A 95,762-nucleotide genomic window follows, 5' to 3' on the forward strand; every position below is an offset into this window, starting at 1 on the left:
AGAAACTTCTTGGCTGCCGTCCACATCGCAGCCATCGTCGCCTATTGGATCAATTGAGTCTGGACCCTAGTCCGCGGACTAGCTAGGGCGTGTACTCATCACTCAAGCGCTTAATTTCGGCGGCCCAGATGTCCGCTCATCCCTCAACAGCGGCACAGGAGCGGACATCGCCGGAGGTCGCCGGTGGGCCAGTGCACTCTACCTATTCCATCGCCTCGCCGGCGCAATGCGCTCCGCTGACTGACTCATGCCGAGACTGAACTCGCCCATAGGCCAGCTTCTTGGTGCTATACTGCTTGCGCCTTACATAGGAGGTCCCCTATGACAAACCGCACAGTCGTTGCTGCGCTAGTTGGGTTGGGTTTTGCCTTGCCCGTCGTTGCACTGGCGCAAGACCAGCCCCTCGAGGAACAGCTCGTCAATGCAATGAACAAGGTATTCGGGGTACATCCCGGATTTCGTGCCAATCATGCTAAAGGCATCGTGGTCGAGGGTAGTTTCAAAGCATCTCCGGAAGCCGCAGAGCTAAGCCGAGCGGCCCTTTTCAACGGCGGCACGATCCCCGTGACGGTGCGCTTCTCGGATTCCACGGGGTACCGAACCTGCCGGATGGGTCCAAAGACGCCAACCCGCACGGGATGGCTGTGAAGTTCCATCTGCCGGACGGCAGCGACACCGACATTGTGATCAATTCCCTCAAGTTCTTCCCTGTGTCTACGGGCGAAGAGTTTCGCGACCTGCTATTGGCGCTGTCGGAGAGCCCGCCGAGTGCTACCAAGCCGACGAAATCCGAACAGTTCGCGGCGAGCCACCCCTCGGTTCCTGCCGCCTTCAGCACCGTGGCCACGCCAGACAGCTTCGCCGACGAAGAATACTTCGGCATTGATGCGTTCGTTTTCGTCAACAAAGCGGGTGAGAGGCAGGCGGTCCGTTATCAGATGCTGCCCGAGAACGTCGTTCATCTGGATAAGTCTGACGCTGCGAAACGAGCACCGGACTTCTTGATGGAAGAGTTGCCAGAACGCCTGAAGCGGGGACCGGTGATTTTTCACTACAAGGCACAACTCGCTGCGGCGGACGATTCCACGAAGGATCCGGCGAAGCCCTGGCCCGACAATCGTAAGGTGGTAGAGCTTGGAGTGCTGACGATCGACAGGGCAGCAGCGAACAGTGTCGAGGCCCAGAAAAGATTACTGTTTCTACCGGGACAGCTCACCGATGGAATCGAGCAGTCCGATGATCCGCTGATTGACATCCGCGGTGCCGCATATGCTGTTTCGTTCTCGCGGCGCAATCCCTGACCATCAGGGTATGCCGTGGTCAGAACCATGGAAGTAACGTCGTCACGTTCGCGTTCGGGGTACCCGTTCTGTGCCTGTCCTCTCCAATGATGCAGGATCTTCATCAAGAACTAATGTTCGCCTGAGCAAACCAATCGACTGCTCTGGATCACTAGCAGCAATGCTCCAACCGATCAGAAGATTTCCGCTCGGCCCCCAGGAGCCGACATTGTCTTATGAGTACACGCCCTAAACTAGCTAGGGGCGTGTACTCATAACTCAAGCGCTTAATTTGGGCGGCCCAGATGTCCGCTCATCCTCAACAGCGGTACAAAAGCAGACATTGCCGGGGGTCGCCGATGGGCCAGAAGCGGTGACGCGCCGGTCATACCGTCTTCCAAATTGCAACGTAATCCATAGAAATGCGACCACTGCGTCCTGATTACGGCTTCGACGCGACACTAGTGTCGGTTGGCAAATCAGGAACGACTTGCTTTATCCAATCCGTAAATGCCGAGACGCGAGTATAGACGCCATACTTATTTGGCTTTGCGCAATCTTCACCCCAACTCGTAATTCCAATCTGATACTTGCGGCCCGCTTTATCAACGGCGGCGAGCGGTCCTCCGCTTGACCCCTGGCAAGAGTCAACTCCGCCAGCTGCAAAGCCAGCACATACGTTGCTAGTCGGATCAATATCCTTACTCATACTCGCCAAGCACACCTTGTCTTCAACAATGGGAATTTGGGCTTCTAAGAAAGCAAAGTCCTTTGAGGCTATTGCTGCAACCATCACTACAGTCCCAGGGGCTGGGTCAGTTGCTTTCGCTCGCGATAGCGTCACGTATGGGGGCGGCAATGACTCTTTTAGGTCGAGGATAGCGATGTTGTTCCGCGGTACTGGATCCGTCGAGAACGACGGATGCACAAAAACCTTCGCAACCTGTACCTCTTTTTTGGTTCCCTCTGCGTTTGCAAGCACTATCGAAACCGCAGGGGTTGACCCGTTAAAGCCAGAAACGCAGTGGGCAACCGTTAGTACCGTGTGCGGACCAATTACCGTGCCCTGACAAAAGAGCGTGGCAACGGGAGCTCCGGTCAATTTTAACCCAACTAACCAAGGCCAAGCCACGCCAGAGTTTAGGGTTCCGCCGATCACCGGAGGACGCGGCTCAGATGTAGTTCCTACCTGGGGGGCGGCATCGGGATTATTCTTGAGGTACGCACTGATTTTCGCTGCATAGTCCGGCAACAAGCCAGCGTCGACCAGGAATTTAAGATTGTCTCGTACCGTTTGGGTTTTCGGACTTTCAACAAACTTTTTTATGAGATCAGCCTGAAGCGCCTGCTTTGCGGCTTGCGCTGCCGCCTCTGCTTTGGCGGTCTCGGCCCTTGCGGCGAGCTGTGCCTTGGTACCTTCAAGCTCAACGTTTGCAGATGCGGTGAGATGATTTGAGATAATTGTACTCATGACGGTGATGAAACCACCCACGATCGCGAGGGTGAATGGGTTGGCAAGCAACTCTTTCCATTCTTTGTCTCGAGCGCCCGCCAGTTCTTCACGTTTCAGCCGAAACTCTATCGCGGCTTTCTTCCGGTCGAACCGAAGGCGCTCCCAATCCAGCGCGAGCCTCTCCGTCTTAGTCTCCCTGTCGCCGCTCGTGTTGCTGGCTTCTTGCTCCATCGCAGGTCATCCCAAGGTGCGGATAACAAATCTTGGTCGAAGATAGGACCCAGTTCAACTACCGCTTTGAGCGCACCTCAAGCTCAATTCGATGTCGGCAGAAAATCCGCTGCGGGTCACTAGCAGCAATGCTCCAACCGATCAGAGGATTTCCGCTCGACCCTCAGGAGCCGACATTGTCTTATCAGTACACGCCCTAATTCAACCCCGCCACGATCACCACCACCACCACCGGTAACGTCGCCGCCGCCAGCAGCGTGCCCAGCGCAACCGCTCCCGACACCGGGTTCACCAGCCGCTGATACTGAACCGCAAAGATATACGCGTTCGCACCGGTCGGCATCGCCGCGAACAGCACGACCACGCCGGCCGCTAGCGGCGGCAGGTCCAAGAGCTTTGCCAGCAGGAAGGCGGCCGCCGGCATCGCCAGCTGTTTTAGCGCGCACATGACGACGATGCCGAGCTTCTCGCCCTTGACCTCGAAGCGGAACAGATTGATGCCGAGCGCGATCAGCGCTGCGGGCGATCCCGCCTGCGCGAGTAGCTCGATCGTCCTGTCGACGACGGGATTGAGGCCAAAGCCGGTGAAGCGCCAGACGAGGCCGAAGCCGATCGCCAGCATGATCGGGTTGCGCGAAAGATCCAGCAGCACCGGCAGAATGATCGACAGGGCCGAGCCCGTCTGCTTGCGACCGGTCCATTCCATTTGCAGCGTGCCGCAGAGCCAGAGCAGCGGCGTGTTCACCGACAGGATCAGCGCCATCGGCCCCGCCGCCTCGTTTCCCAGCGCCGAGAGCGTGAGCGGAATGCCGAGCATCACGATGTTGCCGTAGACCGACCCGATCGCGAAGACCACGCCGTCCTCACGGTCCTCGCGCAGCAGGGCCGACAGCGCCAGCGCCGCGATCCAGGTGATCGCCAGCGCCCCGTAATAGGCGCCCCACATCCGGAAGGCGCTCAGGTGCGGGAATTCCGAGACGACGATGGTGCGGAACAGCAGGGCCGGGATGGCAATGCTGAAGGCGAATTCGGAAATGCCCTTGTGCGCGGTCTCGGAGACGAAGCGAAACAGCACCGCCGCATAGCCGGCCGCGATCAGGGCAAAGACCGGCGCGACGATCAACACGGTGGCCATGCGGTCCTCACATCATGGGGATATCCGCTGACCACCCCCACGCGCCCTCGATCATGGCATCATGCCGCTGTTTTGCCCGACATGTCAAAGGGGCTTCGTAAAATCCGCAAAAAGCCGCTTCGGTCCCATTGGCTACTTTGCATGGGGTTGTTTTCGCATTTTTTGTCGGACGGTCACCGAAGCTCTAGGCCCCACCCGATCTCGCCAGTTCTTCCAAAGGGTTAGCCGCGCACCGCGGAGTCTTGCCCGGGATGGATCGATCGGCTACCGGGCATCGCTTCACTTTGTCCCCGCACACAGCTGTCATCCCCCGCGAAGGCGGGGGATCCAGTACGCCGCGGCTCCTCGGGGAACTTCAGGCGTCTCTGGAATACTGGGTCACCCGCCCCAGTGCGCATCCGCGCCAGGCGGGTGACGACAGCGGAGAATGCGGTGTGACCCACCAGCCTCGGCGCGTTGGTGCCGCCGGTCTGGCCGGTGCTGGGCTGACTGCCTGTTGCCCGGAGCGCACAGGTCGCGGTTTTCGCATCAGGGCTCGGTTGCCAACGAACGGGCGTTCACCCACTATTCCCTCCGACAAGACAATTTGGGGGGATCAATGCCGGCGTTCCGCTTTGAGAAGTCCCTGGCTGCTGCAATCTCCGGGATTGCCCTGGCCATCCTGATCCAGCCCGGCGCTGGCTTCGCCTACACTCCCGAACAGCAGCAGGCCTGCTCGCCGGATGCGATGCGGCTGTGCGGCGAGTTCGTTCCAAACGTCGATGCCATCACCGCCTGCATGGTCCAGAAGAAGGCGCAGCTCTCGCCGCCATGCCGGGTGTTCTTCCGGCAGGGGCCGGAGCCGGGCGAGGTCCGCGCCGGCCGGCCGGCCGACATCAAGCCGCATACCGCGAGGAAGAGCACCAAGCCGGCGTCGAAGGCGAGCAAGAAGAAAAAGGCCGACGAGACCTGAGCGCCCTGCTGCACCGCTCATCCGCAGACACATGCCCGGGCCTGTCCCGGGCATTCGCGTTTTGGTGTCGCTTGCGCGGAGCCTGGTCCTGACGGCGAGGAGATGCCTGCACCCCGAGATTCAACGTGGGACCTTTCATCCGATTGTGGAGAGGCGGAGGACCCTCAGTCAAAATGACTCAGGGCATCAGCTTCGCGACAGCCTAAGGACTCCTTTTGTTCACGCCCCACGCGGGTGGCTGCAGCAATTACCCATTGCGATCGGCGGAAAAGAGCCGCATCAGGATTTGCGCGGCGAGGTTGCATTCCACTCTTTCCCGCATTGCTGCTCAAAAAGCGCACGAAATGCTGGTGTGACAGGCGATTCATTGCTGTTCGTATCCGCGTCGCGCGAAGCAGTGTGACTCAAAAGCCAACACGCCTTGTTATTTCGTGGCGGCGACGCAACTCCCGGTAAATTTTTCTTTCACGAATCAGCGCGGTGATTCATTTTCGTGGTCTGGGGTCAATCTGGAGGCCAGAGGTATGAACGTTATTGTTTTTGCATCGCGTAAAGGCGGCTCGGGCAAGAGTACCCTGGCTGCTCATCTTGCCGCGCAGATCAAGGCGACCAAGCCCATTCTGCTCGTCGATGCCGATCCGCAGGGGTCGCTCACGCTGTGGCACAAGCTGCGTGGCACCAACGAGCCGCCGATCAAGGCAGCAGTGAACTCCGTCAGCGGCATCGTCTCCGCTGCCAAGCGCGACGGATATGAATGGGTGTTGATCGACACGCCGCCGAATCTGTCGGCCGTCGTCGACGACGCGATCAGGAACGCGACCATGGTCATCATTCCGGCGCGTCCCGGCGTGTTCGACGTCAACGCGGTGCAGGAAACGATTCAGATGTGCCGCGCGGCGCGCAAGCCCTACGCGGTCGTGCTGAACGGTGCGCCGGCCCGTCGTGATGACGCCGAGAGTCCGATCGTCACCATCGCCCGCGAGGCGCTGGCGAAGTTCCGCGCACCGGTGTGGGGCGGCCAGATCACCAACCGTTCCGACCTCCTGATGGCGCTGAGCCATGGCGAGGGCGCGCGGGAGTATCAGGCCGAGAGCCGTGCGGCTCAGGAAATTGCGAGGCTGTGGGCGGCGATCGAGCGTTCAGTGAAGGCTATTCGCGGCACGGCGTCGGCATCCGGCGCAATGCACAAGCAGGCGGCTTAGTTTCATTATTGCGTTTCCCGGACGAAAAACGCGCGGACAAGCCGCGCGTTTTGCGTGTCCGAAGTCCGGTGGAGGCGGGTTACGCCACCATCAGCATGTAGAACACGATCACCGGCGACAGGGTCAGGATCACCGACCAGATGCCGACGGACCAGAGAATGTCCTCGGTGGTAAAGCCTTGCTGTCCGGCGTCGTAATGCGACGCCATATCGTTCTGACTATTCACAAACGCCCCCGCGATTTCTTCGCTTATGGGCCCAGGTGATACGCGAGAGGTTTTAAGATTCCGGATCGCAACTGCGTTGGCATTTGAACACAGATGCTACCCGCGGATTAACCATCCGCGCTGGGCCTTTGTCAGCCCACGAGCCAAACGCGAAACAGCAGGACCGACAGCAGGCCGAGCATCACGGCCCAGAAGCCGAACGACGACACCACCAGAATTCCCTGCAAGAGATCGGCGGGCGCGAATTGGCGCGCGGCCGTAGGCCGGGTTCGATGCCCCATGGTTTTTCCCCCTTCGGAAGGTCTTCGGTGAAGACGATAGGCGCGGTTGCGCAAACGGGACGTGGACGCGCCATGCCGCGGCTGCGAAGGCGGTTGGGGTGGGGTTAACCAAGAGCGCTTCTTCCCCTCTCCCCTTGTGGGAGAGGGTGGCTCGCCGCGGAGCGTCGAGACGGGTGAGGGGTCTCTCTCCGCGAACTGATCTGCTGCAGTGAGTGTGCGGAGCTAAACCCCTCATCCGGCGCGCACGATGTGCGCGCCACCTTCTCCCACAAGGGGAGAAGGGACGGCAGCGTGCGCGGTGGAGAGGCGAGGGAAGAGCTACGCCGCGACTTTCACCCGTCGTTCGATCTCGTGATCGAGTGTGGCGGCGAGCTCGCTGCTCACCTCCACCATCGGCAGGCGCACTTCGGGGCTGTCGATCAGACCCGTTCGCCATAGCCAGTACTTCGCCGGCGCCGGACTCGGTTCAGCGAACAACAGGCGCGTCAGCTCCGCGACGTCTTGCCAGCGCGCCAGCGCCGCGCTGGCGTTGCCGCGCTTCAGCTCAGTGTAGATGGCGGCGAAGGCTGCGGTCTCGAGATGGGCGGAGAGCAGGATGCCGCCGTCGGCGCCGTCGGTGAGCGCCTCGTGATAATTGGCGTCCTCGCCGGTGAGCACGCGGAAGCCCTTCGGCCGGTCGCGGAGCAGCGCGATCGATTGCTCGCGGCTCGCGCCGCAATCCTTCAGGCCGACGATGTTCGGATGCTCGGCAAGCCGCAGCAGCGTCTGGTTGGTGACGTTGACCGAGGTGCGATAGGGGATGTTGTAGAGCGCAAGCGGCCAGGCGGCGTGATCGGCGAGCGCTTCGAAATGCGCAAGCAATCCGCGCTGCGACGGCCGCACGTAGTAGGGGCTCGCGATCAGATAGCCGTCGATCGGCCAGTCCGCGGTCTCGTCGAGCCGATCCTTGAGCCGCGAGGTGTCCGCGCCGGAGAGGCCAAGGCAGATCGGCACCGTGCGGCGGCCGGCCGCCATCTCGTCGCGCACGGTAGCGACGAGGCGTTCGAGCTCGGCGTCCCGCAGCGTCATGCCTTCGCCGGAGGTCGCGCCGAGGATGTAGCCGTCGACCGCTTGCGCCGTGTAGTGCCGCGTCAGCCGCCGCAGCGACGTCTCGTCGAGACGGCCGTCGCGAAACGGCGTCACCAGCGGCAGCCAGAGCCCTTGCAGATGTTCTCGTAGACCGGTCATGTTCCATCTCCTTGTCAGATTGACCTGAGACGGAGGGCACATGAAAAAACCCCGTCCAGGTGGCGGGGTTTTCGGGATTGCGACGATGACGAAGCTTGGCTAGCGCGCGCAAAATTCCGAGGTCCCCGGATGGGGGCCTTTTTTCGAGACAACTGCGCACGACTTCGTGATCATTGGCAAATGATGCGGGGTATGCCTGGAACTGTCAATACACGCGGAGGGCGAATACCCAATTTGACGAAAAAAAGCCGGGCCCAATGAGCCCGGCTTAGGTATTGGCCACGTGAGGCCGACACAATCACCTTCCAAGAGGGATTACTGAACTCCCGCGCCACTGGAGGAGGGGGACAAATGCGCAACGCGAAGGCTCAGCGTGCAAACATTATGGGCTTGCCCTGAGCCTTGCAGCAACCGCCGAGGTCGCATGTCAGACATGCGGAAATCAGGACGGCCAGCGCTGCGCCTTGCTCACCACGAAGTCGCGGAACACCTGCACGCGCGCGACCGTCTTCAGCTCTTCGGGATAAACGAAATACGTATCAAGCTGGATCGAATCCGACTCGCCGAACAGTTGCACCAGGCGGCTGTTTTCCTCGACGAGGTAATCCGGCAGCGCGGCGATGCCGAGGCCCTGCTGACAGGCGCGCACGAGGCCCAGGATGTTGTTGACCTTGAAGTACGCTTCGCGCGGACCGCTGCCGTTGCGCCCGGCTTCGATCAGCCAGTTGCGGTTCTGAAGATGCGGCGCGAAGTTGCCGTCGCTGAGCGTGATGATGCGGTGGGAGTCGAGCTCCTCCAGCGTGCGCGGCGTGCCGAAGCGCTTGATGTATTCCGGCGAGCAATAGGCGTGGAAGCCCATCGCGAACAGCTTGCGCTGGATGAGATCGGGCTGCGTCGGCTTGCGGGTGCGGATCGCGACGTCAGCCTCGCGCATCGACAGATCCAGCTCCTCGTCGGTGACGATCAGCGAGATCCGGATCTCCGGATAGAGCGCGGTGAATTCGCCGAGTCGCGGGATCAGCCAGTTGATGCCGACGCCGGGCGTGGTGGTGATCTTGAGATCGCCGCTCGGCCGCTCGCGGCTGTCGGTCAATTTCGCACGCGCGGCCTGGAGCTGCATGAACACGTCATGCGCGGTGCGGAACAGCAGGTCGCCCTGCTCGGTGAGGATCAGGCCGCGGGCGTGGCGGTGGAACAGCGAAACCGAGAGCTCCTGTTCCAGCGCGCTGACCTGCCGCGAGACCGCCGATTGCGACAGGCCGAGCTGTTCTCCCGCATGCGTGAAGCTGCCCGCTTCCGCCGCCGCGTGAAACACCTTCAGCTTGTCCCAGTCCATGTCCGTAAATCCGTCGCGTGTTCTAGCCATGGTCATCATTCCGCTGCCGCGCGCTCACTGGCGCGCAGGGCCAAGAAACGTTCGGCTTCGAGCGCTGCCATGCAGCCGAGGCCGGCGGCCGTGACGGCCTGGCGATAGGTCTCGTCGGCGACGTCGCCGGCGGCGAACAGGCCGGGCACCGAGGTGGCGGTCGAGTTCGGGGCGACCTCGACATAGCCCGACGGTTTGAGCTTGACCTGATCCTTCACGAGCTCGGTTGCCGGCGCATGTCCGATGGCGATGAACACGCCGTCGGCTTTCACCTCGGTGAGCGCGCCGGTCTTGACGTTCTTGAGGCGGACATGGGTGACCTTGCCCGGATTGGCCTCGCCGCAGATCTCGTCGATGACGCTCTCCCAGACCACCTTGATCTTGGGATGCTTGAACAGGCGGTCCTGAAGGATCCGCTCGGCGCGGAAGTGGTCACGGCGGTGCACGAGCGTGACCCGGGAGGCGAAATTGGTCAGGAACAGCGCCTCTTCGACCGCGGTGTTGCCGCCGCCCACCACCATCACTTCCTTGCCGCGATAAAAGAAGCCGTCGCAGGTGGCGCAGGCCGACACACCAAAACCCTTGAAGGTCTCCTCGGACGGGATGCCGAGCCAGCGCGCCTGGGCGCCGGTGGCGAGGATGACGGTATCGGCGAGATAGACGTCGCCGGAGTCGCAGGTGAGCCGGAACGGACGGTGGGAGGTCTCCAGCTTGGTCACCAGATCGGTCTTGATCTGGGTGCCCATGTGCAGCGCCTGTTTCTCCATCTGCTCCATCAGCCAGGGGCCCTGGATCACGTCGGCGAAGCCGGGGTAGTTCTCGACGTCGGTGGTGATGGTGAGCTGGCCGCCCGGCTGGATGCCCTGGATCAGGATCGGCTCGAGCATCGCACGCGCGGCGTAGATCGCCGCCGCGTAGCCGGCGGGGCCGGAGCCGATGATGACGACCTTTGCATGGACAGGGGCGGGCATTTTCACGGACGCCTTTCTTGGGGGATTCGCAGCGCGGGCGCGGAAAGTGCCAAGAGGGCGTCGCGGAGGCGCTGAAATATCAGAGCTAATCTAAGCCTTCTGGTGAGCTATGCAAGAATTGCATTCCCAATCGGCGGATTTTTCCAACAGGGAACAAAACTCGATTGCGTTGCACGCGCAATAAAATTGCGCACCCGATGCGGACTCGGCTATGAGGATTGCGACAGACCCACCCGATACCGCCGCTAGGCCAGGAGTTCCAATCACGTGTCGCGGAACCTAGACGAGATCGATCTCAAAATTCTCGCCGAGATTCAGGCCGACGGTCGAATCACCAATGTCGAACTGGCCAAACGGGTCGGAATTTCGCCGCCGCCCTGCCTGCGCCGCGTCCGGGCGCTGGAGGAGGAAGGCTATATCCACGGCTATCGCGGCCTCCTGGACGCCCGAAAGCTCGGCTTCGACGTCACGGTGTTCGCCGCCGTGCACCTCTCCAGCCAGGCCGAGGCCGACCTGCGCGCCTTCGAGGAGTTCGTCCGCGCCGAGCCATTGGTGCGCGAGTGCTGGATGCTGTCGGGCGAAGTCGACTTCATCCTCAAATGCGTCGCGCCCGACATGGCGACCTTCCAGGATTTCGTGACGCACCTGACTGCGGCACCCCATGTGCGCAACGTGCGGACCTCGCTCGTGCTGCACAATTCGAAATACGAGGCCGCCGTACCGCTGGATGTGAAGGGGCGGAGATAGGACCTGCTGTCTTCTCCGTCTCCCCGTTATTCGCCGTTCCTCTCCCTCTCCCCGTTCTGACGGGGCCGCGACGAGCTTCGCTCGCGCTGAGAGGGGGAGGGGCTCTCCCGAACGAGTTGGCCTAGCCGTCTTCTCCATCATTGCGAGCGTAGCGAAGCAATCCAGACTGTCTCCGCGGAAAGATTCTGGATTGCTTCGCTGCGCTCGCAATGACGCGTGGTGAGGGCGCAAGCTCGCCTCACGACGCGAAACACGCCGCAACAAAAAGGCCGCGCGATGCGCGGCCTTTTCAAATCATCGTCAAACGTGACGGCAAATAATTACCGCCACTCCACCTTGGTGATCTCATAGGCCTTGGCGCCGCCAGGCGTGTTGACCTCGACGGTGGCGCCCTTCTTCTTGCCGATCAGCGCGCGCGCGAGCGGCGAGGTGATGGAAATGCGGCCCTTCTTGGCGTCGGCCTCGACCTCGCCGACGATCTGCCACACCGCCTTCTTCTCGGTGTCCTCATCGACCAGCGTCACGGTGGCGCCGAATTTGATGGTGTCGCCGGACAGCTTCGAGATGTCGATGATGTCGGCGCGCGCGAGCTTGTCCTCGAGCTCGGCGATGCGGCCCTCATTGTGGGACTGCTCTTCCTTCGCGGCGTGGTATTCCGCGTTTTCCGACAGGTCTCCGTGTGAGCGCGCCTCCGCGATATGTTCGATGATCCGCGGACGGTCCACGGACTGGCGCTGCTTCAATTCTTCCCCGAGCGCGGTAAAACCGGCCAGAGTCATCGGAACCTTTTCCATCGCTTCTCTCGTTCTACGGCTGCGCGCCCTCGAAAAGAAAGGGCGTCGCAGCCATGATTCGACACTATTTCCGGGACTGAACACGCAGCCACCGGAACGTTATGTGGGTCTGGCGCCGGAACAGAACAACCACATGGCGGGACAGTTCCTCCGGCCATTGTGGCTGCATTGCCAATCGCTTAGCGGAAGCTTCGCCCCACCAACGATCAGGTTTCCGAAAAATAGCTCTGCAGGGTACGAACCTCAAGGTCCCCGCCCAGATAGGCGCGGATGCCCTGCGCGGCCGCCACGGCCCCGGAAAGAGTGGTGTAATACGGCACTTTATGCAAGAGGGCCGCGCGACGCAGCGAACGGCTGTCGGCGAGCGCCTGCGGGCCTTCGGTGGTGTTGAAGACGAGCTGGATGTCGCCGTTGGTGATGGCGTCGACGATGTGCGGCCGGCCCTCCAGCACCTTGTTCACCTTCTCGGTCGGAATGCCCTGGTCGGTGAGGAAGCGCTGCGTGCCCGACGTCGCCAACACCTTGAAGCCGAGCGAATGCAACAGGCGCACCGCCTCGGTGATGCGAAGCTTGTCGCTCTCGCGCACCGAGACGAATACCGTGCCCTTGCCTGGTACCGGCGTGCCACCGCCGAGCTGGCTCTTGGCGAATGCGACCTCGAAGGAGCTGTCGATGCCCATCACCTCGCCGGTCGAGCGCATCTCGGGGCCGAGCACCGTGTCGACGCCGGGGAAGCGCGCGAACGGGAACACGGATTCCTTCACGCCGACATGCTTGAGCTCGCGCTTCCTGAGCTTGAAGTCGGCGAGCTTCTCGCCGGCCATGATGCGCGCGGCGATCTTCGCGACCGGCGTGCCGATCACCTTGGCGACGAACGGCACGGTGCGCGAGGCGCGCGGGTTGACCTCGAGCACATAGATATCGCCGTCCTTGATGGCGTATTGCACGTTCATCAGGCCAACGACGTCGAGGCCAAGCGCCAGCTCACGGGTCTGCCGCTCCAGCTCCTCGATCATCTTGTCATCGAGCGAATAGGGCGGCAGCGAGCAGGCGGAGTCGCCGGAATGGATGCCGGCTTCCTCGATGTGCTCCATGATGCCGACGATGAAGACGTCCTTGCCGTCGCAGAGACAATCGACATCGACCTCGGTGGCGTCGGAAAGATAACGATCGAACAGCAGCGGGTTCTTGCCCAGCACGGTGTTGATCTGCCCGGTCTTGTCGTTCGGATAGCGCGCCTTGACGTCGGCCGGCACGAGCTCCGGCAGCGTGCCGAGCAGGTAGTCGTTGAGCTGGTTCTCCTCACGGATGATCTGCATAGCGCGGCCGCCGAGCACGTAGGACGGACGCACCACCAGCGGCAGGCCGAGATCCGCGGAGACGAGGCGGGCCTGCTCGACCGAATAGGCGATGCCGTTCTTCGGCTGCTTCAGCCGCAGCTTGTCGAGCACGCGCTTGAAGCGGTCGCGGTCCTCGGCGAGATCGATCGCGTCGGGCGAGGTGCCGAGGATCGGCACTTCGGCCGCCTCCAGCGCACGCGCGAGCTTCAGCGGCGTCTGGCCGCCGAACTGCACGATCACGCCATGCAGCGTGCCCTTGCTGCGCTCGGTCGCGATGATCTCCAGCACGTCCTCGGCGGTGAGCGGCTCGAAATAGAGCCGGTCGGCGGTGTCGTAGTCGGTCGACACCGTTTCCGGGTTGCAGTTGATCATGATGGATTCGTAGCCAGCGTCATGCAGCGCGAAGCAGGCGTGGCAGCAGCAATAGTCGAACTCGATGCCCTGGCCGATGCGGTTCGGGCCGCCGCCGAGGATGATGACCTTTTTCTTGTCCGACGGCGCGCTCTCGTCCGCAACTGCGCCCGCGAATGGCGCCTCATAGGTCGAGTACATATAGGCGGTGGGCGAAGCGAACTCGGCCGCGCAGGTGTCGATGCGCTTGAACACGGGACGAACGCCGAGCGCGTGGCGCTTCGCCGTGACCTCGGCCTCCGTGGTTTCCGAGAGCACGGCGAGCCGCGCGTCCGAGAAGCCCATCGCCTTCAGGCTGCGCATGCCGAAGGCGTTGGACGGAAGGCCGTTCTTCTTGATCTTGGCTTCCATGTCGACGATGACGCGCATCTCGGCAAGGAACCACGGGTCGATCTTGCAGGAGTTGAAGATATCCTCGTTGGACCAGCCGAGCCGCATCGCCTGCGCGACCTGCAACAGCCGGTTCGGCGTCGGGGTGCCGAGCGCCGCGCGGATCGCATTCTTGTCGTCGCCGTGGCCGAGGCCCTCGATCTCGATCTCGTCGAGGCCGGTGAGACCGGTCTCGAGCCCGCGCAGGGCCTTCTGGAGGCTCTCCTGGAACGTGCGGCCGATCGCCATGACTTCGCCGACCGATTTCATCGAGGTGGTCAGCGTGGAGGAGGCGCCCGGGAATTTCTCGAAGGCGAAACGCGGGATCTTCGTCACCACGTAATCGATCGTCGGCTCGAACGAAGCCGGTGTCGCGCCGCCGGTAATGTCGTTGGCGATCTCGTCCAGCGTGTAGCCGATCGCGAGCTTGGCCGCGACCTTGGCGATCGGGAAGCCCGTTGCCTTCGAGGCCAGCGCCGAGGAGCGCGACACGCGCGGATTCATCTCGATCACGACCATGCGGCCGTCGGCCGGGTTGATGCCGAACTGCACGTTGGAGCCGCCGGTCTCCACCCCGATCTCGCGCAGCACCGCCAGTGAGGCGTCGCGCATGATCTGGTATTCCTTGTCCGTCAGCGTCAGCGCCGGCGCGACGGTAATGGAGTCGCCGGTGTGCACGCCCATCGGATCGAAGTTCTCGATCGAGCAGACGATGATGCAATTGTCCTTCTTGTCGCGCACCACCTCCATCTCGAACTCTTTCCAGCCGAGAACGGATTCCTCGATCAGGACTTCGTTGGTGGGGGACGCATCGAGGCCGCGCTCGATGATGTCGAGGAATTCTTCCTTGTTGTAGGCGATGCCGCCGCCGGTGCCGCCAAGCGTGAAGGAAGGCCGGATGATCGCGGGCAGTCCGATCTCGGACAGTGCCATCAGCGCTTCGCCGAGCGCATGCTGCTGATAGTGCTTGCGGCGTTCGTTCTCGCCGAGCGACCACTGTCGGTCGAGCTCCTCAAGCGCGTGGCCCGACAGCTTCTCGCGTTCGGCGACGTATTTGTCGCGATAGGACTTCTTCAGCGCCGAGGCGTTGGCGAGCCGCGACTTCGGCGTCTGGAGCCCGATCTTCTCCATGGCGTTGCGGAAGAGCTGACGGTCCTCGGCCTTGTCGATCGCGTCCGCGGTCGCGCCGATCATCTCGACGTCGAACTTGTCCAGCGTGCCCTGCTTGCGCAGCGAGAGCGCGCAGTTCAGCGCGGTCTGGCCGCCCATGGTCGGCAGCAGCGCGAAGCCGCCGGGGACGACGTGGCGTTCCTTCTCGATGATCTTGGCGACGATCTCCGGCGTGATCGGCTCGATATAGGTCGCATCGGCCAATTCCGGGTCGGTCATGATCGTGGCCGGGTTGGAATTGACGAGGACGATGCGGTAGCCCTCTTCCCTCAGCGTCTTGCAGGCCTGGGTGCCGGAATAGTCGAATTCGCAGGCCTGGCCGATCACGATGGGACCGGCGCCGATGATCAGGATGGTCGAGATGTCGGTTCGTTTGGGCATCACCGCTCGCGGGCTGGAATTTAGGCACAAAAAAAGGGCGCGCTCGCCGCGCGTCCCCTTGAGCCGAGAGCGCGGGGGTTCCCTCGCGCGCGGGTGGGTCATAGACCAGTTTTTGGGGCGGCGAAACCCCGAAAAATGCCCATCAACCGGCAATTTTCACGGGTTTTGGCCGGGCCTGCCAGCTCCGGGCGAGATGCACCAGAAGCGACGCCGCAACGCTCGATCCGCCGACCCAGCCGAGATCGGTTGGCGAGAGCGCCGCAAGCACCACGCCGCCGAGCGCTCCGCCGATGGCGAAGCCGAGATACATCGCCGAGGCATTCAGCGAGAGTGCGATCATCGAGGCCTGCGGTTCGATCCGGATGATGCTGGCGAGCTGAGCCGGATAGAACGCCCAGCCCGAGATGCCCCACAGGAAGATCGCGCCCAGCACCGCGTAATACGCCTGGTCAGGCATCAATTTCAGGACCACCGAATGCAGGATCAGGGCTGTCGCCATGCCCGCGAGCCCGAGCCCTGCGGTGGCCAGCGTGCCGAGCCGGTCGGCCAGGACGCCGCCGAGCATGTTCCCGATCGCGGCCGCCCCGCCGAACACCAGCAGCGCAAGACTGATCCTGGAGGCGTCGAAACCGAGGCTTTTCAGCGGGACAGCGAAATAGGTGAAGACGGTGAAGCCGCCGAGCGCCCACAGGATGGTGATGACGAGCGCAATCAGGACGTTGCCGTGACGAGCCACGGCCAGCCGCTCAGTGAGCGAGGCCGTATTGCGCGGCAGCCCGCGGGGCAGGCCGAGTAGCAGGCCTGCGAGCGCGACGGCGCCGAGCAGGGCGACCATGGCAAAGGTCGCCCGCCAGCCGAACAGGCTGCCGACGAGGTTGCCGAGGGGAACGCCGACGACAGTCGCGACCGAGATGCCGGAGGTGACCAACGCCACCGCCCGGCCGCGCCGCTCGGGCGAGGCAACCGCAACGGACACGGCGAGCGCCGTCGGCATGCAAAGCCCGGCACCCAGTGCCATTAGCATTCGCGATGCCAGCAGCAGGGCGTAGCCCGAGGCCACGACTGCGGCGAGGTTGCCGGCGATGAAGGTCGACAGCGCGAGTGCCAGCACCGTGCGGCGGTCGATGTTGTTCAGCGTTACGGCGAGGATCGGCGAACCGACCGCATAAGTGAGGGCGTAAGTGGTGACCAACTGCCCGGCGGCGGAGACCGAAATCCCCAGATCAGTGGCGATCGCCGGCAAAAGCCCCGCAATAACAAAGCCTTCCGTGCCGATCGCGAATGCGGCCAAGGCCAGCCAGAGCACGCTCATGGGATATATTCCTATGTTCAAAGTTTATTGAACTATTGTTCGAGCAGGTTTCAGTGTCAATTGGTTCAAGAACTATTGAACATCGTCGCCGTCGCATTATGATCCCGGATATGAGCCGCACGCCCCTCCACCCCACCCGTGAGCAGATCGAGCTGCCGATGGTTCTGGATTGCCTGAGCGATCCGATCCGGCTCGCGATCGTCTACCAGCTCGCCCAGCAAGAACGTGTCAGCAGCGAACTGCGCTGCGGCGACTTCAGCGGGCTCGGGGCCAAGTCGAACCTCGCCTATCACTTCGCCAAGCTGCGCGAATGCGGACTGACGCAGACCCGTATCGTCGGCACCAGCCGCATGACGAGGCTCCGCCGCGAGGATCTGGACGCGCGCTTCCCGGGCTTGCTCGATGCCGTGATCAACTCCGCAGCCAGGGATGCCGATCGGCTTCAGCTTGTTCCCGAGTGCGATGTGGCCGGCGTGGATTGAAGCTTGATGAGATGAGATTCGCCTGATCGTCGGCGAACTTGCGCGTCGGCCGCTGATTTGCCCGTCGTTTCAATGCCTTCGCAACATGCAGCGAGACATCACCCGGCCGTAGCAGGCTACTTTGCATGGGGTTGTTTTCGAGATTTTGGTTGGACGGCCGCGAAAGCCCTCGAGCTACGGCGAGATCCAGTCCGTCTACGCTTTCGCTTCGCTCAAGCTACGCCGGACACGCTTTGCCGCGTCGGTCTAGCGTGGCTGCGCCACGCGTAGCCCCGTCGGGGCGAAGCGTGGAGACCCGGCCTGGATTTGAACCAGGATAAAGAGCGATGCACCGCCCTCGCGTAGACGCTTCCGCCACCGGGCCGTCTCGATCATCGCCGATCGCGGGGCGGCAAGCCACCGCAGCCACTCGTTAACCCTAACCGCGCACCAATGGCGGCCGTGCGACGAAGGTCATGCGCCAGCGGTTGTGGCCGATATTGGTGTGGGCCCGCTGGACAGCGAACCCCGCCGCACTCAGCTTGGCTGTGATTTCATCCTCGCTGTAGCGCTGTAGCCCGATGCGCGATCGCAGATGACGGTAGTCCGACAGTGCGGTGCTGATCAGCCCGATCAGCGCGTCTTTCAAGAAGCCGTGACGTAGCCCGAAGCTGAGCAGTGCCATCACGTCCCGTCCCATGCCGACATTCGGCTGAAGGATGTCGCCGAGCACCAGCCTGCCGGATGGCTTCAAGAGCCGCCGGATGTTGAGAAGCGCGGAATCGAGCTCCTCGGGCGACATGTATTGCGCGACCGAATTCATGACGGCGAGGTCGACGGATTGCTCCTGCATCTTTTTCACGTCCTCGAGCGAGCGGACGCGGATCTTCGTGTTCGGGGCAAATCGCGCGATCAGCCGGCCGCGGACGCCGGGCGCGGGCTCGGCCAGGATCAGCTTGCCGCAGGCGGATGCCACCTGAGCGGCCGACAGCGCCTCGCCGCAGGCATAGTCCAGCACGGTCGCCTCGGGCGAGGAGATGTAGCTGAGGATGTCGCGCGCAATGATCTGGAAGTGCAAATCGCGATGCAGCTTGCTGACATAGATCGTATGCGTGGAGTCGTAATAATCGATCCAATCGTCCATGGTATCTGAAGGTCCCGGCCAAACGGTTCCTGCGCAGGAACCGGCGCTGCCCGCCTTGCGTTAGGGGTGCGACGGCGCGCCGTCAATGTCCGCGTCCTAACAGGAAGGTTTCCCGTGAGCAAAGCCAACAACAAGGTCTCGCCCGACCTCGACACTCCCACCGATCTGTCGCCCCAGGCGGTCAACAAGGTTTCGCAGGCGCTCAACGTGCTTCTGGCCGACGCGTTCGCGCTCTATCTCAAGACCAAGAATTTCCACTGGCACATCAGCGGGCGGCATTTCCGCGACTACCACCTGCTGCTTGACGAGCAGTCGGACCAGATCTTCGCCACCACCGACCAGCTTGCCGAGCGCGTCCGCAAGATCGGCGGCACCACGCTGAAGTCGATTGGCCAGGTCGCAAAGCTCCAGACCATCAAGGACAACAACGAGGACTACGTCCCGCCGCGTGAGATGCTGCGCGAATTGATGCAGGACAATAAGCACGTCGCCGCCGCCATGCGCAAGGCGCATGAGGTGTGCGACGAGGCCGGCGATGTCGCGAGCGCGAGCATCCTCGAAAACTTCATCGACGAGACCGAGCGCCGCACCTGGTTCCTGTTCGAAGCCACCCGCCAGGAAGGCAGCAACGCGGCGTAGTTTCTCGTCGCTTCAACAATGTCGTCCCGGATCAGCGCTCGCTACGCTTGCTTGTCCGGGACGACACCGTGTATGAGGCGCGAGTTGCGGTTACCGCCACAGCCGCATCAGCGCTCCATCCTTGCCGGTGACGGGATCGGCAGGCGGTAGCTTCACGGCGGGAATCGTCTTCAGCGCCTTGGCGTGGTTCTCCGGCGTTGCCCGCGTGATCTCCATGTTCGCGCCCGGCGGATAGGCACCGATCACGCAGAAATCGTCGCTGGCCCCGATGCATTGATGCCCGGTGCCGGCGGGAAGGATCGCGACATCGCCGGCCCTGATCTCCAGCTCCTGGCCGTGATCGCCGCCGAAGCGGACGCGGGCGTGGCCGCGCGCAACGCCGAGCACCTCATGCACGGTCGAATGATAGTGCAGATAGTCGTAGACGCCGTTGCGCCACGTGCCGCCCCAGCCGTTTGCACCGAACAGATTCTCGATGGTTTCCTCGGGATGCTTCGGGTCGAGCGTGACTGCGCCCTGATAGACCAGGAAGGGGAGGATGTTGTTCGGCACGAGCCCGTCGTCCTCGAAGACGATGGCGAGTGGTTCGGCATTGTCGCGGACGACAGGCATCGCGGGGCTCCTGCGTGAGAGTAGCAGAGATCAACCGATCGCGAGAGATGACGTTCCTTCCGTTGCCACTCCATCACTCCGGGGCGCCTTCGCTCTTCGAGCTTCGGCGGACAAGTCGCGCGTCCCGGAATGACGGCCCGCAACCAAAAACGAAAATGCCCGGGACGAGCCCGGGCATGACGTTGTGGAATCGACTTATCGAGAGAGCGCCTTACGCGCTCTTCTTCTGCCGCATCAGGTCCGCGAAGCGCTGGAACAGATAGTGCGAGTCGCGCGGGCCCGGCGACGCTTCGGGGTGATACTGCACCGAGAACACCGGCCTGCCGTCGAGCTGGATGCCGCAATTGGAGCCGTCGAACAGCGAGATGTGTGTTTGCGTCGCGCCCTCCGGCAGCGTCGCCTGGTCCACCGCGAAGCCGTGGTTCATCGAGGTGATCTCGACCTTGCCGGTGGTCTCATCCTTCACGGGGTGGTTGGCGCCGTGGTGGCCCTGATGCATCTTCTTGGTCTTGGCGCCGACGGCGAGGCCGAGCATCTGGTGACCGAGGCAGATGCCGAAGGTCGGCGTGCCCGACTTGATCACGTCCTGGATCACCGGCACAGCATATTTGCCGGTCGCAGCCGGATCGCCCGGTCCGTTGGACAGGAACACGCCGTCGGGCTTCATCGCCAGGATGTCTTCGGCCGAGGTCGTCGCCGGCACCACCGTCACCTTGCAGCCGACGCCGGCGAGCAGGCGCAGGATGTTGCGCTTGATGCCGTAGTCGATGGCGACGACGTTGAACTCCGGATTCTCCTGCCGGCCAAAACCCTTGTCCCACAGCCAGGGCGTCTCGTCCCAGGTGAAGCGCTGGCCGGAGGTGACCATCGGCACGAGGTCCATGCCCTCGAGCCCAGGCCATTCGCGCGCCTCTTCCTTGAGGCCGTGCAGGTCGAACGTGCCGCTCTTCGAATGCGCGATCACGGCGTTCGGCATGCCCTTGCTGCGGATCAGCGCGGTCAGCGCGCGGGTGTCGATGCCGGAGAGGCCGATGATGCCGCGGGCCTTGAGCCAGGCGTCGAGGTGCCTGGTCGCACGATAGTTCGAGGGATCGGTGATCGCGGTGCGCAGGATCACGCCGCGCGCGCCGGGCGTCGCGGCCATGTTCACCGTCTCGATGTCTTCGTCGTTGGTGCCGACGTTACCGATATGCGGGAAGGTGAAGGTGATGATCTGGCCGGCATAGGAGGGATCGGTCAGGATCTCCTCATAGCCGGTCATCGCGGTGTTGAAGCAGACTTCACCGACGGCGTGGCCTTCGGCGCCGAGACCAAAGCCTTCGAGCACCGTGCCATCGGCAAGCACCAAGAGCGCGGTCGGCTTGTGGTCCGGCCAAGCGGGATCGTTGTCAGGTTGTGTCATGAGCCCGCTTCATAGTCTGGCAAGTGGCGCCCGTCAAAGCGGGAAAGGGCGGATTCACATGCGTTTTTGCATATTTGACAGGCCCTCTCAGGCACTTAAGCTCGGCAGAATAATTTCCGGCAAATTACTGGGCTTGCGAGGCAATAATGGACCAGACGACCCCGATTGTGCTGGTTCCGGGACTGGCCTCCTCGGCCCGGATCTACGCGCCGGTGATCCCGGCACTCTGGCCGTTCGGCCCGGTGACGGTCGCCAACCACATCCGTGACGACAGCATGACGGCGATCGGCGAGCGCATTCTCAGCGAAGCGCCACCGCGTTTTGCGCTCGCTGGCCACTCCATGGGCGGCTACATCGCCTTCGAGATCATGCGGCAGGCGCCCGAACGGGTGGTGAAGCTCGCTTTGATCAGCACCCAGGCGCGGCCCGACACGCCGGAGGCGACTGCACGCCGGCGCGGCCTGATGGAACGGGCGCGGCGCGGCGAACTGCGCGCAGCGCGCGAGGAGATGTTTCCTGAACTGGTGCATCCTTCGCGTCGCGACGACGCCAAGCTGCGCCAGCTCGTGCATGCGCAGGGCGAGGACGTCGGCGTCGACGGGTACATCAGGCAGCAGACCGCGATCATCGCGCGGGTGGACTCGCGGCCGACGCTTGCAACAATCCGATGCCCGACGCTGGTGCTGACCGGCGATCAGGACAACACCATCCCGAACGCGCTCTCGAAGGAGATGGCGGAGGGCATTGCCGGTGCCAAGCTCGTCGTGCTCAGCAATTGCGGACACCTGCCGCAGCCGGAACAGCCCGAGGCGACGGCGCAGGCGCTGGTCGAATGGCTGAGGGGCCCGGTTGTCTCGGGGGCGCGAACGGCCTAGATCAGGCGACAGATATTTGAAGGGATCACGGCCATGATGCGCGACGACATCAACAATGCGGTCAAGGAGGCCATGAAGGCCAAGGACGAGCGCAAGCTCTCGACGCTGCGCATGGTCAACTCGACCATCAAGAACGCCGACATCGAGGCGCGCGGCAATGGCAAGCCGCCGCTATCGGACGCCGACCTGCTCGGCGTGCTGCAGAAGATGATCAAGCAGCGCCAGGAGGCGGTCGAGCTCTACGACAAGGGCGGCCGCGCCGAGCTCGCCGCCCAGGAGCGCGAGGAGATCGCGGTGATCTCGGCATACCTGCCGAAGCAGATGTCGGATGACGACGTGAAGAAGGCGATTTCGGACGTGATCGCCGAGACCGGCGCGGTCGGCATGAAGGACATGGGCAAGGTGATTGCGGCGCTGAAGGCGAAGTACACCGGCCAGATGGATTTTGGCAAAGCCAGCGGCCTGGTGAAGGCGGCGCTCACCGGATAGCTCGTCATTCCGGGGCGACGCGAAGCGTCGAACCCGGAATCCATCGCGCCGCCGAATCCGTTGATCAATGGATTCCGGGCTCGCGCTTCGCGCGCCCCGGAATGACGAAGACACTGGGAGGCAACCGATGATCATCACGCCGGTCCGGCGCTGGATGGAGCCGAACTTTCCCAACATCACGTATTGGCGCGAGATGGAGAAGGGCGGGCATTTCGCCGCATTCGAGCAGCCCGAGCTGTTTGTCGGCGAGGTCAGGACGTTCTTCCGGACGGTGCGATAACTCTCGCGGTCATTCCGGGGCCCCAAAGGGCGAACCCGGAATCTCGAGATTCCGGGTTCGATGCTTCGCATCGCCCCGGGATGACGCCTTAGAGGCGAGATGCTTCCCCATCGTCATGCCCGGGCTTGTCCCGGGCATCCACGTGCTTAAACTGGCGGTCAAGCAAGAAGCGCGTGGATGGAGGAAGCTCCGGCCGTCCGCGCAAGAGGGAAACGCCCGCAGCCATGCTGACCGAAGCCGCAACCTACGACGAGCTCTACCGCAACTTTCGCTGGGACGTCCCGTCGCGTTTCAACATGGCGGAGGCCTGCTGCGACCGCCATGCCGACGGCACGGGCCGCCTTGCGCTGATCTATGTCGACGAGAACGGCACGACGTCCCGCACCTCCTTCGACGAGGTCGCGGAGATGTCGCGCCGTTTCGCCAACGTGCTGAAGGCCGACGGGCTCATCCGCGGCGACCGCGTCGCGGTGTTCCTGTCGCAGTCGCTGGAGCTGCCGATCGCGCACATGGCTGCGTTCCGCTCCGGGCTGATCTCGATCCCGCTGTTTGCTCTGTTTGGCGAGGACGCGCTGGAATTCCGCCTGTCGAATTCGCAAGCAAGAGCCATCATCACCGATGAGGCGGGCTGGGAGAAGCTCACGAAGATCCGCGATCGGCTGCCCTATTTGCAGGACATCTACGTCACGAGCGGCGCCGTCCACGCCGGCGCCAAACCATTCTGGTCGGCGATCGAAACCGCGTCCGAGGACTTCGCGACCGTCGACACGTCGGCCGACGATCCCGCGCTGATCATCTACACCTCGGGCACGACCGGCAATCCCAAGGGCGCGCTGCACGCCCATCGTGTCGTGCTCGGCCATCTGCCGAATGTGGAGATGTGTCACAACTTCCTGCCGCGCCCCGGTGATCTGATGTGGACGCCGGCGGACTGGGCCTGGATCGGCGGGCTCGTCAACGGCCTGTTCGCGTTCTGGTATCACGGCATTCCGCTGGTCGGTCACCGCGCGCGAAAATTCGAGCCGCAGGCGGCGATGCAGATGATGGCCGATCTCGGCGTGCGCAACGTCTTCCTGCCGCCGACGGCGCTGAAGCTGATGCGGCAGGCCGGCGTGAAGCATCCGGGCGTGAAGCTGCGCAGCATCTTCACCGGCGGCGAATCCCTCGGCGGCGAACTGCTCGGCTGGGTGCGCGAAACCTTCGGCATCGATGCGCACGAGGTGTTCGGCCAGACCGAATGCAATCTCGTGATCGGCAGCAACTCGAACCTGTTTCCGATCCGACCGGGTTCCATGGGCAAGGCGACGCCGGGCTTCGATGTCCGCATCGTCACCGACAAGGGCGAGGAAGTGCCGCGCGGTCAGCGCGGCATCATCGGCGTGCGCCAGCCGTGCCCGTGCACGATGCTCGAATACTGGCGCAATCCCGAGGCGACGGCGAAGAAATATGCCGGCGAATTCCTGCTCACCGGCGATCTCGGCGTGCAGGATGAGGACGGCTATTTCTGGTACGTCAGCCGCGAGGACGATGTCATCACCACCGCCGGCTATCGCGTCGGCCCGTCCGAGATCGAGCATACGCTGATGAAGCATCCATCGGTGGCGATGGCGGCGGTGGTCGGCATTCCCGATCCGATCCGCACCGAATCGATCAAGGCCTGGATCGTGCTGCGCCCTGGCTTTGCGGCAAGCGACGCACTCGCGCGCGAGATCCAGGAGTTCGTCAAGGTGCAACTTGCCGCTCACGAATATCCGCGCTTCGTCGAATTCGCGGAGACGCTGCCGATGACCGCCACCGGCAAGGTGCTGCGGCGCGAGTTGCGTGCGAGGGGATAGGTTCTTTCAATTCGACGCAGTCAGATCATGCCAAAGACGTCTCAAGCCGCGGGGCTTCACCGCGCCTCACTCAAGAAGCTGCACGATCTCGATGCGGCGCTGGAGCTCATGTATTACGGCTGGCGCGGGATGACGCTGGAGGCCGACGCGTATCTTGCGAAGCTCGGCCTGTCGCGCCCGCACCATCGTATCCTCTACGTGGTGGCGCGCCGGCCCGATATCGCGATCGGCTCGTTGATCGAGATCCTCGGCATTTCCAAGCAGGCCTTGAACCGGCCGCTCAATCTGTTGCTGGAGCGCAAGCTCCTGACCTCGAAGCGGTCGCCCGAGCAGCATCGCTCGAAACTGTTGCGCCTGACGGAGGCGGGGCAACGCGTCGAACAAAGGGCATCGGACCACGAGCGCAAGGCCCTGCGCGAGGCGTTCGATCGCGTCGGGACGTCGGGTGCGGCCGCATGGATGGCCGTCATGGAGACCATCGCCGACAACAACTGACGACTTCTCAGGTCAATATAGTTGACATGAAAGGCGAGCTTTGCCACTCTCCCTGCAACAAAGTAAGGGGAGGGTCCACGTCATGAGCGGACAGGTCATGAATCGCGCAGCCGCCGAACGCTTTGTCGCGGCGTGGTGCGCGAACTGGTGCAGGGTCGATATCGACGCGGTCGTCGCGCACCTTGCCGACAATGCGGAGGTGCGCAGTCCTCTGGCGCTGAAGCTGACCGATTCCCCCATCGTCACAGGCGCCGAGAACATCCGCGTCTACTGGCGGAAAGCCTATGGCGGTGTCGAAAGCGCCGACCTGAAGATCCTCAATTGGAGCTGGGACGACACGATCGCGCGACTGACGGTGTGGTGGCAACTGGACGACACCCGCGCCAGCGAGTTCATGGACTTCGACGATGCCGGCCGTGTGGTGCGCAGCGAAGCCTTCTACGGAAAATAGCCATGCACCTTTCGGACTTCGTTCTGCTCCTCAACGCGCTCTGGTTCGGCGGCGCCTTCATCCAGTTCAGCGTTGCCCAGCGCAATACGTTGAAGATACTGCTGCCGGGCGAAGAGCGCAGCAATCCGATCGCGCCGACCTTGGCGGCCAGCGTGGCGTTCCTGGGTGGGATCAATCTGCCGATCGGGCTCTTGTCGCTCTATCTTCTGGCCGCTCGTCCGCCCTTCTTCCAACCGGTCGAGGCGCAGCTTGTACTGTTCCTGTTTTTTGCCGCCTGCCACTTCAGCCAGTTCGCCTATAACCTTCCGGTCCTGATGCGCGGCGGACGTGTCGGGGTGGCGTATTGGCCGGTGTTGAAGGGCCCGATGCTCAGGATCTTCGTCATCGACGCGGCTCTGTTCGTGGCCAATCTTGGCGTGGCGCTTCTGCTCGCGTGGCGCTCCTGACAAGCGCCGGCGCTGCCCGTGCTCGGGCATGCGACCTGGCATCTCTATCGCCGCTTGGTGGTGCCAGTGCCGTAACAATCTCCAGCGTCGTCCCGGCGAAGGCCATAACCCCAGGGAGTAGTTGTGGCGCGAGATCTGGGTTGCGAGTCTTCGCCGAACCACTCCCTGTGGTTATGGTTCCCGGATCGGCGCTCACTTCGTTCGCTTGTCCGGGACGACGACTCAGCTTGGAGCCGCTACGGCGTCTTGATCCCCATCGCCTTGAGCGCATCCAGCATCCGCTGCGGCGGGCCGAGCTTGACGACCAGCGGCTTGCCGGTCTCGAGCACGCTTTTGAGGTTGGAGAGGATCGCAGGCCAACCCGAGCGGCCGCCGGCCAGGATGTCGTCGCTGAGCGGCCGGTCGTGGCCCTCGCTCATGGTGAGCCGGACCGCGTCGCCGACCTGCTCGATCTCGTAGGTCACGAGCGTCGGTCCAAGCTTCTCGATCAGGTCGGGCCAGTTGACGTTGAAGGTGACGGAGAGTTTTCGCGGCGGATCGTATGCGAGGACTTCGCCGCTGATGTGCAATGCTCCGTCCGGCGTGCGCACAATGAAGGCGCCGCCGAGCCGCGGCTCGACCTCGACCGCATTGCCGAAGAAATACTTCCGGCTGAACTCCGCCGTGGTCAGCGCCTCCCAGACCTTCTCGGGTGTGGAGGCGATGTAGATGGTGTAGACCGTCAGCGGCTTGAAGTGGTTGATGTCCATGGTCGTACAGACTTCTGAGTTGTTTCGGTTCGGCGGCGAGGTGATTTCACCTCGCCCCGCTTGCGGGGAGAGGTCGGATTTTACGCCAGAGGCGTAAAATCCGGGTGAGGGGGACTCTCCGCGAGTTCAACTGTCATCGTGTTTGCGGAAGCAGCCCCTCACCCCAATCCTCTCCCCGTAAGAACGGCGAGAGGGGGCGGCGGGCAGCTTACTCAAATCCCTTGATGCCAAGCGCAGCCGGTGGGATCGCGAAAGCCTTGCCGGTCTCCAAAAGGCTCTTGAGCCCGGACAGAATCGCGGGCCAGCCCTTGGAGATGCCGTCAAGCAGCTTGCTACCTTCGACGAAGCCTTCATGGGTCACGGTCAGCTTCACGAGTTTGCCCCAAGGCTCGAGCGTGAAAACGACCTTGGTCGGCCGTTCGTTCCGCATCTCTTCATTCACTTCGTGCTTGAAGCTGTAGGACAGCCGCCGCGGCCTGTCGGCCTCGAGGATCTCGCCGGTGTCGGTGGTCTTGCCGCTCATCACCAGCGCGAAGGACGAGCCGACCTTCCAGTCGGACCTGACCTCGGTGTCGAACCAGTACTGCCGTGTGAATTCGCTGTTGGTCAGCGCCTCCCACAGCTTGTCCGGCGTGGTTTCGATATAGGTGACGTAGATGAATTCGGGCCGGGCCATCACGCAGCATCCTTCGTTGAGTAGCTCGGCGGGACGATTCCAATGGTGTGGCCGGTCTCGAGCATGCTCTTCAGGTTCGACAGCACCATCGGCCAGCCGCCGGAGATGTCGCGCAGGGTCTTGCCGTCCTCGCCGAGCTCGTCGTGCGTGACTGTCAGCTTGACGACCTTGCCGCGCGCCTCGAGATCGAAGGTCACGCGCGAGATTCCTTCGCCCGCAGCTTCAGGCTTGCGATTGTGCCAGCTATAGGCAAGCCGCCGCGTCGGATCGAAAGTGATGACCTCGCCCTCCACCGTGGGGTTGCCGTTGTTGGTGAAGCGGTAGGGCGCGCCTTCCGTCCAGTCCGAGGTGATGCGGTGGCCGAACCAGTAGCGCTCGGTGAAATCGCCGTCGGTCAAGGCCTGCCACAGTGCCTCGGGCGAGGTCTCAATGTAGGTCACGTAGACATAGTTCGGTTTACTCATCGCGTTTCTCCAACTGACGTTTCAACTCGCTGAGCGCGGCAAGCTTGCCGCGCTCAAATTTCTTGATCCAGCGTTCGCCGATCTGATGGATCGGCACCGGGTTGAGGTAGTGCAGCTTCTCGCGGCCATGCTTGAAGGTCGTGACCAAATTGGCCTCTTCGAGAATGGCAAGGTGCTTCGTGACGGCCTGGCGCGTCATGTCCAGGCCCTCGCAGAGTTCGTTCAGCGTCTGCCCGTTCCTGGCGTGAAGCCTGTCCAGAAGCGACCGTCTCGATGCGTCGGCCAGCGCTTTGAAGACTTCATCCATACCGGCAATAATATGCAACCAAATGGTTGCATGTCAAGCGCCGTCGTCATTCCGGGGCGACGCGTTAGCGTCGAACCCCATTGCGCAATTGCGCAATGTGAAATTCGAGATCCCGGGTAACCGCTGCGCGGTTTCCGGAATGACTCCCGCGAAATCGTGTTTTTGGCGCACGCGAAAGCCTGTGCTAGCCTGCCACCTCAGCCAACGCAGATTGGTTCCGGGAGGATCAATGATCAGCCGAGTTCAACTTGCTGCTTGCCTTGTCCTTTTCGTCAGCAGCACCAGCGTCCACGCCCAGAAGCAGCAGGTGATCGGCGCCCCGCCGGAAGCCTCCAACATGAAGCTGGTCGGCAATAGCGACCTCCAGGCGCGCAGCGCCTATCAGCCGACCATCCATCACCAGGGCGATCGCTGGATCGCCTATATCGGTCATCACGGCGGCACCGACGACGTGCCCGCACCCCTCAATCCGATGACGGGACAGGCCGAGCCGAACGGCACCTCGATCGTCGACGTCACTGACCCGGCGCATCCAAAATATCTGCGGCACCTGCCGGGACAGGAAGGCAAGTATGAATCTGGCGGCGCGCAGATGGTGCGGGTCTGCGACGGTAAGTCGTTGCCGAAGGGCGATCCCAATGCGGTCTACATGCTCCGCACCTTCGGCAGCGAGGCGCACGAGATCTGGAACGTCGCCGATCCCGCCAATCCCGTGCTCGTCACCCGCATCGCCGGCCTGAAGGACACGCACAAGAACTGGTGGGAATGCGATACCGGCACTGCCTATCTCGTCTCGGGCGCGCCGGACTGGCGCACGCGGCGCATGACGCAGGTCTACGATCTCTCGGACCCTGCGCATCCTCAGAAGATCCGCGACTTCGGCCTGCCCGGCCAGGAGCCGGGCGCGACCGGCGCGGTGCCGACCGAATTGCACGGGCCGATCTCGACCGGCCCCGCCGGCAACCGCGTGTTTTTCGGCTACGGCACCAACAAGGGTGGCATCCTGCAGATCGTCGATCGCGAGAAACTCCTGAACGGGCCGAAGGAGCCGACGCCGGACAATCTGCGCTATCCTGAGATTTCGCGGCTGCCGATGTCCGCCTTCAACGGCGCGCACACCACATTCCCGATGCTGGACATGCCCGTCGCCGAGTTCGCCGAGGACAGGGACGGCAAGACCCGCGACATCGTCATGATCGTTGATGAAGCGATCCTGAACGAATGCGGCGAGGCGCGTCAGATGGTGTGGTTCGCGGACGTGACCACCGAGGCACGGCCGATGATGATCTCGAGCTACACCGTGCCGGAGGCGAGCGGGCAATTCTGCCAGCGTGGCGGCCGCTTCGGCTCGCATTCCTCGAATGAAAGCATGGCGCCGGTCTATTACAAGAAGATGGCCTTCATCGCCTTCTTCAATGCCGGCGTGCGCGCGCTCGACATCCGCGATCCCTACCATCCCAAGGAGGTCGGCTACTTCATTCCGTCGATCACGAGCGCGACCGACAAGCGTTGCATTCCGATCGAAGGCGGCGAGCGCTGCAAGGTCGCGATCCAGACCAACAATGTCGAGACCGACGATCGCGGTTACATCTACATCGTCGATCGCGCCAACACGGGGATGCATGTCCTCGAGCTGACCGGGCCCGCGCGCGCCGTCGCCGGCCTGCCGAAGAACTGACGATGCGCCGCGTGGCGACGATAGCGCTCGCGCTGATCGCGCTCGGTGCATCGGGCGTCGGAGCCTATCAGCTCGCGCCGTCGCCGACGGACAGGCCCGCGCATTGGCGGGAGATCGCCTGGCCTTTCCCGCGCGATGGCTGGCCCGCAGGCCGCGCGTTTCGTTGCGTCGGGGCCTGCGAGGGCGCCGAGCTCTACGTCCGCGCAAAGCTCGGCTTCTGCAATTGCGACCGCGGCGTTGCCGATGACGATGAGGTCGACCGCGTCACCGACCTCGATCTGATCAGCCCGCGCTTTGCGGCGACAGCGCCGGGCGAGAAGGTGGGCGTCGGCGAGATGCATGGCCGTGCCCGGCAGTACGATCTCGACATGGCCGATGGCACGCGCCGCGTAGCCATCGGCATCGCCCTCTCGCGCCGCTGCGATCTCCTGGTCGCGGTCGCGCAAGGTGCGCGCGAGGCGATGGCCGTCCGAAGCGTGGCACTGGAGTTCCTTGAGACGCAGGAGATGAAGTCATGGATGACGGCGGCGCTGGATGGCAGGTGAGGGAGGCGCGACGGCGCCGCCTCCAACGCTGTCATCACCCGCGAAAGCGGGTGATCCAGTATTCCAGAAACGGTTGTGGGATATGGAGGGGCCGCGGCGTACTGGATACCTCGCTTTCGCGGGGTATGACAGCAGTGTTTGAGGTGGCATCTTCCTCATAGTCTCAGCTTCCGTTCCCGCCTCCGCCATGCATTAATGAGCCAAAACGCCATCAGCGAGTCCTCCCCATGATGTCCCTGCAAGCCTATCTCGCCTTCGTCGCTGCCAGCATTGCGCTGGCGCTGCTGCCTGGTCCGATCGTCACCCTCGTCATTGCCAATGGCCTGCGCCACGGCACGCGTGCGGCGCTGACCAATGTCGCCGGCGCGCAGGCCGGCCTTGCGATCGTGATCGGCGTCGTCGCGATCGGGCTGACCTCGCTGATGGCCACCATGGGCTACTGGTTCGACTGGGTGCGCTTTGCCGGCGCGGCCTATCTGATCTGGCTCGGCATCAAGCTGATCTGGGCGCCGGTCGAAGGCGTCAATGTCGACGAGCCGCCGGCGCCGCCGCGCGGCGGTTTCTTCCTGCAAGGTTTTCTGGTGCTGCTCTCGAACCCGAAGGTGCTGGTGTTCTTCGGCGCCTTCATCCCGCAATTCTTGGACATGAACCGCGACCACTTCCCGCAGGTCGCGCTGCTGGGCGCGACCTTCATGGTCACAGCAGCGATGACCGACGCGCTCTACGCCACGGCCGCCGGCCGCGCGCGAAAATTCTTCTCCGCGCGCCGGACGCGGATGATGTCGCGCGTCTCCGGCGGCTTCATGATCGGCGGCGGTATCTGGCTGGCGTTGACCCGGGCGAAGTGAGCGCTGGTCGAAAAGCTGTTCGAGATAGGTTGCCGTCCTCTCCATTGGCTCCGCTCTGCTCCCTCCCCCCTTGCGGGGGAGGGCAGGGGAGGGGGGTAGCCCAGGAAACGGTGTAGCCGTCGTCGAGAAAGAGTCTTGCTCCATTGGGAGAGTGTGCCGCGTGGCACCCCCTCCCTAGCCCTCCCCCGCAAGGGGGGAGGGAACGCGGCGTGCGTTGTCGCTGCACCGTCTGATGCGTCGAGAAGATTTGCGTCGACGACGGTCGGGACGCAAGGCGCTACACCAATCCCTCCGCCCGCAGCTCCACCTCGATCGCGGCAAAAATCCGCGCCAGCCGGTCGGCCCATTGCTGCTGGCCGGATTGATCGGTGATCAGGTCCTGGCGGATTTCGATGCCGGTGTTGATCAGGCCGCGGGCTTCGCCGTGCACGGGGATGGTGTAGTCGGTGAGATCGCTCACCGGATAGGGCTCGTTGTTGCCGACGACGAGATCGCTCTCGGAGCGCAGATGCCTCAGCAGCAGGTGCGGCAGCACCGTATCGCGGTGATAGAGCGTGCCGATGTGCCAGGGACGCGCGACGCCGGCATAGACTGGCGTGAAACTGTGCAGCGACACCAGCACGGTCGGCCGCTTGGCGTGCACGCGGGCATCGATCACGGCGTGAATGCGGCCGTGATAGGGATCGAAGATCTCGCGCCGCCGCGTCTCGCGCTCCTGCGCCGATATCCCCTCATTGCGCGGGATCGCGGTTGCCTCTGAAATGGCCGGGATCGAGCTTGCGACGCCGGGTGGACGGTTGCAGTCGATCACGAGCCGCGAATAGTGTTGCGCGATCAGATGCGCATCGAGCATTTTGGCCAGCCGCTCGGCGACGCCGGCAATGCCGATGTCCCAGGCGATGTGCCGCGTGAGCTCGCGATCGGCGACGCCGAGATCGCCGAGCGCGCGCGGCAGCACCCGTCCATGGTGATCGGAGGTGAGCAGGAAGGGCGATGCCCCCTCTGCATTCGCCTCATGCACGGGAGGAATGTCGCCTTTGCCGAGAAGTTGAAACGTTGCGTCCGTCGTGTCTAAAGCCATTCCGATGCCTATGGAAAAAGCGCGCCGCCCCTCAAAATCGGGCAGCGAACGCTATAGAATAACCGGTCTAAAATCACCATGATCGCCTGACGATGCCGCTGCTCACGATTCATCACAAGACCGAGTATCGCTACAACCGTCCCGTGGCATTCGGCGAACATCGCATCATGCTGCGTCCGCGCGACGGGCATGATCTGCGCGTGCTCGACAGCCGGCTCGACATCGTGCCCGAGCCGATGTCGCTGCGCTGGATCCACGACGTGTTCGGCAATTCGGTCGCGATCGCTAATTTCGACGAGCGCGCGGACAGGCTGACCTTTGACTGGCACGTCACGGTCGAGCACAATCCGGTGGAGGAGTTCGCGCTGACGCCGGACGATCCCGCTTTCTTCTATCCCTTCGTCTATGACGACGAGGAATTCCCCGATCTCGTCCAGTACATCACGCCGCAATATGCCGATCCCGGCGGCGAGCTCTCGGAATGGGCGCGCGGCTTCCTCGACGAGGACGCGCCGACGCCGACGTTCAAGATCCTGAGCGGCATGACGCATGGCATCCGCGAGGCGTTCGAGTATCGCAAGCGCCACGAGCAGGGCACGCGGCATCCGCGCTCGACACGCTGCGGTCGGGCAGCGGCAGCTGCCGCGATTACGCGCTGTTCATGATCGAGGCGCTGCGCCAGCTCGGCATCGCCGCGCGCTTTGTCTCCGGCTACATCTTCGTGCCCGAGGATATCGAGCAGCGCCATGTCGGCGGCGGCTCGACGCATGCCTGGGTGCAGGTCTACCTGCCGAGCGCGGTGGTTCACCTTCGACGCGCGCCATAATGTCCCCCGCATCGGCCGCATCCTGATGGCGACCGGGCGCGACGCCGCCGACGTCGCGCTCTCGACGAGTTTTGGGCGGATGGAATTGAAGAGGTTCGAGGTGGTCAGCGAGGAAGTGGTGAAGGCGGGGTGAGCTGTTGCTCTACGCAATGCCGGCGTTGAGCGAATGTGCGATGCCAACCCAATGTCGTCCCGGCGAAGGCCGGGACCCATACCGCGTGATCTAACGAGGGCGCGCGATGCGTATCGCGGGCGGACAACGCAACTGGGCGTCTTCGTCAAACTACTCCCTGGGGTTATGGGTCCCGGCCTTCGCCGGGACGACGGCGGGTGTGTGGCGCTGTCGCTCTGTCAAATTGACCGCTATAGAGAGCCCATGACCTCCGATCTTCTTTTCGTCTACGGCACCCTGATGCGCGGCTTCGATCATCCGATGGCGCGGCTGCTTGCCATGCATGCGGATTTCCTGGGGGAGGCGACCTGCCGCGGGCGGCTGTTCCTCGTGAAGCACTATCCCGGGTTGCTGCTGTCGGATGCGCCGTCCGACCTCGTCCATGGCGAGCTGTTTCGCCTGCGCGCGGGCGACGAACTCCTGCGCGAGCTCGACATGTATGAGGCCTGCGGCGAGGGCTTTCCGGAGCCGACCGAATATCTGCGCGAGCGGATCGATGTAACGCTCGCAGATGGCGCGATCACGAAAGCGTGGACCTACGCCTACAATTGGCCCGTGACACACCTGCCGCGCATCGAGTCGGGCAAATTCCTTCAGCACTAGCCCGCGAGTACCTCCCGCACCAGGCGCATGTCGATCTCGCGCTCGACGTAAGTCCACTCCTCGGTCTGCCGCAGCATCGCGACCAGCTCCTCGAAAGCCGAGGCATCTGCCGGTGCGAATTCGAACCAGGTGAGGAAATCGAAGGGCTCGCCGAGGTCGCGGCAATGGTAGAGCTGCCGCGCGATTGCCGGCAGGAAGCGCAGGCTGCTTGCAATGTGGTGCGACTTGTCCTCGAAGATCTTGCGTCGCTCTTCCGGCGTCAGCTCCCACCAGGCTTGCGACTTGCGGATCGGGATCAACGCCGCGCTGGTCGCCTCGGGTCGGTCGAGCCCGGCCTGCACGGCCGTGAGCTGCTCCGTCTCCGCGCGCTCGGTGTAGCGCAGGTAGCTGGCGACGCCGACCAGCCGCCACGAATTGCGCGAGGGCACCAGCGGCAATGAGACGGCGTCGCTGTCCGTCACCGACAGCGCCGGCACGAAGGGCAGGGGTTCGCCCGTCACGGGCGACATCGAGGTGATGCGCCAACCCCCGCTATGGCCGCCTCGAAACGTCCTGAACATGACCATATGGAAGCGTGGAAGCGGCCCAGGTTCAAGGGGCCATTGCCGTTATTCCGGGGCGCCCGAAGGGCTAATCCGGAATCCACCGCGCCACCGGGCGGGGCTGTGAATAGGTCGAATAACCCGGATAAGGCGGACAATTCTGACTTTTCGGCAGGCCGCACCTATATCCCTAACCTTTCGCCCGACTCACGCGGTTTCGCGCTAAACACAGGCCATGCGCTTCACGCCTCAGTTCCTCGACGAATTGCGTGCCCGGCTTCCGGTTTCGGAAGTCGTGGGCCGGCGCGTGAAGCTGAAGAAGGCGGGCAAGGAGTGGAAGGGGCTGTCGCCGTTCCAGCAGGAGAAGACTCCGTCCTTCTACGTCAACGACCAGAAGGGTTTTTACCACGACTTCTCCTCCGGCAAGCACGGCGACATCATCACCTTCGTGATGGAGACCGACGGCGTGCCGTTCGGCGAAGCGGTGGAGCGGCTTGCCAACATGGCGGGCCTGCCTTTGCCGGCGGTGACGCCCGATGCGGCGCGGCACGAGCAGCGCCGCAAGTCGCTGCATGACGTCATGGACCTCGCCGCAAAATTCTTTGCGGAGACGCTGGCCTCGCGCGTCGGCGCGAAGGCGCGCGGCTATCTCGCCGATCGCGCGATCTCGCCCGCGACGCAATTGCAGTTCCGCCTCGGCTACGCATCGCCCGAGCGCTTTGCGCTGAAGGAGCATCTCGGCAAGCAGGGCGTCTCCGTCGACGACATGGTCGAGACCGGCCTCCTGATCGCCGGTAACGATATTCCCGTGCCCTACGACCGCTTCCGCGATCGCGTGATGTTTCCGATCACGGACTTGCGCGGCCGCGTCATCGCCTTCGGCGGACGCGCGCTGGAGAAGGACGTTCCGGCAAAATACCTGAATTCGCCGGAGACGCCGCTCTTCCACAAGGGCGACAATCTCTACAACCACCAAGCTGCGCGTGCAGCCTCCCATAACGGCGCGCCGCTGATCGTGGTCGAAGGCTATGTCGACGTCATCGCGATGGTGACCGCCGGCTTTGCCGGCACCGTCGCGCCGCTCGGCACCGCGCTCACCGAAAGCCAGCTTGCGCTGCTCTGGAAGATGGCGGACGAGCCGATCCTCTGCTTCGACGGCGACCGGGCCGGCCAGAAGGCGGCGTATCGCGCTGCCGACCTTGCCTTGCCGTTCCTCGCGCCAGGAAAGAGCCTGCGCTTCGCATTGCTGCCGGAGGGGCAGGACCCCGATGATCTCGCCCGCTCCGGTGGTCGCGGCGCGATCGAGGAGGTGATCGCGGCGGCCCGCCCGCTCGCCGACATGATCTGGTCGCGTGAGCTCGAAGGCGGCAGCTTCGTCACGCCCGAACGCCGCGCCGCGCTGGAGGCGCGCATCAAGGAGCTCTCCAACGGCATCCGCGACGAGGTGGTGCGGCGCTATTACCGCGACGACTTTGTCCAGCGGCTCCAGCGCGCCTTTGCGCCCGAGGGCGGAGGCGGCGGCTTTGCCGGCCGGGGTAATTTCCGGGGTGGTGCCGGCCGTCCGTTCCAGCCGCGCGGGGCGGGTGGCGCGAATCGATTCGCCGGGCCCGGCCGCCGTGGCGGGCCGGTCCCGACCTTGCTCCCCTCCGGCCCCTACCAGGCGGCGAGCCCGCAACTGGCGGCAAGCCCGATCATGCGGGGCCAGCGCAGCGCCATGTCCCGCCGCGAGGCCCTGATCCTGCAATGCCTGATCAATCACCCCTGGCTGCTACACGAGCATCTGGAGGAGGTGGCGGCCCTCGAGCTGGCTCATCCCGAGGCCCACAAGCTCCGGGCCGGCATCATCGCCGCCTTCGCCAACGATCATCACCACAGCCCTGACCCTGGCGAGCAGGCCGAGAAGATGCACGCCGACCTGGAGAAGGGCGGATTTATCCCGTTACTTCAAAGGGTTGAGCGCGCCATCACAACCCAGGCCGTGTGGGGCGCCCGCGAGGGCGCTGCGCGCGACGATGTTCTCGCCACCTGGCACCAGCTCGTTGCCTTGCATCGGCAATGGCATTCACTACTTAGAGAGCTGAAAGACGCTGAGCTGGCCTTGGGGGAAGACCCCAGCGAGGCCAATTTGGCGTGGCTGCGTGACGTCAAGGCCCGGATGGGCGAGGTCGACGGCACCGAGGCCCTGATCGAGGGTTTTGGCGAGCTGTCGGGCCGGTTCCAGAAGAGCGTTTGATGAAGAATCATGCGGACGGCCGGGGCCGCAACCGCTAAAAGACTCGCCAAATCCAAGGTTTGGCGGCAAAAACAGGGTTAATCGAGGCTTAACGGTCTTGTAGCACTTTGGCCCACAGGCGGCCGCAGGCAGAACAGACGCGTCAGGAATGAATCCGCGCAACACTGTTGGCACTTTACCTGCATCCGCCGCGACAAAGAGGCTCACGAAGCGTTAGGCAAATCCGGCGAGAGAAGTTTCGGGGTGGCGATAAAGGTTTGCGCCGCCCTTTCCGTGTCGAGAGCTGCCGAAGCGAGAGCGTCGAGCAACAGGTTCAAGTGAATTCAGGCAGACGCGGCGAACGTCTGTATGAAGCGCGTTTAGGAGCAATGGATGGCCACCAAGGCAAAGACGCTGCAGGCGAAGGACAAGGAAAAAGACGACAAGGCAGCGGACGCTCCGGAGAAGGATTCCCAGGACGCGCCCTCGCCGTTGCTCGATCTTTCCGACGCGGCAGTGAAGAAGATGATCAAGCAGGCCAAGAAGCGCGGCTTCGTGACCTTCGATCAGCTCAACGAAGTTTTGCCGTCCGACCAGACCTCGCCCGAGCAGATCGAGGACATCATGTCGATGCTCTCGGACATGGGCATCAACGTCACCGAAGCCGACGACAGCGAAGGCGAGGACGAGAAGGACGAGGGCGGCGACGACGACACCGATAACGAGCTCGTCGAGGTCACCCAGAAGGCCGTCACCGAGGTCAAGAAGAGCGAGCCGGGCGAGCGCACGGACGATCCCGTGCGCATGTATCTGCGCGAGATGGGCACGGTCGAGCTGCTCTCCCGCGAAGGCGAAATCGCGATTGCCAAGCGCATCGAAGCCGGCCGCGAGGCGATGATCGCGGGCCTCTGCGAAAGCCCGCTGACCTTCCAGGCCATCATCATCTGGCGCGATGAGCTGAACGAAGGAAAGATCTTCCTTCGCGACATCATCGATCTCGAAGCGACCTATGCCGGCCCTGACGCCAAGGGCGGCATGAACACCGCGATGATCGGCGGTCCCGCTGGGGAGAACGGCGAAGCGCCGGCTGAAGGCGGCGAGGCCGCTCCGGCAACGGCCGCTGCGCCCGCGCATGTCGCGCCGCCAGCCGCGCCGCCGTCGCCGACCCCGTTCCGCCCCGCGCCCGCCGCCGGTGACGGCGAAGGCGGCGAGGAGAAGGATCCGGGCGAGGCCGCAGCCGAAGCCGACATGGACGACGACGAGTTCGAGAACCAGATGTCGCTCGCGGCGATCGAGGCCGAGCTCAAGCCGAAGGTCGTCGAGATCTTCGACAAGATCGCCGACAACTACAAGAAGCTGCGCAAGCTTCAGGAGCAGGACATCGCCAACCAGCTCCAGAACGAGTCGCTCTCGCCGCACCAGGAGCGCAAGTACAAGAAGCTAAAGGACGAGATCATCGTCGAGGTGAAGTCGCTGCGCCTCAACCAGGCCCGTATCGATTCACTCGTCGAACAGCTCTACGACATCAACAAGCGCCTCGTCTCGCATGAGGGCCGCCTGATGCGCCTTGCCGACAGCCATGGCGTCGCGCGTGACGACTTCCTGCGCAACTACACCGGCTCGGAGCTCGATCCGCGCTGGCTCAACCGGGTGTCGAAGCTGTCGGCCAAGGGCTGGAAGAACTTCGTCCACCACGAGAAGGACCGCATCAAGGACCTCCGCCACGAGGTGCATCAGTTAGCTGCCCTCACCGGTCTCGAGATCGGCGAGTTCCGCAAGATCGTGCACTCCGTGCAGAAGGGCGAGCGCGAAGCACGCCAGGCCAAGAAGGAGATGGTGGAAGCCAACCTCCGCCTCGTGATTTCGATCGCCAAGAAGTACACCAACCGCGGCCTTCAGTTCCTTGACCTGATCCAGGAAGGCAACATCGGCCTGATGAAGGCGGTCGACAAGTTCGAGTACCGCCGCGGCTACAAGTTCTCGACCTACGCCACCTGGTGGATCCGGCAGGCGATCACCCGCTCGATCGCCGACCAGGCGCGCACCATCCGCATCCCCGTGCACATGATCGAGACGATCAACAAGATCGTGCGCACCTCGCGCCAGATGCTCAACGAGATCGGCCGCGAACCGACCCCGGAGGAACTCGCCGAGAAGCTCGGCATGCCCCTGGAGAAGGTGCGCAAGGTTCTGAAGATCGCCAAGGAACCGCTCTCGCTCGAGACGCCCGTTGGCGATGAAGAGGATTCACATCTCGGCGATTTCATCGAGGACAAGAACGCGATCCTGCCGATCGACGCGGCGATCCAGTCGAACCTGCGCGAGACCACCACGCGCGTGCTCGCCTCGCTCACCCCGCGCGAAGAGCGCGTGCTGCGCATGCGCTTCGGCATCGGCATGAACACCGACCACACGCTGGAAGAAGTCGGCCAGCAGTTCTCGGTCACCCGCGAACGTATTCGTCAGATCGAGGCGAAAGCGCTGCGCAAGCTGAAGCATCCGTCGAGGTCGCGGAAGCTGCGATCGTTCCTGGATAACTGATCGGGGATTGATCGGCCGGCGAGGTCCGGCCTCAGCCTCAATAAACGGCGGGCCGAAAAGCCCGCCGTTTATTGTTGGTCTTCAGCGTCGCCCGGGGCTGGCGGGGCAACAACCTAGAATAGAAGGCTATCGCCTGCGTCACGCGATGGCAAGGTAAATCGTCGCGGCGTCGATGTCGCAGCGAGCGGAACAGATATGCGTTGATTGTGAGCGTAGGTTCCAGTGTGTTCCTGAATCAACTGTTTGGATGATCGAAGTACTTTGTTCATGCTGTCCGCATCTCGCGATGTAGCGCGAGCCGCGCGTCCTGTTCGGAGGTGCGTCGAGCTGCATGTGTTTCCGCGCGCGTGCAGAACTCTCTTGCGACGAGTTCATCTCGCGGTGCACACGTCAGCGCCGGACGAACTTCAATCTTACGGCGGCCATCTCCGCTCGTCATTCCGGGGCGCGCGTAAGCGCGAATCCGGAATCCATCTGACCGCATCGTCGGTGGCGCAATGGATTCCGGGCTCGCGACTTCGTCGCGCTCCGGAATGACGACGAAAAGTGCACGCCGCTTGTCTTCACACGGCTCGCAGCGCGAAGTTGATGCGGATCAAGCTTGCGGCGCTATCGTTGCCGCGGTTCTGCGAGGTCTTGCTGCTTTGACGGGAATCCTGCTCCCGGGCATGATCCCGCGCTGCTTCGCGTCCGCTCGTCATTCCGGGGCGCGTGTAAGCGCGAACCCGGAATCCATCTGACCGCATCGTCGGTGGCGCAATGGATTCCGGGCTCGCGACTTCGTCGCGCCCCGGAATGACGACGAAGAGTGCATGCCGCTTGTCTTCACACGGCTCGCAGCGCGAAGTTGATGCGGATCAAGCTTGCGGCGCTATCGTTGCCGCGGTTCTGCGAGGTCTTGCTGCTTTGACGGGAATCCTGTTCCCGGGCATGATCCCGCGCTGCTTCGCGCAAGGATTCTTTGGGGGCGTTCCATATGCTGAGATTTGCACTGGCCACCGCGTTCGTCGTTTGTCTGGGCGGCGGCTCGGCTGAGGCCGCGCGCTGCGGCGGCGACTTCAACAGTTTTGTCGCCAACATGGCCTCGGAGGCGCAGGCCGCCGGCGTCTCGGCGAGCGTGACGAGTTCGGCGTTCGGTGGCATGACGCAGGATGGTGCCGTGCTCGCCTTCGATCGCCGCCAGCGCTACACCTTCAACAAGAGCTTTGAGCAGTACGTCTCGACGCGCGTCGGCCCGGGCCGCATCAACGGCGGCCGCGCGCTGCTCCAGCGCCACGCCGCGCTGCTCTCGCGCATCGAGCAGCAGTTCGGCGTGCCCCGGCAGATCCTGGTCGCGATCTGGGGACTGGAAAGCGATTTCGGCAAGGGCGACATGGGCAAGCTGCCGGTGATCCGCACGCTGGCCACGCTCGCGCATGACTGCCGCCGTACCGAGCTGTTCCAGGGTGAGCTGCTGGCGGCGCTCAAGATCGTGCAGCGCGGCGACCTGCCGCTGCGCGACCTCATCGGCGCCTATGCCGGCGAGATCGGCCAGACCCAGTTCCTGCCGTCGTCCTACATCAAATACGGCGTCGATTTCGACGGCGACGGCCGCGTCGACCTTCGCCACAGCGCCGCCGACGTGCTCGCCTCCACCGCGAACCTGCTGCACACCAACGGCTTCAAGATGGGCCAGCCCTACGGCGAAGGCACCGCTAATTTCGAGGCCATGCGCGAGTGGAACAGAGCGCTGATCTACCGCAAGACCATCGGGTATTTTGCCGATCGGCTGATGGGGCAGTGAACCAGCGCTGCCAAGAGACGGAGCGCTCGCGCCACATATGCTGCGTCATCACCCGCGTAAGCGGGTGATCCAGTATTCCAGAGGCGGTGACGCGATACCGAGAGGCCGTGGCGTACTGGATGCCCCGGTCAAGTCGGGGCACGACAGCGAAGTTGCGGTCCTCACGTCCCCTTCGCCATCTTCTCCAGCTTTTGCTGCAACGGCGCCCAATATGTCCCCGGGCGGAAGCGCTGTAGAATGCCCATGAAGCGGGCGGGATGTGCGGTTTGTTTCGCTCGATGCCCTTGATGATGCGCCGCGCCGCTTGTTGTCGCGTCGTCAGGAAAAGGGAACTTCCATGTACATTTTTTCAGTTTGGAACCGAACCATATCGCGGTCGCGCCCTTAACATACGTTAGTTCAACGAGGACGATCATTTTTGGAGCGGCCACATGGGACGCGCAAAGCCATATCGAGCGACCGCGTTGATTGTCGAAGACGATGCCATGCAGCGCGAGATGCTGAGCCTCCTCCTGGAGGAAAGCGGCTTCGAGGTTATCCAATGCGAGAGCGCCGAGGCGGCCGAACGCGTGTTGGAGAGGAACGCGGGGACGCTGTGCCTGATGCTGACCGACGTTCAGCTCGCCGGCCGCATGAACGGCGTGGATCTCGCCTATGTCGCCAAGGACCGCAATCCGAAGCTCGACGTCGTCGTCACTTCGGGCCGTCCGCTGGTGCAGCCGCTGCCTGACGGCGCGAAATTCTGGCCAAAACCCTGGGCGCCGCTCGACGTGCTGCGCGAGGCCGAGATCGCACAATTGTCGTGATGGCGCATCCCGGGAGCTCGCTTTCTCGGCGTGAAAGGCGGTGATAGGGTCCATCCATGACCTTGTCCTTCCTGCTCACCTCGCTCATCGTCGTCGCGTCCCCCGGCACCGGCGTGCTCTACACGCTGGCCGCGGCACTGACGCGCGGCTCGCGCGCCAGCATCGCAGCGGCCTTCGGCTGCACGCTCGGGATCGTGCCGCACATGACGGCGGCGATGCTCGGGCTTGCCGCCGTGCTGCATACCAGCGCACTAGCCTTCGCCGCGCTGAAATGGTGCGGCGTGGCCTATCTGCTCTACATGTCCTGGCAGGCGCTGCGCGAGACCGGAGCGCTCGCGGTCGAGGGCGAGATCAAGGAGCGTTCGGGCGGCCGCGTGATCGTGACCGGCTTCCTGATCAACATCCTGAACCCCAAACTCTCGATATTCTTTCTCGCTTTCCTGCCGCAGTTCATCGCGGTGGACGAGCCCCATGTGCTGGCGCGGATGCTGGAATTGAGCGGCGTCTTCATGGCGATGACGTTTGCGGTGTTCGTCGTCTATGGCCTGTGCGCGGCCTCGGTGCGCGAGCGCGTCATCTCCCGCCCCCGCGTCATGGCGTGGCTGCGCCGCAGCTTTGCCGCCGGCTTTGCGCTGCTCGGTGCGAAGCTGGCGTTCGCGGAGCGGTAGAGGTCGCAGCGATCTCCTCTTCGCCTCTCCCCGCCTGCGGGGAGAGGCCGCATCCCATCGCAGATGGGATGCGGGTGAGGGGGACTCTCCGCGAGTCCGATTATCACCGTCTTTGTGGAAGCGGCCCCTCACCCCAACCCTCTCGCCGTAAGAACGGGGAGAGGGAGTGGCTGCAGCATTCTCTCGGCAACAAAAAAGCGGGCCTCGCGCCCGCCACCTTCAAACTTTCAACCTTACCCGACGCCCGGGCGGAGCGAGGCTCCACCCGGGCAAAGAAAAAGAAGCTGCGTTACTTCTTCTTCGCCTTCTTGGCCTTTTTCGCCTTCGCCTTCTTCGCCTTCTTCGCTTTCTTAGCCATAGTATCCTCTCAAGGGTTAATGGTGAAACGCGACACGAGGGATGCTCGGCGGAGGGCCAGCCTCGCAACATCCTCGATGACAAACTCAGCAGATTCGCGGGCACCTGCCCCGTGCTGTCATATCTCCGTCATTGCGTTATCCACAGCTCAGACGCATTTTCGGGTGATTTTTGCCCGCGAATCCGCATTGGCGCGCTGCGCCACGGCCATCCCCCGCGCATCAAGCCTTGCTTAACGATGCCGGATTCCGATCGTGCAATTCATCAATCCAAAACCAAAAGCCCGGTTTGCGCGATCGCGGTGAGACTCCATTAAGCGCGCCGCGCGCATTGTCGTCCGCAAGAACGCGGGGGCGATTATGGACGGACGGGTGCCAAACGAAGGGGGCGGGACGCTGCATGTCCCGCTGTCGCCATGCTGAGCGTGCCGACACTCTGGACGGTCATCGTCATCAACTTCCTGGCGCTGGGCCTGATCTGGGCCTATGTGATGCGCTCCTATCCGAACTTCGAGGCGGCGCGGTACTGGACGGCAGCCGCAGTGCTCCAGGCGTCCGGCGCGGGCATCTCCATGCTGCGCGATTACATGGATCCGGCCTTTCCGCTGGTCGGCGGCGGCGGGCTGATGATTTTTGCGTCCTGTCTCGCCTGCATGGGCGTGACACGCTTCTACCACAAGCCGGTCTCCTGGCCGGTCGCGATCGCCATCTCGATCGTCAGCTCTGCCGGCCTTGCCTGGTTCCTCGTCGTTGTCGACTACATGCCGGCGCGGGTGTTGATTTATTCGATCGCGCAGTCGACGCCGGTCCTGATGGCGTTGCCGCTTCTGCTCGGCAAGCAGGACGGTCGCGAAAATCCCGGCGCGCGCCTTGCCGCGATCGTGGCCTTCATGATCCTCGGCGTTCACGTGGTCCGCTCCGGCGCCGCGCTCACCGGGCTCGGTGGCGGCATCACCGCGGTCAATTTCAACGGGCTGCAGGCGCTGCTGACCCTGATCCTGGTCTTCCTGGCGATGGCCTGGAATTTCGGCTGCCTGCTGATGGCGATCGAACGGCTGCGCAACGAGGTCGCCGACCTCGCGCTGCTCGATGACCTCACTGGTGTGGCCAACCGGCGACATCTGTTGCAGCGCCTCACCGAGGAATGCGCTCGCTCCGAGCGCAGCGGCAAGCCCTTCTCGCTGCTGCTGATCGACATCGACGGCTTCAAGACCATCAACGACACCCACGGACACGCGGCCGGCGATGCCTGCCTCCAGCACTTCACCCTGATGGCGCAGACGCGGCTTCGGCCCGGCGACATGCTCGCGCGCACCGGCGGTGACGAGTTCTGCGTCGTGCTGCCGTCGTCGTCCCTGCACGAGGGCGCGCTGATCGCCCGCCGCGTGCTGGAGGTTTGCCGCCAGGACGCGGCCGCCTGCATCGGCAACGATATCCCGATCGCGATCTCGATCGGCGTCGCGCAATGGGATCGCTGCATCGGCCAATTCCCGGACCGCCTGATGGCCAAAGCCGACGAGGCGCTCTATGCGGCCAAGAAGAACGGCAAGAACGATTTCGCGGTCTATGAACCGGCGCCGCCGCTCACGCCCGAACTGCCCGGTCCGGCTGCGGCCGCGCGCAAATTCGCTTGAAGCCGTGCTAGGCTCGGGTCCGCATTGGACCCGCACGATGATCTCTCGCCTGTTCGCGGTGGTTCTCGCCGCCCTCGCTCTTATAGCTCCCGCTGCTGCAATGGACGCCGACCTCGCCAAGGTCGCGCGCGTCTCCGGCACGCCCGACATTCCAGGCCTGAAGATCGTCTGGCTCGCGCCGTGGGGCGACGTCGCGGAGGCCCATGCTTGGCGCAACATCATCGTGCACCAGACCGAGGGACCGGCGGGCTCGGCGCGGGGTGGCGCGCTGGAGCAGTCGAAGAACCCGACGCGGCGCGGCGTCACGGTCTGGGTCGAGACCGACGGCACGGTCTATTGGGCGGTCGCTGAAACTCTCGTGCCGACCCATGGCGACGGCGCCAATCGCAACGACAACAAGTACATCGACAACAGGGCGACCTATCGACAGGTCGTGCGCGACAATTCGATCGGCGTCGAGTTCGCCGGCAACTATCCGGACGTTGCAGCGGGCCCGACCGAGGCGCAGGTCGCGTCCTGGCGGATTCTCGTCCGCGTGCTGCGCACGCGCTACGACATCCCGCTCGATCACGTCTACGCTCACAACTGGATCGACTACAAGGACGCACGCTATTGCGAAGGCTGCTGGCTCGCGACGCTGGCCCGGACGTGGGCGGAGTGACGCCTTGGCGCATCGTCATTCCGGGCGCGCGACCTCGTCGCGCCCCGGGAGTGACGAGCTAAATCGGCTGCGCCATCCACCCGAACAGACGCCGGATCAATCCCGGCCGCCGCGGCACCTCCGGCGGCGCCGACTACAAGACACAGGCGGGCGCGCTGCTCGACGAGACACCGGCGCAGCTGGAATCGCTGGTCGAGCCGGAGACGCTCGCGGATTATTTCCGGGCGCTTTATTGAGCCGCACTCTCTCCGCGAACTCCGCTGAACCCTTTCCCCTTGTGGGAGAGGGTAGCTTCGCGGAACGCGGAGCCGGGTGAGGGGTCTCTCTCCGCGCGTGAACCGCTTGCAGTAGATTTGCGGCATCGTCGATCCGAGCGAGCGACGCCCGCGTACCCGCCCCCGCTCAGGGGAACCACCACAATCTCATTACGCGCTTCCAGAGCCGCAGGGATACTGGATCTTCCTCCCGGCCAGGAACGATCGGGGGCGCGCCGCCGTCCAATTCGGTAAGCCTCTCTGCCAATCCTTGCAGCCGCGAAGGTACCGGGGAGGCATCGTGCGCGAGGGTATCGCGAAGTCGATCACCAATCTCCTTGCGGATCGCCCGGCCATGCTCCGGCTCTAAGTCGGACGATTGACCATGGTCGTGGGTCGGAAGGGATTTCACCATGGCTGCCACCGTTGGGCTTTGTGCGCAGCCTCCTTGCGTGTGCGCGACTTGCTTGCCGCCGCTATGAGAACGCGCGTCAGACTTCACCGATCCGGCGGAACCGAAATCTCTTTATCATAGGTGAATTTATCGTGGATGCTCGCAGCCCTTGAGGCGAGTTGCCCGAACTTGCTTAGCAACCTTTGCCCTGTGGAGGCGTTGCCCCAGCATCATCGGCCAAGACAGATTTTCTGTAGGCGCCGGTGCCAGAGAGAGCGATCGCGCTCCCGGTTGCATTCCAGGGAGCAAACGTGATGCTGAGAAGACTTCGTTTCAAGAACACCACTTTGGAAGAACTGCTCGTGGAGGAGGCGCAGCGTCTGCGGGAAGAGACCCAAGGCATTCCGCCCGGCAGAGAGCGGCTTATTCGCCAAGCCCGACGAGCTAAGACCGCTTCTCACCTGAGAGAATGGCTGGCCTCACCGGGCCTAAAGTCGCCGAAGTAAGAATCAGGCCGCCCCAGTTGGCGGTCTTCTCATTTCCTGTGGTCGAAGCTGAGCGAGCATCTGCCCATCCGGGGCAGGACCAAAGCGCCCCCCCCCCCGGGCTTGGCACTCACGCGGCTCTCTGGGGGTCCGTAGTTATCCGATCGCCAACTTGGTTCCCGTGGTATCCAACTGGGTTCCCGTGGTATCATGTCCTTGGTACCTGCGTGGGCTTGGGAGGCTAAGAACATGTCCACCTACCTAGGTTCGCATACCCACGATTTGGACGCGGAAATGGTCAACCGCATCACGGCGGCCTACGACCAAGCGCTCCATACCCTTTGCGTGGAGGATCGCGACGACCCCCTTACGGAAATGGTCGCGAAGAAGATCATCAAGATCGCCCAAAGCGGTCTCCATCACCCGGCGGAAATCGCCGCTTTGGCGATCAAGGAGCTCGAAATGCGGTAATGGCGGGCAACGCCCGCACCGCAACCCGCAAGCATATCGCCATCGCGGTTGTTTATGCCCCAAAGTACACGGCTCGACGAAGCTGCCCGCTTACATGCCGCGTTCGCTGCGTCGGGCTTCCTCCTGAGCCGCCACATAGCGACCGCCGCTGTCGCGCGGCCAATCCAGCGCCAGTCCATGGCGCACGAGCCATTGGGCAAGATCCTCACAGCCGACCGAACACGATGCGACCGCGCGTAACGATCGACCGCAACCGGCTTGCAGGGTCACCGTCTGAGCTCCAATGAACTCCATAGAGCGAGTTGGTGGCCTTGGCGCCGCACCGATATTGGAGGCTGTCCTCGGCCCGGCATAGCTGGTTGCTTTCGGATGCGTCGATGCCCCAGAGCCGGATGCGCATGCGACGTCGCGAGTTCGACCAAACTCGAGAGCGCCGGTTCTGGCACTACGAGCGCACTTCCGAAGCATTTGCAGCCGAATGGTGACACCTAGACTATGGTCTCAGGCTCTCGGCTTAAATTTAATTGGCGCAGGGCAATCCGAGTTCGATAGTAGGAACCAAGAGCGACACGACCGGCAATAGCGCCGGACGAGAAGGCGCTGCACTACCAAGAAGATCAACAAGCAAGCACAGCCACTTTTCGTCCGCGCGGAGAGATAGTTGCCCGGCATTATCCATGTCGTGGACGACGATGCGTCGTTCCGAACAGCCACCCAGCGTTTGCTAGAAGCAGCCGGTTATCGCGTGATCACGTACTCGTCCGCTCAACAGCTGCTGGACGAGCAACCAGACGACAAAATCGCGGGCTGCATTCTTCTCGATGTCCAAATGCCTGGCTTGAGCGGCCCCGAGTTACAGAGCCGTTTGGCCGAAATGGGCTCGACATTCCCTGTTATTTTTCTCAGCGGCCACGCCGACGTGAGCGTCACCGTGAAGGCGATCAAGGCGGGGGCGGACGACTTCCTGATCAAACCCGTAACGTCGGATCAGCTACTCAGCACAATTGAGAAAGCGATAGCTCGGCACCGGATAGCACAGAGACTGGCGAAGGACATCGAAGCTCTCCGAGACCTTCTTTCGAGCTTAACCCCGCGCCAGCGGCAGGTACTCGATCTGATTGTCAGGGGAAAGCCAAACAAACAGATCGCGCATGCATTGGGGTCGACAGAGCGCACGGTCAAGGCGCATCGACAGGTGATTATGGAGAAAATGAAAGCTCAATCGTTGGCGCAACTCGTCGTAATCGCCGAGCGGCTCAGCCTTCTGATCAAGTAGGTCGCCTCATGGAGCGAAGACGTGCGTCAATTTACCAAACCCAACGCAAGCTACTGGTTATTCGCGAGTGGCGGCGTTGGCATACAGTTTTTCTGGCTGAGTTCCGTCTCGAACCAACTGCGACCCGAGTTCGTTACCCCGCATCACCGGTTGAGACGCCGTAGGCGCCGGTGGCTGAGAGACCGGTCGCGCTCTCGCCTGCACAATGAGAAGCGCGCCAATGCAGGACGATCAGCTTCTCCAAAGGGCCGACAAGGCCATCGCAGAAAGTGAACGGCTTGTAGTCGAACTGCTCAGCACGATACATAGAGCACAGCAACTGGACGACCAGCTAAACTTTCTCCATCGGCTGCGCATGCAGGACAAGCGCGCCAAGCAGTAAGGCCGCCTCCGTCTCTGGCAGATCCGACGCCACCGATCACGGTATGAGAACCGCAGCGAACGCCATGGCGATGGGAAGCAACCCGAGACCGATCACGCCGGCCCTGTAAGCAATCCCGTTGTCGAGTAGCGGTTTGGATCGGTGACGCATGACCAAGCCCTCCTCACGGCCCGACTGGCAGCCTCCGCAATGGGGCAACCTCGGCAACGGCAGCATGCACCCGCTCTAGGAAATGTGCTAGGGCTTCTGCAATCGTTTGGCAGTGCACACGCTGCCTCGTCGGTGCGTTCCGGTGGCGCCGCGACCAGACATCCCACTCGAAGCCTCGCGAGCACCAGCGACCAAACGGCGCGTTTCGCGGTGTTTCAAAAGAACAGCCCGATTCCGGGTCGAGGGGCAGGCGACGAGACGAAGCTCGGTTTCAACAGGCTGGCCGATGTTGCGCCGCATCTCGTCCGCCACGCCGTCCAGGACGTGCGCGCTTCTCCTTCATGCAATTGGAGTCGGATTGCTGATCGGCGGACAACGTCGCCGCCGTTGTACACATCCTGCCGGAATGGTAGCAATTCATCCATGGCCGAAGGCGACCCCATCCGCATCATCCCTCACCGCGGCGCAGACGATGACTGCGGAAGTTTCGAGGTATGGTTCGCCGACGGACGGAAATCGGTCAGGTTCTATTGGGATAACCTTGTCTCGCGCCGGTTGAACCCCAACACCCTCACGCGTGAACAGGCCATCGAGAAAGCCACGGCCCTGGCGAGGGCTGAGATGGACAAGCTCGACAACCCCGAGTGAAGGTTCGCGATCTACCCCCGCTGAGCGCCAGCGGCAGATCAGAGAGCGTCATCCTGATTTTTGGGTTCTCTCGACGCTTTTGGCGTTGAAAGATGTCCCACAAGGGAGAAGGGGGGCAGCGAACGCTTGGCGGACACCTCCGCAACAAACAAAAAAGCCGGCGTTGCCGCCGGCCTTTCTGTCTTTTCGATCCGCCAATTTCTGGCGCCGAAACGCTGCGCTTAGTGCGCGGCTTCCAGCGCAGCCTGTTCCTGCTTCGCGATCGCGCCCTTGACCGCAGTCTGCACCTTCTCGAAGGCGCGGACCTCGATCTGGCGGACGCGCTCGCGCGACACGCCGAACTCGGCGGCAAGGTCTTCCAGCGTCATCGGCTCATCGGCGAGGCGGCGGGCCTCGAAGATGCGGCGTTCGCGCGGGTTGAGCACGCCCATGGCGCCGTTGAGGGCGTCACGGCGGTGATCGTACTCCTCGTGCTCGGCCATCATGGCTTCCTGGTTGGGCGTATTGTCGACCAGCCAGTCCTGCCATTCGCCGGCCTCGCCGTCGTCGCGGATCGGCGCGTTGAGCGACGCGTCGCCACCGAGGCGGCGGTTCATGTCGATCACGTCCTGATCGGTGACGCCGAGGCGCTTGGCAATCGTCCGCACCTGGTCGGGGCGCAGATCACCCTCGTCCAGCGCGTTGATCTTGCTCTTCGCCTTGCGCAGGTTGAAGAACAGCTTCTTCTGGTTCGCGGTGGTGCCCATCTTCACGAGCGACCAGGAACGCAGGATGTACTCTTGAATCGACGCCTTGATCCACCACATGGCGTAGGTGGCGAGACGGAAGCCCTTCTCGGGCTCGAAACGCTTCACCGCCTGCATCAGGCCGACGTTGCCTTCCGAGACAACTTCGGAGATGGGTAGGCCGTAGCCGCGATAGCCCATGGCGATCTTGGCCACGAGCCGCAGGTGACTGGTGACGAGTTGATGTGCTGCCTCGCGATCGTCGTGCTCGCGCCAGCGCTTGGCGAGCATGTATTCCTGCTGGGGTTCCAGCATCGGAAACTTGCGGATCTCGGCGAGGTAGCGGGAAAGGCCGGATTCTCCATTGAGGACCGGCAAAGCAACGGTACGGGCCATAGTGCGCCCTCCAAAGGTTCAGGCCCCCGATAGCGGCGGGCCAGGCAGACGACCGCTTGGTTAAAGCCGGCCGGACTGCGATGTTCCGCGTTGGTCTTTCAACGCAGCCGCAATATACCCCATCGGGGGTCATTTAGGGAAGGATTACTGACGTCACGTCCCCGTGTGCCAGCTATAACTTTTTGTAAGGTAAGGGTTTTCTGAAGCCGCCTGCGTCATAGCGCCGCTTTCAGAGCGCTTTCAAGGAGAAGCAAATCCTCCGGCAAAGGCGCTTCCCAGTGAAGAAGTTCTCCCGTCCTCGGGTGCTCCAGTACCAGCAAATAGGCATGCAGGGCCTGCCGTCCAAGGGCCGCCAAAGCCGCCTGCGCTTCAGGGCCGAGCTGGTTTGCCTTGGTCTTGAAATGCGGGCCATAGAGGGCATCGCCCATCAGCGGATGTCCGATATGGGCGAGGTGAACGCGAATCTGGTGGGTGCGTCCGGTCTCGAGCTCGCAGGCGAGCAGCGCCGCCACGCCCTTGCCGTCGCGCCCGGCAAAGCTCTCCAGAATCTCCCAATGCGTCACCGCCTCGCGGCCGCTCTGGCGCACCGCCATCTTCTCCCGCGCATACGGGTGGCGGTCGATCGGCGCATCGACCGTGCCGCGCTGCCGGTTCGGCAGCCCCCAGGCGAAGGCCATGTAACCGCGCCGCATTGCACCTGTCCGCCCGTGATCGGCGAATTGCGCGGTCATTGACTGATGGGCGAGGTCGTTCTTGGCGACGACCATCAGCCCGGTCGTGTCCTTGTCGAGCCGGTGCACGATGCCGGGCCGGCGCACCCCGCCGATGCCCGACAGCGAGGTGCCGCAATGGGCGATCAGCGCATTCACCAGCGTCCCGGTCTCGTGGCCGGCCGCGGGGTGCACCACGAGGCCCTTCGGCTTGTTGATGACGATGATGTCGTCGTCCTCGAACACGATGTCGAGTGCGATGTCTTCCCCTTGGGGCTCCGCGGGCGCCGCCTCCGGCACGTCGATTATGATCGTATCGCCCGTTCCGACGTGATAAGCGGGGTCGCGGACCGCGGCGCCCCTGTGGCTCACCGCGCCCGCCAGAATCAGGGTTTTCAGCCTTGATCGCGACAGGTCCGGCAAGCGCGCGGCCAGCACCCGGTCGAGCCGGGCCGAACCCTCGTCGCCGGCAACGACAACCTCCAACCTTTGCGCTGACCCAGAGCCCTGCATGACGACCGAAACCGCTGTTCCCGAACCGACCCCCGAGCAGGCCGCGCTGTTCGCGCGGGTGCGGCGGATGATGCTGATCGCGGGGTTGACCACGGCGCTGGCGATCTGCGCCGTCCTGATCGCGGTGGGCTACCGCCTTTTCAAGTCGGAGGGAAGGGTGGCCGAGGCCATGAGCGACGTCACCGCCACCCTGCCGAAGGGCGCCAGGATCGTCTCGACCGCGGTGGCTGGCGATCGCCTGGTGGTCACGCTCGATGTGGGCGGGGCGACCGAGATCCGCACCTTCGATGTCCACACCTTGAGGCCGGCCGGCAAGCTGAAATTTGCCAATGAGCCATAAAAGGCCCGTTCGGTCCTTGCGGCGGACAAATTTCGAGGCTATTCGGTACCCCTCACGCTCCCTTCGTCTAGCGGTTAGGACGCGGCCCTCTCAAGGCTGAAACAGGGGTTCGATTCCCCTAGGGAGCGCCATGTCATGCTAAAGTACGATTTTGTGCGATAGCGTCCGCTGCGAAATCGCTTACCCGCACGGCTTCGTCAGCGACGCTCATTTCAGCCATGTCTTTCGCCAGAAATTCGCGTTTAGCCCGCGCGATGTGCGCATCGGCTTGCCCGCGGCGATCGAAACTCCGGCAGACGACAACGAAACATCCATGTTCAGGCGCAGCGGCTGAGCCGACCAGCTCCTCGCCTCGTCCGATTCCACTTTGTTATCGGTCGCTTTCACCAATTGTACCGCAGGACGCCGGTGCCGGCATAAGTTTGCGCGCCAGCGGCGAACTCGCCGTCGAACTTGGCAGCAAGCGACCAGTTGGCAGTGACGTGCAGTTCGGCGCTGACTGAAGCGAGTGCGGAATCCCGCGGCGCCGCTGCGCCCTGGACCGTGAAGCTTGCGCCCGGCAGTGTCTCGAACATCGCCTCGAGCGAGGGATTGCTGACCCAATCATGGGCCCATGCGGCGCGGGCCCGCAGCACCAATGGCATGGCCGCCAGAGTGGTGAGTTGGTCGAAGCGGCCCCGCGCGGGTCGCGGCGTAGAGACCTGCCTGGAATGCATCGCTTCGGCCGCCGCCAAGCCCCTGGTCGAGTGCCCGGCTGGTGCCGCCGCCAGCAAGCGCAAACCCGTAAACCGTGTTCGACGAAACGTGATAATCCATGCCGGCGGCGTAACCATAGTCGCGCGCCGTGACATCGGTCGAGCCGTTGGCCGGATCGCCGGGGCTGGGAGCCGGGTTACCGCAGGTCGGGCTCGGCGTCGATTGAAAGGATGCTGAAGGTTACCATGAGCCGGAAGAATCGAGTTCCACTTGGCGATCGCGTCGCGAAGGCAGCTGAAGAGGCACCTGCCTCCCGGCACTTTGTGAGCGCCACCGACGTCCTCATCGGAATCGGCTGGCTTGATCCCGGAGCGGTCGGGCCCTGGCAGCGCGGGCAGGTCGATTGCATGGAGGAAGTTGTCCGGGTCGATCTGCCGCGCATCCTGGAAGCCATGCAGCTTTTCCAGTCCTGGGCGATCAAGAGAGGGCTGATCGCGAGCCCGACAGCCTATGTTGATCGTACTCCGCAACGCCGGACACTGCATTTCAGTCGAAGCGGAGATCCTAAGATCGAGGCGTCATTTCGGACGCATTGGATGCCGCCGGAACTCTCCGAGGCGAAGCGCGAGCGCCTGGCGGAAAAGGCAAGCCGCGGCCCGGAACTGGTAGTGGTCCAGCCATTGAACAGGGAGTGGACATGCCATCGCTGCGGCGGCACCGGTGATCTCCTGATGATGGAGCCTCCCGGCCCGGCGTGTCTGCGCTGCATTGGCCTCGATGATCTCGAGTTTCTGCCGGCGGGCGATGCCCTGCTCACGCGGCGCGTCAAGGCGAACAGTACCCGATATGCCGTTGTCGTACGCTTCAGCAGAACTCGCCGCCGTTACGAACGGCAGGGCCTGCTGGTCGAGCCGCGGGCCCTTGCGGATGCGCGGTGACCGAGCATCGATCATTGCGCTTTGTCGAACACCATTGGAATTTCAATCACATACGAGTTCGCAGTTTTATTCTGCGGTGGCGCGCCAAGCTGCGATATTCCGCGGTGTTCTGCGACATTTTACGATGCCGCCCCCGTCGGGTAGCGCTATGTGATTGCTCACCGCCGACTGCATCAGCGAAGTTTTCTGACTTGGCGGCTCAATTCGCATAATGAGCGATTACAGAATGTCCGCTCCTGCGGGCAAGGCAGACCTGGCTTAAACCTTCCAGCATAGCCGTGACCCCGTTCCGGGCCATTTGGTTTAGCTCGCGCTCTTGAGGGAAGATCGGCTTTGGAGCGCGAGACAGAGAAGGCGGAGTTCGGTTCGTCGCGGCCAGCAAAGCGGTTCTGAATCACGGCTGCCGCCGACCAGACGAACAAGGGCTCCTGTGCGCGCGGCCTACCTTCTTGCCGAATCTCGTCGCTAGTCCCGCACCCAGGAAGGCGGAAAACGAGCGCAGTCATGGCACGATTTCCATCACCAGGATCATCGCCGCCGCGTGCTCTGTTCTTGGATGAGTGTTGAACTTCCGCGCGGCAGACGCTTGTCCCGTCTCACCTTGCCGACAATGGGACGAGGCGGGACTGGCTGAAGCACTCTGGACGGAAGCCTTGCGTTGCCTTGTGCCAATAGTTTGCGTTCCCAAGCGAGCGCATGGCGGACAATAAGGGAAAGATCATCCCATTGGGGTTGCCAGCCCAGCAGATTGCGTATCCGTTCCGCTGACGCCACGATCTTCGCCGGATCGCCAGGCCGGCGCGCGGCAAGTTCGACGGGAAAGTCGTTTCCGGATTCGTGCCGCATGGCGTCGATCACCTGCATGACCGAAAAGCCGCGGCCGTAGCCGCAATTTAGCGTCAGGGGCTCTCCACCACCGCGCAGGTATGAAAGCGCGTGACAATGAGCGTTTACGAGGTCGCTCACGTGGATATAGTCGCGAATGCAGGTCCCGTCAGGCGTGGGATAATCGGTGCCGAAAACCTGCATCTTCTCTCGTAGACCCACGGCGGTTTCCGCTGCAACCTTGATAAGATGCGTTGCCCCTCGCGTTGCCTGCCCAGTGCGGAGGGCAGGATCGGCCCCTGCTACGTTGAAATATCTCAAGATGACGTAGCGTAGGCCATGAGCGCGTGCAGCATCACGCAGCATTGTTTCGGCCATCAATTTGGATGAGCCGTAAGGTGATACAGGCGCAACGGGGGTGTCTTCCGTGACGGGATTTGCCTGCGGATTCCCGTAGACCGCAGCCGTCGACGAGAGGATGAAACACTGCACTCCGCTCCTGATTGCGACCTCGAACAGGCTTCGGGAATTTTCGGTGTTGTTGCGATAATATCGAAGCGGTGCGGCAACCGACTCCGGGACAACGACAGAAGCCGCGAAGTGAATGATCTCCGAAATCCCATACTTGGCGATCAGCGACGCAACTCGCCTCTGATCCCCGATGCCCTCAACGAAAAGCGGGGCCCCGGATGGTATTGCCCATTCGAACCCCGACGAAAGATCATCGATCACGACGAGCTGTTCGCCACGATCAACGAGTTCGTACACCATGTGGCTCCCAATGTATCCGGCACCTCCGGTGACAAGGATCGCCATTGTTAATCTGCCTTGGGATGCCTGAATTGAAACTTCGGAACAAAGTTCCCTTCAGGCGTGTTATCGGAGCCCAGCCAAGGACAACACTTGAGATGCGCTGGGGGTTCGCTCGCGATTGAGCGGGGTGTCGCCTGATGTGATGCAGGCGGCAGGGCAGAGCCGCTTGCGTCATGATCCGCCGCTTGAACTCCTCGGGCAGCCGCTCGATCGCAGGACAATGTATGGCGCTTGAACGGGTGGATGGCGAAGGTTCTGGGTTTGCGAGGCCGAAACTCGGCCTCGCATTTGCTGCTCGCCATGCCGAGACGTTGCTGGTGCTCCTTGTGCTGGGCGTGGCCTTGGTCATCGGGCTTGCGACCGCCGCGGATTACGGGCCATCCACCGACGAATTCAACACCGACGAGTACGGCCCCAAGGCGCTTGCCTGGTACACGAGCGCCTTTGCGGATCGGTCTCAGTTCGAGACGGTCGAAGAGTATCTGTGGATGTATGGACCGTGGTTTCAGATGCTCGTCGCGGCCGTACAGTCGCTTGAGCTCGCGAACCCGATCACGGTCCGGCACGCGATGACCTTCCTGTTCGGCCTCGCTGGGCTCGCCGCCTTCGTGCCGATGGCACGGCTCACGGTCGGATACTGGGCTGGGTTGACGGCGCTCACCCTGTGCCTGCTGACCGGCTACCTGTACGGCAACCTGTTCTTCGCCCCTATCGACGTGCCGTTCATGTTCGCTATGAGCTGGTCGACGCTCTCGATCGTCATGATGGTGCGGCAGGTGGTGCCGAGCTGGCGTCTGACCCTTGTGACAGGCCTCGCCACCGGCCTCGCCATCGCGACGCGCACCGGCGGGGTGATCACGCACGCTTACCTCGTCGGCGGCATGAGCCTGTGCCTGCTCGAGGTGCTGCTGCGCCATGGCCGCGCGGGCTATGCCCAATTGCGCCAGATCGCCCTGCATACGTTGCTGGTCATCCTCATCGCCTGGCTGACGGCGATTGCGCTGTGGCCGTGGTTGCAGATTGGAAATCCGCTCATACAATTCCTCGAGGCCTACAGGCACTTTGATACGCTCGACACCTCGTTCGAATTCCAGAACTGGGGCCGGCTCACATTCACCGATAACGTGCCCGCCTGGTACATCCCCGGACAGCTCCTGGCGCGTCTGCCCGAAGGCTTTTTGGCTTTGCTGTTGCTCGGCATGGCGGTCTGGTTCGGTGCTGCAGCGTCGTGGACCCGCGCCACCCTCGGCGCCGTGCGCCGGTCCGGCATCATGGGACTGCGACCACTCGCGGCCGAGCTTGCGGGATCGCGCGCGGTGCTGGTCGTCAGTGTGGCGGCGTTCGGGCCTGTCGCGGTGCTCATCCTGCAGGGCTCGACGCTCTATGACGGTGTCCGCCACGTATTGTTCGTGATCCCAATGCTCGCCATCGTGGCCGCGCGCGGGCTCACGAGCCTCTTGCCCGTCTTGCGACGCCTCCCGATTGTGCCCGCGGCCCTCGCGGTCGCGCACGCGGCCGCCATCGTGCTGATGCTCGTCATCCTGCATCCGCTCGAATATATCGCGATGAACAGTCTGGCAGGCGGCGTCGCTGGCGCCTACGGCCGTTTCGACCTCGATTATTGGAGTATGGCGGCTCCCGAGGCGCTGCGCCGCCTCGAGGATCGAATTGACGCCGAGGGCCGGTTCGCGGGCGATCCACCGCGCGTGCTGGTCTGCCTGGCCTGGCGCGAGCAACTGGCAGGCGTGATGTTCCGTCGCAACTGGATTGCCGAAACACATCCGGAAGAGGCCGACTACCTGATCGCCACCGAGCGCTGGCCTTGTGCCCACGGCACGACGGCCGTACTGGTTGATGAGATCAAGCGATTTGGCCGCCCGTTCGCCCGGATCTACGCCAATCGTCGCGGGCTCGGTGAGTGACGCGCCAAGTCCAGGCGCGACTTGGCAATGGCATCTACTTCTTCGCCTGCGAATCGATCGGGGGCGCCTCGGCCTTTCGGCCCAACACGACCGGGCGACGTTTTCGCCGAGGGACTGCCTCACGCTGGCTCTCCTTGGCGCGATCGATCGCCACGGCGCGCGCCAGCCGCGTGATCATGTCGAGCTGGAGCCGCAGCTTGAGATGCAAGTTGAGCATGATAAGCAGGCTGATCACGACCCAGATATAGACGATGAGGTCGGAGCCGCGGCCGATACCCACGAGGGCCGCAAGCGCTGTGGCGTGCTCCTGCACCCAGACGAAGTAGAGGCCGGCGAGCGCAGCGCCGCTCGCGAGCAGGCCGATGATCGGCACCGTCCGATGCGCCGACCAGGCGTAGACCAGAACAAACGTCAGAAGGGCTGTCAGCAACAGCTGCGCGATCATCGGTAGAGCCTCCGCGCAAACAGATCGATCAGGATGGTCAGCGCATCGGTGATGCGTTGACCCTTGCCCAGCGAATAGGCGCTGTACTCGATATTCACCGGCACTTCGACAAAGCGCAGGCGGCTCTGCGCGATCTGGTGCAGGATCTCGGACGCGTGCGCCATTCGGTTCTGTCGCAACGAGATCGCGCGGGCGCCGCGCGCGGTCATCGCCCGTAGGCCATTGTGGGTATCGGTGACCGGCAGTCCGGTGTTCGCGCGCGTGAACCAGAGCGCCGCGCTGAGCAGGAGGCGGCGCGACATCGGCAGATTTGCGGTCGCGCCGGTGAGAAAGCGGCTGCCGAGCGCGAAATCGATGCCGGGCTGCTCGATCGCCGCGAGCAGCGCCGGGATGGCCGCGGGGGAATGCTGGCCGTCGGCGTCGAACGTGACGAGCGCATCCGCACGCTGCTCGAGGGCGTAGTCGATGCCGGTCTGCAGCGCAGCGCCCTGTCCGAGGTTGATCGGATGCCGGACGACGACCGCGCCTGCGAGCGACGCGACGTCACCGGTTCGGTCGCCGGAGCCGTCATCGACCACGACCACCGCGTATCCGGCGCGGCGAATGCCGGACACGACGCTGCCGACCACCGGCGCTTCATTGTACGCCGCGACAACGACCCAAGGATTGCGAATCCGGCCGGTCATGTCTCGTCCATCCGCAACGAGGATAACCCATGGGAGGCTCGTATCATGGGGGCGCCTTGCTCAAGACCACGCGCATCGCGTCGAACAGGTTCACCGGAATGGCGAACCGGTTGCCGGTCGGGCTGGCCGCGATCTTGCGGCCGAGCATGCGACCGACCTGGAAGGCGATCAGGGAGAACGGCACGAATTTCCAGGGGCGATCGGAACTCTCGACGCGAAGGCCGACCGAATGGGCCAGAGACGCGATGCTGTCGCAGTTGAAGAACCACAGGTGCTGTGGAGGCGTCATCAGGCGCCAGTGCGCGCCGGTTGACCGCGCCGCCAAGGAACCGAAGTCTCCGGTCGTCAGCACGATGATTCCGTCCGGCCGGAGATGGTCCGTGCACAGCGCGAGCGCTTCCTGCGGGTCGGGCAGATGCTCGATGACGTCGAGGAGGACGATGACATCCAGGGTGCCAAGCGAGTTGAGAGTCGCTTCGCTCAGCAGGCCGCAGACGACGTTCAGGCCGAGATCGCCAGTATGGGCAACAGCCGCCTCCGCCGGCTCGATGCCGCTCACCTCAAATCCGGCGCGGCGGGCTTCATCGAGAAAAAAGCCGTAGGCGCAACCGATCTCGAGCAGGCGGCCCTGTGGCTTGCGGTGCTGGATGAACTCGACCGTGCGGGCGAACTCGCGCCGCAGCACGGGTTCGGCGCCGCGATAGTCGGCGTAGCCGTCGGACTGACGGCCGGAAAAATAGCCATCGTCATAATAGGCGAGGGGATCGAAGCTCGATGCCTCGGTGCGTCCCAGTCCGCAGTCACGACATTGGAAGATGTCGCAACCGTTCTTAGCGTAAAGAAACCGATGCGGCGTCGCCCGACTGCACGCGGGACACTCAAGTGTAAGCGCAGTTCGGTCGTTTCGCATCAGCACATGCGTCGCGCCCCTAGCCTCTCTTCAATGCAAAAAATGCGTCGGATGCCGAATTGTTCCTCTCGGCGAACGTCCACGCGGCCGCAGGCGCCTGGCCGGCAGCTGCGAAATAGATCGAGGATGGTTCAGACTCTCGCCGGTGCGGCACTGTGAGACGGCGGTCATCCGAGGGTACTAGGCGCCAGCCTCGCCACGCTGGCGCCACGTCAGCTGAGGCTGATCCTGAGAGCAGCTTGGCCGCGTCGTCGCCCAGGATGCTGGCGCACTGCTTGTCCGTGAGCTCCGGCGTCTTCATGACGGGCTCGATCGGATAGGAGGGTACGGCGTCGGCGCAGTCTGGAATTCGATAGCAATCTCAATCGCATAAGAGTTCGCGGTTTTATTCTGAGTGGCCGCGCCATGACTGCATCATCCCAATCAGTTCTGCCTCTATCGCAGCACTCACCCGCTGGTTCATAGCGCCTGAAGAGCGCTGCGGGACGGTGCGATCGTCAGCCAATCCGGAATGCGGCGCTTGGCGATCCAATATGGCCGCCAGACCGATAGCCACGTGGCGCGGTCGAGCGGCGCTGTGCCCCAGCGCCGCTGTCCCGTGTTGATCTGCAACAGATCGTGCGTCTGGAGCCACTGCTGCGCGGCCCACCAGAGTTCGCGCGGTGCCTCGGTGTTGCCAGCACCTTCAAGCTCGACGATGCTCGGGAAGGGATCACGAGGACCACAGCCAACTCTCAGCGTGGCGACGCGCTCGCCATTCCTCCGGACGCTCCAGAGCCGCGAGCGATTGTGTGCCACGTTGTAGCCGTAAGTCTTGAGGCAGTTCCTCATCGCGTCCGCCTCCTCTGCGATGGCAGAGACCGAATTCAACGGAAGGAAATCGTAACCGGCCACGTGACCAGCTCGAAGCCACATGTCGGCGATCACCTCGCGGCCGAGGCTCACATGCAACGCGATCCCCACTCGCCAATCATCCGCGGCCGCAAGGGCCGTACCCATGCGCATATCGGGCGTCCATGGCTGCGTGATGAGCTCGCGTCCGAACGTTGCCCGTTGCGTCGAAAACCACGACCACAGGCAGATGAGCCGCAGCCGAGCCGGGGTCACTCCTCTCGGCTCGCGGACGAGTTCGCGCGCGATCCACAACGCCGCCGGTTCATGCGCGAGGGAGGCGACGTCAGCCACGACCTGAAGCCAGATCGGCGCGAGTTTTGGTGAGCGCGGAAGATGGTTGGCGATCTGGCGGCGAAAGAACTCGCTGTCAGGCAACCTCGCGATCGGGCCTGCGAATGCCTCTGGAGGCAGCCTGCGCAGCCACAGGGGCAGATCGGCGGCGGCCGCCACCTCCGCGAGGCCAAGCCCATCGATCACGCATGCGAGCGCGGGCGCAGGATCGAACGCAGGCCGCGGCACGGCCAGCGCGAACAGAAGCGCAGGAAAGCTCGCAGCGAGGTCCGCAATGCGCGAGTGCCGCATTGCCAGAGTATACACCGCTCCCCGGAAGCGGGGATGATATCTCCGCAGCCGACGCTCGAACACGTCGGTACGCTCGGCGTCCCGGCGGGAGGCCAACAGACTTGAAGTCATGACAATAATTCCGCTCGTGCGAACGCGAGGCCCGCAAGCAGGTTCAATCGATTTGAGGGCTTGGAATCTCACCCGGGGTTTCAGTCCCGGGGTATGCGTCAAGTATCGCGCATCGAACCCGGGAAGCGCGCAATCGCAAACATGGCCGCCTCCAGCAATGGAATTTGTGGGCACGCCATTAGCTTGTTTCGCGGCAAGACGCAACTCGAGACTGCATCGCCCGTAGGATGGGTAGAGCGCAGCGAAACTCGTCCGGCGTCACGCCGAGCGTTGGCGATGGTGGTGCAGTACTGTACGCTCATCATCGAGAACAAGCGTAGTGTCACGCCGGCAAGGCGGACATCGAAATGCGCCGTAATTTGTGGGGCCCACACCCTGGAATTCGTGCCATGACCGCGTTGAGCCGTCCCGACCTCAGCGACATCCACCCCGGCGACTGGGTTGACCGGCGGTTGCCTTTAACATGGCGGCCGTATGCACGGCTTGCGCGCCTGGACCGGCCCGTCGGGATTTGGCTCACGCTGTTTCCGTGCCTCGCCGCGCTGATCCAGGCCTCGCACGGATCTCCTGCGCTCTGGCAGTTGATCGTCTTCTCGCTCGGCGCGCTGCTGATGAGAAGCGCCGGCTCAACCGTCAACGATATAGCTGATCGCAAGTTTGATGCGCACGTCGAACGGACACGCTTCCGACCGCTGGCCAGCAGTCAGCTCGAACTCCGCCAAGCGATCGCGTTCCTGATCGTGGAGCTCGGGCTCGCGGCGTCACTGCTGGTTTTCTTGAGTCAGTACACACGCTTGATGGCAATCTGCGTGCTGCCGCTCGTCTTCATCTATCCGTTTTGCAAGCGATTCACCTACTGGCCACAGGCCGTCCTGGGGGCGGCGTTCAATTGGGGAATGCTGATGGTCTGGGCTGAGGCGGCCGGGCATATCCCGCCTGGCGCCATCGTGATGTGGATCGGCGCCATCAGCTGGCAAATCGGCTACGACACCGTCTACGCTTACGTCGATGTCAAGGATGACATCCGCCTCGGCTTGAAGTCGACGGCAATCCTGTTCGGCGAGAGGGGACAAGCCTGTATTGGTCTCGTCTACGCCCTTACGGTCGTATCATGGTCGCTGGGCGGCTGGCTGCTGGGCATGTCGTTGTCCTACGCTGCCGGAATGGCGGTGATCGCCGCGCACCTCGCCTGGCAGGCCTGGCGCATCGACCTCGAGCGCCCGAACCTGAGTTTCAGCCTGTTTTTGTCGAACATTTTGACCGGCGTGTTTTTGGCAATCACGGCGCTCATGGGGACTTGGTGAGCATTCGATCCACCGGGTGAGCTTTATGGCATTGGCGATCAACATCCGTGCTGACAACAGCTCAGCAGACGACATCGAACGCCTGTGGGACCAGGTCAGCGTGTTTGAGATCGAGCCGTCGATGCGCAAGCTTGGCTACCGACCTCATTTTACATTCGCAATCTACGACTCGCCCGAAATCGACGAAAAGACTGCCTGGAGTGCGATGCTCGAGGCCGTCGCTGGCCAAGCCCAAATTGGCATCGAATTCAGGCGTATCCGCTGGTTCGAAGGCAGTCCTCTTGTGCTCTGGGCAGAGCCAACCGCCAACGACATCCTCACCCGACTCCACAGCTCGATCAGCGCCGCAATCGATCCCGCGTATTGTCGACCTCACTACCGGCCCGAAGCGTGGACACCGCACTGCACGCTCGGCATGCACATCTCCGATGAACGGCGCGACGACGCTCTTGCGTTTGCACGATCGTTCGATCGAAAGATCGAAGTGCTGTTCGACGTCGTCGATTGCGTCGCTTTCCCACCTGTGCGGATCATTTCAGAGCGGAAATTGCTGCCTTAGATCTGCGCGTCAGTCCTCGACCGGTAGCCCGTTCCCATGCACATACCAATCCGCGCGTGACGACCACTGCGCATGTCGGTCCGGCGTCGCGCCGAGCGGCTCATCGAACGCGCCGGCGTGAATGATCGCCTCGCGGCCGCTGCGGGTGAGGTGGGGCATGGGGCTGCCGCAGATTTTGCAGAACGCGGTGGCAAAGCTCCGCGCCGTCGGCAGGTCGTAGCGCGCGACCGAAGCCTCGCCACGCAGCCATCGCAGCGCCGCGGCCTGCACGATTACCTCGGAGGAATGCGACGACCCGGTTGCCTTGCGACAACGCGAGCAGTGGCAGTTCAGGAAACGATCGAACGGGCCTTCGACCTCGAAGGCGACCTCGCCGCACAGGCAGCTTCCCCTGAATGTAGTCATTTCGGCTTTCGCCCGCGGTCGATTATGATCACGGCGTCACTCCCCTTCCGGCTCTGGCGGCTTCTCGGCCACCTCGTCGGCGTGGACCTGCGGACCGCCTTGCGCGCCGCGCAGACGGATCATCGTGTCGATCACATCGACGTCGATCTTCAGCATGTCGAGATCGCGGGTCATTTCGCGCACCTCCTGGCCCTTGCGCGCCAGCTCCTCCGAGACATCGACCGCCATCTTGCGCTCGGTCACGTTGCCCGGCGTGTTGACGAACAGTTTTGCCCGCATCCATTCGAGCCGTGCCCGCTGGGTGTCGCGCTCGAATTTCTTCTCTGCATAGCGGCGGCGTGCCTCGGCGTAGGCGCCGATCAGCGCGGTTTCCGGCAGGCTCCACAATTGCTCGACCGACATGGTCATGCCGCTTCGGGTCCCAAGGCTTCGGATCGGTGGGAGATTTTACTCCGCCCCCATCAGAGCCTTCCAGCGGTCAATTCTCAAGGGGTACGTCGGACGTGCGGTGGCATATTGCGATGGCCGTCATCGCCGTTGCGGCGGGTCCATGCCCGCGGTCTCACGCAAACTGCGCGAGGCCGTGTCCGACAGACCAGTTCTCCTTCGGAGCATCAAGGACGTTCACGAACACGTCTTCCGGCCGAATGCCCGGGCTTTCGCCGAGCAGGTCCGCGACCCTCCGGTACAGCGCTTTCTTCTGCTCGGCGGTGCGCGTGTCGAATACGGTGATCTGGATCAGCACGGCGTCGTCGCTGCGTGTGACGCCGTAGGCGTTGCCGCAGCGGAAGTTTGCAGGCTCAAGCTCGGTGATGGTCATGAACTCGTCGCCCTCGGGCACATTGAGTGCCTCGCGCATGGCGCGGTAGAGGCTGTCGAGAATCGCCTGCCGATAGGCGTCCGGCTTTCCAGCGCGCAGCGAAATATGAAGCAGAGGCATCGCAAATCTCCTTCCATGCCGGCCTGAACCGCTGCGGCGCTTGCCCCACCGGTTGGTTTTTGACATTCTGTCAAGAAATCGCATTCTTGACATCATGTCAAATACATTTGAGCCGCCCCGGCGGACCAGGATGCCACTTGTCGGGCAAAGGAGAGACGCTTGAGGCCGCGCGAGTTCGACAACGACGACGTCCTGCGCATCGCCCTCGACCGGTTCTGGCGCAACGGGGTGCGTGGCACGTCGCTCTCGGATATCGCGCGCGATGCCGGCGTTCAGCGCGGCAGTCTCTACAATGCCTTCGGCAGCAAGGAGGCACTGTTCCTCCGTGCCTATGAGCGCTACGCGGGCGACTATGTCGGCGCCGTGCAAGCGGCACTCGGCGCCGGCAGCTTGCGCAAGCGCCTCACGGCCTTCTTCGATCTGACGATCACGAACTTCCGTTCCGGGACACCGCCTCGCGGGTGTCCGACCACGCGCGGATTGATGGAGCTCGGGTCGGCCGAAGGCGAGGGGTTGGACGAGGATGCCCGCTGGGCCTTCGCCGACCTGGTGACACGCATCACCGGGCTGGTCGAGGACGCGTTGGCCGCCGGCGCCAAACGGGGCGAGTTCAGCGGCGCGCCCGAAGCCGCAGCATTGCACATCGTCACCGTGACGCGCGGCCTTGCCGTGCTCGAACGCGCCTTCGGCGACGAAGCCCAGCTTCGCAAGATAGCCGCCCACACGATCGATCTCGTGCTCGGCAAGAAGAGCCGCCAGGCCGAGCCGCGCTCACACGAACGCTAGGTCGATCCTGCCGTCGGCCTTGGAAATCACCTGGCAGGTGCGCGTGCTACGGCACCATCCGGAACGACGACCCCAGTGGTGATGCTCCCTGGGGTCGTCTGGAGGTTTCATGGAGGGCATCGAGTTCTGCGTCTCCATGGCGATGTTGATATCGCAAGACCGGTCCGTATGCGACTAGAACCCATCAAAGTGACGGACCAACGCAGCAATGCTCTGCCTAACAGAATGCAAGCGCGTTGACCGCCCGCGTCGCTGCATCCTCCTTCTCGGTGCCGACCAGCTTGCAAACGACGGATTCAAGCTCGCCGGGTCTTCTGCTGCGGGCGACCGCCAGCAGCCGCATCAGTTCGGCTTCATCTTTCGAAAGGCGGCTGCAGGATGGCGGCATGAAACATAGATTGCATGCCCGGCAGCTCCGAAGGATTCTGACGAGCGCAGCAACTCGCGCGACCAGGAGGGGGCTGTCGGATACGTCGGGTGTCTCCTCGGCAAAGCGATAGGCCGCTTCCCAGCAATCGGACGCGCCCGTCGCATAGGCAGCGCCAATGAACCGGAACAGCGACAGCGCCACGCGCGAAAAATGATCATAGCATTCGATGCTCGGTTGCCGTGGAAGCGCATCGAGCGGGCAGGATTGCGATCGAGGCGCTAACGGATGCGAAGCCGGCTCCGAGCCGGACGTGTCCTGGATCATGAATGATCTCATCAGTGCAATGTATGGCTTCCCACGAGCCAGCTCTTCATCATCATGACCTGATCATGCCTGGGAGACCGAATGTGCCGGTCCGGCAGGATCAGTCCGGCCATGCGGAATATCGTTGCAAGCCCTTGAACGGGAGCCAGAGCCCAATCCGCGGCGACAGCCGGCAGCCAGCACTCGAATTGATCGCGCGCGACATCGGTGCGTTCGTTTTGTGCCGCCGCGATGCCCCGCAGAATTCCATGTTCGCTTTCGGACATGCGCGGACAGGTGGGGCAGTGAAGTTCGATGGCGGTGTGGGCTGAGCAAGCGAAGATCTCGATCAGGGATTCCAGAGAGGGCACTGCATCTCCCACGCGGAAATGGTCGTAGACTTGCTGGACGTCCGCTGCGGTCGGTACGGGGCGTCCGCTTTGTGCCCTCGACCTGAATCCCCAGATGAAGAGGCGTTCCGCCGCGCTGAGCGCGGGAAGCCCGGCGGACCCGGCATAGGTAGGTTGCTGCATTGAGGTTGTGACCCTTGGCTGCGCGCGCGCTGCGTCTGGCGCTCCATCTCACGGTCGATCGTTCTGCCAGAGCCTTCTGCAAGTCAACGTCCGGAAGGTCGATATCGAGGTCTTCTAGATTCGAGGTCGTGGATTTGGGTGATGGCTCAGCATGCTTCGCAACATGCAGAAGCACGCGTAGCGTGCAGTGCGTTGAATGAGCTTTTCGAATTATTCCAATCTCGAGAGCGTCCGCACGACAATCATGGAGGCCAACGAGATCTCCTCGTCGATCGCAGTCGCCGCGCGGAGCAGGGCGCCGCGACGAAAGCGATCGCCCGCAGCGTGCATGAGGCGGCCTCCGGCACCAACCAGGTCTCGCAGAACATTTCCGGCGTCACCGACGCGACCTCGGAGACCGGCCATGCCGCCGGCCTCGTGCTGCAATCAAGCGGCCGGACGCACAGCGCCTTCGTTGACGGCGTGCGCGCGGCGTAACGGAAGAGCTTGCCGCAACTCGTTGCTTTTTCCGCGTCGCGGCATCCGCGCGTGACGCGAAAGCACTGTTTTTCTTGACATGAAGTCCGCCGTGCTCGACGTGTAACGACGTCGGGCGAGGGCACGCGCGTGCCCTCGCGAAAAGAAAAGCAACACGGGAAGACGTCATGAGCGCAGGCCTCAACGAGAAGGACTACCTCGCCACCTTGCGGGGCCTGTGGGACAAGGCCTGGCCGGAGGGCATGCCGCGTTCGCCGAGCTATCTGCACGGCGAAGTTCCCCTGACGGAATATCTGCGCGCCTGGGCGAAGCGCAGCCCGGAGCGGCCCGCGGTGATCTTCTACGGTCACGTCACGACCTACGCGGATCTCGACCAGCAGAGCGACCGCTTTGCGGCATTGTTGCAGGCGAAGGGTGTGCGCAAGGGCGATCGTGTCGCCGTCTTCCTGCCGAACTGCCCGCAATTCCACATCGTATTCTTCGGCATCCTGAAACTCGGCGCGATCCACGTCCCCGTCAGCCCGCTGTCGCGCGCCTTCGAGCTGTCCTATGAGCTGAACGACACCCAGGCCGAAGTGATCGTGGCGTTGGACCAGCTCGTGCCGATCATCGAGCAGGCGAGAGGCGAGCTGCGCCTGCGCGAGATCATCGTCACGAGCTTTGCCGATGTCGTGCCGGCAACGCCGGCATTCCCTACGCCGGACTCGATCCGTACGCCGCGCGTCGCAGTGCTCGGCGCCACCGACCTGTTGCCTGCGCTCGCCGCAATGCCCGCACCAACGCCACTGCCGCCGCCGGGCCTCGATGATATCGCGGCGCTCAATTACACCGGCGGCACGACGGGCATGCCCAAGGGCTGTGTCCACACCCATCGCGACATGGTCTATACGGCTGCCGCCAATTACGGCATCTCCGTCCTGTCGGATGAGAGCAGCGTGTTCCTGTCGTTCTTCCCGGAGTTCTGGATCGCCGGTGAAAATTTCGGCCTGATCTTCCCGCTGTTCTCCGGCGCGACGCTGGTCCTGCTGGCGCGCTGGGATGCCGTCGGCACGATGGCCGCGATCGACAAGTACAAGGTCACGATCACCGCGATGCCGGTGGACGGCGCAGTCGAGCTGATGGACCATCCGCGCTGGAGCGAGTTCGACCTGTCGTCGCTGAAGCAGGTGCGCGTCGTCTCCTTCGTCAAGAAGCTCAACGCCGACTATCGCAGGCGCTGGAAGGATCTCACGGGCACCATCCTGATGGAGGCGGCCTGGGGCATGACGGAGACCCACACCTCCAACACCTTCACCGCCGGCTTCCAGGACGATGATTTCGATCTCAACAATCAGCCGATCTTCGTCGGCCTGCCGGTCCCCGGCGCCGAGTTCATGATCACGGATTTCGAGACCGGCGCGCTGTTGCCGCTCGGTGCGGAAGGCGAGATCCGCGTCCGCGCGCCGTCGCTGCTCAAGAGCTACTGGAACAAGCCTGAAGCGACTGCAGAGTCGCTCGTCGATGGCTGGCTGCGCACCGGCGATATCGGCACCATCGACAAAGATGGCTTCCTGCACTTCCTCGGCCGCCGCAAGGAGATGCTGAAGGTCAAGGGCATGAGCGTCTTTCCGCCGGAGATCGAGGCGCTGCTCGGGCAGCATCCGAAGGTGCTGGGCTCCGGCGTGGTCGGGCGCGACGATCCCGACAAGGGGCAGGTGGCGGTGGCCTACATCCAGCTCAAGCCGGAAGCGGTCGGCACCATCTCGGCAGAGGATTTGCGCGCCTGGTGCGCCGAGCGCATGGCCGTCTACAAGGTCCCGGAGGTGCGCATCATCGATGCCTTGCCCCTGACGGCGACGGGCAAGGTGAAGAAGCAGGACCTCAATCCAAACCTGCCTGCTGCAGTCTGAGTGAGAGATCTCATGTCGTTCAAAAAGCTCCTGATCGCCAATCGCGGTGAGATCGCCATCCGTATCGCGCGCGCGGCGGCCGATGCCGGAATCGCGACGGTCGCGATCCATCCCGCCGACGATGCGCTGTCGCTGCACGTTCGCGTCGCCGACGAGGCGATCGAAATTCCGGGCCGCGGCGCGCGGGCCTATCTCGATATCGACGCCGTGGTGAAGGCGGCCAAGGCGGCGGGCTGCGATGCGGTGCATCCCGGCTATGGCTTCCTCAGCGAGAACGCGGCGTTTGCGAAGGCCTGCGCCGCCGAAGGCATTACCTTCGTCGGGCCGAAGCCTGCGGCGCTCGAACTGTTCGGCGACAAGGTCGCGGCGCGCCAGCTCGCCAAGCGCTGCGGCGTGCCGATCATTGCCGGCACCAGCGGCCCGTCGTCGCTGGAGGAGATCACGGCGTTCTTCGCATCGCTCGGCAGCAATGCGGCGATCGTGATCAAGGCGATGGCCGGCGGCGGCGGCCGCGGCATGCGCGTGGTGGAGAGCGCAGCCGATCTCGCGGAAGCCTATGCGCGCTGCCAGTCCGAGGCCAAGGCCGCGTTCGGCTTCGACGGCGTCTATGCCGAGCGGCTGATCCGGCAGGCGCGCCATATCGAGGTGCAGATCATCGGCGACCGCCATGGCGCCGTCTCTCATCTCTGGGAGCGCGAATGCACCATCCAGCGCCGGCACCAGAAATTGATCGAGGTGGCGCCGAGCCCTTCGCTGAGCCAGTCCTTGCGCGGCCGCATCATCGAGGCGGCGAAGCAGCTTGCGGCTGCTGCCTCTTACGACAATCTCGGCACGTTCGAGTTCCTGGTCGACGGCAGCGCTGATGACAGTTTTGCGTTCATCGAGGCCAATCCGCGGCTCCAGGTCGAGCACACCGTGACGGAAGAGGTGCTCGGGCTCGATCTCGTCCGCTCCCAGCTCGCGGTCGCCGCCGGCGCCTCGCTGGCCTCGCTCGGCCTGTCGCAAGATGCGATCCCGAAGCCGCGCGGCCATGCCCTGCAGCTTCGTGTCAACATGGAAACGCTGGACGAGCTAGGGGCGACGCATCCGACCGGCGGAGTGCTTGCCGTGTTCGAGCCGCCGTCAGGGCCGGGCGTCCGTGTCGATAGCTTTGGCTATGCCGGCTACAAGACCAGCGCTGCCTTCGACTCGCTGCTCGCAAAGGTCATCGTGCAGACGCCCGGTGAAGCCTGGCACGATGTGGTCGCCAAGGCCTCGCGTGCTCTGCGCGAGTTCCGGATCGACGGCGTCGTCACCAACATCGCTTTCCTCCAGGCGGTGCTCGCGCACCCCGATTTCAGGACCAACCGCATCGCGACCGATTTCATTGATCGCAACATCGCGAAGCTCGTCGAGGCGGCCGATGGCGCGGCGAGGCCGCTGTACTTTGCTGCGACCGAACGAAGCGCTGGCTCCGGCGCTGAAGCGCCCATCACGCAGGAGGTGCCCGAAGGGACGGTGATGGTCGCTGCGCCGTTGCAGGGGACGGTGGTCACCATCCAGGTGAAGCAAGGCGAGATCGTGCGGCCCGGCCAGCAGCTCGCCGTGATCGAGTCCATGAAGATGGAGCATCTCGTGATGGCCGAGCAGGGCGGCCGTGTCATGAAGCTCGTCGCCGGCGACGGCGTGACGCTGATGCATGGCGAGCCGATCATGTATCTCGAGCCGCTCGACGTCGCGGCCGATACGTCGACCGCGGAAGCCGATGTTGATCTCGACCATATCCGTCCGGATCTGGCTGAGCTGATCGCGCGCCAGGCCAACACGCTCGATGAGAACCGCCCGGCCTCGGTCGAGCGCCGCCGCAACACCAACCAGCGTACCGCGCGCGAGAACGTCGCCCAGCTCGTCGATGATGGCTCCTTCATGGAATATGGCAGCCTTGCCATCGCGGCGCAGCGCCGCCGGCGCAAGCTCGACGATCTCATCAAGAACACGCCGGCCGACGGCCTCATCATGGGCGTTGCCACCGTCAATGCCGACAAATTCGGCGCCGACGGCGGGCGCTGCATCGTCGTGGCCTATGACTACACCGTGCTCGCGGGCACGCAGGGCCACATGAACCACAAGAAGATCGACCGCATGCTGACGCTGGCGGAAGACTGGCGCGTCCCGCTGGTGTTCTACGCCGAGGGCGGCGGCGGCCGGCCCGGCGACACCGATCGCCTCGGCATGACCGGCCTCGACGGTCCATCGTTCGTGCAGTTCGCAAGGCTCTCCGGTCTCGTGCCGGTGATCGGCGTCGTCTCCGGTTATTGCTTTGCCGGCAACGCCGCGATGCTCGGCTGCTGCGACGTCATCATCGCGACGAAGAACGCGTCGATCGGCATGGGGGGCCCTGCGATGATCGAGGGCGGCGGCCTCGGTGTCTATCATCCCGCCGAAGTCGGTCCGGTCTCGTTCCAGGCGCCGAACGGTGTCATCGACATTCTCGTCGAGGACGAGGAGGAGGCGACGCGGGTCGCGCAGAAATACCTGTCCTATTTCCAGGGCGCGGTAACCGACTGGCAGGCTGCCGACCAGCGCCTGCTTCGCCGCACGATCCCCGAGAACCGCCTGCGCGTCTACGACATTCGCAGCGTGATCGACCTCGTCGCGGACAGGGACTCCGTGCTGGAACTTCGCCGCGACTACGGCCTCGGCATGATCACCGCGCTGATCCGCATCGAGGGCAAGCCGTTTGGGCTGATCGCCAACAATCCGCGCCATCTGGGCGGCGCGATCGATGCCGATGCCGGCGACAAGGCCGCGCGCCTCCTCCAGCTTTGCGACGCCTTCGATCTTCCGATCGTCTCGCTCTGCGACACGCCCGGATTCATGGTCGGCCCCGAGGCAGAGAAGACCGCGATCGTTCGCCATGTCTCGCGCATGTTCGTCACCGGCGCGAGCCTCACCGTGCCGCTGTTCGGCATCGTGCTCCGCAAGGGCTATGGGCTGGGCGCGCAGTCGATGATCGGCGGTGGTTTCCACGCCTCCTTCTTCACCGCGGCCTGGCCGACCGGCGAGTTCGGCGGCATGGGTCTCGAAGGCTATGTCCGCCTCGGCTTCCGCAAGGAGATGGAGGCGATCGCCGACCCTGTCGAGCGCGAGACCTATTACCGCAACAAGGTCGCCGAGCTCTACGCCAACGGCAAGGCGGTCTCGATCGCCTCCGTATTCGAGATCGACAACGTCATCGACCCCGCCGAGACGCGCCGCTGGATCATGGCCGGCCTGCGGTCTGTGCCGAAGCCGCCGCCGCGGAAGGAGAAGAAGCGGCCGTGCGTCGACACGTGGTGAGGGCGGCGCAGCAATTGCGTCGTTGCACACTCGCCGTCATTCCGGGGCGATGCGAAGCATCGAACCCGGAATCTCGAGATTCCGGGTTCGGCTCTTCGAGCCGCCCCGGAATGACGGCGGAGAGAGCTCATCGTCCAGTTGCGTTCCCGGTTCTCGATTGACATCCCCGCCTGCGATGCCAGACTTTGCACAATAATACAGGGTGGAGACGTCCGCGATGGCCAGCCTTTCGGCCTCGAACCATGTCGCCCGTGTCTTGTCCGTCGCCAACCACGTGGCCGACGTCGACGCCTCTTCGCGGATTGCCAACTCCTGGCGCCGCTGCCTGATCGGCCACAAGCTCGATCCGGCGCGCCAGGGCCCGCCCCAGACCCTCACCGAAGCCGAGATCCGCCACGTCGCCCAGCCCATGGAGGAGACGATCCGGCTCCTCACGCCCGAACTCGACGATCTCGCCCGCGTGCTGCGCGACGCTGGTTATTGCGTCAACCTTGCTGACGCGAACGCGACCATGCTGTTCAGCCGCCTGCCTGGCGAAGCCGACGCAAAAATGTTCCTGGACTGGAAGATCTACACCGGCTCGAATTTCGCCGAGGCCTTTGAAGGCACCAACGGGCTCGGCACCGCGCTCGCGGAGGAGAAGCCGATTCTGGTGCATCGCGACGAACATTTTCGCGAGCAGTGGCACATGTTCTCCTGCGCCGTGGCGCCGCTGTTCGACCAGGCCGGTCGCCTCGCCGGCGCTGTCAACATCACTTCCTGTCGCAGGGATCTCGAACGCACCGCGCACCAGCTTGCGCTCGCGGTAACGATGGAGGCGACGCGGCGGATGGAGGGCGCGATCTTCCGCGATCATTTCCGCAATGCCTGGATCACGACTGTGCCGGGCGACGGCTGCAGCGGCCTCATCGCCTATGACGACGACCGCCGCATCGTCGGTGCCTGCCGGTCGGCGCGCGCGCTGCTGGGCCTCACTGACGGCATGATCGCAGCCGGCATCGACCTGTCGCGTTATATCAAATTCGACCACCATGCAGGGCGCGGTGTGGACGAGGTCATCGCGTTGCGCCACGCCGACGGAACTCCGTGGGGGCAGGGCCATGTCGCGCCGCCGCTGCGCGCAAGGGCGTCCATGCGTGCGCCCTCCGCGCGCCGCGAGGCGCCGGTCGACCGGTTCGATGCGCTGCATCGTCTTGCTGGCCGCGATCCCGGCTTGATCAAGAGCGTGAAGCGGCTCAGAAGCATCGGCGATCACAATCTGCCGGTGCTGCTGCATGGCGAGACCGGTGTCGGCAAGGACGTGTTCGCGCGCGCCATTCACGCGGCGAGCAACCGTGCGCGCAACAATTGTGTCGCACTGAACTGCGCGGCGATGCCGGAGAGCCTGATCGATGCCGAGCTGTTCGGCTACGAGGCCGGCGCCTTCACCGGCGCGCGGCGCGACGGCTCGAAGGGCCTGATCGTGCAGGCCGATGGCGGCATGCTGTTTCTCGACGAGATCGGCGACATGCCGATCGCGCTCCAGACGCGGCTATTGCGCGTGCTGGAAAACCGCGAGGTCTGGCCGCTCGGTGCGCTCAAGCCCGTGCCCGTCGACATCCGTCTGATCAGCGCGACCCATCGCGACCTCGGCCGCATGGCGGAAGAGGGTGCCTTCCGCGCCGATCTGTATTTCCGCCTGCGCGGCATGGAGGTGCGGCTGCCGGCGCTGCGCGAGCGCGCCGACAGGGACGATGTCATTCGTCAGATCGCCAGCGAGGAGGCGCCCAACTGCCGCCTCTCCGATGAGGCTTGGTCGTTGCTGTCGGCATACCCATTCCCCGGCAACATGCGCCAGCTTCGCCACGTGCTGCGGCTCGCCGGCTGCACGGCGGAGGATGGCGTCATCACCGACGCCGACCTCGATCTGCCGCCGTTCGGCGGCCGCGTGGCGGAGCCAGATCTCATAGCGGCGGAACGCGCGACCATTGTCGAGGCGCTGCGCAAGCATGGTGGCCGCGTCACCGAAGCCGCCCGCGCGCTAAAACTCAGCCGCGCCACGCTGTATCGGAAGATCAAGCAGCTGAAGATCGAGACAGCGCAGTAGTGCTCCTTCTTACCCTCTCCCCTTGTGGGAGAGGGTGGCTTGCCGCGCAGCGGCAAGACGGGTGAGGGGTCTCTCTCCGCGTTCACCTTGCTCGTCGCGTGCGCTGAAAGAGACCTCTCATCCGGCGCTTCGCGCCACCTTCTCCCACAAGGGGAGAAGGGAAGGCAGCGAGCGTGCGGCTCTACGAAAAATCCGTCCAGCTCAAATGCCGCGCATCGAGGTCGCCGAGCGAAATCGTTTCGCGAATCTCCTGCGGAGTGTGGAAATTGCTGCGCATATACACAAGCGGCGCGGCTGTCGCCGAATGCGACACGCCGCGGACCTCGCCGACGAAGATCGAATGCGTCTTCGTTTCGAATTCCTGTGCCAGCACGCAGTCGAACGCGGCGACTGCATCCGTCAGCACCGGCGCGCCAGTCACCCCGCGCTGCCAGTCCCCGAAGGCAAAACGGTCGTCGCCGTTGACGCCCTTCTGGCCGCTGAAGGTGAGCGCCAGCAGCGCGTGATCCTCGTGGAGGAAATTAATCGCGAACGCGCCTTCCTCACGGATGCGCGTATGCGCGCTGGCGTTGCGGTTGACGCAGACGATCAGCGACGGCGGGGTGTCCGACAGCGAGCAGGCCGAGGTGACAGTCAGCCCGGTGCGTTTGCCGTGCTCGGCGCCCACTGTGACGAGCGCGACAGCGCCGGCGCATTGGCGCATCGCCTGCTTGAAATCCTTTGCGTCGATCGTCACGCGTGATCTCCGAAATTGAGGCGGGTGCGGCAGGATCGCGCCGCACCCGCGTCGGGTCAAGCCGCCTTCTTCGCGGAGCCGAGATGCTTCAGGCGCGGCATCACCTCGTTCTTGAGCAACGAGAGCGAGTGGTGCCAGGCTTCAGCCTTGTGCTTGTAATCGAAGCCGAACACCAAGAGCACGCCGAAGCCGCCGACCTCGTCGTAGATCTTCTCGATCTTCTCGGCGACGGTTGAGGGTGAGCCGACGATCCAGTTCCGCTTGGCGCAATATTGGACCGTGACATCGCTGTCTGGCACGTCGGGCGCGTGCTTCAGATAGTCCTTGAAGCCGAAATGGCCGAGCAGCGGCAGGAAGTACTCGTGCATCATCCGGCCCATCATGTCGCCGGTCGAAAGCTTCCAGGCCTCTTCATCAGTGTCGGCGACGAATACCTCGCGCACCAGCCGCCAGTCCTGGCGGTTCGGCTTGCGTCCGGTCTTGGCCGCACCGACCTCCACCGAATCCCAGTGGCTGCCGACATAGGCCGGGTTGAGGTTGAGGCTCATCGGAATGAAGCCGCGTTCGCCGGCAAGCTTCAGCGTGTCCGAGTTCTTCGACAGACCCGCGACGCCGATCGGCGGATGCGGCGCCTGCAACGGCTTGATGTGGGGCTTGAGGAAGTCGAACATCGTGTCCGGCTTGGTCACCGTCCAATACTTGCCCTTGTGGGTGAAGGGCGCGGGCTCGGTCCAGAGTTTCAGGATGATCTCCAACGACTCGCGGGTCATGTCGCGGTTCTGTCCGCTCATACCGTCGACGTTGAACATCGCCCAGTCACTCGGCAGGCCGGATGCGGCGACGCCGAAATTGAGCCGGCCCTCGGAGAGGTGGTCGAGCATCGCGACGCGGTTGGCGAGCTCGGCCGGGTGATGATAGGGCAGGAGGAAGCCGCCGGGTCCGATGCGGAGGTTCTTGGTCTGCATCAGCGCCTGCGCGATCAGGAGGTCGGGCGTGGGGTTGGGTTCCCACGGCGCGGTGTGGTGCTCGCCGACCCAGGCCTCCTGGTAGCCGAGCTCGTCGAGCCAGCGCATGACCTGGAGGTCCCAGTCGTTCCCTTCCTTCAGGCCGCACTCCGGCGGATGCGAAGGCATCGTGAAATAGCCGATCTCCATGTGTTTCCTCATCTGATGTTGACGCGTCTTGTTGCGCGTTGATGGACTTCAGTAGCGAAGCTTCAGCAAGCGGTGTGCCAGCGAGCGGAGGCGTCGAATTGGCGAGAAAAGGCTGGTTTGCCCGTGCAATAGCCGTTATCTCGACGCAGATCTGCAGGCGGTCGTCTCATTGTCGCGAGACGGCGTCTTGCCGGTGAGACGAGGACAGATTCGACATGAACGGGCCCGCCTATGTCGCGGTGGACTGGGGCACCAGCAGCTTCAGGCTCTGGCTGATCGACCGTGCCGGCCAGGTCCTGGCGGAACGCCGCAGCGGCGAGGGCATGCTGGCTGCGGCCAAGGCCGGTTTTGCCGCGGTGCTGCAATCGCATCTCGCCGCGGTCGAGGCGCCGGATCATCTCCCGGTTCTCGTCTGCGGCATGGCCGGTGCCCGTACCGGCTGGGTCGAGGCCGGCTATGTCGACACGCCGGCGCCGCTGCCGGCGATCCTGAAGCAGGCCGCGCGCGTGCCCGGCGAAGCCCGCGACATCCGCATCCTGCCGGGCATCGCGCAGCGCGAGGTGACGAGCCCGGACGTGATGCGCGGCGAGGAGACCCAATTGCTCGGCGCGCTTGGCTTAGATGCCACGGGCGAGGCGTTGGTCTGCATGCCCGGCACGCATTCGAAATGGGTGCGGGTGAAGGACGGCACGGTCGAGCATTTTTCCACCTTCATGACAGGCGAGCTCTTCAGCGTGGTGTCGCGCGAGACCATCCTGTCGCTCGCGGTCGCCGGCGCCGATGAGGCTGAGGATATTGCGAGCTTCAAGGCGGCCGTGACGGCCGCGTACGAAGCGCCGGCGTTCGCCGCCAATCTTCTTTTTGGCGCGCGGTCGCGACAGCTCCTGTTCGGCGGCACGCCGGCCGCGGCGCGCGAAGCACTTTCGGGTACGCTGATTGGAGTCGAACTGGCGGCGGGGCTCTCCGGCGCGGTGCCGGAAGCGGGCGTCACCCTGGTTGCGTCGGGACGGCTTGCGATGCTGTATCGGCTGGCCTTCGACGCGCTGTCGGTGGCTGTGGCGCCGATCGATGCGGATGAGGCCGTCCGCCGCGGCCTGTCGATGGCGGCGGCCGCGATCTGGACGAAGTAGAAGGATTCTTGAGATGAGCGTTCCCTTTCCGCCGATGAAGCGACCGCTGGTCGCGATCCTGCGTGGCGCGAAGCCCGAGGAGACCGAGGCCATCGTCGGCGTGCTGATCGAGGCCGGCATGGCCGCGATCGAGATCCCCTTGAATTCGCCGGATCCGTTCCGCTCCATCGCCACTGCCGCGAAGCTCGCGCCCGCCGGCGTGCTGATCGGCGCCGGCACGGTGCTGACGGCCGAGGATGTCGATCGGCTGCACGGTGTCGGCGGCAAGTTGATGGTCTCGCCGAATGTGGACACGCAGGTGCTGGCGCGCGCGCATCAGCACGGCATGGTGACGATGCCCGGCGTATTCTCGCCGACCGAAGCGCTGCTGGCAGCGCGGTCGGGGGCATCGAGCCTGAAATTCTTTCCGGCGAGCGTGCTCGGCGCATCCGGCATTGCCGCGATCCGCGCCGTGCTGCCGGCGGGCGTCATGATCGCCGCGGTCGGCGGCGTCTCCGACCAGAATTTTGCAGAGTACATCAAAGGCGGCGTGACGGCGTTTGGGCTCGGCAGCAGCCTCTACAAGCCCGGCATGACCGCCGCCGATGTCGCGGCGCGCGCGAAGGCGACGATCGCAGCTTATGATCGGGCGATTGCGAAAGACTGAGCCGGCAATAAACCAGCCGTGATCCCGTCACAGCCGCTTTGTATCCTATCTTGCTGCACCAGCGAGATAGGAGACCGGCATGGCGATCAACAACGTGGCTGATCTGTTCGTGGCAACGCTCGAACAGGCGGGCGTTAAGCGCATCTATGGCATCGTTGGCGATAGTTTGAACGGTCTCACAGAGGCGCTGCGGCGCCGCGGCACGATCGAATGGGTGCATGTCCGGCATGAGGAGGTCGCGGCCTTCGCTGCCGCGGGTGAAGCCGAGATGACCGGCAGCCTCGCGGTGTGCGCGGGCTCCTGCGGCCCCGGCAATCTGCATCTGATCAACGGCCTGTTCGACGCGCATCGCAGCCGCGTCCCCGTGCTCGCGATCGCGGCACAGATTCCGTCGGCCGAGATCGGCGGCGGCTATTTCCAGGAAACCCATCCGCAAAACCTGTTCCGCGAATGCAGCCATTATTGCGAGCTGATCTCGGATGCGGGCCAGCTTCCTTACGTGCTGGAGAATGCTATCCGCGCGGCGGTGGGCCTGCGCGGCGTCGCCGTCGTCGCCATACCCGGCGATGTCGCCTTCCGCGTGCCGCCGAAGCGCGCGCTGTCGGCGACGCGCGGGCTCGCGCTGTCTGCGCCGAAGGTCGTGCCGGAGGCGGGCGAACTGAAGGCGCTTGCGGACCTCCTGAACGGCGCAGAGCGCATCACGCTGTTCTGCGGCCGCGGTTGCGCCGGTGCGCATGCGCCGCTGATGCAGCTTGCCGAAACCTTGAAGAGCCCGATCGTGCACGCGCTCGGTGGCAAGGAGCACGTCGAATACGAGAACCCCTATGACGTCGGCATGACCGGCTTCATCGGTTTCTCCTCGGGCTATGCCGCCATGCACGCCTGCGACGCCCTGGTGATGCTCGGCACCGATTTTCCCTATAAGCAGTTCTTTCCGACCGACTGCCAGGTCGCGCAGATCGATATCAGGCCGGAAAATCTCGGCCGGCGTAGCAAGCTCGATCTCGGCCTCGTCGGTGACGTCAAGCTGACCATCGAGGCGCTGTTGCCGCTGTTGAAGGCAAAGACGCAGCGGAAGCATCTCGACGATGCGATCGCGCACTACAAGAAAGCGCGGGAGGGCCTCGACTCGCTCGCCGAGGGCACGCCGGGCCGCAAGCCAATCCATCCGCAATATCTCGCAAAGGTCATCAGCGACCATGCGACTGATGATGCGGTGTTCACCGCCGACGTCGGCACGCCGACCGTGTGGGCCGCGCGCTATCTCAACATGAACGGCAGGCGCAGGCTGATCGGCTCCTTCGTGCACGGCTCGATGGCCAACGCCATGCCGCAGGCGATCGGCGCGCAGGCCGCGCAGCCCGGCCGCCAGGTGATCTCGCTGTCGGGCGACGGCGGCTTCACCATGCTGATGGGCGATCTGATCACGCTGACGCAGATGAAGCTGCCGGTGAAGGTCGTCGTCTTCAACAACGGCGTGCTCGGCTTCGTCGCGCTGGAGATGAAGGCGGCCGGCTTCGTCGACACCAATGTCGACCTGGAGAATCCCGACTTCGCGGCGATGGCGCGCGCGATGGGGATCTTCGCCCGCCGCGTCGAGGATCCCGGCGATCTCCCCGGCGCGATGCAGGAGATGCTGGCGCATGACGGTCCGGCGCTGCTCGACGTCGTCACCGCCAAGCAGGAGCTGTCGATGCCGCCGACCATCACGCCCGAGCAGATCAAGGGTTTCAGCCTCTGGGTCCTGCGCGCCGTGATGAACGGCCGCGGCGACGAGGTCCTCGATCTCGCGAAGACGAATTTGCTGCCGCGCTAAAGCGCAGCTTGCGCTAGCCGCGCTTGATCGAGGGCCACGCCAGCCGCTCGTGGCGGCGCTGGAAGCGTTGCCAGTGCAGGACGATGCCAACCAGCAGCGCCGGCACGAAGCCGAGCACGATCAGGAAGTGCGGCAGCGGCTTCGGCGAGATGAAGCCGATGGCGATGTCGGAGATCAGCCACAGCGCTGCGAACATCACCGCGAAATCCAGGCGCGCGCAGCGCAGATAGTAGAATACGGCGGTGATGACGATGGCGGGCCCGATCGCGATGCCGATCATGACCGCCGTCAACTCCTTCGGCGTTAGCGCGTCGAGCACCATCGACGCCAACAGCCAGATGGCGGCGAACATGGCGACGATGTCGATCGGATGCCGCAATCCAATACCTCTCGCGCGGAACTCGCTATCGTTGTGGGCAGTCGTGCCGGCCGTCAAGCCCTAAAGCGCGACCAGATCACGCCTATTCCTCGTCGTTCCCCGGTGTCGGCCGCAGCATGAAATGACCGAAGGCGGTGGCGATCGGCTTGCCGGGATCGTCCTGCCAGGCCCGTGCCTCGAATGCGACGATGCGCCGGCCCTGCTTCACGATCGAGGCGTTGGCGAAGCAGTCGAGCGCGCGGCCGGAGCGCAGGTAATTGATGGTGAGGCCGATCGGCTTCGGCAGCGCGGCGGTGCCGAGCTCGCGCGTCACGCCGATGACCGCGGTGGTTTCGAGGAAGGCGCCGGTCATGCCACCATGGATGGCGGGCAAGATCGGGTTGCCGATGATCCTTGGCGAGAACGGCATCATCAGCGTGCCGTCGTCCTGCATGCGGATGCCGAGGCATCGCGCGAACGGGCTGTTCGCGAACGGGCTTGCCGGGTCCTCCGGCGCCTCCAGCGTCGGGATGCTGCGCGTATCCATCCTGCGGTCCGCCAGCATGTTGGTGCGGTTGGCGCCGATCATGAAGCACGCGGTCGCAGTCGCCACCGGATCGTCCTCGGACTCCTGGTAGGCGGTCGAGCGCACGAACGCGATCGAGCGGGTGGTGCGGTAGCAGACCGAATGCGCCTTGATGTCGAGGCCGGGCGTTGCCGGCTTCTGGTAGTCGATACGCAGGTCGAGGGTCGCGATCGCGCGCGTGCCGTCGAGCGCGAGCTGCACTGCCATCCCACAGCTCTCGTCCAGCATCGCCGTGACGACGCCGCCATGCAGCACGCCGGTCTCGGTGTCGCCGACGAAGACGGGACGGTAGGGCAGGCTCGACCAGGCCTCGCCCGGTGCAAAGCGGTCGAGTTGGAGCCCGCTGATATGGCCGTAGTCGGAGCGGCGGCCCTTGATGGCTTCGGCGAGTTCCTCGAACGGGAGCGTGGCGGTCTGTGAGATCGACATGGCGAGGTTCTAGACCAGTGTTGCCCGCCGTGCAAAACATCCCATGCGGCACCGGGGGGCAGGTCTGCCCCTCGACAGAGGCGGGCGAAGCACCGATGCTGGTCTTTCCGTTTGTCCACTGTTCGCAGGAGTGCCCATGGCCGACCCCGAAACACCCGTCACCAACCAGGGGCCCGTCACCATTTCGAGCTCCAGCGCCGAGCGCGCTCCGATCGTCTATTTCGACGGTGCATCCTGCTTCGGCCATCACAACGGCGCGATCCAGATCGAGCTCGCCGCGAACCTTCTCATGCCGGTCGGCGCCGCCGTCAGGGTCGACGTGATCCAGACCGCGCATCTGCGCTGCAGTCCGGCCGCGGCGCTGGCGCTGCGCGAAGCGATCGACAAGGCGCTCGCGATGTACAGGCAGGGGCAGCAGCAACCGCCCGAGACGATTCCCACCGTGAAGAATTGAGAGCGATGGAGCGATCGCAAGTCAATGCGATCGCCCGTCCGTTAGCCGACGTGAACCTTCGGCTTCTTGCCGCCGTTCCACTTGCCATCGATGGCGCGCTCGATCTGCGCAGCGAGTTGCAGCAACAGGCCGTCATTGGCCTGTTTTGCGATCGCCTGGATGCCGAGCGGCAGGCCGTGCTCGTGCGTGGCCATCGGCAGTGAGATCGCGGGCATGCCGCAGAGATTGGCGAGCGGTGTAAAGGCGAAGTTGCGCCAGAGATTGCCGAACCAGTCCAGCACGTCCGGATTGTCGGAGATGGTGAGATACTCCTTCGTGCCGACCTTCGGCGTCGGCAGCGCGGTGACCGGCGTCAGGATGACGTCCCACTGCTCGAAGAACGCGCCGAAGCCGCGCGAGGTCGTGTTGAACACGCCTTGCATCTTAGCCCGTTCGGCGAAGCTCGTGTGGCGCCCGGCCTCCCAGATCCGGATGTTCATGGGCTCGATGAGATCTTCCGGCGGTTTTTCCAGCCCGCGCGCGGCGAGCATGTTGGAGATCACCACCGCAAAATTCGAGATGTAGCAGGTCGTCTGCGCGTCAAACGCGGCGCGGAAGTCGAGCTCGGGCAGCGCGTAGTCGACGTGGTGACCGAGGCCTTCGAGGAACCGGCCGGCCTTCTCCAGCTCGGCGGCGATGTGCGGCGTTGCGGTGTAGTCGCCCCATGTGTGCGACAGCGCGATGCGAAGCTTGGCCGGATCGCGCTTGATCATCTCGCCGTAGGGCTGCGCCGTGGTCCAGAACGGCATGAACTCGCCGGGCGCAGGTCCCCGGACATGGTCGACGAAGGCGGCGGTGTCGCGCACGGAACGCGACTGGCAGCCCTGGATCGAGACGAGGCCGGTGATATCCGACATATGCGGCGCGAGCGAGAACACGCCGCGCGAGACCTTGAGCCCGATATTGCCGTTGACGCCGGCCGGAATGCGGATCGAACCTCCACCGTCGGTCGCATGCGCGATCGGGACCACGCCCGCCGCAACCATCGCGGCGCTGCCCGCCGACGAGCCGCAGGTGGTATAATCGGTATTCCACGGATTGCGCGTGACATAGACGGCCGGGTTATCGGCCGAGCTGCACACGCCGAACTCCGGCGTCGTCGTCCGCCCGATCAGGTTCAGCCCCGCCTGGCGGAATTTTCCGGTCAGGAAGGTATCGGCGGCGGCGCGATTGCCGCGCATCAGCAGCGAGCCCATCTCCTGGAGCCGGCCCTTCATGGTCGGGCCGAGATCCTTCATCAGGAAGGGCAGGCCGGCGAACGGTCCGGAGAGATTGGCGCCGTCCTTGGCTGGATCGGCGATCACATCGTCGAACAGCTCGACCACGCCTGAGAGCGCCGGATTGACCTTGGCCACGCCGGCGGCAGCCTGGCGCGCCAATTCCTTCGGCGTCAGCTCGCCATTGCGAACGCGCGCCGCCAGCGCCACGCCATCGTGCTGCGCCCATTCATTCCAGCTCATCGGCAAAGTCATGAAGTTCAAATCCTCTTGATGCGGCGGCACCTTCCTTTCGCAAGGGACCGTGTGAATCAACTGAGCCGGCGCGAAGGGCAGGGTTGCGCCGAACGGAGAGGTCGTGGGGCCCTTAAAATACGGCCCGTATCAATCAGGCAACCGCGCGATCACCGCAACCGGCCCGCCGCCTGGCGGCCCCTGGTGCTCGGCCCCGCCGGAGACATAGACCGCGCCGGTCCCGGCCAGTCCGCCGATCAAGCCGCCCACCGCGGCGCGGGCATGACGGGTGGAACTGATGTCGGTATCTTCCAGCATTGTATGACGAAAGCCACGCACGCTGCCGTTCGGCGCTGCCTCGGCCTTGGCGAAGATGTTGACGAGCTCGCGGCCCGCTGTCGCCTGCGGGGCGATGCCAAGTCCCACGCTGCTCAGCGCCGCGATGACCGCGGCGGAGTCGATTGCGTCGGTCATCACGGCATGCCCGATCTCGAATTCGCTCGCGGATGACGCCGAGTTGCCGAGCACGATGACGACGTTATGCATCAGCTCGATGCCGGACGAGGTCGAGGCCACCGACGAGAACAGGTCGTGGCTCCGCAGCACGTCCTCGTCGCGGATATCGGGCGCGATCTCGCCAAGCGCAACCGCAACCCCGAGCGCGGAGGCGCCGCGCGAATAGGCCATCGAGCCGTAGGCGCTGGTCGTCGCGGTCTTGTTGCCGCGCGCCCCTGCTGCCTCGATGCGATCGCTGGTGAGCAGCGGGCACTTGATCTGCACGAAATGGACGTCGGCCGGATCGGCGATCCCGGCATCGCCCATGGCGGCCTTCACCGCCCTGGCCGTTTCCGCGATCTGCGCGGAGCGTCCGAGCTCCTCGGGCAGAAAATCCCTCGTGTGTGCCATGCCGATGCTGAGGCGCTTGCCGGCTACGCCCGCCGTCCCCTGATCGGCCCTGCTGCGCGTAAACACCGTGATGTGCGGACTGAGCACGCCCTCGGTGCCGCCGGACATCACGAAGGCGATGCGGTGCTCGACTTCTTGTGGGGACAAGCGGAGATGAGGCGCCAGCGCCGTACACAGCGCGGCCACGGCATACTCGCGGGTGAAATCGTTGACGCCGCCATTGCCTTCGGTCTTGCCGAGGACGGCCAGAATGTCGTTTGGGTCGATCGCGCCGGAGTCGATCATGGTCATGAGGCCGGACACGTCGCCGGGTCCCTTGGTGGCGATCCGAACGACGCCGACCGATGTAGTCCGCATTGCAGTCCTCGCATGCTGTTCTGGTGCCCGACAAGTAAGCCAGCCGTGGAACCGGGTCGTATGTCAAGGTGTCGAGATGATCCCCAACGTCGTCCTGGCTTTCGCCAGGACGACAGCGGGACAGAGTGTTCGCATCATCAGCGGCAAATCATAGCGGCTTGCCCACACCCGCACGATTGTGGCGAGATCGCATCGGTTCAACAAAAAATCCCCTGTCGACGGTTCCGCACCGCACCTTGATGAATCAACCTCGGTTGGTCCATAAGCGGCGTCCCGCGGCCGATATTCGGTTCGCGTTGCGTGCTTGGATAGAGGGATTCTCGCGTGGCGAATATCAACCAGAAGATTGCGCAGGAGCTTGGGGTTCGGGCGGAGCAGGTCGAGGCGGCGGTGACGCTGCTCGACGGCGGCGCCACGGTTCCCTTCATCGCCCGCTACCGCAAGGAAGCGACCGGTGCGCTCGACGACGCGCAATTGCGCACGCTGGAAGAGCGCCTCGTCTACCTGCGCGAGCTTGAAGACCGCCGCAAGGCCATCCTCGAGTCGATCCGCGAGCAGGGCAAGCTCGATGCTGCGTTGGAGGCCACCATCCTAGCCGCCGACAGCAAGGCGCGCCTCGAGGACATCTACCTGCCGTTCAAGCCGAAGCGCCGCACCAAGGCCGAGATCGCCAAGGAAGCCGGCCTCGAGCCGCTCGCAAATCAGCTGATGGCGGAGCCCGGCAATGATCCGAAGGTGGTGGCGGAAGCCTTCGTCAACGCCGAGAAGGGCGTCGCTGACGCCGCCGCCGCACTCGACGGCGCCCGCGCCATCCTGGTCGAGCGTTTCGATGAGGACGCCGACCTTATCGGGAGCTTGCGTGAAGAGATGTGGACCAATGCGCGCATGGCCTCCACCGTGCGCCAGGGCAAGAAGACCGAGGGTGAAAAGTTCGCCGACTATTTTGAGTTCTCCGAGCCGCTGACGAAGCTGCCCTCGCACCGCATCCTCGCGATGTTCCGCGGCGAAAAGGAAGAGATCCTCGATCTCCAGATCCTGGCCGAGGCCGAGGCGCCGCCGCCCGGCGTGCCGAGCGCCTATGAACTGAAGATCATGAAGCGGTTCGGCATCGCCGATCTTAAGCGCGCCGGCGATCGCTGGCTGATCGACACCGTGCGCTGGGCCTGGCGCACCAAGATCCAGGTGCATCTCAATATCGATTTGCGCATGCGGCTGTGGAACGCGGCCGAGACCGAGGCTGTGCGCGTGTTCGCCTCGAACCTGCGCGACCTCCTGCTGGCGGCGCCCGCCGGCACCCGCGTCACCATGGGGCTCGATCCCGGCTACCGCACCGGCGTCAAGGTCGCCGTCATCGATGCGACCGGCAAGGTCGTCGACACCACCGCGATCTATCCGCACGAGCCGCAGCGGCAGTGGAACGAGTCGCTCGCAACCCTCGGCAGGCTCGCGCTGAAGCATCGCGTCGAGCTGATCGCGATCGGCAACGGCACTGCTTCGCGCGAGACCGACAAGCTCGCGACCGAGCTCGTCAAGGGCCTGGCCGAACTGAAGATGACCAAGATCGTGGTGTCGGAAGCCGGTGCGTCGGTCTATTCGGCCTCCGCTTTCGCTTCGCAGGAATTGCCCGGGCTCGACGTCACCCTGCGCGGTGCGGTCTCGATCGCCCGCCGTCTCCAGGATCCGCTCGCCGAGCTCGTCAAGATCGAGCCCAAGGCGATCGGCGTCGGCCAGTATCAGCACGACCTCGGCCAGGCCAAGCTCGCCAAGTCGCTCGATGCCGTGGTCGAGGATTGCGTGAACGCGGTCGGCGTCGACGTCAACACCGCCTCCGCGCCGCTGCTTGCCCGCGTGTCGGGCGTAGGCTCCGGCCTTGCACAGAGCATCGTGCAGCATCGCGACGCCAACGGTCCGTTCAAGTCGCGCAAGGCGCTCAAGGACGTGCCGCGGCTTGGACCGAAGGCGTTCGAGCAATGCGCGGGCTTCTTGCGCATCCTCGGTGGCGAGGACCCGCTCGACGCCTCCGGTGTACATCCGGAAGCCTATCCGGTGGTGCGGCGCATTCTCAGCGCGACCAAGAGCGACATCAAGGCACTGATCGGCAATGCCGATGTCGTCCGCACGTTGAAGCCGAAGGACTATGTCGATGAGACCTTCGGCCTGCCGACGGTGACCGACATCCTGCGTGAACTTGAAAAGCCCGGCCGCGATCCGCGCCCGGCTTTCAAGGCGGCGGTGTTCAAGGACGGCGTCGAGGAGATCAAGGATCTCAAGAAGGGCATGATCCTCGAGGGCACCGTGACCAACGTCGCCGCCTTCGGCGCCTTCGTCGACATCGGCGTGCACCAGGACGGCCTCGTGCACATCTCGGCGATGTCGAAAAACTTCATCAAGGATCCGCGCGAGGTGGTGAAGCCCGGCGACATCGTCAAGGTCAAGGTTTTGGATTTCGAGGTCGCACGCAAGCGCATCTCGCTGACCCTGCGGCTCGACGACGAGGTCGGTGCGAAGAAGGATGCTCCCGGCATGCAGCGCGACAATTCACGCAACACCGCCCGCATGACCTCGTCGGCGCCGCGCAAGCAGGAATCCTCCGGCGGTGGCGCGCTCGCCGAAGCGCTGCGCCGTGCAGCGGAGAAGAGCGGACGCGGCAAGCCGGCTTGAGGTGAGTGCTCGCTCTAACCTCTCCCCGCTCTTCAGCGGGGAGAGGTCGGATCGCGTCAGCGATTCGGGTGAGGGGCTGGGCAACCCACGGCCCGTTCAAAAGTCTTTCCGACTCGCATGATGATTGCGCCTCGAGCGGAGCGTCCTGCCTACAGAAATCGCACTTGCGGAAGCAGCCCCTCACCCCACCCTCTCCCCGTAAGAACGGGGAGAGGGTGTGAGAGAGCGGGGCGTTCCTGACTTCCACGTCAGAATCTGGCGCATTTGTAAGTTGATGGGGGCAGCGCATTCGCTTCTCCTGATCGTCCTCGTGCAGCGAGGCTACCGCTGCACCGCAAGGAGGACTTTTCCGATGAACAACAGGCTTTTCACAGGCATCGTCGCGGCGGCAGTTGCTGCAACGCTCGCGGTCGCGTCGCCCGTTCTCGCGCGCGGCGGCGGCGGCGGCGGTGGCGGACATGGCGGTGGCAGCTTTGGTGGCGGCGGCCATGGCTTCGGCGGCGGCGGCTTCGGCGGCGGGGGCCATTTCGGTGGTGGCGGCATGCACGTCGGCGGTATGGGCGGTGGCATGCACTTCGGCGGGATGGGCGGAGCTCATTTCGGTGCCGCCCGCTTCGCCGGCTCCCCGATGGCCGCCCGCGCGGCGATCGGGCCGCGCTTTGCCGGTGCGCCGTTCGCGACCCGCGCAGCCTTCGGCCCGCGGTTTGCCGGCAGGGCCTTCCATGGCAGGCCCTTCATCGGCCGCCACGCCTTCTTCTTCCGGCATCATCGCTTCCACCGGTTCGCCTTCGTCGGCGCGCCCTTCTTCTACGCCAACTATTACGACGACGGCTGCTGGCGCAGGAGCTGGACGCCCTATGGGTGGCAGTGGGTCAATGTGTGCGGGAACGATTGGTACTAGCATCGCGTACCGCACCATTGTCGCGATCGCCACCGGGCAGTTCCGCTCAGCCCCGGAACGGGATAGTCTGGTGGCGACCGTCGCGTGGAGTTCGTCATGACCGGAGGTCACCGCCGCATCCTGGTCGTCGAGGACGATCCGGAAACCGCAGGCCAGCTCGCCGAGGAACTGACGACCTCGGGCTATGAGGTCGATCTCGCCACGACCGGCCGCGAAGCCTTGAGCCATGGCGCTGCGCGCGACTATGCCGTGATCACCATCGATCGCATGCTGCCGGATATCGATGGCATCACGGTGATGCGGCAGTTGCGCGATGACGGCATTGCCGCGCCCTTCCTGATCATCTCGGCGCTTGGCGAGGTCGACGACCGCGTACGCGGCCTGCGCGCCGGCGGCGACGACTATCTGGTCAAGCCGTTCTCCTTCGTCGAATTGCTCGCGCGGCTCGAGGCGCTCGGCCGCCGCAGCGACACCATAGCCAAGGAAACGATCTTGCGGGTCGGCGACCTCGCCATCGACCTGATCGCGCGCAGCGCCAGCCGCCGCGGTCGCAAGATCCCGCTGTTGCCGCGCGAGTTCCAGCTCCTCGAATATCTCGTCCGCAACGAGGGCCGCGTCGTCTCCCGCGCGATGCTGCTCCAGCATGTCTGGGACCTGCACTTCGATCCCTCCACCAACATCATCGATGTCTATGTCGGCCGCGTCCGCCGCAAGGTCGACGACAGCCAGGCCTATCCGCTGATCCACACCATTCGCGGCATCGGATATTGCCTCCGTGCTCCTGGCTAAGACCCTCCGCTCCTCGACCTTCCGCCTAGCGCTGCTCGCGATCGCGGCGTTCGGGCTGATCGTCGCGGCGATCATGGCCTATGTCTATTTCGGAACGCTTGGCTACGTGCGGAGCCGGCTCGGCGACGTCGGCGATCACGATGGCTTCACGGGGATGATCGAGCTCGCGATGGTCGCGGTCGCGATCCTGCTGTTGGTGCTGGCGGGGCTTGCCGCCGTGCTGGTGACGCGGCGCACGGTCGGGCGGATCGAAGAGATCAATGCGACGAGCCGCGCCATCATGCTCGCCGGCCTCGACCGGCGCATTCCGCTGCGCGGCAGCCATGACGAATGGGACCGTGTGGCCGAAAACCTCAACCTGATGCTCGACCGCATCGAGACGCTGATGGGCGAGGTCAAGCAGGTCAGCGACAACGTCGCGCACGATCTGCGCACGCCGCTGACGCGTATGCGTGGCCGGCTGGAAAAGGCCTATCACACTCCGCGCAACAGCGAAGCCGACGCGGCGCTGATCGGCGATACCATCGCCGATCTCGACGCCGTGCTCGGCATGTTCGCCTCCATCACCCGGATCTCGGAGATCGAAACACGCGCCCGCAGGAGCGCCTTCCGCGCGCTCAACCTCGCCGAGATCGCCGGCGAGGTCGTCGAGCTTTACGACGCTGCCGCCGAGGAAGTCGCGACCCGTCTCAGCCTCGGCGGCGAGCGGGACGTGCCCGTGACCGGCGATCGAGACCTGCTATTCGACGCCATCGCCAATCTCGTCGACAATGCGATCAAGCACGGCCGCGCGTGCGGGCAGGTGACCGTGACCTGCCGGCGCGCTGCCGGCGGTGCGGTGATCGCGATTGCCGATAACGGCCCCGGTATTCCCGCGGACCAGCACGACCAGGTCTTCAAGCGCTTCTACCGGCGCGAGCAGAGCCGCTACACGGCGGGCAACGGCTTGGGGTTAAGCCTGGTCGCCGCGGTCGCGCGTCTGCATGGCGCCGACATTGCCTTGCGCGACAATGCGCCCGGGCTGACGGTCGAGCTTCAGTTCCCGATGGTCTCGGCGCACTAGGTCCTGCCGGGCCTACAGATTGATCACGCCGCGGCGTGCCGCATGCGCCACCGCGTCGGTGCGGCCGGTGGCGTCGAGCTTGTCGAGCAGCGAGCCGACATGGAATTTCACGGTGTGAACGGAAATGCCGAGCTGGCGCGCGATCATCTTGTTGGAGGCACCTTCGGCCATCAGCGCCAGCACGTCGAGCTCGCGCTGCGTCAGCGCGAAGCCGTCTGCCAAGTCGCGTGTAGTTCGCGCGACGACAGTCGCGCTGGCCTGCTCGCCGGGTCCGGCGAGCCGCAGCCCCGCGACGCCACCGAGCAGCGCGGCGAGGCGATCGGCGAGGGCGGGATCGTCTATCTCGAGCGCCAGCACGATCTCCGGTGTGGTGTCCTCGCTCACGCCTCGGGCCTCTCGCCGACCGTGACCTTGAAGCTAAGCGGCTCGCCACCGCGGCGTACTGCGACGTCGACCACCGAACCGACGCTCGCCGGCCCCAGTGTCCGCGACAGCGCGCGCACGCCGGATAATTTCTGGTCGTTGACGGCTACGATCACATCACCCTGGCGGATGCCGGCCGCGGCCGAGGGCCCGGCCTTGTCGACATTCATCACCATCGCGCCGATGCCATCGTCAAGCCGCACCGGCTGGAGCCCGAGGCCGAGATATCCGCGGGCAATGCGGCCGCGCGTCTCGAGCTGCGCCGCGACGCGCTCGATCGTCGCCGTCGGGATCACCAGCACGCGCCGCGGGCCGAGCACGGCCATGCCGAACGCTTCACCGGCCGCATTGAGCGCAAGCCCGCCTTCCTGGGCAGGGCGCAGCCGAACGTCGAGCTCGATCCGCGCATCGATGTCGCCGCCGCGCAGGCTGCGCCAGCTCTGGCCTGAGGCGGACACCAGGCCGAGGCTGGCTGACGGTGCGCTGCGGTCGGTCGCAACCACGATCGACAGCGCGCCGAGCGCCGGGACGGTGGCGGCGAGCTTGACCGGGGCGATGTCGGTATTGGCGCGCAGCAGGGCGATGTCGGTCGTATGGTCGCGACCGGCGATGGTTGCGGCCACTGCGCTGCCGTCGGCAAGCCTGATCTCGACCTCGCCTTCATCGGCGAGCGCCTCATCGGCGGTGATGATGAGGCCGGGCTTCCAGGCGAAGCCCGACGCGCGCGAGCGATGCGAATGCACGGAGACGAGGGACGGGGCGGTGCGCGCCACGACATCCGCGAGCGCGGACGATAGCGCGGAGAGGGGGCTGAGGTCGGTCATGGACAACTCCTGTCTGTTGTCCTCAATCTGGGATGTAGCGGGCGATCCGGAAACTGGCCGGATGGCCAGGACTTCCGTAACGTCCCAGCCGACGCAGTTGTGATTGGGAGCCGCTCACGGGACCGTGTAGCAATCCGCCCGACATTGCGCCCGACGGCCTCAAGATTCTCGCGAGCCCTGACCTATGACCATCGATCTCACCCGCCGCACCCTGCTTCACCTCGCAGGCGCGACCTCGCTCGCGGCCGCCGCCGCGGCCGCGGCGCGCGCCGAGGGGGCCCGCAAGGCGCCGGGCCGACCTATGCCAGCCGCACGCCGATGCGGGTGGGCATGGTGACGCTGCGGGTCAAGAATCTCGACATGGTTGCGGACTACTACCGTGACGTGCTCGGCCTAACCGTCATGGAGCGCTCTGCGACCTCGGCTCAACTCGGCACGGCGGGGATCGCGCTGCTCGTGCTGGAGGCCCGCCCCGAGGCCGCGATCGAGCCGCGCAATGCAGCGGGCCTCTACCACACCGCCTTCCTGATGCCGACGCGCAAGGATCTTGCGCGCTGGCTGGTGCATGCGGCGTCGCATCGCGTGCCGCTGTCGGGCTTTGCCGATCATCTCGTCAGCGAGTCCGTCTATCTCGACGATCCCGAAGGCAACGGCATCGAGGTCTATGCCGACCGCGATCCCTCGCAATGGCAGTGGAGCGAAGGCAGCGTGAAGATGGCGACCGACGAGCTCAACATCCCCGATCTGCTGTCGCTGACCAACACGCGCGTCGCCGACTACGCGAAGGCGCCGGACGGCCTGCGCATCGGACACATGCATTTGCGCGTCGGCGATCTCGCGCGGGCCGAGAGCTTCTATCACGGCACGGTCGGCCTCGACCCGACCCGCCGCCGCAACGGCGCGTCGTTCCTGTCGTCGGGCCGCTATCACCATCACCTCGGCATGAATGTCTGGCAGAGCCAGGGTGCCGGCCGCCGTGACGATGGCACGACAGGGCTCGCCTGGTTCTCGCTCGTGATGGAGAAGCAGGAGCTGCTTTCTGCCCAGGAGGAGCGCCTGCGCAAGGCCGGCGCGCAGGTCACGGCGCTGTCGAACGGCGTGGAGGCGATCGATCCCTGGGGCACGCGGGTGCGGCTCATCAAGGTGTGAGCCGCTCGTGCGCGAACGGCTCCGGGCTCGTTCGCTTGCCGGCTCTCGGGTGTCATGTTAGCACCAGTGTCGCGCGAAGCCGACGTCCCGATCGCCGGATCATTTCCCGACATGCCCGATTTCCACGGCGTCTTTCCCTATCTCGTCTCGCCCGTCGATGCCGACGGCGCGGTGCGCACGAACGTCCTCGGCAGGCTCTGCGACGATCTGATCGGTGCCGGCGTGCACGGGCTGACGCCGCTGGGATCGACCGGCGAGTTCGCCTATCTCAATGCCGAGCAGCGCTCTACGGTCGTGCAGACCACGATCGAGGCCGCGAAGGGCCGCGTGCCTGTCGTGGCTGGCGTTGCCTCGACCTCGACCGCGGATGCGGTGGCACAGGCGAAAGCGTACCAGAAGTTCGGCGCCGACGGCATTCTGGCGATCTTGGAGGCGTATTTCCCGCTCGCCGATGCCCAGGTCGAATCCTACTTCCGCAGCATCGCCGATGCCGTCGACATTCCCGTCGTCATCTACACCAATCCGCAATTCCAGCGCTCGGACCTCACGCTCGACGTCATCGCGCGCCTCGCGGAGCATCCGCGCATCGGCTACATCAAGGACGCCTCGACCAACACCGGCCGGCTGCTCTCGATCATGAACCGCTGCGGCGATCGCCTGCGCGTGTTCTCGGCCTCAGCCCACATCCCGGCCGCGGTGATGCTGATTGGCGGCCTCGGCTGGATGGCGGGGCCGGCCTGCATCATCCCGCGCCAGAGCGTCGCGCTCTACGATCTCTGCAAGGCCGGCCGCTGGGACGAGGCCATGGCGCTCCAGCGCAAGCTGTGGCGTATCAACGAGGCCTTCGCCCGCTTCAACCTCGCCGCCTGCATCAAGGCAGGACTCGCGATCCAGGGCTACGACGTCGGCGACCCCATCCCGCCGCAGGCGGCGCTGACGCCAGAGCAGCGCAAGGTCGTGGAAGCGGCGTTGCGGGAGCTTGCGTAAGTCCCTCGTCATGGCCGGGCGTGTCCCGGCCATCCACGCCTCGCTTCTCACGTCGTCATTCCGGGGCGATGCGAAGCATCGAACCCGGAACCTCGAGATTCCTTACACGCCATCCCGCAATGACGGTGCCAGACGAAAGATGTGGATGCCCGGGTCAAGCCCGGGCACGACGAAATCGCGGATGTCTCCGCCCAAACGTCTGCTGGCCTCACCTGCCTCGATCCGCTAAAAGGCGGCCGCACTTTGAGGCTTAGAGGACCTTCGGAATGAACATTCTTCCCGGCAATTTGCGTTTCGGGGCGGGGCAGCCCGTCAAGCGTTTGGAAGACCAGCGGCTGCTCACCGGGAAGGGACACTTCATCGACGACAAGCCGGAGGAGGGCGCGCTGTGGCTGCACGTGCTGCGCTCGCCCCATGCCCATGCCAGGATCGTGTCGATCGACACCAGCGCCGCTGCAGCGATGCCCGGAGTCGCCGCCGTCTATACCGGCGCGGACCTCGTCAAGGATGATATCGGCAGCATCCCGACCCTCAACATCTTCAAGCGCCCCGACGGCAAGCCGATGACGGTGCCGCCGCGCCGCCTGCTCGCCCATGAGGTCGCGCGCTATGCTGGCGAGGCAGTGGCGGCAGTTGTCGCGTCATCGCGCGTGCAGGCACAGAGCGCGGCAGAGGCGATCGTGGTCGAGTACGACGTGCAGCCCGCCGTGGTCGATCCCGTCGAGGCGGTGAAGCCCGGCGCGCCCGTGGTGTGGCCCGAGGCGCCGGACAACATCGTCGGCGCGATGAGCTATGGCGACGCGGCCAAGGTCGACGAAGCCTTCGCCAAAGCCGCGCATACCGTCGAGCTCGACGTCGCCAGCCAGCGCCTCGTGCCGTCCGCGATGGAGCCGCGCTCGACCATTGCCGAGATCGACAAGAAGTCCGGACGTCTCCTGCTGCACGTACAGTCGCAGACGCCGGCCTCGACCCGTGATCTGCTGGCAGAAGCGATCCTCAAGCGTCCCAAGGACAGTGTCCGCGTGCTGGTCGGTGACATCGGCGGCGGCTTTGGCCAGAAGACCAGCCTCTATCCGGAGGACGGCATCGTCGCCTACGCCGCGACCAAGCTGAACAAGAAAATCCGCTGGCGCGGCGACCGCACCGACGAGTTCGTCAGCGGCACCCACGGCCGCGATCTCACCTCGACCGCCTCCTTCGCGCTGGACGAGAAGGGGCGCGTGCTCGCCTATCGCGTCAGGTCGATCGGCTGCACCGGCGCCTATTCCTCGGGCACGGGCAATATCATTCCGCTGGTGCTCGGGCCGTTCGTGCAGACCGGCGTCTACGACTTGCCGCTGGTGCATTTCGAGGTGAAGACGGTGATGACGCACACCGCACCGGTCGGCGCCTATCGCGGCGCTGGCCGGCCCGAGGCCGTCTTCATCGTCGAGCGCCTCTTTGACGCCGCCGCGCGAAAGATCGGCATCGATCCGCGCGCGATCCGCAAAGCGAACTACATCAGGCCGGCGCAGCTGCCCTACACGAACGCGGCCGGACAGGTCTACGATTCCGGCGCCTTCGCGCATATGCTCGACCGCGCCACCAAGCTCGCCGACTGGGACGGCTTTGCCGCGCGCAAGAAGGCGGCGAAGAAGAAGGGCCTGCTCTACGGCCGCGGGCTCACCTCCTACATCGAGTGGACCGGCGGCCGCGCCCACACCGAGAAGGTCAGCCTGCACGCGACCTCACAGGGCCGCGTGATCCTGCATTCCGGCACCCAGGCGATGGGGCAGGGGCTGCAGACCACCTACACCCAGATGATCTCCGACACGCTCGGCATTCCCATGGACAAGATCGACGTCGTCCAGGGCGACACTGATCTGGCGATGGGTTTTGGCAGCGTCGGTTCGCGCTCGCTGTTCGTCGGCGGCACCGCGGTCGCGGTCTCCTCCAACGACCTGATCCAGAAGGCGCGCGAGAAGGCGGCGAATGTGCTGGAGACCTCGGTCGAGGACATCGAATATCAGGGCGGCATGCTGACCGTGGTCGGCACCGACCGCCGCATCAGCCTGTTCGAGCTCGCCGAGAAGGAAGGCGGCGCCAAGCTCAGCGTCGATTCCGAAGGTGAGGTCGACGGGCCGAGCTGGCCGAACGGCACGCATGTCTGCGAGGTCGAGATCGACCCGGAGACCGGCGTCTCCCGCGTCGTGCGCTACACCACGGTCGATGACGTTGGCGTCGCCGTGAACCCGATGCTGGTCACCGGCCAGATCCATGGCGGCGTCGCGCAAGGAATCGGCCAGGCGCTGTATGAAGGCGTGTCCTATGATGCGGACGGTCAGCTCCTGACAGCGAGCTACCAGGACTACTGCATCCCGCGCGCCGACGACCTTCCGTCGATCGAGGTGACGCTCGACGACTCCGCGCCCTGTCGCACCAATCCGCTCGGCGCCAAGGGCTGCGGCGAATCCGGCGCCATCGGCGGCCCGCCCTGCGTCACCAACGGCGTGATGGACGCGCTCGCCGAGCTCGGCATCGCCCAGCTCAACACGCCGCTCACGCCGCAGAAGATCTGGCAGGCGATCCGCGACGCGAAGGCGGGTTAGTTCGTCACTATCAACTCGTCGTCCCGGACAAGCGCAGCGAAGCGGAGCGCAGATCCGGGACCCACAGGATTGGGTTTGGCGAAGACTGGTGGTTACCAGCTCGCGACGCAACTACTCCCTGGGGTTATGGGTCCCGGCCTTCGCCGGGACGACGGTGAGATGTGCGGCGCGGGCGTGGGCTAAACAATCACCGTCGTCCCGGGGCGCGCGAAGCGCGAGCCCGGGACCCATAACCACAGGAAGTGGTTTGGCGAAGACTCGTGGTTACCAGCTCGCGCCACAACCTCTCCCTGTGGTTACGGGTCCCGGCGTTCGCCGGGACGACACGAGTATGTGGCGCCAGCGCGCCTCACACAATCATCGTCGTCCCGGACAAGCGCGCCTTAAGCGCGCGCAGATCTGGGACCCATATGTGGACGGCCCCCGTGGCACAAGAGCTTTGTGAGGTTTGATCGGATCGCTTGCGTCCATATGTCCGGCCTGTTGGTGCGGCNTGTTGGGCCGCTGGCCAAGATGGTTTCCGCGACGCGAGTTCCAATCAACCACGCGACCTCGTTCGGCCGATGGGTCCCACGGATTTGCTCGCATCTTTGAACGATCGATCGCACCATCTCCTTTGCTCTTGCAGCTCCGGTTCGGCCGGTGGGCTA

The 95,762-nt window shown here is 64.2% G+C and carries 89 protein-coding genes, 1 tRNA gene and 6 pseudogenes; 52 read left to right on the forward strand and 44 right to left on the reverse strand.

The annotated features are described in order from the left end of the window. Positions 1–321: 321 nt before the first annotated feature. Positions 322–1,301 (forward strand): annotated as a pseudogene (locus tag AYJ54_RS21960) (catalase family peroxidase). Between the two features lie 421 nt (positions 1,302–1,722). Here AYJ54_RS21960 and AYJ54_RS21965 read toward each other — a convergent pair. Both AYJ54_RS21965 and AYJ54_RS21970 read right to left on the reverse strand, forming a co-directional pair. Beyond that, positions 1,723–2,964 (reverse strand): serine protease, encoded by a 1,242-nt coding sequence (locus tag AYJ54_RS21965; RefSeq protein WP_063702110.1) that lies wholly within the window; start codon positions 2,962–2,964, stop codon positions 1,723–1,725. A 196-nt stretch (positions 2,965–3,160) separates the two neighbouring features. After that, entirely contained in the window at positions 3,161–4,099 is a 939-nt protein-coding gene (locus AYJ54_RS21970) for an AEC family transporter (RefSeq protein ID WP_063702112.1), read from the reverse strand. Positions 4,100–4,697: 598 nt separating this feature from the next. Between AYJ54_RS21970 and AYJ54_RS21975 the strand changes: the two genes are divergently transcribed. Next, positions 4,698–5,051 (forward strand): hypothetical protein, encoded by a 354-nt coding sequence (locus AYJ54_RS21975; RefSeq protein ID WP_063702114.1) that lies wholly within the window; start codon positions 4,698–4,700, stop codon positions 5,049–5,051. Between the two features lie 524 nt (positions 5,052–5,575). Beyond that, entirely contained in the window at positions 5,576–6,253 is a 678-nt protein-coding gene (locus AYJ54_RS21980) for a ParA family protein (RefSeq protein ID WP_063702116.1), read from the forward strand. 79 nt (positions 6,254–6,332) lie between these two features. Here the strand turns inward: AYJ54_RS21980 and AYJ54_RS50780 are convergent, their stop codons facing one another. From AYJ54_RS50780 to trxB, 5 genes are all read right to left on the reverse strand, one after another. After that, on the reverse strand, positions 6,333–6,479 hold the full coding sequence (locus AYJ54_RS50780) for a hypothetical protein (protein WP_161491885.1): 147 nt from the start codon (positions 6,477–6,479) through the stop codon (positions 6,333–6,335). A 131-nt stretch (positions 6,480–6,610) separates the two neighbouring features. Next, positions 6,611–6,760, reverse strand: a complete 150-nt coding sequence (locus AYJ54_RS51345; RefSeq protein WP_201724238.1) for a hypothetical protein — start codon at positions 6,758–6,760, stop codon at positions 6,611–6,613. Positions 6,761–7,078: 318 nt separating this feature from the next. After that, entirely contained in the window at positions 7,079–7,987 is a 909-nt protein-coding gene (locus AYJ54_RS21985) for a 4-hydroxy-tetrahydrodipicolinate synthase family protein (RefSeq protein WP_063702118.1), read from the reverse strand. Positions 7,988–8,429: 442 nt separating this feature from the next. Then, positions 8,430–9,353, reverse strand: a complete 924-nt coding sequence (locus AYJ54_RS21990; protein WP_027551803.1) for a LysR family transcriptional regulator — start codon at positions 9,351–9,353, stop codon at positions 8,430–8,432. A 5-nt stretch (positions 9,354–9,358) separates the two neighbouring features. Beyond that, on the reverse strand, positions 9,359–10,324 hold the full coding sequence (gene trxB / locus AYJ54_RS21995; RefSeq protein WP_063702120.1) for a thioredoxin-disulfide reductase: 966 nt from the start codon (positions 10,322–10,324) through the stop codon (positions 9,359–9,361). Positions 10,325–10,591: 267 nt separating this feature from the next. Here trxB and AYJ54_RS22000 point away from each other — a divergent pair, with 267 nt between their 5' ends. Beyond that, positions 10,592–11,071 carry an Lrp/AsnC family transcriptional regulator gene (locus tag AYJ54_RS22000; protein ID WP_027534298.1) on the forward strand — a complete coding sequence of 160 codons (480 nt, stop codon included), beginning with the start codon at positions 10,592–10,594 and terminating at the stop codon, positions 11,069–11,071. A gap of 320 nt (positions 11,072–11,391) precedes the next feature. Here the strand turns inward: AYJ54_RS22000 and greA are convergent, their stop codons facing one another. The 3 genes from greA to AYJ54_RS22015 form a co-directional block, all read right to left on the reverse strand. Continuing rightward, a complete protein-coding gene (greA, locus tag AYJ54_RS22005) occupies positions 11,392–11,865 on the reverse strand; it encodes a transcription elongation factor GreA (protein ID WP_063702121.1) in 474 nt (157 codons plus the stop codon). A 206-nt stretch (positions 11,866–12,071) separates the two neighbouring features. Further along, a complete protein-coding gene (gene carB, locus AYJ54_RS22010; protein WP_063702123.1) occupies positions 12,072–15,536 on the reverse strand; it encodes a carbamoyl-phosphate synthase large subunit in 3,465 nt (1,154 codons plus the stop codon). 142 nt (positions 15,537–15,678) lie between these two features. Further along, positions 15,679–16,848, reverse strand: coding sequence for an MFS transporter (locus AYJ54_RS22015; protein WP_063702125.1), 1,170 nt, complete (start codon positions 16,846–16,848; stop codon positions 15,679–15,681). 110 nt (positions 16,849–16,958) lie between these two features. Between AYJ54_RS22015 and AYJ54_RS22020 the strand changes: the two genes are divergently transcribed. Continuing rightward, on the forward strand, positions 16,959–17,330 hold the full coding sequence (locus AYJ54_RS22020; protein WP_063702250.1) for an ArsR/SmtB family transcription factor: 372 nt from the start codon (positions 16,959–16,961) through the stop codon (positions 17,328–17,330). A 418-nt stretch (positions 17,331–17,748) separates the two neighbouring features. Here the strand turns inward: AYJ54_RS22020 and AYJ54_RS22025 are convergent, their stop codons facing one another. Next, on the reverse strand, positions 17,749–18,453 hold the full coding sequence (locus tag AYJ54_RS22025) for a class I SAM-dependent methyltransferase (protein ID WP_063702127.1): 705 nt from the start codon (positions 18,451–18,453) through the stop codon (positions 17,749–17,751). 114 nt (positions 18,454–18,567) lie between these two features. Between AYJ54_RS22025 and AYJ54_RS22030 the strand changes: the two genes are divergently transcribed. Continuing rightward, entirely contained in the window at positions 18,568–19,092 is a 525-nt protein-coding gene (locus tag AYJ54_RS22030) for a Dps family protein (RefSeq protein WP_063702129.1), read from the forward strand. A gap of 90 nt (positions 19,093–19,182) precedes the next feature. Here the strand turns inward: AYJ54_RS22030 and AYJ54_RS22035 are convergent, their stop codons facing one another. Both AYJ54_RS22035 and carA read right to left on the reverse strand, forming a co-directional pair. After that, positions 19,183–19,704, reverse strand: coding sequence for a cupin domain-containing protein (locus AYJ54_RS22035; protein ID WP_063702131.1), 522 nt, complete (start codon positions 19,702–19,704; stop codon positions 19,183–19,185). A 211-nt stretch (positions 19,705–19,915) separates the two neighbouring features. Continuing rightward, positions 19,916–21,106: a glutamine-hydrolyzing carbamoyl-phosphate synthase small subunit gene (gene carA / locus AYJ54_RS22040; protein WP_063702133.1), complete on the reverse strand. Its 1,191-nt coding sequence runs from the start codon at positions 21,104–21,106 to the stop codon at positions 19,916–19,918. A 146-nt stretch (positions 21,107–21,252) separates the two neighbouring features. Between carA and AYJ54_RS22045 the strand changes: the two genes are divergently transcribed. The 7 genes and pseudogenes from AYJ54_RS22045 to AYJ54_RS22070 all read left to right on the forward strand — a co-directional run bounded on the left by AYJ54_RS22045 (position 21,253) and on the right by AYJ54_RS22070 (position 25,977). Next, entirely contained in the window at positions 21,253–21,981 is a 729-nt protein-coding gene (locus tag AYJ54_RS22045) for an alpha/beta fold hydrolase (protein WP_063702135.1), read from the forward strand. A gap of 33 nt (positions 21,982–22,014) precedes the next feature. Next, positions 22,015–22,470 carry a GatB/YqeY domain-containing protein gene (locus AYJ54_RS22050; protein WP_063702137.1) on the forward strand — a complete coding sequence of 152 codons (456 nt, stop codon included), beginning with the start codon at positions 22,015–22,017 and terminating at the stop codon, positions 22,468–22,470. A gap of 130 nt (positions 22,471–22,600) precedes the next feature. Further along, positions 22,601–22,750, forward strand: a pseudogene (locus AYJ54_RS47535) (alpha/beta fold hydrolase); the annotation flags it as partial. Positions 22,751–22,974: 224 nt separating this feature from the next. After that, positions 22,975–24,585 (forward strand): acyl-CoA synthetase, encoded by a 1,611-nt coding sequence (locus tag AYJ54_RS22055; protein WP_063702139.1) that lies wholly within the window; start codon positions 22,975–22,977, stop codon positions 24,583–24,585. Between the two features lie 27 nt (positions 24,586–24,612). Beyond that, complete coding sequence (locus AYJ54_RS22060) at positions 24,613–25,080, forward strand: MarR family winged helix-turn-helix transcriptional regulator (RefSeq protein WP_063702140.1); 468 nt, start codon at positions 24,613–24,615, stop codon at positions 25,078–25,080. An 82-nt stretch (positions 25,081–25,162) separates the two neighbouring features. After that, complete coding sequence (locus tag AYJ54_RS22065) at positions 25,163–25,531, forward strand: Cif family virulence factor (RefSeq protein ID WP_063702142.1); 369 nt, start codon at positions 25,163–25,165, stop codon at positions 25,529–25,531. Between the two features lie 2 nt (positions 25,532–25,533). Continuing rightward, entirely contained in the window at positions 25,534–25,977 is a 444-nt protein-coding gene (locus AYJ54_RS22070) for a hypothetical protein (RefSeq protein WP_063702147.1), read from the forward strand. Positions 25,978–26,213: 236 nt separating this feature from the next. On the opposite strand, the gene AYJ54_RS22075 is transcribed toward AYJ54_RS22070, so the two are convergent. The 4 genes from AYJ54_RS22075 to AYJ54_RS22090 all read right to left on the reverse strand — a co-directional run bounded on the left by AYJ54_RS22075 (position 26,214) and on the right by AYJ54_RS22090 (position 28,173). Further along, positions 26,214–26,726 carry an SRPBCC family protein gene (locus AYJ54_RS22075; RefSeq protein ID WP_063702149.1) on the reverse strand — a complete coding sequence of 171 codons (513 nt, stop codon included), beginning with the start codon at positions 26,724–26,726 and terminating at the stop codon, positions 26,214–26,216. A gap of 208 nt (positions 26,727–26,934) precedes the next feature. Next, a complete protein-coding gene (locus tag AYJ54_RS22080) occupies positions 26,935–27,402 on the reverse strand; it encodes an SRPBCC family protein (protein ID WP_063702153.1) in 468 nt (155 codons plus the stop codon). Next, positions 27,402–27,866: an SRPBCC family protein gene (locus AYJ54_RS22085; RefSeq protein WP_063702154.1), complete on the reverse strand. Its 465-nt coding sequence runs from the start codon at positions 27,864–27,866 to the stop codon at positions 27,402–27,404. The genes AYJ54_RS22080 and AYJ54_RS22085 overlap by 1 nt, the downstream gene beginning before the upstream one ends. Beyond that, positions 27,859–28,173, reverse strand: a complete 315-nt coding sequence (locus AYJ54_RS22090; RefSeq protein WP_063702156.1) for an ArsR/SmtB family transcription factor — start codon at positions 28,171–28,173, stop codon at positions 27,859–27,861. Before AYJ54_RS22090 ends, AYJ54_RS22085 begins: the two co-directional genes overlap by 8 nt. 229 nt (positions 28,174–28,402) lie before the next feature. Between AYJ54_RS22090 and AYJ54_RS22095 the strand changes: the two genes are divergently transcribed. The 3 genes from AYJ54_RS22095 to AYJ54_RS22105 all read left to right on the forward strand — a co-directional run bounded on the left by AYJ54_RS22095 (position 28,403) and on the right by AYJ54_RS22105 (position 31,244). Then, positions 28,403–29,851 carry an LVIVD repeat-containing protein gene (locus AYJ54_RS22095; protein ID WP_063702157.1) on the forward strand — a complete coding sequence of 483 codons (1,449 nt, stop codon included), beginning with the start codon at positions 28,403–28,405 and terminating at the stop codon, positions 29,849–29,851. Between the two features lie 2 nt (positions 29,852–29,853). Next, entirely contained in the window at positions 29,854–30,396 is a 543-nt protein-coding gene (locus tag AYJ54_RS22100) for a hypothetical protein (protein ID WP_063702158.1), read from the forward strand. Positions 30,397–30,623: 227 nt separating this feature from the next. After that, positions 30,624–31,244, forward strand: a complete 621-nt coding sequence (locus tag AYJ54_RS22105; protein WP_082905787.1) for a LysE family translocator — start codon at positions 30,624–30,626, stop codon at positions 31,242–31,244. A gap of 277 nt (positions 31,245–31,521) precedes the next feature. Here AYJ54_RS22105 and AYJ54_RS22110 read toward each other — a convergent pair whose 3' ends face one another. Beyond that, positions 31,522–32,325, reverse strand: a complete 804-nt coding sequence (locus tag AYJ54_RS22110) for an N-formylglutamate amidohydrolase (RefSeq protein ID WP_063702160.1) — start codon at positions 32,323–32,325, stop codon at positions 31,522–31,524. Positions 32,326–32,417: 92 nt separating this feature from the next. Here AYJ54_RS22110 and AYJ54_RS54320 point away from each other — a divergent pair. From AYJ54_RS54320 to AYJ54_RS22120, 3 genes and pseudogenes are all read left to right on the forward strand, one after another. Then, positions 32,418–32,606 (forward strand): annotated as a pseudogene (locus tag AYJ54_RS54320) (transglutaminase N-terminal domain-containing protein); the annotation flags it as partial. Between the two features lie 200 nt (positions 32,607–32,806). Then, positions 32,807–33,151, forward strand: coding sequence for a transglutaminase-like domain-containing protein (locus AYJ54_RS54325; RefSeq protein ID WP_488226334.1), 345 nt, complete (start codon positions 32,807–32,809; stop codon positions 33,149–33,151). Between the two features lie 376 nt (positions 33,152–33,527). Then, the gene (locus tag AYJ54_RS22120) at positions 33,528–33,926 is read left to right on the forward strand and encodes a gamma-glutamylcyclotransferase family protein (protein WP_063702162.1); all 399 of its coding nucleotides are present in this window, start codon (positions 33,528–33,530) and stop codon (positions 33,924–33,926) included. On the opposite strand, the gene AYJ54_RS22125 is transcribed toward AYJ54_RS22120, so the two are convergent. Next, positions 33,923–34,486: a chlorite dismutase family protein gene (locus AYJ54_RS22125; protein ID WP_063702254.1), complete on the reverse strand. Its 564-nt coding sequence runs from the start codon at positions 34,484–34,486 to the stop codon at positions 33,923–33,925. The genes AYJ54_RS22120 and AYJ54_RS22125 overlap by 4 nt on opposite strands. Positions 34,487–34,703: 217 nt before the next feature. Between AYJ54_RS22125 and dnaG the strand changes: the two genes are divergently transcribed. The 3 genes from dnaG (at position 34,704) to AYJ54_RS22140 (ending at position 41,004) form a co-directional block, all read left to right on the forward strand. Beyond that, on the forward strand, positions 34,704–36,701 hold the full coding sequence (gene dnaG, locus AYJ54_RS22130) for a DNA primase (protein ID WP_063702164.1): 1,998 nt from the start codon (positions 34,704–34,706) through the stop codon (positions 36,699–36,701). 372 nt (positions 36,702–37,073) lie between these two features. Then, a complete protein-coding gene (gene rpoD / locus AYJ54_RS22135; RefSeq protein WP_063702166.1) occupies positions 37,074–39,221 on the forward strand; it encodes an RNA polymerase sigma factor RpoD in 2,148 nt (715 codons plus the stop codon). 976 nt (positions 39,222–40,197) lie between these two features. Next, positions 40,198–41,004 (forward strand): lytic murein transglycosylase, encoded by an 807-nt coding sequence (locus tag AYJ54_RS22140; protein ID WP_063702168.1) that lies wholly within the window; start codon positions 40,198–40,200, stop codon positions 41,002–41,004. Between the two features lie 161 nt (positions 41,005–41,165). Here the strand turns inward: AYJ54_RS22140 and AYJ54_RS47540 are convergent. Continuing rightward, positions 41,166–41,323 (reverse strand): annotated as a pseudogene (locus tag AYJ54_RS47540) (acetoin dehydrogenase); the annotation flags it as partial. A 112-nt stretch (positions 41,324–41,435) separates the two neighbouring features. Between AYJ54_RS47540 and AYJ54_RS22150 the strand changes: the two are divergent. From AYJ54_RS22150 to AYJ54_RS22170, 5 genes are all read left to right on the forward strand, one after another. Beyond that, positions 41,436–41,810: a response regulator gene (locus AYJ54_RS22150; RefSeq protein WP_063702171.1), complete on the forward strand. Its 375-nt coding sequence runs from the start codon at positions 41,436–41,438 to the stop codon at positions 41,808–41,810. Positions 41,811–41,866: 56 nt separating this feature from the next. Next, positions 41,867–42,478: a LysE family translocator gene (locus AYJ54_RS22155; protein WP_063702173.1), complete on the forward strand. Its 612-nt coding sequence runs from the start codon at positions 41,867–41,869 to the stop codon at positions 42,476–42,478. 772 nt (positions 42,479–43,250) lie between these two features. Beyond that, positions 43,251–44,468, forward strand: a complete 1,218-nt coding sequence (locus tag AYJ54_RS22160) for a GGDEF domain-containing protein (protein WP_063702175.1) — start codon at positions 43,251–43,253, stop codon at positions 44,466–44,468. A 37-nt stretch (positions 44,469–44,505) separates the two neighbouring features. Then, positions 44,506–45,129 carry a peptidoglycan recognition protein family protein gene (locus AYJ54_RS22165; RefSeq protein WP_063702256.1) on the forward strand — a complete coding sequence of 208 codons (624 nt, stop codon included), beginning with the start codon at positions 44,506–44,508 and terminating at the stop codon, positions 45,127–45,129. Positions 45,130–46,511: 1,382 nt separating this feature from the next. Then, complete coding sequence (locus tag AYJ54_RS22170) at positions 46,512–46,733, forward strand: hypothetical protein (RefSeq protein WP_063702257.1); 222 nt, start codon at positions 46,512–46,514, stop codon at positions 46,731–46,733. Between the two features lie 90 nt (positions 46,734–46,823). On the opposite strand, the gene AYJ54_RS49600 is transcribed toward AYJ54_RS22170, so the two are convergent. Continuing rightward, on the reverse strand, positions 46,824–47,003 hold the full coding sequence (locus AYJ54_RS49600; protein WP_136623852.1) for a hypothetical protein: 180 nt from the start codon (positions 47,001–47,003) through the stop codon (positions 46,824–46,826). A 391-nt stretch (positions 47,004–47,394) separates the two neighbouring features. Between AYJ54_RS49600 and AYJ54_RS22180 the strand changes: the two genes are divergently transcribed. The 3 genes from AYJ54_RS22180 (at position 47,395) to AYJ54_RS22190 (ending at position 49,189) form a co-directional block, all read left to right on the forward strand. Next, the gene (locus AYJ54_RS22180) at positions 47,395–48,009 is read left to right on the forward strand and encodes a response regulator transcription factor (RefSeq protein WP_063702179.1); all 615 of its coding nucleotides are present in this window, start codon (positions 47,395–47,397) and stop codon (positions 48,007–48,009) included. A 220-nt stretch (positions 48,010–48,229) separates the two neighbouring features. Further along, entirely contained in the window at positions 48,230–48,391 is a 162-nt protein-coding gene (locus AYJ54_RS50785; protein ID WP_161491886.1) for a hypothetical protein, read from the forward strand. 573 nt (positions 48,392–48,964) lie between these two features. Continuing rightward, positions 48,965–49,189, forward strand: a complete 225-nt coding sequence (locus AYJ54_RS22190; RefSeq protein WP_063702183.1) for a hypothetical protein — start codon at positions 48,965–48,967, stop codon at positions 49,187–49,189. 221 nt (positions 49,190–49,410) lie between these two features. Here AYJ54_RS22190 and rpoH read toward each other — a convergent pair whose 3' ends face one another. Further along, on the reverse strand, positions 49,411–50,310 hold the full coding sequence (gene rpoH / locus AYJ54_RS22195) for an RNA polymerase sigma factor RpoH (RefSeq protein ID WP_063702185.1): 900 nt from the start codon (positions 50,308–50,310) through the stop codon (positions 49,411–49,413). Between the two features lie 215 nt (positions 50,311–50,525). Then, entirely contained in the window at positions 50,526–51,533 is a 1,008-nt protein-coding gene (locus AYJ54_RS22200; RefSeq protein ID WP_063702187.1) for an RluA family pseudouridine synthase, read from the reverse strand. On the opposite strand from AYJ54_RS22200, the gene AYJ54_RS22205 reads away from it, so the two are divergent. Beyond that, on the forward strand, positions 51,532–51,873 hold the full coding sequence (locus tag AYJ54_RS22205; protein WP_063702189.1) for a hypothetical protein: 342 nt from the start codon (positions 51,532–51,534) through the stop codon (positions 51,871–51,873). The genes AYJ54_RS22200 and AYJ54_RS22205 overlap by 2 nt on opposite strands. 56 nt (positions 51,874–51,929) lie before the next feature. Next, positions 51,930–52,004, forward strand: a tRNA-Glu gene (locus AYJ54_RS22210). A 76-nt stretch (positions 52,005–52,080) separates the two neighbouring features. Here the strand turns inward: AYJ54_RS22210 and AYJ54_RS49605 are convergent. From AYJ54_RS49605 to AYJ54_RS54015, 3 genes and pseudogenes are all read right to left on the reverse strand, one after another. Continuing rightward, positions 52,081–52,260, reverse strand: coding sequence for a hypothetical protein (locus tag AYJ54_RS49605; RefSeq protein ID WP_136623853.1), 180 nt, complete (start codon positions 52,258–52,260; stop codon positions 52,081–52,083). Continuing rightward, entirely contained in the window at positions 52,257–52,589 is a 333-nt protein-coding gene (locus AYJ54_RS47550) for an autotransporter domain-containing protein (protein ID WP_136623854.1), read from the reverse strand. The genes AYJ54_RS49605 and AYJ54_RS47550 overlap by 4 nt, the downstream gene beginning before the upstream one ends. A 16-nt stretch (positions 52,590–52,605) precedes the next feature. Further along, positions 52,606–52,689 (reverse strand): annotated as a pseudogene (locus tag AYJ54_RS54015) (hypothetical protein); the annotation flags it as partial. Positions 52,690–52,799: 110 nt separating this feature from the next. On the opposite strand from AYJ54_RS54015, the gene AYJ54_RS22225 reads away from it, so the two are divergent. After that, entirely contained in the window at positions 52,800–53,507 is a 708-nt protein-coding gene (locus AYJ54_RS22225; protein ID WP_245329098.1) for a hypothetical protein, read from the forward strand. A gap of 528 nt (positions 53,508–54,035) precedes the next feature. On the opposite strand, the gene galE is transcribed toward AYJ54_RS22225, so the two are convergent. Next, complete coding sequence (gene galE / locus AYJ54_RS22230) at positions 54,036–55,148, reverse strand: UDP-glucose 4-epimerase GalE (RefSeq protein WP_063702194.1); 1,113 nt, start codon at positions 55,146–55,148, stop codon at positions 54,036–54,038. A gap of 221 nt (positions 55,149–55,369) precedes the next feature. Between galE and AYJ54_RS22235 the strand changes: the two genes are divergently transcribed. Next, positions 55,370–57,067: a hypothetical protein gene (locus AYJ54_RS22235; RefSeq protein ID WP_136623855.1), complete on the forward strand. Its 1,698-nt coding sequence runs from the start codon at positions 55,370–55,372 to the stop codon at positions 57,065–57,067. Positions 57,068–57,101: 34 nt separating this feature from the next. Here the strand turns inward: AYJ54_RS22235 and AYJ54_RS22240 are convergent, their stop codons facing one another. From AYJ54_RS22240 to AYJ54_RS22255, 4 genes are all read right to left on the reverse strand, one after another. Continuing rightward, positions 57,102–57,512 (reverse strand): DUF2304 domain-containing protein, encoded by a 411-nt coding sequence (locus tag AYJ54_RS22240; protein ID WP_063702198.1) that lies wholly within the window; start codon positions 57,510–57,512, stop codon positions 57,102–57,104. Further along, complete coding sequence (locus tag AYJ54_RS22245; RefSeq protein ID WP_063702200.1) at positions 57,509–58,198, reverse strand: glycosyltransferase family 2 protein; 690 nt, start codon at positions 58,196–58,198, stop codon at positions 57,509–57,511. The genes AYJ54_RS22240 and AYJ54_RS22245 overlap by 4 nt, the downstream gene beginning before the upstream one ends. A 43-nt stretch (positions 58,199–58,241) precedes the next feature. Further along, positions 58,242–58,883, reverse strand: coding sequence for a class I SAM-dependent methyltransferase (locus tag AYJ54_RS22250; protein ID WP_161491887.1), 642 nt, complete (start codon positions 58,881–58,883; stop codon positions 58,242–58,244). A gap of 684 nt (positions 58,884–59,567) precedes the next feature. Next, positions 59,568–60,695: a hypothetical protein gene (locus AYJ54_RS22255; RefSeq protein ID WP_063702204.1), complete on the reverse strand. Its 1,128-nt coding sequence runs from the start codon at positions 60,693–60,695 to the stop codon at positions 59,568–59,570. A gap of 389 nt (positions 60,696–61,084) precedes the next feature. On the opposite strand from AYJ54_RS22255, the gene ubiA reads away from it, so the two are divergent. Together ubiA and AYJ54_RS22265 are read left to right on the forward strand one after the other, a co-directional pair. Next, positions 61,085–61,999, forward strand: a complete 915-nt coding sequence (gene ubiA / locus AYJ54_RS22260) for a 4-hydroxybenzoate octaprenyltransferase (RefSeq protein ID WP_063702206.1) — start codon at positions 61,085–61,087, stop codon at positions 61,997–61,999. A 25-nt stretch (positions 62,000–62,024) separates the two neighbouring features. After that, positions 62,025–62,558 (forward strand): 2'-5' RNA ligase family protein, encoded by a 534-nt coding sequence (locus AYJ54_RS22265; RefSeq protein WP_063702207.1) that lies wholly within the window; start codon positions 62,025–62,027, stop codon positions 62,556–62,558. Positions 62,559–62,567: 9 nt separating this feature from the next. Here AYJ54_RS22265 and AYJ54_RS22270 read toward each other — a convergent pair whose 3' ends face one another. From AYJ54_RS22270 to AYJ54_RS22280, 3 genes are all read right to left on the reverse strand, one after another. Continuing rightward, complete coding sequence (locus AYJ54_RS22270) at positions 62,568–62,963, reverse strand: GFA family protein (RefSeq protein ID WP_063702210.1); 396 nt, start codon at positions 62,961–62,963, stop codon at positions 62,568–62,570. A gap of 36 nt (positions 62,964–62,999) precedes the next feature. Continuing rightward, positions 63,000–63,371 (reverse strand): hypothetical protein, encoded by a 372-nt coding sequence (locus AYJ54_RS22275; protein ID WP_063702211.1) that lies wholly within the window; start codon positions 63,369–63,371, stop codon positions 63,000–63,002. Positions 63,372–63,525: 154 nt separating this feature from the next. After that, positions 63,526–63,903, reverse strand: a complete 378-nt coding sequence (locus AYJ54_RS22280; protein WP_063702213.1) for a tautomerase family protein — start codon at positions 63,901–63,903, stop codon at positions 63,526–63,528. 159 nt (positions 63,904–64,062) lie between these two features. Here AYJ54_RS22280 and AYJ54_RS22285 point away from each other — a divergent pair, with 159 nt between their 5' ends. Beyond that, positions 64,063–64,689, forward strand: coding sequence for a TetR/AcrR family transcriptional regulator (locus AYJ54_RS22285; protein WP_063702215.1), 627 nt, complete (start codon positions 64,063–64,065; stop codon positions 64,687–64,689). A gap of 217 nt (positions 64,690–64,906) precedes the next feature. On the opposite strand, the gene AYJ54_RS22290 is transcribed toward AYJ54_RS22285, so the two are convergent. Further along, complete coding sequence (locus tag AYJ54_RS22290) at positions 64,907–65,383, reverse strand: hypothetical protein (RefSeq protein ID WP_063702261.1); 477 nt, start codon at positions 65,381–65,383, stop codon at positions 64,907–64,909. 11 nt (positions 65,384–65,394) lie between these two features. After that, positions 65,395–65,895 carry a hypothetical protein gene (locus AYJ54_RS22295; RefSeq protein WP_063702217.1) on the reverse strand — a complete coding sequence of 167 codons (501 nt, stop codon included), beginning with the start codon at positions 65,893–65,895 and terminating at the stop codon, positions 65,395–65,397. A gap of 192 nt (positions 65,896–66,087) precedes the next feature. Between AYJ54_RS22295 and AYJ54_RS47560 the strand changes: the two genes are divergently transcribed. The 4 genes from AYJ54_RS47560 (at position 66,088) to AYJ54_RS22310 (ending at position 73,665) form a co-directional block, all read left to right on the forward strand. Continuing rightward, on the forward strand, positions 66,088–66,372 hold the full coding sequence (locus tag AYJ54_RS47560; RefSeq protein WP_245329099.1) for a hypothetical protein: 285 nt from the start codon (positions 66,088–66,090) through the stop codon (positions 66,370–66,372). A gap of 167 nt (positions 66,373–66,539) precedes the next feature. Continuing rightward, positions 66,540–68,261, forward strand: a complete 1,722-nt coding sequence (locus AYJ54_RS22300; protein WP_063702219.1) for an AMP-binding protein — start codon at positions 66,540–66,542, stop codon at positions 68,259–68,261. 12 nt (positions 68,262–68,273) lie between these two features. Continuing rightward, positions 68,274–71,579, forward strand: coding sequence for an acetyl-CoA carboxylase family protein (locus AYJ54_RS22305; protein WP_063702221.1), 3,306 nt, complete (start codon positions 68,274–68,276; stop codon positions 71,577–71,579). Between the two features lie 217 nt (positions 71,580–71,796). Then, on the forward strand, positions 71,797–73,665 hold the full coding sequence (locus tag AYJ54_RS22310; RefSeq protein WP_063702223.1) for a sigma-54-dependent Fis family transcriptional regulator: 1,869 nt from the start codon (positions 71,797–71,799) through the stop codon (positions 73,663–73,665). Between the two features lie 181 nt (positions 73,666–73,846). On the opposite strand, the gene AYJ54_RS22315 is transcribed toward AYJ54_RS22310, so the two are convergent. Beyond that, the gene (locus tag AYJ54_RS22315) at positions 73,847–74,401 is read right to left on the reverse strand and encodes a flavin reductase family protein (protein ID WP_136623858.1); all 555 of its coding nucleotides are present in this window, start codon (positions 74,399–74,401) and stop codon (positions 73,847–73,849) included. A gap of 56 nt (positions 74,402–74,457) precedes the next feature. Further along, positions 74,458–75,555 carry an LLM class flavin-dependent oxidoreductase gene (locus tag AYJ54_RS22320; RefSeq protein ID WP_063702225.1) on the reverse strand — a complete coding sequence of 366 codons (1,098 nt, stop codon included), beginning with the start codon at positions 75,553–75,555 and terminating at the stop codon, positions 74,458–74,460. 215 nt (positions 75,556–75,770) lie between these two features. Here AYJ54_RS22320 and AYJ54_RS22325 point away from each other — a divergent pair, with 215 nt between their 5' ends. The 3 genes from AYJ54_RS22325 to poxB all read left to right on the forward strand — a co-directional run bounded on the left by AYJ54_RS22325 (position 75,771) and on the right by poxB (position 79,147). Then, a complete protein-coding gene (locus AYJ54_RS22325) occupies positions 75,771–76,685 on the forward strand; it encodes a 2-dehydro-3-deoxygalactonokinase (protein ID WP_063702227.1) in 915 nt (304 codons plus the stop codon). Positions 76,686–76,698: 13 nt separating this feature from the next. After that, positions 76,699–77,331 carry a 2-dehydro-3-deoxy-6-phosphogalactonate aldolase gene (locus tag AYJ54_RS22330; protein WP_063702229.1) on the forward strand — a complete coding sequence of 211 codons (633 nt, stop codon included), beginning with the start codon at positions 76,699–76,701 and terminating at the stop codon, positions 77,329–77,331. Between the two features lie 79 nt (positions 77,332–77,410). Beyond that, positions 77,411–79,147 carry a ubiquinone-dependent pyruvate dehydrogenase gene (poxB, locus tag AYJ54_RS22335; protein ID WP_063702231.1) on the forward strand — a complete coding sequence of 579 codons (1,737 nt, stop codon included), beginning with the start codon at positions 77,411–77,413 and terminating at the stop codon, positions 79,145–79,147. A gap of 13 nt (positions 79,148–79,160) precedes the next feature. Here the strand turns inward: poxB and AYJ54_RS22340 are convergent, their stop codons facing one another. Together AYJ54_RS22340 and AYJ54_RS22345 are read right to left on the reverse strand one after the other, a co-directional pair. After that, positions 79,161–79,526, reverse strand: a complete 366-nt coding sequence (locus tag AYJ54_RS22340; RefSeq protein WP_063702233.1) for a hypothetical protein — start codon at positions 79,524–79,526, stop codon at positions 79,161–79,163. 82 nt (positions 79,527–79,608) lie between these two features. Beyond that, on the reverse strand, positions 79,609–80,520 hold the full coding sequence (locus AYJ54_RS22345; protein ID WP_063702235.1) for a PaaI family thioesterase: 912 nt from the start codon (positions 80,518–80,520) through the stop codon (positions 79,609–79,611). A gap of 136 nt (positions 80,521–80,656) precedes the next feature. Between AYJ54_RS22345 and AYJ54_RS22350 the strand changes: the two genes are divergently transcribed. Continuing rightward, complete coding sequence (locus AYJ54_RS22350; RefSeq protein ID WP_063702237.1) at positions 80,657–80,974, forward strand: hypothetical protein; 318 nt, start codon at positions 80,657–80,659, stop codon at positions 80,972–80,974. Between the two features lie 41 nt (positions 80,975–81,015). Here the strand turns inward: AYJ54_RS22350 and AYJ54_RS22355 are convergent, their stop codons facing one another. Beyond that, entirely contained in the window at positions 81,016–82,485 is a 1,470-nt protein-coding gene (locus AYJ54_RS22355) for an amidase (RefSeq protein ID WP_063702265.1), read from the reverse strand. Positions 82,486–82,614: 129 nt separating this feature from the next. Further along, positions 82,615–83,727, reverse strand: coding sequence for a cyanuric acid amidohydrolase (gene atzD, locus AYJ54_RS22360; RefSeq protein ID WP_063702239.1), 1,113 nt, complete (start codon positions 83,725–83,727; stop codon positions 82,615–82,617). 324 nt (positions 83,728–84,051) lie between these two features. Here atzD and AYJ54_RS22365 point away from each other — a divergent pair, with 324 nt between their 5' ends. From AYJ54_RS22365 to AYJ54_RS22380, 4 genes are all read left to right on the forward strand, one after another. After that, positions 84,052–86,388: a Tex family protein gene (locus tag AYJ54_RS22365; RefSeq protein WP_063702241.1), complete on the forward strand. Its 2,337-nt coding sequence runs from the start codon at positions 84,052–84,054 to the stop codon at positions 86,386–86,388. A 352-nt stretch (positions 86,389–86,740) separates the two neighbouring features. Further along, positions 86,741–87,289: a hypothetical protein gene (locus tag AYJ54_RS22370; RefSeq protein ID WP_063702267.1), complete on the forward strand. Its 549-nt coding sequence runs from the start codon at positions 86,741–86,743 to the stop codon at positions 87,287–87,289. 96 nt (positions 87,290–87,385) lie between these two features. Beyond that, entirely contained in the window at positions 87,386–88,078 is a 693-nt protein-coding gene (locus AYJ54_RS22375) for a response regulator transcription factor (protein WP_063702269.1), read from the forward strand. Next, on the forward strand, positions 88,065–89,141 hold the full coding sequence (locus AYJ54_RS22380) for a sensor histidine kinase (RefSeq protein WP_063702243.1): 1,077 nt from the start codon (positions 88,065–88,067) through the stop codon (positions 89,139–89,141). The genes AYJ54_RS22375 and AYJ54_RS22380 overlap by 14 nt, the downstream gene beginning before the upstream one ends. A gap of 12 nt (positions 89,142–89,153) precedes the next feature. Here AYJ54_RS22380 and AYJ54_RS22385 read toward each other — a convergent pair whose 3' ends face one another. Both AYJ54_RS22385 and AYJ54_RS22390 read right to left on the reverse strand, forming a co-directional pair. Then, positions 89,154–89,525, reverse strand: a complete 372-nt coding sequence (locus AYJ54_RS22385; protein ID WP_063702245.1) for a response regulator transcription factor — start codon at positions 89,523–89,525, stop codon at positions 89,154–89,156. Continuing rightward, positions 89,522–90,388 (reverse strand): S1C family serine protease, encoded by an 867-nt coding sequence (locus tag AYJ54_RS22390; protein ID WP_063702247.1) that lies wholly within the window; start codon positions 90,386–90,388, stop codon positions 89,522–89,524. Before AYJ54_RS22390 ends, AYJ54_RS22385 begins: the two co-directional genes overlap by 4 nt. A gap of 184 nt (positions 90,389–90,572) precedes the next feature. Between AYJ54_RS22390 and AYJ54_RS22395 the strand changes: the two are divergent. From AYJ54_RS22395 to AYJ54_RS22405, 3 genes and pseudogenes are all read left to right on the forward strand, one after another. Then, positions 90,573–91,537, forward strand: a pseudogene (locus AYJ54_RS22395) (VOC family protein). 111 nt (positions 91,538–91,648) lie between these two features. Next, complete coding sequence (locus AYJ54_RS22400) at positions 91,649–92,524, forward strand: dihydrodipicolinate synthase family protein (RefSeq protein ID WP_063702271.1); 876 nt, start codon at positions 91,649–91,651, stop codon at positions 92,522–92,524. Positions 92,525–92,790: 266 nt separating this feature from the next. Continuing rightward, positions 92,791–95,112, forward strand: coding sequence for a xanthine dehydrogenase family protein molybdopterin-binding subunit (locus AYJ54_RS22405; protein WP_063702248.1), 2,322 nt, complete (start codon positions 92,791–92,793; stop codon positions 95,110–95,112). The last annotated feature ends 650 nt before the right edge of the window (positions 95,113–95,762 follow it).

Source organism: Bradyrhizobium centrolobii, from assembly GCF_001641635.1.
Classification (GTDB): domain Bacteria; phylum Pseudomonadota; class Alphaproteobacteria; order Rhizobiales; family Xanthobacteraceae; genus Bradyrhizobium; species Bradyrhizobium centrolobii.

What these genes read in the sequence shown, in the direction of transcription:
- AYJ54_RS22240 (WP_063702198.1), bottom strand. Translation starts at nt 57,512, where the DNA reads ATGATCGCGCAGCTGTTGCTGACAGCCCTTCTGACGTTTGTTCTGGTC.
- AYJ54_RS22330 (WP_063702229.1), top strand. Translation starts at nt 76,699, where the DNA reads ATGAGCGTTCCCTTTCCGCCGATGAAGCGACCGCTGGTCGCGATCCTG.
- AYJ54_RS22255 (WP_063702204.1), bottom strand. Translation starts at nt 60,695, where the DNA reads ATGACTTCAAGTCTGTTGGCCTCCCGCCGGGACGCCGAGCGTACCGAC.
- AYJ54_RS22320 (WP_063702225.1), bottom strand. Translation starts at nt 75,555, where the DNA reads ATGGAGATCGGCTATTTCACGATGCCTTCGCATCCGCCGGAGTGCGGC.
- galE (WP_063702194.1), bottom strand. Translation starts at nt 55,148, where the DNA reads ATGGCGATCCTTGTCACCGGAGGTGCCGGATACATTGGGAGCCACATG.
- AYJ54_RS22090 (WP_063702156.1), bottom strand. Translation starts at nt 28,173, where the DNA reads ATGGATGAAGTCTTCAAAGCGCTGGCCGACGCATCGAGACGGTCGCTT.
- AYJ54_RS22270 (WP_063702210.1), bottom strand. Translation starts at nt 62,963, where the DNA reads ATGACTACATTCAGGGGAAGCTGCCTGTGCGGCGAGGTCGCCTTCGAG.
- AYJ54_RS22070 (WP_063702147.1), top strand. Translation starts at nt 25,534, where the DNA reads ATGCACCTTTCGGACTTCGTTCTGCTCCTCAACGCGCTCTGGTTCGGC.
- AYJ54_RS22200 (WP_063702187.1), bottom strand. Translation starts at nt 51,533, where the DNA reads ATGCAGGGCTCTGGGTCAGCGCAAAGGTTGGAGGTTGTCGTTGCCGGC.
- AYJ54_RS22225 (WP_245329098.1), top strand. Translation starts at nt 52,800, where the DNA reads ATGCTGAAGGTTACCATGAGCCGGAAGAATCGAGTTCCACTTGGCGAT.
- AYJ54_RS22080 (WP_063702153.1), bottom strand. Translation starts at nt 27,402, where the DNA reads ATGGCCCGGCCCGAATTCATCTACGTCACCTATATCGAAACCACGCCG.
- AYJ54_RS22390 (WP_063702247.1), bottom strand. Translation starts at nt 90,388, where the DNA reads ATGACCGACCTCAGCCCCCTCTCCGCGCTATCGTCCGCGCTCGCGGAT.
- AYJ54_RS22325 (WP_063702227.1), top strand. Translation starts at nt 75,771, where the DNA reads ATGAACGGGCCCGCCTATGTCGCGGTGGACTGGGGCACCAGCAGCTTC.
- AYJ54_RS22045 (WP_063702135.1), top strand. Translation starts at nt 21,253, where the DNA reads ATGGACCAGACGACCCCGATTGTGCTGGTTCCGGGACTGGCCTCCTCG.
- AYJ54_RS21990 (WP_027551803.1), bottom strand. Translation starts at nt 9,353, where the DNA reads ATGGCTAGAACACGCGACGGATTTACGGACATGGACTGGGACAAGCTG.
- AYJ54_RS22355 (WP_063702265.1), bottom strand. Translation starts at nt 82,485, where the DNA reads ATGACTTTGCCGATGAGCTGGAATGAATGGGCGCAGCACGATGGCGTG.
- AYJ54_RS22245 (WP_063702200.1), bottom strand. Translation starts at nt 58,198, where the DNA reads ATGACCGGCCGGATTCGCAATCCTTGGGTCGTTGTCGCGGCGTACAAT.
- AYJ54_RS22350 (WP_063702237.1), top strand. Translation starts at nt 80,657, where the DNA reads ATGGCCGACCCCGAAACACCCGTCACCAACCAGGGGCCCGTCACCATT.
- AYJ54_RS47550 (WP_136623854.1), bottom strand. Translation starts at nt 52,589, where the DNA reads ATGCATTCCAGGCAGGTCTCTACGCCGCGACCCGCGCGGGGCCGCTTC.
- AYJ54_RS22275 (WP_063702211.1), bottom strand. Translation starts at nt 63,371, where the DNA reads ATGACCATGTCGGTCGAGCAATTGTGGAGCCTGCCGGAAACCGCGCTG.
- AYJ54_RS22290 (WP_063702261.1), bottom strand. Translation starts at nt 65,383, where the DNA reads ATGATCCAGGACACGTCCGGCTCGGAGCCGGCTTCGCATCCGTTAGCG.
- AYJ54_RS22375 (WP_063702269.1), top strand. Translation starts at nt 87,386, where the DNA reads ATGACCGGAGGTCACCGCCGCATCCTGGTCGTCGAGGACGATCCGGAA.
- AYJ54_RS22160 (WP_063702175.1), top strand. Translation starts at nt 43,251, where the DNA reads ATGCTGAGCGTGCCGACACTCTGGACGGTCATCGTCATCAACTTCCTG.
- AYJ54_RS22405 (WP_063702248.1), top strand. Translation starts at nt 92,791, where the DNA reads ATGAACATTCTTCCCGGCAATTTGCGTTTCGGGGCGGGGCAGCCCGTC.
- AYJ54_RS22075 (WP_063702149.1), bottom strand. Translation starts at nt 26,726, where the DNA reads ATGGACATCAACCACTTCAAGCCGCTGACGGTCTACACCATCTACATC.
- atzD (WP_063702239.1), bottom strand. Translation starts at nt 83,727, where the DNA reads ATGCGGACTACATCGGTCGGCGTCGTTCGGATCGCCACCAAGGGACCC.
- AYJ54_RS21975 (WP_063702114.1), top strand. Translation starts at nt 4,698, where the DNA reads ATGCCGGCGTTCCGCTTTGAGAAGTCCCTGGCTGCTGCAATCTCCGGG.
- AYJ54_RS22125 (WP_063702254.1), bottom strand. Translation starts at nt 34,486, where the DNA reads ATGTTCAGGACGTTTCGAGGCGGCCATAGCGGGGGTTGGCGCATCACC.
- AYJ54_RS22170 (WP_063702257.1), top strand. Translation starts at nt 46,512, where the DNA reads ATGTCCACCTACCTAGGTTCGCATACCCACGATTTGGACGCGGAAATG.
- AYJ54_RS22205 (WP_063702189.1), top strand. Translation starts at nt 51,532, where the DNA reads ATGACGACCGAAACCGCTGTTCCCGAACCGACCCCCGAGCAGGCCGCG.
- poxB (WP_063702231.1), top strand. Translation starts at nt 77,411, where the DNA reads ATGGCGATCAACAACGTGGCTGATCTGTTCGTGGCAACGCTCGAACAG.
- AYJ54_RS22095 (WP_063702157.1), top strand. Translation starts at nt 28,403, where the DNA reads ATGATCAGCCGAGTTCAACTTGCTGCTTGCCTTGTCCTTTTCGTCAGC.
- AYJ54_RS22280 (WP_063702213.1), bottom strand. Translation starts at nt 63,903, where the DNA reads ATGCCTCTGCTTCATATTTCGCTGCGCGCTGGAAAGCCGGACGCCTAT.
- AYJ54_RS22120 (WP_063702162.1), top strand. Translation starts at nt 33,528, where the DNA reads ATGACCTCCGATCTTCTTTTCGTCTACGGCACCCTGATGCGCGGCTTC.
- greA (WP_063702121.1), bottom strand. Translation starts at nt 11,865, where the DNA reads ATGGAAAAGGTTCCGATGACTCTGGCCGGTTTTACCGCGCTCGGGGAA.
- rpoH (WP_063702185.1), bottom strand. Translation starts at nt 50,310, where the DNA reads ATGGCCCGTACCGTTGCTTTGCCGGTCCTCAATGGAGAATCCGGCCTT.
- ubiA (WP_063702206.1), top strand. Translation starts at nt 61,085, where the DNA reads ATGACCGCGTTGAGCCGTCCCGACCTCAGCGACATCCACCCCGGCGAC.
- AYJ54_RS21985 (WP_063702118.1), bottom strand. Translation starts at nt 7,987, where the DNA reads ATGACCGGTCTACGAGAACATCTGCAAGGGCTCTGGCTGCCGCTGGTG.
- AYJ54_RS22300 (WP_063702219.1), top strand. Translation starts at nt 66,540, where the DNA reads ATGAGCGCAGGCCTCAACGAGAAGGACTACCTCGCCACCTTGCGGGGC.
- carB (WP_063702123.1), bottom strand. Translation starts at nt 15,536, where the DNA reads ATGCCCAAACGAACCGACATCTCGACCATCCTGATCATCGGCGCCGGT.
- carA (WP_063702133.1), bottom strand. Translation starts at nt 21,106, where the DNA reads ATGACACAACCTGACAACGATCCCGCTTGGCCGGACCACAAGCCGACC.
- AYJ54_RS22140 (WP_063702168.1), top strand. Translation starts at nt 40,198, where the DNA reads ATGCTGAGATTTGCACTGGCCACCGCGTTCGTCGTTTGTCTGGGCGGC.
- AYJ54_RS22035 (WP_063702131.1), bottom strand. Translation starts at nt 19,704, where the DNA reads ATGCCTGTCGTCCGCGACAATGCCGAACCACTCGCCATCGTCTTCGAG.
- AYJ54_RS22165 (WP_063702256.1), top strand. Translation starts at nt 44,506, where the DNA reads ATGATCTCTCGCCTGTTCGCGGTGGTTCTCGCCGCCCTCGCTCTTATA.
- AYJ54_RS54325 (WP_488226334.1), top strand. Translation starts at nt 32,807, where the DNA reads ATGGGCGCGCGGCTTCCTCGACGAGGACGCGCCGACGCCGACGTTCAA.
- AYJ54_RS22060 (WP_063702140.1), top strand. Translation starts at nt 24,613, where the DNA reads ATGCCAAAGACGTCTCAAGCCGCGGGGCTTCACCGCGCCTCACTCAAG.
- AYJ54_RS22100 (WP_063702158.1), top strand. Translation starts at nt 29,854, where the DNA reads ATGCGCCGCGTGGCGACGATAGCGCTCGCGCTGATCGCGCTCGGTGCA.
- AYJ54_RS22015 (WP_063702125.1), bottom strand. Translation starts at nt 16,848, where the DNA reads ATGAGCGTGCTCTGGCTGGCCTTGGCCGCATTCGCGATCGGCACGGAA.
- AYJ54_RS22295 (WP_063702217.1), bottom strand. Translation starts at nt 65,895, where the DNA reads ATGCAGCAACCTACCTATGCCGGGTCCGCCGGGCTTCCCGCGCTCAGC.
- AYJ54_RS22370 (WP_063702267.1), top strand. Translation starts at nt 86,741, where the DNA reads ATGAACAACAGGCTTTTCACAGGCATCGTCGCGGCGGCAGTTGCTGCA.
- AYJ54_RS22310 (WP_063702223.1), top strand. Translation starts at nt 71,797, where the DNA reads ATGGCCAGCCTTTCGGCCTCGAACCATGTCGCCCGTGTCTTGTCCGTC.
- rpoD (WP_063702166.1), top strand. Translation starts at nt 37,074, where the DNA reads ATGGCCACCAAGGCAAAGACGCTGCAGGCGAAGGACAAGGAAAAAGAC.
- AYJ54_RS22400 (WP_063702271.1), top strand. Translation starts at nt 91,649, where the DNA reads ATGCCCGATTTCCACGGCGTCTTTCCCTATCTCGTCTCGCCCGTCGAT.
- trxB (WP_063702120.1), bottom strand. Translation starts at nt 10,324, where the DNA reads ATGCCCGCCCCTGTCCATGCAAAGGTCGTCATCATCGGCTCCGGCCCC.
- AYJ54_RS22020 (WP_063702250.1), top strand. Translation starts at nt 16,959, where the DNA reads ATGAGCCGCACGCCCCTCCACCCCACCCGTGAGCAGATCGAGCTGCCG.
- AYJ54_RS22190 (WP_063702183.1), top strand. Translation starts at nt 48,965, where the DNA reads ATGGCCGAAGGCGACCCCATCCGCATCATCCCTCACCGCGGCGCAGAC.
- AYJ54_RS50785 (WP_161491886.1), top strand. Translation starts at nt 48,230, where the DNA reads ATGCAGGACGATCAGCTTCTCCAAAGGGCCGACAAGGCCATCGCAGAA.
- AYJ54_RS21965 (WP_063702110.1), bottom strand. Translation starts at nt 2,964, where the DNA reads ATGGAGCAAGAAGCCAGCAACACGAGCGGCGACAGGGAGACTAAGACG.
- AYJ54_RS21980 (WP_063702116.1), top strand. Translation starts at nt 5,576, where the DNA reads ATGAACGTTATTGTTTTTGCATCGCGTAAAGGCGGCTCGGGCAAGAGT.
- AYJ54_RS22025 (WP_063702127.1), bottom strand. Translation starts at nt 18,453, where the DNA reads ATGGACGATTGGATCGATTATTACGACTCCACGCATACGATCTATGTC.
- AYJ54_RS22085 (WP_063702154.1), bottom strand. Translation starts at nt 27,866, where the DNA reads ATGAGTAAACCGAACTATGTCTACGTGACCTACATTGAGACCTCGCCC.
- AYJ54_RS22055 (WP_063702139.1), top strand. Translation starts at nt 22,975, where the DNA reads ATGCTGACCGAAGCCGCAACCTACGACGAGCTCTACCGCAACTTTCGC.
- AYJ54_RS22305 (WP_063702221.1), top strand. Translation starts at nt 68,274, where the DNA reads ATGTCGTTCAAAAAGCTCCTGATCGCCAATCGCGGTGAGATCGCCATC.
- AYJ54_RS21970 (WP_063702112.1), bottom strand. Translation starts at nt 4,099, where the DNA reads ATGGCCACCGTGTTGATCGTCGCGCCGGTCTTTGCCCTGATCGCGGCC.
- AYJ54_RS22065 (WP_063702142.1), top strand. Translation starts at nt 25,163, where the DNA reads ATGAGCGGACAGGTCATGAATCGCGCAGCCGCCGAACGCTTTGTCGCG.
- AYJ54_RS22050 (WP_063702137.1), top strand. Translation starts at nt 22,015, where the DNA reads ATGATGCGCGACGACATCAACAATGCGGTCAAGGAGGCCATGAAGGCC.
- AYJ54_RS51345 (WP_201724238.1), bottom strand. Translation starts at nt 6,760, where the DNA reads ATGGGGCATCGAACCCGGCCTACGGCCGCGCGCCAATTCGCGCCCGCC.
- AYJ54_RS22150 (WP_063702171.1), top strand. Translation starts at nt 41,436, where the DNA reads ATGGGACGCGCAAAGCCATATCGAGCGACCGCGTTGATTGTCGAAGAC.
- AYJ54_RS22105 (WP_082905787.1), top strand. Translation starts at nt 30,624, where the DNA reads ATGATGTCCCTGCAAGCCTATCTCGCCTTCGTCGCTGCCAGCATTGCG.
- AYJ54_RS22265 (WP_063702207.1), top strand. Translation starts at nt 62,025, where the DNA reads ATGGCATTGGCGATCAACATCCGTGCTGACAACAGCTCAGCAGACGAC.
- AYJ54_RS22155 (WP_063702173.1), top strand. Translation starts at nt 41,867, where the DNA reads ATGACCTTGTCCTTCCTGCTCACCTCGCTCATCGTCGTCGCGTCCCCC.
- AYJ54_RS22110 (WP_063702160.1), bottom strand. Translation starts at nt 32,325, where the DNA reads ATGGCTTTAGACACGACGGACGCAACGTTTCAACTTCTCGGCAAAGGC.
- AYJ54_RS22235 (WP_136623855.1), top strand. Translation starts at nt 55,370, where the DNA reads ATGGCGCTTGAACGGGTGGATGGCGAAGGTTCTGGGTTTGCGAGGCCG.
- AYJ54_RS22345 (WP_063702235.1), bottom strand. Translation starts at nt 80,520, where the DNA reads ATGTCGATCTCACAGACCGCCACGCTCCCGTTCGAGGAACTCGCCGAA.
- dnaG (WP_063702164.1), top strand. Translation starts at nt 34,704, where the DNA reads ATGCGCTTCACGCCTCAGTTCCTCGACGAATTGCGTGCCCGGCTTCCG.